The sequence below is a fragment of the Pelagicoccus sp. SDUM812003 genome (assembly GCF_031127815.1).
GTDB lineage: Bacteria > Verrucomicrobiota > Verrucomicrobiia > Opitutales > Opitutaceae > Pelagicoccus.
The window spans coordinates 1-115,343 of record NZ_JARXHY010000018.1 but is presented as its reverse complement, the minus strand read 5'-3'; the positions used below and the strand labels follow the sequence as shown (position 1 = coordinate 115,343).

Genomic DNA, 115,343 nt, shown 5'->3' with positions numbered 1-115,343 from the left:
GTTTGGCGAAACGCTTTGTCGAAGAGGTTGCGAGACTCGTCGTGTCTTCGACATGATCGCGCTGATCCAAGGGGAAGGGCATCGACAACGAAGTCGTTCAGCGCCCCTCGCAGAGATCGATCGCGCTGGCGATCAAGTCTGCGAACCCGATGCTTCGTTCGTTCCGTTTCCGCCATGTCGCATCGACCCCTCTTCGCAGGCAGATTCCTGATACATGAGGAAGGTGGGCGCGAAGGAGCCGCTATGGTTATGTTGCGGTTTCGGTATCTTAAGAAGTGGCCGGGGTGGTGGATGGAGTGCTTTGGACTTCGTCCTCCCCCGCTTCGCGGCAGCGCCGTGGCGTCGGCCATCTCCGCTCATCGCTCTCGCGCCGTAGAACCATCTTCGATAGTCCTCTTTCTTTCACGACTACATTTGCCGAGCTGATCGAAGTTCTTCGTTTTTTCGATCTTCCTTTTTACTTTCTCAAAGTGGTCGGGGTGAATGGATTCGAACCATCGACCTCCTGGTCCCAAACCAGGCGCTCTACCAGGCTAAGCTACACCCCGTAAAAAGGACGGCCAAAAGATTGCTAATCCGGCCTGCTGTCAAGGATATCTTCAACAAGTTTCCGGCAATCGCTGAGGAGCGGCGTTGGAGCGGGACGGCTGGCGTCGCTCCAGAGGCCGACCACGGGTGGGGGGATTGTTAAAAATGGCATTGCGCCGTTGGGGGAAAAGGCTTGTTGTCACGTGAATTCGCCCTCAGCTAAGGTCTTACTAGCAACAGACATGGACTCCCTATCTTCCTCCGAATTGGACTCACCTTCGAAGACGCCGCTTTTTATCGCTATCGCCGCTATCTTGCTCGGCATCGCGGGCTTGTGGCTGGCTTGGACGAGTTTTTCTCGCATCAGCGAGCTTGAGAAGAAGTTGGCCGAGGTGGAGTCCGCTGCTCAAGGGGCGTCTGAAATGCAGGACGCCATCGACGCGAGTTCGGCGCGGGTGGAGCAGGTCGTGGCCAACATGAACACGCTTTCCCAAAACGTGAGCGACGCTCTCAACGAGGTGGGTTCCGATATCACCAAGGTTCGCAGCGACGTTCGCAAGGTGGCGATCGAAGCGGGCACGGCCAAGAAGATGGTCGAGGAGTTGGAGAAAAGCGGTGTGCGCGTGGCGTCGGCTCCGGCTCCGAGCCGAGCTTCCTCCAGCTCGTCCGAACCCGCTCAGACGTCCAAGTCGCCTGACGCCTCTCCTGGCAAGTCCGGCGTCTACACGATCAAGAGCGGCGATACACTGGGCAAGATCGCCGCCGCCTATAAAATCACCCTCACGCAGCTGCAGTCGGCGAATCCAGGGGTGGATCCGCGGCGCTTGCGCATCGGTCAGCAGATCGTTATCCCGGCGGCTCAATAGCCCGGAGCGGCGGCAGTAGATGGCATGAGCCGATCTGGAAGCGATGCGTCGAACGATCCGGCCGGGAGGCCGCTCCCTTGGGAAAGGCTGTCCGAGGAGCTGATCACGCATTGCCCGGTTTTCGATTTCGTTTCCCGTCGCATGCGTCACCCGCGTCGCGGGACGGAGGCTGACTTCTATGTGCTGAAGTCGAGGAACTGGGTGAACGTTTTGCCGATCACGCCTGAAGGGGAGGTGGTGATGGTGCGGCAGTACCGCTTTGGCATCGAGGCCTTGTCTTGGGAAATCCCTGGCGGGGTGATGGATGCGGGCGAGGAGCCGGTGGCGGCTGGTTTGCGCGAGCTGGAGGAGGAAACGGGGTTCGTGCCTCGAAGCTCCCGCCTGCTGGGCAGCATTTCGCCCAATCCGGCGATTTTGGACAACCGCTGCTATTTCGTGCTGGCGGACCATGTGACGCCCACCGGAAGCTTGGCTTGGGACGAGCACGAGGAGCTGGAGACCAGGCTCTTCGCCATGGACGATGTTTACGCTATGGCCCAGCGCGGCGAGATCGCTCATTCGCTGGTGCTGAACGCCTTGTTTCTCTTCTATCCGGAGTGGCAGCGTCGACAGGCTCGTCGCCGATCGTAGTTGTATATCAACTACGAGAATCTGGCGTAGCGAAGCCCTATGCGATCGCTTCGGCGCTTTCGGCTGCCCGCACTTTTGGCAGCGAAAGGCGAACCAGCGCTCCGCCGTCGCTGTGATTGTAGGCTTCCGCCTTTCCGCCGTGCAGGTCCATCACCAGCTTGGTGAGGGCGAGGTTGAGGCCCAGTCGGCGATCGGTATCATCGTCCTCCCTGACGAAGACTTTGAAGATGTTTTTCAGCACGCGTTCGGGGAACCCTTTGCCCTGATCCTTGATTTCCAGGACGATCTGGTCGCCTTCCTGTATCGAACGTATGGTGACAGCGCTTCCGATCGGAGAGTGGCGGGTGGCGTTGTGTAGGATTTCTCGGATACAGATGCTGAAAATGGGAGCATCCGCTTCCACGAGATGGGAATCGTCGGTATCGAACAGCACGGTTTGGCGGTTCTGGGCGAAAGCGTCGCGCAGCTCTCCGGCGGCGTCCTTGGCGAGCTTCGCCAGACGGGCGGGCTTTTTGTCGAGAGGGTAGCGGCGGGCTTTGAGGTTGGTTATTCTTTCGGCCAGGAGGAGAAACTGCTCCAACCGCTGAGCGGAGGCGTCCAGAAGCTTGAAGAGTCCCGCGCTTTCGGGCGGCGGACTCTTTTCGATGCTGGCTTTGAACAGCTGGGTCGCCCCTTTGAGCCCGTTTAGCGGGGTACGGATCTCGTGGCTGATGATCTTGAGAAAATCGTATTTGAGCTGATCGCTCTCCATCAGCTCGAGGTTTGCGATCTCCAGCTCCTTGTTCTTCGCTTTCAGGCTCCTGGTTAGCTCCGCGTTTCGGCGCCTCAGGTCGTAGAGCTCGAGGGCTTTGTCGATGACCTCCTTGAAGGTATCGGGATCCCAAGGCTTTTTGACGTACTTGAAGATGGCCGCTTCGTTGATTGCGGATTCGATGGCGTCGAAGTCGGTGTAGGCGGTGATGAGGATGCGATTGGGCTCGGGGTGGGTTTCGATGGCCCGCTTGAAAAACTCCACCCCGGACATTCCGGGCATGCGCTGGTCGGAAAGGATCAGGTCCACGTTTTCCTTCTGAAGCAGCAGCAGGCCCTGTTCGGCGGTTTCCGCGGTGAGAATGTTGTACTCTCGGCGGAAGGTGTTGCGAAAGGCGTTGAGGTTCGCGTTTTCGTCGTCGACGTAGAGGATCGTGAATTTCCTATTCATTGGCGGCTTCGATCGCTTCGATGATGAGCTTCTTGAGCTCCTCCTCGTCCCAGGGCTTGGAGATGAACTTGTAGAGCCGGTATTCGCTGAAGGCGAGATCGATGTCGTCTGGCTGAGCGTAGCCGGAGAGCATGATGCGGTTGGGCGGCACGTTGGGGTAGAGGTCTTTGATGCGTTTGAGCAGGTCGACTCCGGTCATTTCCGGCATCATCTGATCGGTGATGAGCAGGTCCACCTGGTTTTCGTTCAAGACCTTGACCGACTCCTCGCCGCTTTCGGCCAGCAGGATGTTGAAGTCTCGTCGAAAGGTGCTCTTGAAGACCCGCAGGTTGCTGACCTCGTCGTCGACGTAGAGGATGGTGTACTTGCGCTCGCTCATTTGGATACGGGTTCGGGTTGGGTTTTGGGCAGGCGAAGCTCGAAGGTGGTCCCGCTTCCGGCCTCGCTGCTCAGGTCGAGCTCTCCGTGGTGATCCTGCACGATGGAGTAGGTGATGGATAGGCCGAGCCCGGTGCCCTTGCCGATCTGCTTGGTCGTGAAAAACGGGTCGAAGGCTTTCGAGCGGACCTCCGCAGGCATGCCGATGCCGTTGTCTTCGAAGGTGATGCTGACCTGCGAATCGATCTGTCGGGTGCGGATGACGATTTTGCCGGGACCGTCCTTTTCCTCGATGGCGTCGATGGCGTTGCTGAGGATGTTCATGAACGCCTGGTTGAGTTTTCCCGGAAAGCACTCCACTTCGGGCAGCTCCGGGTCGAAGTCCTTGGTGAGTTCGATGTCGTGCTTGAGCTTGTTCTTGAGCAGCACCAGGACGCTCTCCAGGTCGTCGTGGAGATTGGAGCGCTGCCAGCTTTCCTTGCCCATGCGGGAGAACTTGCTCAATCCAGCGACGATGTCCTTGATGCGGGTCGCTCCGTGCCTGATGTCCTTGAGCGTTTCCTCGAGGGCTTCGAAGGCGGCTTCGAAGTCGCTTTCCTGGTACTGCGCCTGCAGCGCGGCGAGGCTGGATTCGAGGTCGCCCGAACGGAAGAGGTCTCTCATCTTTTCCACCACTTCCTTAACGTCATCGAAGTCCTTGCTCATGCTGTTGACTCCGGCGTAGACGAAATTGATGGGGTTGTTGATCTCGTGGGCAATGCCTGCGGTGAGCGTGCCCAGCGAGGCGAGCTTCTCGGACTGCACCAGCTGGGATTGGGCCTGTCGCAGCCGGTTGAGGGTCTCCGCAAGCTCCTGCTTCTGAAGCGTCAGATCCTCGGCCTGCTTGGAGAGGGCCCGGCGGGCTTTGGTCAGTTCGGTGATGTCTCTGCCAATGCCCACGATGCCGATGATCTCGCCGGTCTCCGGATCGCGAAGCGGGGCCTTGCTCGTGTACAGGTCGATGTGCTGGCCCCGTTCGTTGCGGGCAGCTTCCTCGCGCTGGTGCAGGGTCTCGCCGGTGGCGATGATGCGTTGATCGTCGTCGTAGTACTTCTGGGCGAGCTCCGGTTCGCAGAAGTCGAAGTCGGTGCGTCCGATCAGGTCCGCTCGCTTCTCTTGCCCGAAGAAGTCGACCAGGCGCTGGTTGGCGTTGAGAAAGCGGCTCTGCCGATCCTTGACGTAGATGAAGTCCGGCAGGTTGTCGATGATGGCCAGGAGCTGGGCGCGTTCGGTTTCGACCGAATCGAATCCAGGCGCGGGGCGATCGCTTCGATTGGGAGGAGGGGAGGCCGGCCGGCCGGGGGTATTCGATTCGGGGCTCACAGGTCTTTTGGGGCGATGAACGCGCGAGTAGGGGGTGCCTTTATGGAGGAGAGAAGCCTTGTACTATGAGAAGGTCGAGAAGGAGGACAAGGATGAGAATTCGGAATTCTTGCCGATGCCCGATGGGACGCTCGCGAACCATCGATGAGCTATTTCGATGAAGCGTCGACAATAGAATATCTAATATTGCGAATCGGTTAATCTTATCTTCTTGTTCGCTTTGCGCAAAAGTAGGATTCCTAATTGACCCGAAAGGTATCACCGATTACCCGTTTCCACCGACTCTCGGAGTAGGTTATTCGATAATCTAATCAAGGAGTTCAGGACTGTTTTATCCGATGAATATTCTCCAAGCACTCTTCAACACGTCGATCGGCAAGAAGATCGTAATGGCCGTGACCGGGCTTATTCTGTTCGGTTTCGTCGTCGGCCATTTGGTCGGAAATCTGCAGATTTTCTCTCCGCCTGAGAAAATCAATGCATATGCCCATTTCCTGCAAAATCTTGGCCCGGCTCTCTGGGTGATTCGCGGTTTCCTTTTGGTCACTGTGCTGCTTCATGTCTGGATGGCAGTCGCTCTCGTGATGGAAAACAAAGCGGCTCGCGGTCCCAAGGACTACGCCAACCAGCAGACGCTCAAGGCGTCCTACGCGTCGCGCACCATGCGCTACAGCGGGCTGATCGTCCTGGCGTTTATCGTGTACCACATCATGCACTTCACTACGAAGAACACGCATGGCGAGGCCTTCTATCCGACCACCATGCTTCATGGCGAAGTGGTGGCGGACGTGCACACCATGATGGTGCTTGGCTTCCAGCAGCCTTTGGTGGCGGCGTTCTACCTGATCGCCATCGCTCTGCTGAGCTGGCACTTGAGCCATGGCTTGGCTAGCATGTTCCAATCGCTCGGTCTGCGTACCAGAGCCTGGTCCAGCTGCCTGAACAAGTTCGCTGTGGTCTTCAGCGTTCTCTATTTCCTCGGAAATGCCGCGATCGTCGGTGCGGCGTTCACCGGCGCGGTGAAGATTCAAAACGAAGAGGTCAAGGTCGCGATGGGCGAGATCTGCTCAGTGAACTGCGAAGTCTGCGAAACTGTCCAAGCGAAACACTAACCTTTCCCTCCCAAATGAAACTAGATTCCAAAATTCCATCCGGCCCGCTCGAGAAGAAGTGGGAGAAGCACATCATGGAGGGTAAGCTCGTCAACCCTGCCAACAAGCGAAAGTACGACATCATCATCGTCGGCTCTGGCTTGGCAGGGTCTTCGGCCGCTGCGACCCTCGGCGAACTCGGGTACAAGGTAAAGTGTTTCACTTTCCACGACAGCCCGCGTCGCGCTCACTCCATCGCCGCTCAAGGCGGCATCAACGCCGCCAAGAACTACCAGAACGACGGCGACAGCGTGTATCGGCTTTTCTACGACACGATCAAGGGTGGAGACTTCCGCTCTCGCGAGGCCAACGTGTATCGCCTGGCCCAAGTCAGCGCCAACATCATCGACCAGTGCGCGGCGCAGGGCGTGCCCTTTGCCCGTGAATACGGTGGCCTGCTCGCCAACCGCTCCTTCGGAGGCGCTCAGGTGTCTCGTACCTTCTACGCTCGCGGCCAGACTGGTCAGCAGCTTCTGCTCGGGGCGTACTCGGCGCTCAGCCGCCAAGTCGGACTCGGCACGGTGGAGCTCTGCGCCAATGAGGAGATGCTCGAGCTGGTGGTGGTCGACGGCCACGCCAAGGGCATTATCACCCGAAATTTGAATACGGGCAAAATCTCTCGTCACTCCGCTCACGCGGTCGTGCTCGGCACAGGGGGGTATGGAAACGTATTCAATCTCTCCACTTACGCTCGCCAGTCGAACGTCACGGCGGCATGGCGTGCCCACCGAAAGGGAGCCGCCTTCGCGAATCCTTGCTACACTCAGATCCACCCGACCTGTATCCCGGTCTCCGGCGACTACCAGTCGAAGCTCACGCTCATGTCCGAGTCGCTTCGCAACGACGGTCGTATCTGGGCTCCCAAGAAGAAGGGCGACAAGCGTCCCCCGAGCCAAATCCCGGAAGACGAGCGCGACTACTATCTCGAGCGCAAGTATCCAAGTTTTGGTAACTTGGCTCCACGCGACATTTCCTCGCGCGCCGCGAAGGAAGCTTGCGACGATGGCCGCGGGGTAGGTGAGACGGGCCTCGGCGTGTACTTGGATTTCAGCGACGCTATCAAACGTCTCGGAGCCGACACCATCCGGGAGCGCTACGGCAACCTTTTCGACATTTACAAGGAGATCACCGACGAGAGCGCCTACGAGGTGCCGATGCGCATCTACCCTGCGGTCCACTACACCATGGGCGGCCTCTGGGTGGACTACAACTTGATGAGCAATCTCGAGGGTCTCTTCGTCATGGGCGAAGCGAATTTCTCCGACCACGGAGCGAACCGCTTGGGAGCTTCCGCTCTCATGCAGGGACTTGCGGACGGCTACTTTGTCTTGCCGTATACGATTCCCCACTACCTCGCCAATCTCGACCGCGATTCCACGCCGACCACCGACGACCAGGAATTCGTCAAGGCCGAAGAGTCGGTCAAGGAGCGCACGGAAAAGCTGCTCGCCAACAACGGCAAGCAGTCGGTTAAGAGCTTCCACAAGCGTCTCGGCAATATCATGTGGGACCACTGCGGCATGGCTCGCACCAAGGAAAAGCTGGAAGAAGCGATCAAACTCATCCCCGAACTTCGCAAGGAATTCTGGGAAGACGTCCGCGTCCCCGGCGAAGGCAAGGAACTCAACCAGTCGCTCGAGAGCGCGGGCCGCGTGGCCGATTTCCTCGAGCTCGGCGAGCTCATGTGCCGCGACGCCCTGACCCGCGAGGAATCCTGCGGAGGTCACTTCCGCGAGGAGCACCAGTATGAAGACGGCGAGGCGAAGCGTGACGACGAAAACTTCGCTCACGTAGCGGCTTGGGAATACAAGGGCGAAGGGCAGGAGCCGGTTCGCCACATCGAGCAGCTCGTGTACGAGGAGGTCAAGTTCGCTACCCGCAGCTATAAGTAAGCCAGCAAGCTAATAACCGAAGGAAACAATTACCATGAACGTTAAACTACGCGTCTGGCGTCAGAAGAATAGCGAAACAGAAGGTCGCTTCGAAACCTACGAAGCTAAGAACCTCAACCCCAACATGTCCTTCTTGGAGATGATGGATGTGGTGAACGAAGACCTCACCGATGCGGGCGACGAGCCGATCGCATTTGCCCACGACTGTCGCGAAGGCATTTGCGGCACCTGCTCATGCATGATTGACGGCAAGCCTCACGGCCCCGAGAGCGGGGTGGCGACTTGCCAAACCTACATGCGCACCTTCAAGGACGGCGACACCATCACGGTGGAGCCCTTCCGAGCCAAGGCGTTCCCGATCGTGAAGGACTTGGTCACCGACCGCGCCGCCTTCGACAAGATTCAGCAAGCTGGCGGATTCGTCACCGTTCGCACTGGGGCGGCCCCGGATGCGAACTCGATACCCATCGGCAAGGATGTGGCGGACCTCGCTATGGACGCGGCGGCCTGTATCGGTTGCGGCGCTTGCGTGGCTGCGTGCAAGAACGCCTCCGCCATGCTTTTCGTTTCCGCCAAGGCGGGCCAGTTGAATCTGCTTCCCCAGGGCAAGCCGGAGAAGGATCAGCGAGTGCTCAACATGGTGGCGGCGATGGACGAAGCGGGCTTCGGAAACTGCACCAACCAGTACGAGTGCTCGGCTGCCTGTCCGAAGCTGATTTCCGAGGAGTTCATCTCCAGGTTCAATCGCGATTTCTTGGCGGCTTCGGTGAAGAGCGCCTTCAAGTCCAAGGCCCTCTAGGCGGCGATCTGTTCGTCGCTCTGCACTTTTTTCGATGCCCCGGCGCTCTGCCCGGGGCATTTTTCTTTTCTGACGACGTCAGCTAAGTGGACTGCCTCGGGAAACGGGCTAGAACAGCTCCAAGGCTTGGGCGCTCTCGAATGCGATCCAAGCGAAGCCGAGGACCACCGACCAGACGAAGGCCAATGCAACCAACTTCTTGATACGCTTGGTCTTTTCGTGCCGGTTGAGCACGCGTTTTCTGAAGCCGCTCTGTTGCAGAAAGCTCACGAACTGGGCGTTTCGAACGCCGTCGACTGATTGGTGGTGACGCAGCAGGGCGTCCTCCTTCACGGGGGAGCGTCGCAATCTGGTCTTCAAGTAGTCGTACATGGGTTTTCCTATAAGGCTCTGAAAAGGGTACTTATTACAAGACGTAAAAAAGTATCCGCTGTTCAAAATAATATCGACAGTAGGCGCTAATACTAAAGTCGGGGCTTCTTTGTAGGGGAAAGCCGAAGCGATGCCCTGAGCGCTAAGCTCTGAAGCCACCAAGGGATTGAGTGAGATTTCCTAGCGACTTAGCTGATCTTTGCGGGTCAACCTAACATCATCGCCTTCCGTTTCAAGGGCGAGCGACCTGAAAATGAGGAGTGAGTTATGGAGCAAAGATGCTGTTGCGCTCGGGCGATGAAGCGTTGAACTTCCATTTCGATGAGTCAGAAGTCACGGATTGCGGTTTTAGGGGCAGGCGCTTGGGGCACGGCGATGGCCCTGCATTGCGAACGTCAGGGGCTGGAGGTCGTGATCGTACCTCGTCGCCAGGAACAGGCGGCCAGAATGATGGTGGAGCGAGAGAACAGCGACTATCTTCCCGGCTACCGATTTGGCGATTCGCTTCGAGTGAGCTCGGACCTTTCCGCTTCCTTGAAGGATGTCGACGTCGTTTTTCTCGGCATCCCTTCCTATGCGCTTCGCGATTGGTGCAAGCGTATCAAGGAGACAGATACCGTCGCCTTTGATCGCGCTCTCTTTGTAAGCCTAGCCAAGGGCTTGGAAATCGCCACCCGGAAGACGCCTTGCGGGATCGTGCTGGAAGAATTGCCGCAAGCGACCGTGGGTGCCCTGTCGGGACCGACCTTCGCTGGCGAGGTGGCTGCCGGAAAGCCGACCGCTATGACCCTTGCGTTCGACAATCTGGATACGTCGCGCTGCGAGGCGTTGCAAAACGCGGTGAGCGGGCCGAACCTGCGCGTCTACGCCAGCTCCGACCTGCGTGGCGTGGAGCTGGGCGGCTGTTTGAAAAACGTTTACGCCATCGCGGCCGGGTGTTGCCAAGGTCTTGGTCTAGGGGACAACGCTCTGGCGTCTCTGCTCACGCGGGCTGTCGCGGAGATGATGCGCGTGGGGCAGTTGCTGGGAGCTCGCGCCGAAACGTTTTACGGGTTGAGCGGCTTTGGCGATCTTGTGGCGACCTGTCATGGCGATTGGAGCCGAAATCGCACCTTCGGTGAAACCATCGCCCAGGGGCGAAGCGCGGCGGACATCATTGCTGGACAGAAGACAGCCGTTGAGGGCTATCGAACAGCGAAGGCGTTTTTTGAAGAGTGCTCGGAGGCGGGCATCGATGCGCCGATCTTGCGGCAGGTGTATCAGATCTGCTACGAAGCGAAACCGCCTCTTTCCGCATTGAGCGATTTGATGAGTCGCGACCTCAAGCGCGAATAACTGGATACAGGCGTTGTCGCTGATAAGTGCCCGGCCAGGCGTTTGAGGGCTCGCAATCTTATCGCGAGTTGATGGAGTTTGCTTCGTGGCTGCCAGTTCGACTAGACGGGTTTATTCGTGGGCGTGTTTCGACTTCGCCAATTCCGCGTTCGGAACGTTGGTCCTGACGTTTATCTACAACACTTACTTCATGAACGGGATCGCCCCGAGCGAGTCGGAGGGGACGACGCTTTGGGGCAACACGGTGGCGATCGCGTCGCTGGTGATCGCCTTGCTTTCGCCGGCATTGGGAGCGGCGGCGGACGCGTTCGGGTGGAAGAAGCGGTTCATGTGGGTAACGGTGACCTTGGCGTGTTTGGCGACGGCGGGTCTGTATTTTCCGCAAGCCGGCGACGTGTGGCCGGCGTTGCTTTTATTTGGCCTGGCGCTGGTGGCGACGGAGCTGTCGATCGTGTTCAACAACGCCTTTTTGCCGGAGATCGCTCCGAGGGAGAAGCATGGCAAGGTGTCGAATCAGGCGTTTGCTCTGGGGTATTTCGGTGGTCTGATTTGTTTGTTTATCGCGATGGCGGGGTTCGTGAACGGGGAGGACAATGCGGCCTGGTTTGGGCTCGATAAAGATGTGTTTCAGCATGTACGGGCGACGAACGTACTGGTGGCGATTTGGTTTGCTGTATTCAGTCTTCCGCTACTGCTCTGGGTGAAGGAGGTGAAGCCACCGCAGCGCAGCGATGGATTTCTGGTGGTGGCAAGAAAGTCGTTTCGACGCATCGCTGAGACCTTTCGCCATCTGAGGGAATACCGTGAGTTGTTTTGGATGCTGGTGGCCCGCATGTTTTACAATGACGGGCTGGTGGCGATTTTCTCGTTCGGTGGAATCTATGCCACGGTGGAGTTTGGTTTTACCTTTCAGGACCTGATGATTTTCGGCATCGCTCTGAACGTGTGTTCCGGCTTGGGTTCCTTGCTCTTTAGCTTCATCGAAGATCGTATCGGCAGTCGCATTACAATCGTCATTTCACTACTCGCTTTAGTGGGAGCTACTGTGGCGGCTTTGTTCATCGAATCGAAAAACGCCTTCTGGGGCTGCGCTATCGTGATCGGTCTTTTCCTCGGACCGAACCAGTCGGCTAGTCGGGCCTATTTGAGTCGTTTGACACCGTTGGAAAAATCGAACGAGTTCTTCGGCTTCTTCGCGTTTTCGGGTAAGGCGACTGCCTTTCTTGGTCCCTTGCTTTACGGCCAAATGGTTGGGATCTTCGATTCGCAACGGGCCGGTATGGTAGTGATCCCGGTTTTGATGACCGTCGGCATGATTCTCTTCCTTTGGAAAACCCATCCAAAGCCGGAGAAGAATACTTCTACTCCCTAGCAAGTATGTGGGATAAGGATACAGTGCTGGTTGTGGAGGATGAGCCTTCCATTTCCGATAACGTCACCTTCGGGCTCAAGCGCGAGGGGTTCGCCAGCGTGGTTGTGACGACAGGATTCGAAGCGATCGAGCAATTGAAGAAACGCGCTTTCGCTTTGGTCGTGCTCGATGTTGGATTGCCGGATACGACCGGTTTTGAGATCTGTAAGCAGATTCGAGAGATTTCCCAGATCCCAATCATCTTCCTCACCGCTCGAAGCGAAGAGATCGATCGGATCCTTGGATTGGAGATCGGAGGGGATGACTACGTTTGCAAACCCTTTAGCGTGCGAGAATTGGTCGCGCGAGCGCGCGTGATCTTAAGGCGAGGCCGAGCGGAACCGGTTCCAAGCAACAACAACAAGAACGGCGATCGATTCGGCCCCTTTCTTCTCGACGAGTCGCGCTACCAGATTTCTGTCTCCGACAAGACACTCAACCTGACCCGCTACGAGTACCGGATGTTGAAAGTGTTTTTGAAGAGGCAGGGGCGCGTGCTGACCCGCGAACAGCTTATGTACCAAGTGTGGGAGGAACCGGAGGCGAGCGGCGAGCGCACGGTGGATGCTCATGTAAAGTCGATTCGGGCGAAGTTGAGATATGCGTCGCCAGGTGTTGAATACATCCAGACGCATCGGGGGATTGGGTATTCGATGCAGTTTTGAAATGATCTTAAACCACAGATCGCTCAGATTTACCCAGATAGTTGTGATGAGGGAAGGAAGGGAACGCTGCGAAGCTCAGCTCCATTCGTGCGCAGATTCGATTTCTTCATGAGGACACTCTGGCAGATTTTGACCAATCCTGAATTGCGGGGACCGCGCTGGCTGCGATTGCCCAAGCGGTTCATCTCCATTCGGGCGAGCATCTTGCTGGTTTACTTGCTGGTTGTGGGCGGGGGCTTTTATGCGATCATGTCGACTCTGGCGGAGGAAATCCAACCGCGCTACTTGGAGTCGATGGAGGAGTCGCTGGTCGATACCGCCAACATTCTCGCAGCTCAGCTCGAACAAGCTGCAGAAGAGAGCGGCTACTCGGCGGACGCCATCGAGCAGATTTTCGAACGAGCCTACAGTCGCCGTTTCGTTGCTCAGGTCTATTCGCTGCGCAAGGAGTCGGTGGACCTGGAAGTCTACCTGACCGATGCGCGGGGAGTGGTGTTGTTCGATTCGTCTAACCGAGAAAATAAGGGAGAAGACTTTTCGAATTGGCGGGATGTCGCTTTGACATTGAGAGGTGAATACGGAGCACGGGCCACCTGGACGGAGCGAGATGGCGAACGAGCGTTGGTTTTATACGTTGCCGCTCCGGTACGAATTGATGGACGTATCCAAGGAGTAGTGACAGTTGGGAAGCCGACCTCATATGTTAACGAGTTGATCGCGAGCGCGGAGGACCGGTTTGAATTGTATGTCATATTGGCAGGTATCGCTGTGTTGTTGTTGGGGGCCTTGCTGTCGCTCTGGTTGACGCAGCCGATCAAGCGTTTGATCGCTTACGCCAATGCCTTGCGCGATGGGCGAAAGGCGGAGTATCCGCGGCTTTTTGGAATCGAAGCGAACGAGTTGGGACGGGCGTTCGAAGAGATGCGACTCGCCTTGGAAGGAAAGCAGTATGTGGAGCGCTATGTGCAGAGTCTCACGCATCAGCTAAAGTCGCCTTTGTCGGGCGTGAGTGGAGCCGCAGAGCTGCTGGAAGAGGACATGGAGCCGGAAGAGCGACGAAAGTTTCTCGAAAACATACGTCGTGAGTCCGAGCGCATGCGACGCATCGTGGATCGAATGTTGGAGTTGGCTTCGGTGGAATCGCGGCGAAGCTTGCAGAATGTGGAGAGTATCGATCTTGCAGTTCTTGTGCAGGAATTGATCGAAGGGTTGGAGCCCAGTTTCAGGTCGGCTGGCATCGGGTGTTACATCGAGACCGACGAACCGGCTAAGGTCGATGGTGAGCGGTTTTTGATTCGGCAAGCGATCCAGAACCTATTGCAGAATGCGATCGATTTCTCGCCTGAGGGAACGCGGATCATGGTGCGTGTCGCTGGCAAGTCGGTTGTCGTGGAGGATCAAGGACCGGGCATTCCTGACTATGCCCTGTCGAAGGTGACGGATCGTTTCTATTCGTTGGCGCGTCCGAAAACGGGAGAGAAAAGCAGCGGCGTTGGGTTGAGTTTCGTGAAAGAAATCATGGCCTTGCACCGTGGAACGTTGTCGGTGGGAAACCGCCAAGAAGGCGGGGTTCGAGCCCGGTTGACGTTTTAGAGCATTTTTAGTTTCATCTGTCGCCTTGCTTAACCCGCTTGGCGAGGCGTGACGCGGCGGCCCCGCCCAACCTTGGCAACTAGTCGAAAGAAAAGCGCTCTAGGCGCCTCGGCTCCGGCCAGCCTAGATTTCACGGAGAGATCATCTTCATTTCATAATCTCCGCGCAGAGCGGAGGTAGGCTAGGGGAATGAAACCCAATACTCCTCTGCTTCTGATGCGATTCTTTGCTCATTTAGCGTTTTTCCTCATTTTGGCGGTCTGGTCTTCGGGGCAGGAAACTGACGAATCGGAAATGCCCTTTTTCGAAGTCAATGGGCAACCCGCGAATCTGGACCTGCTGCCGCTGAAGGATGTCGATGCCAGTATCGAGATCGTGGGTACGATCGCTCAAGTGGAGCTTGTGCAGACCTTCGCGAACGTGGGGGATGAGCCGATCGAGGCCGTGTACGTTTTTCCTGGTTCGACGCGCGCTGCGGTGAGCGCCTTGGAGATGCGTATTGGCGACCGTGTTGTGGAAGCGGAGATTCAGAAAAGAGAGCAAGCTCGCAGGACTTATGAGAAAGCGAAATCGGAGGGGAAGACAACGAGCCTATTGGAGCAGCAGCGTCCGAATGTGTTTCAAATGAATCTAGCGAATATTTTGCCCGGCGATGTGATTGAGGTGACGCTTCGCTATACGGAGTGGGTTGTGAAGGAAGAGAATGAGTATGGATTTGTGCTACCACTCGTTGTGGGCCCCCGGTTCTCGGAAGGTGACTCGGACTGGGTGGACAATCCGTTTTTGTCGGAAAGCAAAGCATCCCTGGTCACCTATCGCCTGGGAGCTCGAATCCAATCCGCTATCAGTGTGGAGGAGGCGACTTGCCCATCGCACTCAGCGGAAGTCGTATTTCACGATGAGCGAACGGCTTTGGTAACCCTGGAGGGCGATACTTCGTCAGTTGGCAACCGCGACTTCAAGCTGAGGTATCGGGTATCTGGAGACGAGGTGAAATCGGGGGTGTGGATCAGTGAAAGCAATGGGGAAAAGTACTTCATGGCTGCGATTGAACCGCCGCGTCTTCAGACACGAAAGCGAATGCCGAGGGAGTACTTTTTCATCGTCGATGTATCGGGCTCGATGTCGGGGTTTCCGCTCGATACCGCGAAGCGAATGCTGGAGCGGCTGGTTGCTCGATTGGATGCAGAGGATCGATTCAACCTAATGCTCTTTTCTGGGGATTCTTCGGTCTTCGCCGAGCGCAGCGTTCCAGCGACTGTTGAGAATTTGACGGCAGGGGTGAACTTTCTGTATCGCACAAGAGGGGGAGGCGGCACCTTGCTCTTGCCCGCAATGCAACGCGTGTACGCCACGGAGCGAGACCCGGCATTCAGCCGTAACATTGTCATCATGACCGATGGATACGTAACGGTGGAGGAGGAAGTCTTCGAGTTGATTCGCGAAAACCTGAATCAGGCGAATGTGTTTGCTTGTGGAATCGGGAGCTCTCCGAATCGCCATTTGATCGATGGCATGTCGAGAGTGGGAACGGGAGAGGCCTTTTATGTCGCTAGCCCGCATGAAACCGAAGAGGTTGCGAATCGGTTTTCTGAATACGTGAGCGAGCCTGTTTTATCTCAAATGACTTTGGAGTTCGATGGCATCGACGTTTTTGATGACGAACCAGCGAGTTTACCGGATCTCTTGGCCGAGCGTCCGGTGATGGTTTTTGGCAAGTACACCGGAGATGGGAGTGGGGCGATTACTCTTTCAGGTCGAGCGGGAGACAGTGAGTATCAGGAATTGGTTGATTTGACGAAGGCGGTGGATCTGGCAGGGTCTCGATCGCTCGAGTATGTGTGGGCTCGGGAGCGAATCCGTCGCCTCTCCGACTACAATCAGCTCTGGCCCGATGATCAGAGGGTGGAGGAGGTCACCCGACTCGGCCTGAAGCATTCGCTGCTCACGAAGTATACCTCGTTTGTCGCGGTGGATCGTGAAATACGAAATCTGTCTGGAGGCGATCCGGCCAAGATAAAACAAGCTCTGCCGCTTCCGAAAGGGATGGCGCCTGGGTTTGTGGGGAGCTCGGTGCCGGTCACGCCAGAGCCTGAAATGTGGGCATTGATGGGACTAGTGCTTGTAGCGGTCACTTGGATACTTGTTCGTCGTGCGTACTGAGTCGGAAGTAGACCAAAAGCGTCGAGCACGCTTTTTTGAGTGGCTGGCGAGCGCTGATACGTTTCGCTTTGGGTTTGTCGGCCTGCTGCTCGTCTCCTGTTGGACGACCGTCGAATGGTATCTAGCCCGAATGAAAGACGGTTCCGACGAACCGTGGGGCGTTTTAGCTCTCTTGGTGGCAATTGTCTTTTCCGTCCTAGGGCGTAGGCAAGCATTCGCGTCGTGGAGGTATGGGATCGCTGCGGGCGCGTTGCTAATTCCCGTCATAGGCGACCGCCTTGCGACGCCGCTCATCTTTTCATTGTTTGTGGTTCTGGCGCTGGCTTGCTTGTTGGTTGATCGGCGTTGCTGGTTGGGGCACGTCGGGTTGTATGTTCTCGCTTTGCCGTTAATCTCATCGCTGCAGTTTTACGGAGGTTACCCGCTGCGGTGGTTGATAGGGAAGCTGAGCGTGGGAATTCTTAACGTAATGGGTGTAGCGGCTGAAGCTCAGGGGACGGTGATGAAGTGGCGTGGGGAGATGATCGTGATCGACGCTCCGTGCAGCGGGGTCCAGATGCTTTGGAGTTCAGCTTTTCTGGCATGTGTTCTGATCTGTATTCAGAAACCGGATTTCCGGAAATCGCTTCTTATCCTGCAGTTCGCCAGCGTGAGCGCCTTTGCGGGAAATGTGATTCGGAATGTTCTCTTGTTCTTTTTGGAATCCGGTTTGGTGAGGGCAGGTGGATGGGCTCACGATGTGGCTGGCTTGGCGGTATTCGCGATGGTCTTGTCGGCGATCGTTTGCTTTGGAAGCCGCAGAGGGATGGCAAGGAGCGGTCTGCCGATGGGGGAGGTTTCGGAACAAGGAACCGCGCTCCTGCGCTTGAGTTTGTTGGCGATGATTTGCGTTTTGTTCGAGCAAAGTGGTTCTGGGGTCGGTCGCCTTTCAGAAGGTAGAGAAGTCAGTGGCGAGATTGTGGATGATGTTCGTGATACGCTCTTTCAAGAAGGGTGGACGGCGTTGCCACTTGACGGCTCAAGTGCCGACTATGCTCGTAGATTTCCGGGATCCATTGAGCTTTTCTCAAAGGAAGATCGATATTTGGTAGTCAGAGTTATCAATCGCGCGACTCGGCGTTATCACTTGTCCGCTGACTGTTATCGAGCGATTGGATACAAGACGGAGCCAATGCCGATCTTGAGGCAGATCGATGGTGCGATGTGGGGACGGGTGATGGCAATGCGAGGAGATGAGCGGATCGAGGTGCGCGAGCGCGTGGTATCGCTCGATGGTCAGAGTTGGACGGACCCCTCGAGTTGGTTTTGGTCGGCGGCTCTTGGTCGATCGCAAGGACCTTGGGTAGGTTATTCGGAGTCGGTAGTTGTGAGATAAATTCCAGCGGATATAAATCCTGTACAAAAGGCCTCGGTGTCATTGGAGCAACGCCTCAAACGCTGGAAACCATCACCTCGAGGCGTTGGCGTCTAGAACCCTTTCTTGCTGCAGATCTCGCGAACTTCGCACAGGACTTGGTTCGACAGGTTGATGAAGGCGACCAGGGATGCGTTCGACTCGATGCGTTCGTCGATGGCGAGGCCGAATACGTCCGCTTGGGCCTTTTTCACGCACGCTTCCAGCTGTGTTCTTTCTTCTGAGCTGGCGATATCTTCAACTTTGGAGCGAAGTTCGAGAATCTCTCGGTAGAAGCGATCGATGGTATCCTTCTTTCGATTACGATTGAAGCGGGCGAGGGCCAGGAAACCGCTGGCGATGGCGGCACAGAAGGTGACGATCAGAGCGATCACGTCCGCCCAGCGTTCCACGAAGGAGGGATTGTCTCGTTCCAGATAACGTCGACTGCCGGGATGGAGATGGAGAACGAGGTGGTGGGGATTGAAGTCTTCCTTGAGCTGTTCGGTTACGAGGGAAAACGGAGCCGCGACTTCCTGCACGTTTTCCAGAAGCAGTTTGGCGACTTTTCTGACGAGCTCCTCTTCGCAGTCGTCTTTGGCGATGAGGACGGTCTGTGTTGAAATGGTCAATACAGGCGATGGATTGAAACTCCCGTAGAGTCCGGCGGGCAGGGTGAAGGTTTCGATGCCGTTGTAGCGAAGAGCGATTCCTTCCGCCTCGGTGCCTGCGCCAAGATTTGCTGCGTCCCCGAAACTGAAAAGCTCGTATTCGCTAAGCTGCGACAGACTGTCAGCCGTTAGCAGTCCTCCCAGCACGAAGTAGACGTCGGGCTCGATTTCCCAAGGATTGTCCAGAATCTGGTAGTCTTGCTCGACCCGAAGATCGGTCGTCAAACGGTCCAGCAAGCGCCAAGCGGGACCACCGATGGGGCCCGCGTAGACGGTTTTCCCGTCAAGAAGATCAGCCAGCGAGTCCGCGCTCATACCCTTTTTATGGAGCACATGAAGAATGCTGGGGTAGAGAGGAACGACGGTGGCGAGGTCTTTTATTTTTCGCTCAGGTTCCTCCGCGATGGCGAACACGACCGTTCCGTCGAGCACCGCTTGCAGGATTTCCGCTTCGTTTGCAAAGCTGGTAGTAGACGCGGGAAGCTTGTTTTGGTTTAGGAGCCCGGAAACTGCCTGGGCGATAGATGGACCTGGCTCTTCGACGGAATGCCCGATGACGATCGAGTGCTCTCTTTTTCCGCAGCCTGCTAGAGCGACGAGGATCAGGAGCAGGAAAAGTGGCGTGAAAGCCCGTCTGCTCATTCAGATTTCTCCAACAAGTCGAAATTGTAATCGGCTCGTTGGCGGAGGCGCTCGGAATTGTTTTCCCAGATCATTCGGCCATTGGTGAAGGCCGTCACTTCGAACAAGAGCAGTTGATCGTTTTCGACCTTGAAGTTGGTGAAATCCGGGCAGGTGAGTCGTCCCATGGCCAGAGCGGTGGCGCACCATCCGCCGTAGGAGGGCAGGTAGCGTTCGGGATCGGCGCGGAACGCATCTCGGTTTTTCTCGGAGGCGAAGCGGTACGCGCAGTTCCCGCGCGAGACCTCGTAGGTTTCGAGCCCCCTCTTCGGTTGGTCGTCCTGGAAGTAGCTCACAAGATCGTATCCGCCCATGGCGATGCCTCCCGGCGGGCAGGGGTGCTCCTCTCCTTTGCCGCTCTTCAACAGGCGCTCGCGCCGTTTCTGCTCCTCGGGTGTGAGCTCTTCAGCGAGTTCAGTTGTTGGAGCCTGCGGCGTTTCGGGTGTCTCGCTCTGAGCGGAGAGTAGCGAGGGGTAGGAGCTGGCGATCAGTAGAAAAAAGAGTACGTGCTTCACCTGAGTGTGGGTATGGGTTTAACAGGAGTTGGAGTGGGAGCAGAAACTTCGAGCAAATTTCGAGCCAACAATGCGTTGATTCCTGAGCGAAGGAAACCCGCATAGACGCACACTGATTTGGACGGTTCAATTGCCTGGTGGCGAGCGGCTGTTCAGGTAGAAGCGAGGCCTACTGGCTTACCGACTGGTCTAAGGCGCTTGGGCGGTGATGACGGCGCGCTTGGGGGCGGGGTAGCCTTCGATGGTTTTGCTGGGGTCGGTGGGGTCGAGAAAGTCTGAGAGGGATTCGAAGATCATCCACTCTGTAGAGCGCTGCTCGTCGGTGGTGGTAGTGGAGACGTCGACGACCTCGATGTCGCGGAAACGGCAGCGGGTAATCCACTGGACGAGGGTGTCGACGGTGGGGATGAACCAGACGTTTTTCATCTTTGCGTAGTATTGGTCGGGCACGAGGGAGTAGCCGTGGGGGCCGTCGACGATGATGGTCTCGAGGACGAGCTCGCCGCCTGGGCGGAGGAAGTTACGCAGCTCATAGAGGTGATCGAAGGGAGAACGACGATGGTAGAGTATCCCCATGCTGAATACAGTATCGAAGGCGGGAATTGCGGGCGGGAGGCCTTCGATGCCGAAGGGGAGGACCCAGACTGGCGGCTCTTTGAGGTATTTGCGGACCGCGAGGTACTGCATAATATAGAGCAAGAATGGGTCGGTGCCGAGAGCAAGGCGAGCGCCTTCGCCTGCCATGCGCCAGCAGTGGTAGCCCGAGCCGCAGCCGATATCGAGCACAAGGCGGTCCTTAAGCGGGGAGATGCCGGGGAGGAGGCGATCCCATTTCCAGTCGCTGCGCCACTCTGTGTCGATGTGGGTGCCGAAGAAATCGAAGGGACCTTTGCGCCAGGGGCGGAAGTGGTGGAGGGTGTCGGGGAGGGTAACGCGTTGCTCGGTAGTGATATCTTGGGGACGCCCAATCTGGATTGCGGGGGAGGAGAGGGATGACGCTGAAGGCTCTACCTGTGGCAGAGCGTCGATGGCTCCGAGCCAGCGTTCGAGGTGGCCATTGTTGGATTCGAGAATTGCGGGCTCGACGGTGGCCTGCAAAGGTTCAATCCACGGTTCGAGATCGGTACTGGCGAGATGCTGATAAAGGTCGTTGTAGGTGGAAAGTGGAGACATCTAAACGAGAACGTAAGAATGAGAAATTTAGGAGGGAGGAACGATTGGCGAAGTTTGGATGCGGTGCAGCACGTCGTTTTACACTTCAAGGCGGAGCAATGTTTCAGCCCGCGGAGATTGCGTTTTTATGGGGGCGAGAAAGCGCTCGATGGGAATGCTTCGCAACCGAAAAGTCATCTCAGCCGTCCCCCTTGGCAGGGAAATTACTCCTGTTCCTTTTATGAAATCCTCGGATCTGCTTGTAGACTGTCTCGAATCGGAAGGCGTCGAATTTATCTTCGGCGTTCCAGGGGAGGAGAATCTAGATTTTCTGGATTCTCTTTCTCGATCTAAAATCAAGTTTGTGCTGACGCGGCACGAACAAGCGGCGGGGTTCATGGCGGCGACCTATGGACGCTTGACCGGGAAGGCAGGCGTTTGTCTCGCCACGCTGGGGCCGGGGGCCACTAATCTTGTGACGGCGGGCGCCTATGCGCAGCTGGGAGCGATGCCTTTGGTGATGATTACGGGGCAGAAGCCGATCAAGAGCAGCAAGCAAGGGCAGTTTCAGATTCTCGATGTGGTGGATATGATGGCGCCATTGACTCACTATTCGAAGCAGATCGTGAGCGGGAGTTCGATTCCCTCTCTGGTAAGAAACGCGTTCAGCTCGGCGGAGGAGGAGCGCCCGGGAGCGGCTCACCTCGAATTGCCGGAGGACGTGGCGCGCGAGGAGGTTGAGGATCTCAAGCCAATCTTGGCCAGTTCCCGTCGCCGCCCTGTGGTGGAAGAGAAAGCCCTTCTGGAAGGGTGTGAACTGCTGAGACGCAGCAATTGTCCGATTCTTTTGATCGGCGCTGGGGCGAATCGAAAAATGACCTGCAAAATGCTGCGGGAGTTCGTGGATAAGCTTTGTATCCCATTTGTAACTACGCAAATGGGAAAAGGAGTGGTTGACGAAAACCATGAACTCTTCGTGGGCAACGCGGCCTTGTCGGATGGCGATTTTCCTCACCGCGCCTTGGAGTCGGCGGACTTGATTTTGAACGTCGGCCACGACGTGGTGGAGAAGCCCCCGTTTTTTATGAATTCGACTGAGCGGACCGTGATCCACGTCAACTTCGTTCCCGCAAAGATCGATCCGGTCTACTTCCCGCAAGCGGAGCTGATCGGGGACATCGCCCACACGATCTGGCAGCTCAATCAGCGTTTGGAGCCGCAAGCGCATTGGGACTTCAAGGTGGCGATGAAGGCCCGCGAGGGGAGGATTCACCACGGAGAAGAGCGGGCCCGCGACGATCGTTTTCCTATGTTGCCGCAGCATCTGGTGGTGATGCTCCGTGAAGCGATGGCGGACGAAGCGGTGATCGCTCTGGACAACGGAATCTACAAGCTGTGGTTCGCCCGCGACTACCTGGCGACGCTGCCGAACACGGTCCTGCTCGACAACGCGCTGGCTAGCATGGGGGCGGGGCTGCCGTCCGCGATGGCCGCTAAGCTGGTGTATCCCGAGCGGCGGGTCATGGCGATTTGCGGGGACGGCGGCTTCATGATGAATTCGCAGGAGCTGGAAACTGCGGTTCGCTTGAACTTGGATTTGGTGGTTCTGGTTCTCAACGACTCGTCCTATGGCATGATTCGCTGGAAGCAGGCTGACATGGGATTCGAGGATTACGGGCTGTCGTTTAAGAATCCGGATTTCGTGGCCTACGCCAACAGTTATGGGGCTACGGGGCATCGCATCGAAGCGACCTCAGAGTTGGTGCCAACCTTGGAGTCGTGTTACAGTAGTGGCGGTGTGCACTTGATCGACTTGCCGGTGGACTACTCGCTCAACAGGCAGGCCCTCTTCGAAGACATTCCGCGAGCGAGCTCGGAAATAAGCGAGTGAGCTAACCCCTAACCAAAGCAGATTTATGAAAACCGCCCTCAAGGAACGTTATCCCTACTACTTGGCGAACCGGCCGGTCGCGGCCAACGAGGATTTGGAGGTGACCGATAAGTACTCCGGCAAAGTCGTGACGCGAGTGGCGTTGGCGGACGCCGATGTCATTGAAAAGGCCATCGAAGCGGCGGTCGAAGCGACGGAACCGATGCGAAAGCTCGCTCCCTTCGAGCGAAAGGAGGTGTTGCTGCATTGTGTCAAACGCTTCGAAGAACGAGCGGAGGAGCTCGCTGATGTCTTGAGGATCGAAGCGGGAAAGCCGATCAAGGACAGTCGCGGAGAGGTGACTCGATTGATCGAAACCTTCCAGATCGCGGCGGAGGAAGCGGTTCGCGATCACCAAGGCGAGGTGCTCAATCTCGAAATAAGCGAGCGCTCTAAGGGCTATCGAGGCATGTATAAACGCGTGCCCATCGGTCCGTGCTCCTTTATCTCGCCCTTCAATTTCCCGCTGAATTTGACGGCTCACAAGGTGGCGCCTGCTATCGCGGCTGGATGCCCGTTCGTATTGAAGCCCGCCAGCCGAACGCCATTGGGAGCCCTCATGATAGGGGAGATCCTGGCGGAAACGGATTTGCCGAAAGGCGCCTTCTCAATACTGCCCTGCAGTCGCGATGGTGCGGACCTCTTCACCGAAGACGAGCGGCTGAAGCTTTTGAGCTTCACTGGTTCGCCCGATGTCGGCTGGAAGCTCAAGTCGAAGGCCGGAAAGAAGAAGGTGGTGCTCGAGCTCGGAGGCAATGCGGCCTGCATCATTGATAAGGGAGCCGATCTCGAAGATGCGGTTTCACGAGTGGTGACGGGCGCGTTCTATCAGTCAGGCCAGAGCTGCATCTCGGTGCAGCGCCTATTGGTGCACGAGGAGGAGCGAGAGGCCTTTGTCTCCAAATTGCTATCCGCCACCAAGCAGCTCAAGTCAGGCGATCCGGCGGATGAGGACGTGTTCGTGGGACCCATGATCGCCGAATCGGAAGCGGAGCGTCTGGAAAACTGGATACAGAAGGCGAAGGAGGCTGGAGGGAAGATCCTCTGCGGCGGCGGCCGTGACGGGGCGGTGGTAGAGCCGACTCTGATGACAAACGTGCCGAAGGACCAGCCACTGCAAGCCGAAGAAGCGTTTGGGCCGGTAGTGGTGATCGATACGTTTTCCGATTTCGATGAAGCCCTGCGAGAAACCAATGACAGTCGATACGGAATCCACGCGGGTGTCTTCACTCCCTCGCTTGACCATGCAATGAAGGCTTGGGACGAGCTGGAAGTCGGCGGGGTGTTGATCAATGAGATGCCATCGTGGCGGGTTGACAATCTCCCCTATGGAGGGGTGAAGGATAGCGGTCTCGGCCGCGAAGGTCTGCGCTACGCGATCGAGGATATGACTGAGATTCGAACGCTCGTTATACGTTCAGCATAGGCGTGATTAACTTCTGAATACGAAAGCATGCCCAAAGCCCTTAGAACCGACCTTCATAAGCTCGCCTCGACGACGAACGTCGTGGTAGCGCTACTGCCGATCGCCTTTTTCGCGGCCGGGTATTTTGTTTCCTTTTACTTTCATTTCCTCACCGTCGCTTCCTTCTTTTTGCTGATCGTGAACTTCTTCTACCGCCACGTGCAGAAGGAGCATTCCATTTTGCGCAACTTCGGGTTGCTGGGGCAGGGGCGGTACCTGATCGAGAGTCTCGGTCCTGAGTTTCGCCAATACTGGTTTATGGGAGACCGGGAGGAGAGACCGTTTAATCGCTTGGAGCGGGCGGAAGTCTATCGCAAGGCGAAGAACGTGGACTCGGTGGTTTCGTTCGGTTCCTTGATGGAGTACGACGCCAACGAGATCAAGCTGCGTCACTCCATGTTTCCCACGCCTGTTTCCAGACGAAAGCCCTATCGTTTGACGGTGGGCGAGGAACGAGGAGTGAAGAAGCCCTATGTGTTGACCAAGCCGTTCATGGTGAGCGGCATGAGCTACGGGGCCTTGGGAAGTCATGCTATTCGGGCCATCGCCCGCGGAGCTGCCGCTGCGGGGATTCCCATGAATTGCGGCGAGGGAGGGTATCCAAAATATCACTTCATGGAGGATGCGGACATCATTTTTCAGCTCGGAACGGCGAAGTTCGGAGTGAGAAACAAGGATGGAGATTTCGAGCCAGAAAAGCTGCAGGAGATCGCTGCAAATCCTCAGGTTAAAATGGTGGAGATAAAGTTTTCCCAAGGAGCCAAGCCCGGCAAGGGCGGAATGCTTCCCAAGGAAAAGATATCCAAGGAGATCGCGGAGATGCGCGGAGTTAAGATGGGAGAGGACGCCATCTCGCCGCCGTATCACAAGGAGTGCTCCGATTTGCCTTCCACCATCGCCTTTATCGATCGTATCCAAAAACTGGTGGATGTCCCGGTCGGCTGCAAAATGTGCATCGGCTCTTTGGACGAATTCAAGGACTTCGTGCAGGAGTGCATTCGCCAGGATGTGTTTCCAGATTGGATAAGCGTCGATGGGGGAGAAGGGGGGACCGGGGCGGCTCCTAAGACGTTTATCGACTACGTCGGCATGCCGCTTTTTCCAGCCTTGCACGGAGTGGTGAAGATATTGGTAGAGCTCGGCGTGCGGGATCGTGTGAAGGTGTTCGCGGCCGGCAAACTAATCAACGCGGCCCGGCAAAGCATCGCGTTCGCCCTTGGAGCGGACGCCATCTACAGCGCTCGCGGATTCATGCTGGCCCTCGGCTGCATTCAATCTCGCGAATGTGGCGCCAACACCTGCCCGGTTGGCATCACGACGCAGAACCCGAAGCTGCAAGCAGGCTTGGTGATCGAGGACAAGGCCAAGCGAGTGAAGCATTATATCGAAAACACCTTGCACGACCTCGACGAAGTGGTGGTGGCGATCGGCAAGTCCTGTCCCACGGAGTTGACCGTGGACGACCTGTTTATTCCGTCCGTTTGCAACCTCTACCAGATGGTGGAGAATGAACCGGGGCTGCGGAAGCCTTTGCAGGATCTGCGTTCCAACCAATAGCCCTCTCTCCGTTATGAAACCCTCTCTCTTGATAAGCTGGATTTTACGGATCGTGGTGGCTCTGATTTTAGGCCCGGCGGTTTATTTCAAGTTTAGCTCCGCAGATGCGGCTATCCAAAATTTCACTACGCTAGGCATGGAGCCGAGCGGCCGGTACATCGTGGCGATGTTGGAGTTGATCACGGTGTTGCTTCTGCTTACGCCGCAGGGCGTGGTTTGGGGCGCGATCTTGGGATGGGGCGTGATGAGCGGAGCATTGATCGCCCACGCGACTGAGCTTGGGTTCTCGGGGCCCGCGATGCCGTCGGCATTGATGGCGATCGCTAGCTGGATTCTGTGCGCCGCGATCGCTTTTCTTCATCGCGAGAAGGCCCTGTTTCTCAACGCGATGTTCGGCGGAAAAAGCCATCGCTCGGATACGGACTAGCTGAAGCGAGGAAGAAAGTGGATACATGATTTTGCCCACGAATATCACGAATCTTCACGAAGATTCGCGATTGCTTTAGCAAGATTCGCGACGATTCGAGTGGGTGGGTCGGCTCGTCCCCGAGACGACCGCTTTCTCTTGATTCACGTTTCTCGAACGTCTCGGGACGAGCCGTTCCACCTTCGAGGTAATTTGCTCTTGGGTCGTTATTCCGCTGCTTTTGGCGATGTGCCATTTTTTTCTGCCCACGAATTACACGAATGGACTCGAATGCTTTTTTCGAGATTCGCGACGATTCGTGTTATTCGTGGGAGGAAGTTACTTAAACGCGAGGAAGGAAGCGAAGTTGAAGCACTGCAGCCAGATCTCGTTGCGGGCGAAGCCGGCTTGGTCGAGGCGTTGCTCGTGGGCAGGAATGGTTTCGGGGACAAGCACGTTTTCCAAGGCGCTGCGCTTTTGCGAGATTTCCAGGTCGCTGTAGCCATTCGCCCGCTTGAAGTCGTGGTGCAAGGTTGTCAGGTCTTCCTGGATACGCGGGTCTTCGAATTGGATCTTTTCCGAAAGCACCAGCACGCCGCCGGGAGCGAGGCCGTCGTGGATGCGGGTGAGCAGCTCAAGTCGTTGTTCGATGGGGATGAATTGGAGAGTGAAATTGAGGACGACGATGGAGGCGTTTTCGATGGGTGTGGCTTGGATGTCCTGGCAATGCAGGGTCACGGGATAGCGGGTCTGCAGGTCGACCAGATGGCTGCGGCAGCGCTGCAGCATGGCCTCCGAGTTGTCGATGCCGACGAACTCGAGCTCGGACGTCTGCAGATTGCTGCCCATGGCTACCATGCCGGCGCCAAGCGAGCAGCCGAGATCGTAGACGCGAGTGCCGGGCTGGGCGTAGTGCTGGGCGATTATGCCCAGCAGGGATAAGGTCATGCCGTAGCCAGGGACGGAGCGACGTATCATGTCGTCGAATACGCTCGCGACCTTGCTGTCGAAGGCGAAGGCCTTGATCTGCTCTTTGGGCGTGGCGTAGACTTTATCCTGCGACATCGTATTTAGATGGAATTACTCTCCGAGAAACTTCTCTTTGAGTTCGTCGATGGCCTGATCGTCCATTTCCACAAGTCCCCCTAGAGAATAGGCATCGATGAGAGAGCCAGCGCTGAATTCGGCGACTTCGAGGCGATCGTAGGCCTCCAGTAGCGATTTTCCAACTACGAGAACCGCTTCGTTCTCGATGAGCAGTACGGGCGTCTTGGCATCGATGGCTGAGGAGACCGCTGACTCGTTGGTGTACTGTGCGCCGAACGGCAGGCGAGGGATGTCTCGCAGTAGGATGTAGCTCTCCGGGATGGTGCGGGTGGCGAAGGGAGTGTCGGTGAGGCAGAAGGCGGCGCTGGAGGGCGGCTGGGCGGTGATGATGGCGTTGATCCACGGGTGTTCGCGGTAGACCTTTTCGTGGAGCTTAACCGCTCGAGACGGGACTTTGCCCCGCTCGCGCTGTCCGTTTTTTATCAATACGACTTCGGAGGGGTCGAGCAGCTGGCGATCGATAAGCGTCGGGCTGATGAGGAAGCTCTCCTCGTCCAGCCGGGTGGAGACCACGCCTTCGAGGCTGGAGACCAGCTGATGGTCGTAGGCCCGGTGCATGATTTCGCAGAGGTTGCGGCGGCCGGCTTTTTCGGCGCTGCTACGTTCTCCTGGATCGAACTCTGGCAGCAGGTGCTTTCTCTGGTGGCGGAGATCGACCTGTTCCTGGGTGAGTTCTTTTACCTCGCCCAGCCGGCCTGCTTTTATCGCCAGTTGGGCGGAGAACTCCAGGGTCTCGAAGCGCCAGAAGGCGTCCAGCATGTCCTTGCCGCCGCAGACCACGCCGTGGTTTTCCAGCAGCACGCATTCGTTGCCGCGAGCGAAAGTTTCGGCGATGTTTTGCCCGAGCTGGGCGCTGCCCGGAAGGGCGTAGGGAGCGAAGTCGATGTTTTGGCACACCTCGTAGGCCTGCGGCACGATGCGGGTGGGAGGCAGCTTGCGAACGATGCTGTAGGAGACGAGGGCAGGCGGGTGGGCGTGCACGATAGCCTTGAGATCGGGGCGGGCTTCGTAGATCGCCTTGTGAAAGGGGAATTCGGAGGAGGGGCGGTGGCGGCCGTCGACGGTGCCGTCCGGCAGCACGCGAACGATGTCGTCCCAGGTGAGCGAGCCCTTGTCGACCCCAGCTGGGGTGATCCAAATGGTGCCGTCGGACTCGCGCAGGGAAATGTTGCCGCCCGAAGTGGTGGTCATGCCGAACTGGTAGATGCGATTCATGATGCTGAGCAGCTGATCGCGGGGGTGCATGAAATCGAAATTCATAGGTTGGGCTTAGTTACGGAAATTGCCGCGGAGCACAAACGGATTCGCCGTTTGGGTTTCCGTGGCCTCGGCTTGCTTGCTCGGAGGATGGCTCTACGGTGGTCGCGAAAATGAAGGTCTGGCTGGTGGAGTTTTTCGGGAGTCGCGAGCTGAACTACCTGTTTTGGGTGGCGACGCTGGCCACGACCCCGTTTTGGCTGCTGATGCTGTTCTGGCCGAAGAGTCGGGCGGCGCGCTGGCTGTGTCAGCTCTGGGTGGGGCCGCCGCTGCTGGGCGTTTTCTATCTCTATCTGCTCTATTTGGCGGACGATCTGACCGGACTGCCCGTTTTGGACGGGGTGGAGATGAAGAGCGTGCGCCGGTACTGGGCTCATCCTATCTTGTTCATCGCTTTATGGATGCATCGCCTTGCGGTCGACTTGTTCGTGGGGATTTGGATCGCGCGCTTTGGCAGGGCCAGAAACTGGGAGGTGCGGGGCGAGCTGGTATTGGTTTGGCTGGCGGGACCGATAGGCATGCTGGTCTTCGCGGGGCGGTACTGGCTAGCTAGGATCCGGGGACGATTGTCGTGAGAGAAAGTGAACATCCGAGGGCTTTGCTGGACTAAGAAACGACGATCCGCTTGCCTCCCCTCCATCTATGCTCGCTCGATTCACCACCGCTGCCCTTCTAGCGATTTTCTGCCTCGATTGCTCGCTTCGCGCCGACGCCTTTCTCGGCGTGAGACGAGCCGAGATCGAGCAGGTGATTGATCTCGGATACAATCTGGATCCTGCGGTGGAGGAAGCGATTGAAGGTCTCAAGGCGAAGTATCCCGAATCTCCCGTTCCTGGGTTGCTGGAAGTCGGGCGCTTGTATTGGAAGCAGAACTACCTGGAATGGGACACGGAATCAAAGGAGCGCTTCGAGAGCGTTTCCAGTCGAGCCTTGAAGCAGGCGGTCGACTTTAGCAAGGAGCATCCCGAGGACAGCGACGCCCAGTTCGTAGTGGCCATGATCGAGCTGTCTCAGGTTATCTACTACGTCGATCATCATCGCTGGTGGGCGGCCTTCTGGAAGAGCCGAGGCAGTCTCAAGACTATGCGTCAGCTGTTGGAGAAATCGCCACGCTATGCGGATGCCAAGCTGCCGCTAGGCATGGCGAACTGCTATCTGTCCAAGACTCCTGGATACCTGAAGCCGCTGGCGTTTTTGATGCGTTTCAAGGGAGATTGGGATACCGGAATTCGGTTTATGCAGGACTTGAAGCAGGAGGGCTTGTTCTGTCGAGTGGACGCCGGGTACTACCTGGGCGGAATCCAGATCGAGTTGGTGGGCGACCGCGAGGCGGCCCGCGACGAGTTTGCGGAGCTGGCTCGGCGCTATCCTGGTAACCTGAAGTTTCGATCCATGTGGGCGGAATTGGAGCGAGGGCTGGGAAATGCCCAGCGGGCCTGGGATCTCGCGGGCGAGGTGGTGGCCGATGGGCGGATTTCCGATTTTCCGGCGATTCGTCTGAGGACGCTGGAAACCAGGGTTTGGAGTTCCCTCGCTTTGGGCGAGTATGACAATACGCTCGCTGCGATCGAGACCATCGAGGAGGTCGCCGCGGGCTTCGAGTTTCTTGCTCCCCGGCTCGCTTGGGCGACGCATGCTCGGGCGGAGGCCTTGCTCGGCCGGGGCGAAGCGAAGGAGGCGCTGGAGCTTTGGGCGAGCATCGACTCGACTTACCCAGGCGTCCATGAGGCGGCCCAGCGACGCGCAGCCGAGGTGAAAAAGTCCCTCGCTGGAAAATAAGAGTCTCTCCGGCGGCGTTTTACAGTTGTCTCGCCGCGAACGCGTTGCTGTCTAGATCCTTCGATGAGCAAGAAGAACGGCAAGTGGGTAGTGACGGCGATCATTGGGTTCGTGTTTCTAATCAGTCTGATCGCGGTGGTGGTGCAGAAGCAGATCAACGCGAATCGCGGCAAGCCAGCCAGCTCCGCGGAAACGGCCAGCGAAACGGCGGCGGAGTAGGTGGTTGGCCGGGATGGAGGAAGTGAGGGCTTGTCGGGTCGGCGCCTCGACCTAAAGCGCGAAGACTGGCTAATACCGCTCTTTAGGAATGAGTTGACCTAAAGCGAGGCAGCTCTATGGCGTTTGGGTTCTTTTCACCATGAACCGCGTATACATCAAGACCTATGGCTGTCAGATGAACGAGCGTGACAGCGAGCAAGTCGCGTCGTCGTTGCGCGATCGTGGCTACAGCATCGTTGATAACGAACACGATGCGGACGTCGTGCTGCTCAATACCTGCAGCGTGCGCGACCAGGCGGAGCAGAAGGCCATCGGCAAGGCCGGCTACCTGAAAAAGCGCAAAGTGGAGAATCCCAACTTCCTGCTCGGAGTGATGGGCTGCATGGCCCAAAACCGCGGTAGCGAGCTGATCGATCGCTTGCCGGACCTCGACTTGGTGGTGGGCACCCAGAAGTTTCACCGTGTGCCGGATCATTTGGACAACCTGATCCAGAGCATGAACGGGCAGGGCCCGCGTCCCAGCTCCATCGTGGATCTGGCGGAGGAAGCCGGTTCGCAAAACACCATCCGCGACCACATCGGCAAGCAGGGGCAGGTCAGCGCTTACGTTTCCATCATGCAGGGCTGCAACATGAACTGCGCCTTCTGCATCGTGCCCAAAACCCGCGGCCGCGAGCGAGCTCGTCCCATCGAGGAGATCGTGGACGAGGTGACCGGTTTGGCGGAAAGCGGGGTCAAGGAAGTGACTTTGCTCGGCCAGATCGTGACCAGCTACGGGCGTCGCGATTTTCCGGTGGTGGGTGGCAAAAGCCCCTTCGTGCAGCTGCTGGAGAAGATAAACGACATCCGCGGCATCGAGCGCATCCGCTTCACCTCGCCCCATCCGCGCGGCTTCAAGCAGGACCTCGTCGAGGCCTACCGCGACCTGCCGAAGCTCTGCGAATACGTGCACCTGCCGCTGCAGGCCGGCTGCAACAAGACGCTGCGGGCCATGAACCGTCCTTACACCAAGGAGCGCTATTTGGAGATCGTGGAATCGCTGCGCAAGGTGGTGCCGCACATGTATTTTTCCACCGATATCATCGTGGGCTTTCCGGGCGAGACGGAGGAGGACTTCGACGAGTCGGCCAAGTTTTTCGAGGAAATCGGCTACGACATGGCCTACGTTTTCAAGTACAGCATCCGCACCGGCACTCCGGCCGAGGTGATGCCCGACCAGATCCCGACCGAGGAAAAGGAGCGCCGCAATCAGGTGCTGCTCGATATCCTGCACAAGAGCTCGCTGAAGCGAAACGAGTCCCTGCTCGGCACCACGCAGCAGGTCTTGGTGGAAGGCCCGGCCAAGAAGGGCGACAAGTTCACCGGCAAGACCCGCGGCTTCCGCACCGCCATCTTCGACGCCGACGAGCGCTTGATCGGGCAACTGGTTGACCTGAAGGTTGATCGGGCCACGGTGAGTTCGCTCTACGGCGACATTGAGCTTGCGGGGGTAGAGCGCTGAGCCTTTCTTGTTGGCAATCGTGGAACTGACCCTTTTTCAAGCGACCCTCTTTTTCGGATTGGCCCTTCTCCTCATGGGAGGGGCTTTGCTCTTTAAGTATGGTCCGGTTTCCGCGGTGGCGCGTACCTTTCCCCGGTCTTCCCAGGCCGGCGTGGTGCTGATGATCGTAGCCATGACCTGGACCGCGTGGAAGGTCCTTCACCTCGGGGCGGCGGACTACGGAAATTTCAAGCAGTACATTCTGATCGGCTTCGGCCTGTTGGGTCTGGCCACCTTCAAGTACGCCCCGGACTTTCTTTCGGTGCGGGCGGCGAGCATCCTCTATCTGTTCTTGGCCAACAGCTTGCTGGACAGCGCTTGGATGCAGTACGACAAGCCCATGAGGCTGCTTCTGGTGGCCCCGACCTATCTGGGCATCGTGTTCGCGCTCTATCTCGCCTACGCCCCATTTCGCCTGCGCGATTTCCTCGCTTGGCTGTTCAATCGGGAATCGCGCGCCAAGAAGCTGGCCACCGCGCTGGCCATCTACGGCGCCTTGTTGAGCGGTGTGGCCTTCGCGCTCTAGGTCGCGACATCGTCAAGAGACCTCAAGCCTCTGTACATGGATATGAAGTCCCCCAAGGAACACGTCTCGCTGCTGCTGGTGCTGGCAGGTCCGGCCGGCAGCGGAAAAACCACGCTTTGCGAGCGTCTGGTCGCTGAAACGGAAAACACCGAGCGCGTGGTCACGTGCACCACGCGTTCTCCGCGCGAGGGAGAGCGGGACGGGGTGGACTATTTTTTTCTTTCCGACGAGCGCTTCGATCAGGCCATCGCCAACGGCGAGTTTCTGGAATGGGCCAAGGTTCACACCAACCGCTATGGCGTGCTCAAGAAAGTCATCCAGGACAAGCTCGACGCCCATATCGACCTCGTGATGAACGTCGACGTGCAGGGCGTGGCCAACATCCGGGAAGCGGCCAACGCGGACCCTGCTATCTGCCAGCGGTTGGTGACGGTTTTCATCCTGCCGACCGACCTCGAGGTGGTGCGCCGGCGCCTGCGCGAGCGAGGACAGGATGACGAGGCGGAGATCGAGCGTCGCATCCGCACGGCCCGGAAGGAAGTGACGCTTTGGCCGGAGTTCGACTACGTGATCTCCACGCGAAGCAAGGACGAGGATTACGCCTCGTTGCGCAGCATCGTGCAGGCAGAGAAGATGCGGGCCCTACGGCTGGTCTAGCCGTTAGCTCGACAAAAGGGCGGAAGGGCTGGATTTCGTTTTCGCCGAGGGTCGCGCAGGAGTTGCCTAAACGGGCCGATTGGGACTGCGAGGCTTGGAGGCCTGTATTTACAATCGTAGCGGGTTGCGTTATCCGTGTTTCTGCTTTGGTTGGGCGGACTAGATCGATTTGTTCACTGAGCTAAAGCTACCTACGTCCCAATTGTATTACTACCCCTTCAAATGACTCGCAGGTCCCGAAGACGCGCTTTGCTACCATGAAGAGGATCTGCTTCGTTCACCTGCTTGTCTGCTTGCTTGCCTGGTGCTTCTGTGGAGCGAAAGCGGCTGGAGCGAGCGACGATGTGTCGCAGGAGAGCCTCTACGCAATCCTGTCCTACAAGTTTCTCCGCTACGCCCAGTGGCCGGAGGAGATGGTGGCCGATGAGGGGGAGCTGGTGATTGGCGTCTATGGAAATTCCAGCGCCGGTCGAAGGTATCGAGAGGCGTTCAGCGACCTTTGCCGTGGCTTGGGCGAGAGCGCGGGAGCCCGTTGTCGGGTGGTGGACCTGTCGGATCCCAGCGTGGACACGCGCCAGCTCAAGCTGGTTTTTTTCGCCGAGGAGAGTCGCCGCGTTCCTCAGGAGCTAATGGACCAGCTGCGGAGCCAGCCGGTCGTGCTGGTAGGCTACGATGACGCGTTTCTCGATCGCGGGGGCATGATCCGGCTGAAGACCAAACGCAGCCAGGGCAGCTTCGATGTGGACCTCGACAACGTTCGAGCGGTGGGACTCGACTTCAAATCCAGCTTTCTGCGCTTGGCGGACCAGGTTCGGATCGGAGGCAAGCGATGATCGGCCGCATGGGCAAAGGCCTTTGGAAGCGAGTCGAGGACGCCTTGAGCGAGCTCTCGCTCAAACGCAAAATCGCCTCCATCCTAGTCATGTCCGGTGGCATCGTGGCCATGGTCACCGTGGTATCGCTCGCGGTTTTTGAGCTGGTGACGGCCCGTCGGGATCTCATCGAGGACTATCGCTCCTTGTCGCCGGTGCTGAGGAGCTTCATCAGCCCAGCCATCGAATTCAAGCGCGCCGATGACGCCAAGGAGCCGTTGGTGGCGTTTCGCAAGCAAGGCGACCTTTTGTATGGGGAAGTTAGATACGCCGATGGACAGTTGCTGGTCTCCAGTGGAACCCTGCCGATGTCCGTGAATCTGCGGGAGGTCGATCAGGACGTCACGATTTCCTACTTCGACGCCCTCATCGTGGCCCGCTACCCCATCCACTACGAGGACGCCTTGAACGGGAGCGACTCCGTCCAGCCGCAAGCCTACGTCTATCTGGTGGGCGACCTCAGCGAGCAGTATTGGCGCTTCGGATTCAAGGCGGGTTTCATCGCGCTGACCCTGATCATTGGCGGCATCGTGGTGTTCATCGTTTCGGCCCGGCTCAGTCGGGTGGTGACGCAGCCGATCCTGGAACTGTCCGATACGTTGAGGCGCATCTCGCGCGAGCAAGACTTCTCGCAACGGCAAGCCAAGGCCCACGACGACGAAGTGGGCCACCTGGTCGATTCCTTCAACGAAATGATGCAGCAGATCGAGCGACGGGATGACATCATCCGAGCGAACGAAGAGCGCTTTCGCGGCTATTTCGAACTCGGCATCGTGGGCATGGCGATTCTGGACGAGAACGGTTCGTTCATGGAAGCGAACGGTCAGCTCTGTCGGCAGCTTCAGGTGGACTACGGGAAACTCTTGTCGAGCCGGTTCGACGATTGGCTGGATACGGGCCCTCAAGGCGAAGAGCGAGGTTTCGCTGGGATTTGCGATCGATGCTCCCCAGGGTACAGCGGGGAGTTTTGGCTGCGAGGGGACGAAGAGCGAAATATCTATGTCATTGTATCTATCAGGCGGGTACGAAGCGCTCGATCGGACGCCGGCTGCTCCTATCTAGCACTTTTTCAGGACATCACCGACCGCAAGAAAGGCGAGGAGGAGCTGTTGGCCTCCAAACGGGCGGCCGAGGAGGCGAATCGTTCCAAGGATGAATTCTTGTCGGTCATGAGCCACGAGCTGCGCACGCCGCTCAACCCGATCATCGGCTTCGTGGATTTGATGATGCAGTCGGACCTCGATGCCGAACGCCAGGGCATGCTGCGCTCCATCCGGCGGTCCAGCGAGCATCTGCTGACCTTGATCACCGATATCCTGGAGTTCACGCGAGCCCAGGCTGGCCGTATGGTGGCGCTCAAGGAGCCGATCGATCTGCGGGAGCTGTGCGAAAACGTGGTGGAGATGATGGCCCGCAGCGGGACGTCCAGAGGCGTGTCCGTAAGCCTTCGCCGTTTCGATTTGGACTGCTTGCCGCGTGGGATGGCGATAGAGTCGGACGAAGGAAAGATACGCCAGATCGCGTTGAACCTGCTGTCCAACGCGGTGAAGTACAATCGGGAGCAAGGGCAGGTATGGCTGGACGCTTGTCTGTTCGAGACGGACGCAGGCTATCGTCTGAGAATGTCGGTGGAGGATAGCGGTCAGGGAATCGCGGAAGAGAAGCTGGAGTACATTTTCGAGCCGTTCACGCAGTTGGACATGTCGCTGCAGCGTCGGCATGAAGGGGTTGGGCTGGGGCTTTCCATTTGCCGGCGCATCATTGACTGTTTGGGCGGAAGGATGGAGGTGAGCAGCCAGCTCGGTGTGGGATCGACCTTTCAGTTCGAAATCCCGGTTGCGTTGGTGGAAAGCTGCGAAGTAGGGCCGCCCGAGCCGGAGGGCGAGGAGAGCGAGTCGATGGTCGCCTTCGACTTCGCCAGCTCCTGTCGCGTGCTGGTGGTCGAGGACGACGTCGAAAACAAGCGCTTGGTCGCCGCTAACCTAGCTCAGATGGGAGTCGCCTACGAATGGGCGGAAAATGGACTCGTCGCTCTGGAGAAGCTCAAGCAGGATCGCTACGACCTGGTGCTGATGGACATCCGCATGCCTCTGATGGACGGTCTGGAGGCGACACGAGTCATTCGCGAGGGAGAGAATGGGGAACGCCGCGTGCCCATCGTGGCGATGACGGCTCACGTGACCGCGGGCATGCGGGAGGAATGCGTGCGCGTGGGCATGGACGGGTACATTTCAAAGCCGGTTCGCTTCGAGCAGCTGGAGACCTACGTGCGTCGCTATTTGGCGAGCTAGAAAATGGTTCAACCCTAGTTCAAAACCAGATTTAGGCGCCGAATTTCCGGAAATGATTGATTTACGAGAGGATGTTCGCATATTCCTAGCTAATACGAGCAATCAGTTGTGCCCGACCTGCGTATAGCGGGTAGTGGTTCATCGCCGATCCACGATAATGTCCTCGCCTCCAGTGACACCAAGCAAACAATCCGAATTGAGTATGAGCGCAAATGCAGCCACAGTTTCCGTCGAATCCGAGAACACCATGAGCAACGCCAATCCAGCTCGAGCGGTTGTGGACGAAACCGAGCTTATACAAGCCGGTTATCGTTATGCGCTTTCGATCGCCCGTCACCACCAAGACGCGGAGGACCTCGTTCAGCAAGCGTGGCTGAAACTGCAGCGAGCCTACGGGCGCGTGGAGGGGACCCCGGTTTTGTTTCGCACCATTCGAAACCTTTTCTACGACATCAAGCGCCGCAACAAGATCGTGCAGTTCGAGCCTTTGGAGAAGTCTCCGGAGCCGGGCAAATCCGAAGCCAACGGCGTTTCCATGGACATGGAGATCGTGATGAAGAAATTGCGTCCTGAGGAACGCGAAGCGCTGTATCTCAACGTGGTCGAAGGATATACTGCGACCGAGATCTCAGATCAGACCGGTTCTCCTCGCGGCACCATTCTTAGTCACATCCACCGAGCTCGTCAGAAACTTGCGAAAGCGTTCGGAGGGGAATTCAAGGACTCCAGCCATTCGTAGTTAGGGCAGGGTACATTGGATAATGAACGAGCAAGACTTAGATCAGAAATTCCGCGACTGCTTTCTGGCGCAAGAGCTTTCGAGAAAGTCGGTGGAGCGAATCCTTGCCAGCGGTAGGGAGAAAAAAAAAGAGCATGACCGCGACGCCTGGTGGAGGCCATGGCTTCCAGTGGCGGTGGCGGCTGCTTTCGTAATGCTGATGTCTTTCGAACTCGCCAAGCGCTACGACGTTTCGGAGTTCGCTCAGAAGGTGGCTGGCGAAATCGCCATGCGTCACAATGGGGATCGCCCCTTCGACATCGAGGCCAGCAGCTTCGACGCGGTGCAGAACGGGCTGAAGGATTTGGCGTTTTCCGTCACGCCGCACGTGAAGCAGGGCTTGCTCTCCGCTTACGAGGTGGTGGGCGCTCGCTACTGCTGGCTGGAAGGGCAGCAGGGCGTGCACCTCAGGGTGAGGAATCGCTCCAGCGGGGTGCTTTGCTCGCTCTACATCGCTTCGCTGAAAGGCCCGCTTTCGGAGCTCAAGGCCACTGAAAACGAAGTCCATCTTGACGCGAACGACGTTCGCATGTGGGAGGACTCGGATCGACTGTTCGCTCTAGTCGAGTAGCAGCCCGCGTTTCCATAGCGGTAAAATGCTGTGAATCAACATTTCTAGGCGCTCTTCGGGGTCGCCTTTTTTTGTGAATTGCGCCATTTGGAGATGTTTTGAAGGGAGGTTCGAACCATCGGCCTCCTTCCCGTATTGAATAGCGAAATGGTAAATCTCCTCGTCATAGATCCGCTCGAATTGACGCTGCGCGACGCGGCAGGAAAGGACGTTTGGACCTCGAAGAGCTGCTATTTGAACCAGTTTCGCGGGATCGATTCGTTGCGGATCGAGCTCGTTGGAGGCGCGGACCCGGACCTTTGCGAGAAAGCCCTTGCCGCGGACGGGGTGGTGCTGGGCGGATCTGAAGCGTCCGCTTGGGAGGACACGGGATTCAACGATCATCTGCTCGACTTGATCGCCATTTGCCGGAACAGCCAGATCCCGTTGCTAGGGGTTTGTTATGGGGCCCAACTGCTGGGACGGGCTCTTGGCGGCCATGTCGCTCGCCATCCGGACGGCATGGAGCTGGGGGCGCCGCCGATTCGCATCACCGCCAAAGGCAAGGAGCACTTTTTGTTCAAGGGCATCGCGAGCGGTTGTCTTTGGGCGATTGAAACCCATTCCGACGCTGTTTTGACCCTGCCACCCGACTGCGAGCTGCTCGCGTCCAACGCCCACACCCCGGTGCAGGCGTTTTCGTTTCGAGGGTTGCTGACAGGCGTGCAGTTTCATCCAGAGATGACCGCCAGCGATCTTCGCTATCTTTGGCAGGCTTTCATGCAGCAGGGCATTGTCTCGGAAGTGACGGAGCAGCAGTCCCGCATCTTGGAGGCCACGGAGTGCGAGGCCCTGCCCATCGTCTTCCGAAACTTCGTCCAGCGGGTGAAGGTCAACTCGTTTGTGGTCTAGGCAAGGGCCCCGCTCAAGGGGGCGTTTCGAGGAAGGGGGCCTTATTTTCCGATCCAGCCCTTTCGCTTGAAGTACCAGAGCAGGCCTCCCGTGGAGAGGATGCAGACCAGCCAGAAGACGAGGTACGAGTAGTCCCAATGCAGCTCGGGAAGCACATCGAAGTTCATGCCGTAGACGCCTGCGAAGAAGGTGATGGGTAGAAAGAGGCTCGCCATGATGGTGAGGGCTTTCATCACTTCGTTCATTCGGTTGGAGACGATGGATATGTAGAAGTCCTGCAGTCCGTTGGCCGTTTCGCGCGAATTTTCGATCAGGTCGATGATCTGCACGGAATGGTCCTGTACGTCCCTCATGAATACGCGAACGTCAGGTGGAGCGGGCGAGGCCTCATCCATCGCCAACTTGCTGGCGAGCTCCCTGACGGGCCACATGGAGCGACGCAGATTGAAGAGCTCGCGTTTGATCAGGTAGATATGCTGTTGAATGCTCGGCTTAGGGTCCTCCATCACTTGCTGTTCCAATCCGTAAAGGACGTCGCCGTAGTGCTCAAGAATCGGATACACGCTATCGACGACCGCATCCAACAGCGCGTACGCTAGGTACCAGATGCCCATGGAGCGAAAACGTGAATTCGGTTTCTTGATACGCTCTCGGATCGGATCCCAAACGTCGCCGGTCTTTTCCTGAAAGGTGATGAGGAGGTTCTCCATTACGATGAAGCTGACCTGTTCGCTCACCAGCTCGCCCTCGTTGACGATGCGTACCATGTCGGCGATGACCAGGCTGTGGTTCTCGTAGAGCTCCAGCTTGGGGCGCTGCGGCGTGTTGAGCACGTCCTCAGCGGCCAGGGTATGGAACTGGTGGGCTTTGCGAAGCTCGTTGATGATGTAGGGGTGGAGGATTTCGACGTTTATCCAACGGTGGTCGCAATCGGCCGAGAGGGGATGGGAGATCAGCTCTTCGACGTTGGAGAAGGTGTGCCTCACCATGGACTCCTTCCCGAAGTCGATGCACTCGAGTCTAACCGCGTCCGCCTCGGGGCGCTGGTCGACGCCTTTGGCGAATTCGATGCCCGGCGAGCTGCCCACGTTGGCCTTCTTCTTGCGAGAGCGGCTTACGGGCGTCGCGAGAAACTTGGATACGGCGCTTACGGTGCCGGACAGGGTTCGGTGGCGGTGGGTATCTTGTGGTTCGACAGGGTTTGTCATAGATCTAGGGTTGGTGTACGATGTCGTTTGTCTTAGGAAAGCGACGCCCGACGCCTTTAGTTAGACCGCTTTTTTCTAGAGCGTGCTTGCGGGCTAACCATAGGGAAAGTATGCACCATGCCGATGTTTTTTCACACCTACTCTCTTAGTTTGTTGGCGCTGCTCATGGCTCTGTTGGCCGCAGCGAATGCCCAGGCGTCCTTGCAGCCCGGAGAGGCTCGCGTTTGGGAAATGCAGGAAATCCTGCTGGAAGCCCAGGGGGAATACGAGAATCCCTACATGGAGGTGGACTGCTGGATCGACTTGCGGGGCCCCGATGGCGAGCGACGCGTTTATGGTTTCTGGGACGGAGGATCGAGCTACAAGATCCGATTCGTGGCCACGCAACCGGGGGAATGGAGTTGGACTATTGCTTCAAACCAGACCGAGGATCCCGGTTTGAATGGAGGAACGGGAACGCTTCGAGCGGTGGCCTGGACCGAGACGGAAAAGCAGGCCAATCCCAATCGCCGAGGCTTCCTTCGGGCGACCGCGAACGGACGGGCCTTGCAGTATGCCGATGGAACGCCCTTCTTTCTCACCGGCGACACCTGGCTTGCAGGGGCCACCTGGCGTTTGCCGTGGAAGGGCGAAACCGTATCCGAGGACTACACGCCCGGGCCTGGAATCAGCTTCGAAGAAGCGGTCGCCTACCGTAAGCGGCAGGGCTACAACTCGGTCAGCATGGTCGCGGCCTTTCCCAACTGGGAGGCGGACCATCGCGGAGCGACCTACGCTAACCAGGACGGCGTATTCATTCGAAACGCGTGGGAAAAGTTCGGCCATTGGGCGGCCAACGCTACCATCAGCACCTCGGATGGAGCCATCACGACCGCGAAGGACATGCATGACGAGCAGGGAAATCGTCCTTTCGCAGTCTTCGCAGACCGGGAGGGACTGCCCGATTTCAACCGGTTGAATCCCTCCTACTTTCGCAGTCTTGACCGAAAGATGCATCACCTTTCTCGACAGGGCTTCGCTCCGTTTCTGGAGACGGTTCGTCGCGATTGCGCCCCGGCCTGGAAAGCCTATTTCAATTTCGACGAATCCTACTCCAGGTTCGTACAGTATTTGATCGCTCGATACGGAGCGTACAATATCATTTTCAGCGGCATCCATCTGGATTGGATCCCGGAAAAGTTCAGCCTCACCGAGCATGAATTCAACGCGGCTTTGACGTATCACCGAAAGAAATACGGTGGCCTGCCCTTTGGTCAGCCGTATACCGCATTGATCGACAGCTCCACCTACAAGCGCTTTGGCCATGGCGAGGATTGCCCTTGGCTGACCATGCATACGGTGGGGAACAAGCCTCGAAATCACGCCATCTACGCATCGATTGAAGAGATCTTTCTGCTGGAAAATCCGTATCCTGCGGCGAACCTGGAGCCATACTACACGGGCTGGAATCATGAGATCAATCGGCCGGGCGGGGAGACGCCCGAGGCGAATTCCGATCGGGACAACTACTTCGCCAGGTCGCAGATGTACGGTTCGTTTCTCTCTGGCGGTTTGGCTGGCCATGTCCATGGAACCGCAGCCTACGATATCACTACCACCGGCGAACCGTCCGGTTGGCGTCCGCACATCTGGACCGCTCTCAAGTACGAATCCGGCAGCCAGATGCAGCACTTGAAGCGATTCGCTCTTTCGGAGGGCGCCCGTTATCAGGATCTGCTGCTAGCGTCCTCTTCGCTGAAGAAACGAGAATCCAAGTTCGCTTTCGACGACGGATTGGATGGCTGGTCGTTCATGATGAGAACGGAAGATCGTTCGTTCGCCTTGCTCTATTTCGAAAACGGCGCCGTGAAAACGACGATTTCCGGCATGAAGCCGAACTCTACGTATCAGTGGATCTGGTACAATCCTCGGACTGGAGAATGGGACTCGCCGGTGAAGGTCAAAAGCGACCTGCAAGGAAAACTCGACACGCCGAGCTTTCCGGAAATGGAAAAGGGGGTGATGAGCGATTGGGCTGCGAAACTCGTTCTTCCCTAGTGGACCTGTGAAACGAGGCCTCGGTCGCTGCTTCGCGAACAAGGCCTCGGTATTGAAATTTGAATACGATACATGCGTATGCGTATGGTGTTTTCCTAGCGGCCGAGATCCAGTACGGTGGTAAATCCGAGAGCCGAGAAAATGAGAATGGAGATGAGTACTACAGTGATCATGTTATTTCTTGGTTGAGCGTTGAGTGTTTCAATGAGTGTGTACCCATGTATAAACACGCCCCGTGCCACGGTTACCAAGAAAGTCGCAAGTCGCTGATTATGAGCGAAAAGAAATTTAGGGCTTTCCCATCGATCGGATTAGCGTCGAGGCCTGTCCCAAAATTGGGATGTCCGCCGTCCCGTTTTCGACCCAGCAGAGGAGCGGACGTCTACTAGGGCTCGCAAAGGATACGCAAGGCCGCATCGATGAGACTCGGCTTTAGGCAAAGCTCTATTTTCCAAAGGTGACGCCTTGCCAATCATCGGTCCGGAAGGGAGCTGCAGGCAGTCCCTCGCCATTGTAGAGATTCGCATCGTCGGGATTGCTCGCCCAGGCGTACCGCACGGCCACGACCTTGCGTACATTGGGGCTGGATACGATCACCTTGTCTCCGACAATGCGAGCTTTGGCCCAGTGAAAGACTTGGTCATCACCCGCTACCGTGAAGCCCTTGAGGTAGCCGTACCTGTCGTTCACGGCGTGGAGACCGCCCTGCGTGTGATCGAACGAGAGCACCATTTCGCGACCTTTTGGGGTCATGGCCCGAAACCGCGGACCGGTGTGAACCAGATCCATGCCATAGGTGTCGTAGAGAGCGTTCAAGGCCAACCGGTAGCCGACGTCTCGCTTGTTTCGCGGATGGATGTCGTCCGCTTCGCCTAGATCGATGAGAACGGCTTGACCGGTCCGAGGCAGTCCGAGCGCGAAGTCTTGCGCTTCGCGCAGCTCTGCCCATGCGGAGTTGATTGGCTTCTTTTGCGGAGCCATGTAGTTGGCGAGTTGAGCCCAATAGAAAGGGAAATCCCAGCCCCAGCCATGGCGCCAGTCCTTTATCAGGCTGGTGAAGTACGAACGGTATCGGTAGGCGTGATTGACGTTGTTTTCGCCTTGATACCAAATCGCACCGGCGATCTGGAAATCCAGCAGCGGGTGGATCATGGCGTTGTATAGGAGAGATGGATACGCATTGGGGCCAGCGATGGTCTTTCCGAAGTCGCTTGAGAGCACGGACGGGCGGTAGACCCAATTCTCCGTCAAGGGGATCTTCACTCCGTCGGCCTCGATGAAGAGCAGGTTGGGGTCCCCGTGGAATCCTCCTCCGCCTTGATGGTCCACCACTTTGACCACCAGCGTATTGGCGCCGGCCTTCAGCTTGCCTCGCGGTATGTTGTAGCGGCGCGGGGCGTCCCAGGCCGAGGTCGAGCCAATGCGTTCCCCATTCAGGTAGGTGACATCCTGGTCGTCTATCGGAGTCAGGCTCAGAGTAGCGGGGGAGCCAGCCAAGGCTTGAGGGATGTCGAAGCTCTTTCGGTACCATACGATCCCATCGGCGGCCCCGATTTCCCCCAGCTCCCACGGCTGTGGAAGGGTGACGGGTTTCCAGTCGCTGACATCGGTTTTTGGAGACATCCACTTTCTCTTCTCTCCGGGGGCCTTGCTCATGGCTTCGCGAAACCGTTGGCGATTGGCTTGGGCCTCCTCGAAGGACTTCGCCATCTCTGCCGGATCGAGATCTTCGTATTCGCCTGTTTGAGACATGACTTCCCAGCTAGTCCATGTTTGGATGTCGGTTCCGCCCCAGGATGAGTGTATCAGTCCTATGGGTACTTCTGTTTGCTGATGGATTTCCTTTCCGAAATAGTAGGCAACTGCGGAAAACTCGGCCGCGCTCTCTGGTCGACAGACGCGCCAGCCGCTCGACGACACATCGTCAAGCGGTTGGAAACTCATTTCCTTTTCCACCGTGAAAAGGCGTAGGTTGGCATGGTCCGCCTTGGGGATGTCTTGGCTGGCCCGATCGGTCTTGCTCAAGGGCCACTCCATGTTGGACTGGCCGCTACAGATCCAGACGTCTCCCATGGCGATGTTCGAAAGTTCGATCGTGTTGCTTTCGCCTGCCACGGTCAGGGTGAGGTCCTCGCCGCTAGCGATGCCCTCGAGCGTCGCTTTCCATTTCCCTTCCAGGTTGGCTTGGATCGTGGAGCGTTGTTCCTGAAGCTTTACGCTCACCGATTCCCCGGGATCAGCCCAGCCCCAGACGACGATCGGCCGATCGCGTTGCAGGACCATGTGGTCGGAGAACAGGGCGGGGAGCCGGACGTCGGCCTTTAGGGCGGAGCTTACGAGGAGGGCGCCCAGCGTGGCGAGGGAAGCGAGTTTGGTGATACGTGGCATATGCGGGGTGGGTGCGGAGGGTTATCTCGAAGCGAGCGGTTTGAGAATGGGGAAGGCTCGCTGAAAATCAAAGCTAGAAAGGCGGGACTCCGCTGGGTTGACGGGAACGGGCACGAAAAAGGCGGCTCCCTGAGCCGCCTGATTGAACGCAGTCGCTTCTGTGTTTGTTTAGGGGGCCGCGAAGCGCACGGTTTCGCCCGCGGCGCGGTGATTGGTCCAGAACGCCTCGCCGTCGAACGCGAGGGATCGAGCGGGAAAGGGAACCTTGGCCAGGTCTTGGCAGGCGCCGCTTTGGCGATCTATGCGGGAGAGGACGTAGTCGTCTGTTTCTTCGTCCGCCGTATTCAGAATGTAGAGGTCGTTGTCCACGATGGTTTGTCCGCAGATGCCGCGTGGCGCATGGTAGTGCTTTTCCACGTCGCCCTCCTCGCTCAATGCCAGAATCCTCTGGTTGTACCACTGGCTGACGTGCAGGTTTTTGCCGTCCCAGCTAAGCTGGGAGCCAGTGTCGTCCGGGCAGGGCAATGCGTAGACGGTATCGAATCCGTGGTTAGGGATGCAGCGCCGGACGATGCGGTTGTCCTGATCGGTCTCGCCGCAGAGCACGCGTAGTTCATTATTCACTACGACCATTCCAAAGGGGAGCCCGGGGGCGTCGCATTGCCAGGTCACGCTCCATGAACGGGGATCGATGTGGTAGATCTTCTTGGTCGCGAGGGAGCCCATCCAGAGGCTATCGCCGTCCCAGGCGAGGGATTGCGGCATCTTAGCGGGCGCCTGGAGGCGTTGGATTTCGGTGATTGTCTTCATGCTTCTTGGGCGCGGGCGCTGCAAGGCCGCGAGTTGGTCCGTTTTACTTGTTGTTTTCTAGACGAAGGAATTTTGCCGCTGATTGGTAGAAAGCTTGCACGGGGCGCTCGTGGTAGCGCGATCCGAGGCAGATCAGGCTGTGGGGAAGGGTGCAGCTGAAGCCGTCCCAGGCGATGATGCTCCCGTCGTCCAGCTCCTTTTTCACGATGGCCTCGTCCATGATGGAGAGCGCCGCTCCGTTGCGCACGAAGCGAAGGCAAGTGGTGTCTTCGTCGATGATGAAGCGTCGCTCGATCTGCAGCTCGTGAGCTTTGACGATGCGTTCCATGAGTTGGTAGTAGCTGCACTCCGGGGTCTTGAAAACCCATGGGAGCGATTGCAGCGACTTCCAGTCGCCTCCTTCGAACGCGTGTTTGAATTTTGGAGACGCCACCACTCGAATGGTATTGTCCTTGAAGCGGGCGCTCAGGATTTTCGGCGAGTCCACCTCTCCCTCATGCAGTCCGACGTCGATTTCGCCAGCCAGCACCCCCTTTAGGATGTAGCCGCTGGAACTGTGGAGAAACTCCAGTTGCAGCTTCGGATGGGAGCGGTGGAGCGATTCCGCGATGGAGTCGAGTGGCACGTCGTCGGGGCCGCTGTTCACGCCGATCACCAGTTTGCCCGACGGGCTCGATTGCAGGTTTCGAGCGAGATCGCCAAGCGCCTTGGCTTCCTTGAGAATGGCGTATGCCCGTTCGAGCAAGCTCTCCCCATCGAGGGTGATCTGCATGCCGCGCGAGCTGCGATCGAAGAGGGCGATGCCTAGTTCGTCCTCTAGGGCCTTGATGTGAGCGCTGATGGACGGCTGGCTGGAGAAAAGGCGGGCCGCGGCTTTCGCGAGCGTGCCTTCTTCGGCTACGGCGACGAATGATCTGAGTTGGTAGAGTTCCATGGAGGCGAGCGCTCAGGCTGGCCCGGAGCGCAACGATCGCTTGGTATAGAAATTGGGAGAGTCTGGAATTGGCGAGTGGAAACTGGATGTCTGACGCGTCACCCACGGGTTTTGGCCCGCGGTCGCTCGATGAGGATGGTGTGACCGTGCAGGAAGATCTTCCGCCCTGGTCGCCCCATGGCGGTGGCGTCGGGCGAGATGGGAGGCAGCGAGCGGTGCAGCCACCGGATGGCTTTGCTCAGGATGGTCCTCAGGGGGCGATTGCGTGATTTGGCGTTGCTCATCCGGTCATTATGCCAGAGTGGCGGCCGCTTGGCCATTTGTCCTTTCCTATGGTTGCTTTCGGAAAACCTGATGGCTGGCGCCCGGCGTGGAGACTGGTTTGACGCCGCGGCGCATTTGCGGCTCGATGCGGCCATGGGCGAAAGCAAGTACAAGCTAGCGGTGTTCGATCTCGACTTCACCCTTTGGGATGCAGGGGGCACGTGGTGCGACTGTCTGACGCCGCCCTTTCGGAAAACCGCGCAAGGCGTGCTCGATGCTCGCTCGGCCAAGGTGCGCGTGTACGAGGACGCTCTGTGGGCCTTGGAACGCTGCCGGGAGCTGGATTTGGACGTGGCGGTGGCCTCCAGAACCAACGAGCCGGACTGGGCCCGCGAGCTGCTCGATCTGCTGGAGCTGAGGGATCGCTTTCGTTGGGAGGAAATCTACCCGAGCAGCAAGGTGAGGCACTTCGCGGCCTTGAAGGAGAAAAGTGGATACATCTACGAGGAGATGCTGTTCTTCGATGACGAGCGTCGAAACATCGTGGAAGTGGGGGCGCTTGGAGTGCGGGCGGTGCACGTGCGAGACGGGTTTCGCCGCGGCGTGGCCGAGAAGGAGCTAGGCTAGCTGCGGCGCGCTCGGCGGTCGCGCCCTACCTGGCGAAGGTGGCGAGCTTGTCCGGGTTGCGATGAATGAAGAATCCTTGTATCCGATTTTCAGACACGTGGATGTTGATGGCGGACACAGGTATTTCGTTTTCGTAGATTATCAGCCCTGGAGCCCCATTGTACCACGTGGGCCGATGGGCATAGACGTTTCCGGATTGGGCCGCCTGCTTGCTGGTGGTGACGAAGAACTTCGAGATGATGGCGACGCCTTGCAGGACCTTTCTTGCGGCGAAGGCTTTTCCGCCTCCGTCGGATACCAAGGTAGCGTCTTGGGCGAGCAGGGATTCCAGGGCGGCGAGGTCGCCTTGGCGGGCCGCATCGAGGAAGCTCTCCATGAGACGGCGGTGCAGCTGAGGGTCGGTTTCGAATTTCGGCTTTCTCTCGCGAGCGGCGGCCCGAGCCCGGGATACCAGCTTGCGACAGGCGGCTGGTGTTTTGTCCAGGATGGATGCGATCTCTTCGTATCCATAGGAAAATACGTCGTGCAGCAGAAAGGCGGCACGTTCCGCCGGGCTCAAGCGTTCCAAGGTGTAGAGCAAGGCGGTGGAAACGGAGTCGTCGATGGCCAGTTGGTCCGCCGGGCTGCTTTCCTCGACCAGCAGCGGCTCGGGAAGCCAGGGACCGACGTAGCGTTCGCGGCGGGCTCGGGCGCTTTTTAGGCGATCGATGGAGAGGCGGCTGCAGACCGTGACCAGCCAAGCGCGCGCATTGGCGATGGTTTGGGTATCGGTCTGATCCCATTTCAGGTAGGTTTCCTGCACGATGTCCTCCGCCTCGGCCACGGATCCGAGCATGCGGTAGGCGATGCCTTGCAGAAGGGCTCGATAGCTTTCGAAGGTGGCGGCGCGGGAGTTCTCCCGAGCGAATGGGCTTTGATGGGCTCGAGGGGTCGAATGGGTTTTCGCTTTCACTGAATTGGAGACGAAGCAAGGCCGGCGCCTGTGACGCGAGCGGGTCTTTTTTCCATTCCTGTCCTCTGGGCTATAGACGAGGGCGATCGGAGGGTTCGACATGGGTCATGACATGGCTGATGCGCAGGTCCTGATTTTCCAGCAAGCGGTCCTTGAGGCGGTGGGCGATGGCGTGGCCTTCGGTGACGGTGAGGTTTCCGTCCACCTCCAGATGCACGTCCACCAGATGCTGGGAGCCGCTCTTGCGAACTTGCAGCGACTCGAGTCGCACTACGCCCGGGGTGTCGGAGGCGGTTTGTTCGATTTGGTCGGAAAGGGTGTGGCTGACGTCTCGATCCAGCAACTCGTCCAGGGAGGGGCGGGCCAGGCGATAGGCGTTGAATACGATAAGGCCGCTTACCAGAAGGGCTGCGATGTCGTCCGCCACTTCGTAGCCCTCTCCGGCGAAGGTGGCGATGCAGACTCCGATCAGCACGCCGATCGACGTGAGGGAGTCCATGCGGTGGTGCCAGGCTTCGATGCGCAAGGCGGGACTGTCGCTGGAAAGGCTGGCTTTGATGAGCCATCGGAAGAGGGCTTCCTTGCCTGCGATGATGATCAGCAAGGCGGGCACCACGAAAGTCGATGGGGCATGGTGCGGGTGCAGGATTTCCTGGATGGCGTTGACCCCGATGACGATGGCGGAAACCACCAAGGCGCAGGCGGCCACCAGGCCGGCGATGGATTCCGCCTTGCCGTGGCCATAGGGGTGCTCGGCGTCAGGGGCCTTGTCGGCGACGCGCAGCCCGTTCCAGACCACGATGGAGGAGAAGACGTCGGCGATGGACTCGAATCCGTCCGCGATGAGGGCGTAGGAATTTCCCGCGAACCCGACCAGCAGCTTGCCGCTGGCGAAGGCGAGGTTTGAGATTGCGCTGACGGCGCCGAACTTGTCGCGGGGCTGATCGTTCACTCGGTTCCTATGAATAGGCGCTTCCGGTCGCTCGGCGAGTCGGGAGTGGAGAAAAAGAGGCGCGAACCGCCGGTTGCGGGGCGGCTCCGCGTTTTTTCCACTTTTTTTTTGGCGGGTGTGGCGGGAGGCTGGCGCATTGCATGGCGTACCCCTTATGGACGGTTCTCGGTTCCAGTTTAGCAGACGCGCTAGCCGGTTGTGGCTTGTCGCGTTCGTGTACCTGACAACTGGGCTTCCTCTCCATACCGGTACCGGGGCCGAGCCGACTCGGCTGGCAGCGTCGTTCCCAGTGGGGGCGTCGGTGTCAAATGTTCATTTTCCATGCGATTCGGGATGCGAAGCGATTTTATGGGACCAGGACGATGGGGTCCGGTCGCCTGCATCTTCGGTTCTCTCTCCAACAAGACTCGTACTATGGGGTAGTAAAGTAGCGAGCGAGCTTGCGCTTATCGATGCCGGGCGACAGCGACGCCTTGGTGATATTGCGATTTCTGGAGAGAGGACCGATTTGCGGGCGGGTTCCCGGGCCCGCTTTGCTCCTTCAAGACAGCTAATTTACACCGCAATTACGACTTATGGGTTGCGGAATATCGACTCCGATACAGGGTTTATCTGTACTGACGCTTCCGGCGAAGAGCCAGAAGACGCGCCCTCGCTGGTCCATTCGGCGTCACCAAACCTAACATCGCTACACGTCCTATGAAGGAACCTCGCTCTACCCCAGAGGCTTCGAAAACCCGTAGATTCACCTTTTCCTTCGAACCCAGACCCCCGGATCCCGTTTCCGGAGGCAAGGGATTGAAGAAGCCGAACTCCTCGGACATCACCCTTTGTCTGAACGCCTTGTGCGATGGGGACGAGCAGGCGGCGGACGAGCTGCTGCCGCTGGTCTACGACGAGCTGCGCCGTCATGCCGCCTCCCGCATGTCGCGCGAAGGGCCGGACCACACCTTGCAGCCGACCGCTTTGGTGCACGAAGCCTGGATGCGCATCGTGGGGGACAGCCAGCAGCGTTGGGAAAACCGGGCCCATTTTTTCGGGGCGGCAGCCCGGGCCATGCGTCGGATTCTCATCGAGAGCGCCCGACGAAAGACCCGTCTCAAGCGCGGCGGCAAGCAGGTCAAGGTGGACTTCGATTCGGTGGAGATCGCCAGCAGCGCTCCGGAGGAAAAGCTGCTGCTGATAAACGAAGCCTTGGAAAAGCTCGAGATGAGCGATCCTTTGAAGGCCAAGGTAGTGCTGCTGAAGTTCTTCGGTGGCAGCACCCATCAGGAAGTCGCCGAAGCGCTGGGAATCAGCGAGCGTTCGGTGGAGCGTCATTGGGCCTACGCCAAGTCCTGGCTCTTCACGGAAATCCAGAGTTTGCGCTAGCCCTCGCTCGCAGCCGCCAACGCGTTTTAGGTTTTGCCCGAGAAGGAAGAGAACGAATCGATGCGATCAGCTGACCAGCGAGAAGAGGACCTGTTCGATACGGCCCGCCAGATGAGCGACCCAACTGAGAGGGCTCGGTATCTGGATCAGGAGTGCCGGGAGGACCTGAAGATGCGGGCTCGCTTGGAGGCCTTGCTCAAATCCAGCGACGACGCGGAGCAGTTTTTCGAAGACGGAGCCCAATTCATCAGCTCGAGCGAGGCGTTCAAGAGCATCAATTCCGATCCCTTGGACGAGGAATCCATCGGAGCGAAGATAGGCCGGTACCGATTGTTGCAGCGACTGGGCGACGGCGGCTGCGGAGTGGTCTACCTGGCCGAACAGGAGGAGCCGGTGCGGCGGGTGGTCGCCCTGAAGATCATCCGACTGGGCATGGAGACCGAGCGAGTGGTTTCCCGTTTCGAAGCGGAGCGACAGGCCTTGGCCATCATGGACCATCCCAATATCGCTCGCGTGTTCGACGCAGGCACCACCAAGCAGGGCGCCCCTTATTTCGTGATGGAGCACGTGCGCGGAATGCGCCTGACGGAATTCTGCGACCGCAACCGACTGGGGCTGGTGCAGCGTCTGAATCTCTTTTGCCAGGTCTGCCACGCCATCCAGCATGCCCACCAGAAGGGCATCATCCACGGCGACATCAAGCCGGCCAACATCATCGTTTCCCAGCATGATGGGGTGCCGCTTCCTAAGGTGATCGATTTCGGCATCGCCAAGGCGACCGAGGCGGGTCTGAGCGAGCTGCTCGGCACCAGCTCGCAGGAGCAATTGCTCGGCACGCCGGCCTACATCAGCCCGGAGCAGGTGGAAATGGGCGGTCTGGATGTGGACACGCGCAGCGACATTTACAGTTTGGGCGTGCTGCTCTACGAGCTGCTCACCGGGCAGACTCCCTTCGATGGAGATGCCTTGGTCTCTGGCGGCCTGGGCGAGCTCCGGCGCATCCTGAGGGAGTCCATCCCTCCCAAGCCTTCGGCGCGCTTCAGCTCGTTTGATGCGGAGCAGCAGCAGGCGGTGGCGGACGCCCGCAAGGCGGCGCGGCTGGGATACGCCAATACTCTGCGCGGCGACTTGGATTGCATCGCCATGAAGGCCTTGGAGAAAGACCGGCGTCACCGCTACGAGACGGCGAACTCCTTGGCCATGGACGTGCAGCGGCACTTGGCGAGCGAGCCGGTGATCGCCCACACGCCCGGCCCGCTATACCGTTTTCGCAAGTTGGTGCGCCGCAACCGCGGAGCTTTCGCCGCAGGCGGGGCGGTGGCGGCGGTCTTGCTGTTCGGCATCGGTCTCTCGACCTGGCTCTTCGTAAAGGAGCGCGACGCCCGCGAGCGAGCGGTGGAGGCCGAGCAGCAGCAGGTGCGCTTGCGCCATGAAGCGGAGCTGCGCGAGCGCCTGACGCAAGCGGCGTTTCTGATCAGCCAGGAGCGGTTCGCCGAGGCGGACACCTTGCTGCAGGACGTGGAGCTGACCGACGCCTCGGTGGAGGGCGCGGCGGTGTTTCGAGCCCTCGGCGAGTGGCACGCTCTCAACGAACGCTGGAAGAAAGCGGTGCAGCGCTTCGAGGTTTTGTTGGAGGTCAACACCTTCGAAGGGCCGGACGTCTCCAGTCTGGATTATCTGGAAATCGGTCCGGCGTTCATCGAGGCCGCCGATTTTCAAGGCTACGAACGCTTTCGTCGGCAAGCCATCGAGCGCTTCGTTAGCATGAAAAGCCCCTTCGCCGACCGCATCGTGAAGGTAGCCTTGCTGACGCCGGCCAACGAGGAGCTGATCCGCTCCTTGGAGCCGTTGGCCCGTCTGACCGAGGAGGCCCGTCTGGAGGCGGATGCCGCCGGGGACTGGTTTCAGGCGGCGTGGCGGTCCATGTCGCTCGCCATCTACCAGTATCGACAAGGCAATTTCGCCGGGGCCGCGGAGTACGCCCGCATGTGTCTGGAGTATACCCAGGACAACGCCCCGCGCACCACGACTGCTCAAGCGACCTTGGCCATGGCCCTTCATCGAATGGGGCGTTTCGACGAGGCGCTGCTGACGCTCAGCCAGGCGGAAAACCTGTTCGAGGACAAGGCGAGCTCGATCGTGGGCCGAGGCTCCCCGGTGATGGGCTTCTGGTTCGACTGGGCGTTCGCCAAGGTGCTGCTCACCGAAGCCCAGGCCTTGCTCGACGTAGGGGTTCGACACCCGGTGCGATAGGCGGCGCCCCGCTTGGTTGGCGTTTCCGCGAATCGCGGGGAGAAAGGCTGCGCTTCAACGTCTACCCCGCTGGGCGGGTAGAATCTTTGGCGGGTTTTGACGTGAGGAAGGCGCATAACCTCTCACGAGAGCCTACGCTCTTGCTCCCTCCCAAATTAGTTTTAGACCCGGGTCCGAATCCGAGACGGATTTGCTCACCCGCGTACCCCATAACAGATGAATACTCGTAAGCTTAGCGTATTGGAAAAGGTCGGTTTCGGCGCCGGCGACATGTCGATCAATGTCATGGTCGCCGCCCTTTTCTACCTGATCTCCTTTTTCTACACGGACATTTTCGGGCTGAATCCGACTCACATGGGTATCCTGTTCTTGGTGGCCAGATTCGTCGACGCCTTCACCGATCCGATGATGGGGCTGATCACGGACCGCTTCAAATCGAAGAAGGGCCGCTTCCGCCCTTACTTCGCCTACCTCGCGCTGCCTTACGGCTTGTCCATGGCCCTGCTCTTCACCACGCCGGACATGGACTACAACGCCAAGCTGATCTGGGCCTATGCGACGTACCTTTTCGCCACCTTGATGTTCACCGGCGTCGCCATCCCCTACATTTCCTACATCGGCGTTTTGACCTCGGATCCTCAGGAGCGCTTGTCCGCCAACGGCTACCGCATGTTTTTCGCCAAGATCGCCAACGTGGTCATCGTGGCGTCGGTGCCGGTGCTGGCCGAGTGGTGGGGCGGAGAGGATCTGCAGGAAGGCTACATGTTCGCCATGGGCTTGATGTCGGGCATCGGCGTGCTGCTGCTCTGGTTCTGCTACGGCACGACCCGCGAGCGCGTGGAGCACAAGGTGAACCCTCAGCCGCTGGGCACCCAGATCAAGTACTTGCTCAAGAACGACCAGTGGCTGGTGCTGGCAGGCTGCTGCTTGCTCGGCACCTTTGGCTACGCTATCAGAGGCAGCGTGGCGCTTTATTACGCGAAGTACTACCTCGGCGGCGATGCCGCCATGGCGTCGATGTTCACCAGCTCCGGCATCGCGGCATCCATCGTTTCGATGGTCGCGTCCACTTGGATCACCAAGCGCTTCTGCAAGATCAAGCTCTTCAGCTGGTCGCAGATCCTAGTGGGCTTGATGAGCTTGGGGATGTTCTTCCTGGTGGGCCCCGGAGACGTGGTGATGGCCTTCACGCTCTACGTGCTGCTTTCCTTTGTCGTCGATTTGCATGCTCCGGTGTTCTGGTCGGCCATCGCCGAAGCGGTGGACTACGGCCACATCAAGGATGGCCAGCGGGTGTCGGGTCTTTCCTTCGGCGGAATCTCGTTCTGCCAGAAGGCGGGCGGAGGGCTGGCCGGTTTGGCGGGTGGCTTGCTGCTGACCTTCTTCGACTACCAGCCTAACGTGCAACAGACCGAATTCACCCTAACCGGTCTGGCTCTGATGCTCACCATCATCCCGGGCGCCTTCCATGCCGCCCTTGGATTCCTACTTTTCAAGTACAAGATCACGGACCGCTTCTACCAGAAGATGGTAGCGGAGAGCTCCGTCATTCAAACCAAAAGCCCTGACGTCGCCTAGTATCGAAACTGTCAATACGAGGAAACCAGAGATGTACAAAGCACCCCTTATCGAACAGCGGGCCGATCCGTTCATTTACAAACACACGGATGGCTACTACTATTTCACAGCTTCCGTGCCAGCCTACGACGGCATCGAGCTTCGTCGATCGAAGACGATCGAAGGCTTAGCCGAGGCGGAGACCAAGATGGTTTGGCGAAAGCCAAGTGAAGGGCCGATCTCGGATCTGATCTGGGCTCCCGAGATTCATTTCAACGACGGCCGCTGGTACGTTTATTTCGCGGCGGCGCCGAGTCGCGAGATCAAGTACGACCTTTTCCAGCATCGCATGTACGCTATCTCGACTGGGGCTGACAACCCCATCGAAGGCCAGTGGGACGAGCCCGTGCAGATCGACACCGGCATCGATACGTTCTGCCTGGATGCGACGACCTTCTACCACAAGGATCAGTTGTACTACCTCTGGGCCCAGAAGGGACCGGGCATTCGAGGGAACTCAAACTTGTATATCGCAAAGATGGATACGCCAACCCGTATCGTCGGCGAACCGGTGATGCTGACCAAGCCGGAACTGGATTGGGAGATCATCGGCTTCTGGGTGAACGAAGGTCCCTCCGTTCTGCAGAAGAACGGGAAGGTCTTCATCAGCTACTCGGCTAGCGCCACGGACGAAAACTACGCCATGGGCCTGCTTTGGGCGGATCAGGACGCGGATCTGCTCGATCCGAAGAGTTGGACGAAATCTCCCACACCGGTTTTGGGAAGCCGCCCCGAGGAAAGCGTTTTTGGTCCCGGGCACAACAGCTTCACCAAGGGCGAAAACGGCGAGGACCTCCTCGTGTATCACGCTCGCACCTACACGGAAATCGTAGGCGATCCGCTTTGGGATCCGAACCGTCACACCTTCGTGAAGCAGCTGGAATGGGGAGACGATGGCATGCCGATATTTGGAAAGCCGGTTCCGCTGAGCGAAGGCTGGGTAGGCCCCGAAAAGAGAGGGTAGTCCCGGCGATCTGCAACTCGATACTGTGAAGTGAAATGAAACCCCTGTTTATCCGAATTTTCATCTTTGTGGCCGCTGCCTGTCTGATTCCAGTCCATGCGGAGGAAGACGCGGCGAGCGAAGCCGCGCGACAAGAGAACGCCACTGGTCTGCTCGAAGAGGAAGTCATCGCCCACGATCCGGTGATGATCCGCGAGGACGGAGTCTACTACCTCTTCACCACTGGACCGGGCGTTACGGTCTGGTCGTCGCCTGACATGACCCATTGGTCGCGGGAAGCTCCGGTATTCCCCACGGCTCCGGACTGGGCTAAGAAGGAGGTTCCCGGGTTCAACGGCCACATCTGGGCTCCGGACATCAGTTTCCACGACGGGCTCTACTATCTCTACTACTCGATCTCATCGTTCGGGAAAAACGAGTCCTGCATCGGCGTCGCCACTGCGAAAACGCTCGATCCGGATAGTCCGGAATTTGGCTGGCAGGACCATGGGATCGTAGTCCAGTCCCTTCCAGGGGTGCACAACTGGAACGCGATCGATGGCAACCTGATCCACGATCAGGACGGCAAGCCCTACCTGAGCTGGGGCTCGTTTTGGAGCGGTTTGAAGCTCGCTCCCCTTGCGGAGGACCGTACCCGACTCGCAGTCGAGCTGGATGACGCGATCAGCATCGCCAGCCGCAGCTCGCGCTGGAGCGAGCAACTGGGCGATCAGGAAGGGCACCCGATCGAAGCGGGCCGAGGCGCCATCGAAGCTCCGTTCATCATTCGCCGCGGCGACCACTACTATCTCTTCGCCTCCACTGGCTACTGCTGTCGAGGGCTGGACAGCACCTACCGCGTGGTGGTGGGACGTTCCGAGACGATCGAAGGTCCGTATCTCGACCGAAACGGCCTGTCGATGATGAACGGAGGGGGTACGCTGGTGCTGGAAAGCGACGAAGACTGGAACGGCGTGGGCCACAATGGCGTGACGCGACTCGATGGCGTGGACTACATCGTCTACCACGGCTACGATGCCTCCACCGAGAGCGGCTTGCCCAAGCTACGCATCGACGTGCTTCAGTGGGACCAAGACGGCTGGCCCTTCGTCGAGGCGCAGTAGCGGGTCTAGTCAGGATCGTCGCCTGATGGCGGTCGAGAGCCTGGACTGCTCTTGGATCGCGGAGCCTTCACCCTTATCTCGAAAGCGGCGGCGAAGAGCATCTGGAGCACCAGGGTGCAGCCGAGGAAAAGGGCGCCCCAGTGGATTTCCGTTTGCATCAGCGAATCGCTTTCCAAGGCGAAGACCGCTAGGGCAAGGCCGAAGACGTCGAGCATGCTCCAGCGCTGCAGCCTTTGAAACCAGAGAAACGATCGTTCGCTGGGGTTCCCTCTTCTCGAGCGTATCCAAATCTTGAAGGCAAGCCCCATGGCGCACAGTGGGGTGGCGACGAGAAACAGCCCGCTAAGGCTCGCGGCAAGTTTAGCGTCTTGTCCCCAAAGAGCGGGTACGAGAGAGAGGATGCTGTAGGAGCGGTCCGCGAGCAGCCAATCGTCGATGCGAAGAAACGGGAGGCTCAAGGCGGCGAGCAGTCCGATAGTGGAGAGCGCCAGAAGTGCGCCGCCCCGTTTCCGTGACTCGCTCGGCAAGCGCGTTTTTGCCGAATGAGCTCCGTAGGCGAGAATCTCGCCTGCGATCATGCTCAGGGCGATCGCTACGATGAACAGGGTCAGGCCCAACTCGGGCCGGGCCGAAACGAAAAACTGGCGGGAGGCGAGTGAGAGGATAATGGATACAAGGAAGACGTCCAGCATGGACCATTTGCCGAATCGCTCCACTCGCATGAGCCAACGCAGCGACTCGGGAGTGAGCTCCTTGCGGGCGGTCACGAAGGCGAGGGTGCCGATCTTGGCGAACGGAAAGGCGATGGAGAAGAAGAGGACCAGAAAGGCCAGAGCGAAGAGATTCTCTTCCCAGAGCATCAGCACCGACCCGGGCAATGAATAGTCGGTGGAAGTGACTCCTGAGCGTATCTTCATGAACGGCAGCACCAGGGCCAGTATGTTGCACAGGAAGGACAGGCTTAGCAGGATGGCGGCGGCAAGGCGCTGTCTGCGAGAGAGTTCCTTTATGATATCGGAAGGAGGATTAGGCGAGCGAGCGTCCATGAGGTTTCGCCCAATCTGTGAACCGAGCCAGCCATTTGCAATGCAAAGCGATCGTTGGCCATGGGACTCCGTATCGACAGCTTCGATACGAATTTTCCAAGGGTCAAGTGGCGAGCTGCTTGCGATAGTCGGCTGGGCTCATGCCGAAGGCGCTGCGAAAGGCTCGGCAAAAAACGTTGGAGGAGGAGAAGCCGGAGGCTAGAGCCACGTCTTTGATCGGCAGGCGAGTGGCTTCTAGGATCGATTGGGCGTGCTTGAGTCGCAGGGACCGCAGGATCTTGCCAGGAGGCTCTTGGTAGCGCTCGTGAAAGCTGCGAATGAAGTGTTCGCGCGATACCCCGCAACGGGCGGCCACGTCCTTGAGGGTGATGGGCGAAGTGTGCTGGTTTTGCAGCAGGTAGTAGCCGTATTCGATCGGATCGCTGTCTTGAGTTTCTTCGACCTGTTGGCGGTAGATGGCTGTGAGCAGACGGGTGATCAGCTCCGACTCGTGATAGCGGTCCCGAAAGCTGCGCTGCGAGAAGCAATGGAAGACCTGATCGAAGAGGGCGCTGGACTCGGATTGGGCCGGCATGGAGAGAACCGAGCCGAAGTCCTGCCGGATCCGGTTGAAGATGGGGATGGCGGTGGCGGTGGGATCGATGGAAAGGTAGCGGTGGCGGTAGGGCTGGCTGCCGGTGGCCGGGAACCCGTAGCGGCTGTTCTCGCGCTGGGTGAAGAGCATGATCTTTCCCACTGGCACGCTCTGGCGGCCGTTTTCGTCCTCCCAGAAGGCTTCGCCGGAGAGGGTGCGCTGGAGATTGATGCGATTGGACTCGCTGCGACGCGAATTGTCCCAGTAGTAGCGCGTGTCGTGTCTGACTTCTTCGGCCCCTCCGTCGACGCGGGCGAAAACCTGCTCCTTCATTGTCCTTCGAAGATCAGTTTTTGCACAAGGAGGGCAAGGCCGAATATCGATTCGCGGAGGCATGCGGCGGTTTGCTGGAAAAAAAGCCGCCGAAGGGGAGGCTTCGGCGGCTGGGACAGCAAAGGGGCTGCGAGTGAAACCGGACTCTATCTTTTCGGGGAAAGGCGCATGAGCAGGACGTCGTGCGATCCTATCTTGGCCGTGAGAGGCGTGTCGGTGTCCCCCAGCTCGACGTCGTTCCACACGTCGTGGATTTCGAATTCACCGCTGAGGGCCCGCTCCATGCGATGCCACTCGATCTCGATGCGCTGTTCCTGGTCGGAGGTGTTGAGCACGCAAACGGCCCAGTCGCCGTCGCTCAGCGGCTTGATCCAGGTCTGGTGCTTGCCTGGCACGATGCCGAAGCGCCAGGCCGCCACGCCGTCAGGGTCCTGGTTGATGGCGATCACGTCCGGATGGGTGAGGATTTCCGTGATTTCGGGAGACATGGAGCGAACGTCGTTTCCAGCCATGAGCGGGGAGCCGATGAGGGCCCAGAGAGTGAAATGGGAGCGCGACTCGGCCACGCTGAGGCCGGGATTTCCCACCTCCAGCATGTCCAGATCGTTCCATCCGTCGGGACCGGAATAAACGCCCAGACCGTCTCGGCCCACGACCGAAGGCTTCAGCTCGTGGTAGCGGTCGAGAATGACCTTGAAGCCGCGGGACCACTCTTGCTCGCAATCCCAGCAGTCGTAGATGTCGCCGGATATGCGCCAGAGGTGTCCGATGTCCTGGGCCCAGAGCCAGGGGTCGTTGTCGCCCCATTCGCAGATGGAGAAGACGATCGGTCGGCCCGCCGCGTAGAGGGCGTCTCGCATGGTGGTGTAGGCTTCGATGGGGTCGCGCGTCCCGGTGGCGCACCAATCGTATTTGAGGTAGTCGACGCCCCAGGCGGCGAAGGTGCGGGCGTCCTGGTACTCGTGGCCTTGGCTGCCGGGGTAGCCGGCGCAGGTGGTTTTTCCCGCGTCCGCGTACATGCCGAGCTTGAAACCGCGCTCGTGCAGGTAGTCTGCCAGAGCCTTCATGCCGCTGGGGAACTTTTCCGGATCGGCGACAAGGTTTCCTTCCGCGTCGCGCTCGCGCAGGGACCAGCAGTCGTCGATCACGATGTAGACGTAGCCTGCGTCGCGCATGCCGGAGTCGATCATCGCCTGGGCGGTTTCCTTGATCAGGTCCTCGTCGATGGCGCTTTCGAAGGTGTTCCAGGAGTTCCAGCCCATCGGCGGGGTGAGGGCGAGGTTTTCGAATTTCTGGGCGCTGGCGCTGATGGCCAGGGTGAAGGCGGCCAGGCCGGCCATGGCTTTGGTGGCGAATCGGGCGATTCGGGCGTGAGGGAGCGATTTCATAAATCGAGTCATTCGGGTAGAGGGTTCGAGCAAAAAAGGGGCGGCGGCTGGCGGCGCTGTCAATCGATGCCGTTTGGCAGATCACAAATTGCGTAGCGATGGGTCACTCTTTGATCGGAGCTCGGCCGCTTGGGCCTGTCGGTCTCCTGGGCGAGGCAAAGCGCTGGTAGGAACGAGCTTGCAAGGCGAGGGGCGCGGGCGGTAAGTTTTTCGTTTCAACGAGATCGCACTATGGCAAGTACCTCAGACGATTCCAAGGCGGGCCCCGGAAGGGAGCGCTCGAGTTGGACATTCTTTTCCAATCACGCGCACGTGCTGCTCTGTCTCTTTCTTTCGGAAGACAAGGTTCTCCGAGAGGTGGCCCAGGAGGTCGGCATCACGGAGCGCGCGGTGCAGAAGATCGTGGCGGAGCTGGAGGCGGCCAAGATCGTGTCGCGCTCCAAGGAAGGCCGGCGCAACCGTTACAAAGTGAACAAGCAGGTGACCTTGCGCCACCCGATCGAGGCCCACCGCACGGTGGGCGAGCTGATCGATTTCGTGAAGCCTAAGGCCTAGGGCGTCAGCCCCCTGTGAATCGGGGCAGCGTCCCGCCTCGGCGCTATTGGATGAGCGGCGCCAGGGTTGCGCTCTTGGCGGGATCGGGGCGACAAAATGGAAATCAGATTCGTGTTTTCGCGAGCTCGTGTTTTCGTTCAAGCGCGATCCTTCCAAATGACTTTTCGACCCAACCTGATCATGACAGCGCTCAGCCCCAGAATGCTCTTCGCTCTTTTCGCCGCTTTGCTCGCCGCCGTCTCCCTGCGTGGCGCCGAGCAGACCTTTAGCGATGGAAGGGCGGCTCTCGAAGCCAGCCGGAACCTTGCGAAGCTCTCGGTGGAGGGAAACCGGTTTGTCGACGAAGAGGGGGAGACGGTTGTGCTGCGCGGCGTGGCCACCAGCGATCCCGCTTCGCTGGTGGAGCGAGGGCTTTGGGGAAGGGGCTATTTCGAGCAAATCGCCAGCTGGAACGCCAATGTGGTGAGGATCTGCGTGCATCCCAAGGATTGGCGAGACACGGGCGAGGAGGCGTATTTGGCCTTGTTGGACCAGGCGGTCCAGTGGTCGGCTGAGCTCGGCATGTACGTCATCATCGACTGGCATTCCATCGGAAACCCGTTGACGGATATCTACCATCGCGACGTTTACATCACGGACCGGGGCGAGACCATGCGCTTCTGGTACACCATCGCCCAACGCTACCGTGAGAACAACGCGGTGGCGTTCTACGAGCTTTGGAACGAGCCGACCAATCGCGGCGGCAAGATGGGCCGGCTCCCCTGGGCGGACTACAAGGCGTATATGGAGGAGATCATTTACATGATCCGTCAGAACAATCCCGACGCGATACCGCTGGTGGCTGGTTTCAACTGGGGCTACGATCTGACCAGCGTGCGCAACGATCCGATCGATTTCGAAGGCGTGGGCTACGTCGCTCACCCCTACCCGCAAAAGCGCGCTCAGCCTTGGGAGGGAAAATGGGAAACGGATTGGGGCTACGTCGCCGAGACCTACCCAATGATTTGCACCGAGTTCGGCTTCATGTCGGCCGACGGTCCCGGGGCTCACAACCCGGTCATCGCCGATGAGGAGTACGGAGAGGCGATCATCGCGTTCTTCGAGGAGCGAGGCATTTCCTGGACGGTTTGGGTGTTCGATGCTCAGTGGTCGCCCCAGCTGCTGGACGATTGGGACTACACGCCCTCCCGTCAGGGCCGTTTCTTCAAGCGCAAGATGGAGGAGCTCAACCCGTAGGGCGTTCCGTGTCCCTCGCTAAGGCCCATCGGCGTGGCGGCCAAGCAGCCGCTGGGTGAGCCAATCTTGGAAGCCGCTCATATCGTCCCATCTGATGGCGAAGCGAGCGGTGAAGGGTCCGTTGGGATCGCGCACGGTGTATCCTTCATCGCTGACGGAAAAGCGTATGGTTTCGTATTCAAGAAACGAATTCGAGTAGGCCATCAGCACGGCGACGTCGTCGAACAAGGTGGATGTCTTCTGCGTGAAGAAATCGCACTCCATCCACGGCACTCGCGGAGCCCAGATGCAGTAGTTCTCGATGACGGAGCGAAGCAGGGCATCGTCGGTGGACCGCCATATCTTTTGATAGTTCGAGCCCTCCAGCAGCATCAGGCCGCAGGTGTCGAGCGGGGTGAGGGAAACCGATTTCCAAGGCGCGGCCATCAGCTTGCGGAAGGCGGGCACGTCCGCGACGACATTGTATTCAGCTGACGGAGACGTCGCTCCGTCGTAGCCGACGTCGATGCTGCCATGCATGCCGAACAGCTCGCACTTTCTCGCGACGTCGGGCGCTCGGGCCACTGCTTCCGCTAGATTCGGCGCGGGGCCGATGGCGATAACGGTGATGGTGTCCGCTTCGCTGTTTCGCACGTAGTCGATGAAGGCTTGCACGCCGTCCTGATGAACGGCTCCTGGATAGCTGCCGAGCTGGTAGTCCTCTACCCAGGGCCCCTGATGCCGATCCTGATCCTTCATTTTCCCCGTTTCCGATCCCAAGGCGATTTCCACATCCGCGCGCTCGGCGCGTTCGAGCAGTTTGGCAGCCACGCTGGCTCGGTAGGCGGGCTCCCCGGTTTCCGTGAGCAGCAGGTCCAGCTTGAGTTCGGGAGAGCGCAGGAGGTGGGCCAGGGCCCAGGTGTCGTCGATGTCACCGCCGATGTCGGTCGAGAGCACGGTAGGCTTGGGCGCCGCGTCGAGCGTGGGCAGGCCGATCAGGAGGACGAGGCTGAAGATGATGGTTTTCACGATGCGCAAGGCTTGAGGGGTTGGGCAGTGGAGGCAAGGCCGGTGGTCAGGCGAACAGGCGCTTGAGGAAGGGGTTTTGAAACTTGTCCGTCGGGTCGAGCTGACCGCGGATCGTTCGGAAGTCGCCGAAGCGCTCGTAGCGTTCGGCTATTTGTTTAGCAGGCATGGTCGAGAGCTTGCCCCAGTGGGGAATGGCCTGGAAGGGTTCGAGCTTGGATTCGATGGCCGGCAGCAGTTGCGCCACCTCGCTCCATTTCGGCTTCCAGGTGAAATGGATGGCGACGCAGTCCTGTTGATAGCAAGGGCTGAGCCAAAGGCTATCGGAGCGGATGGCGCGTATTTCCGAAACGAATACGTGCGGAGCGATCCGTTCGCGTAGGGTGAAGAGCTGTTCGACCGCATCGCTAGCGTATTGGCGGGGGACGTAGTACTCGCTTTGCAGCTCCTCCCCGCTGCTTGGCGTGTAGTCGAGTCTGAAGTGTGGCAGGCGCTCGTGCCACGGCCCGGGCTGCCCGAGTTGCTCGGTGCAGTTGACAGGATCGTGATTCGGTAGCGGGTGCTTCTTACCCGAAGCGAGCGTTGCGCCATACAGCTTGCTCGGCGGCGCGAAATGCGGGTTTTGGTCGAGACGGGTCTTCAGCCAGATCTGATGAAAGCTGTCCTGTGTCCAGTCGGTGAAGAGGCTCACGCTGTAGGCAGACGAGAGGATGGCGTCGAGGTATCGGTCGATCTGCGAGAGCGGCAGATCCGTATAGAGGTCCTGCCGCACCTGATAGCTTTGCTCGATCGACAAGGTTATCTTGGCCACCACGCCGAGGGCTCCTAGGTTTACGATGACTCCCGGTAGGGTGTTCGCGTTTTTGTATCTGGAAAAATGATACAGAGTTCCGTTCGCGGCCACTAGGTCCAGCTTTTCCACGCTGGTGGCGAGATTTCCGTTGTTCACACCTGAGCCATGAGTGGCAGTGGCGATCGCTCCGGCGACGGAGATGTGGGGAAGCGAAGCGAGGTTTGCGAGAGCGTAGCCCCTCTCGTGCAGGAACCTGCAAAGGTGGCCGTAGCGAACGCCGCCTTCGATGGTCACGGTCATTTTGTCGCGATCGAGCTCGAGGATGCGGTTCAGGCTGGCGAGGGAGACATGGGCGGCGTCGGTGTCCGCGATGTCGTTGAAGCAGTGGCGCGTGCCGAGCGCCTTGAGCTTCAAGGTCCGGCTGACTCGTTCCTGCAGTTCCTCCACGGATTCAGGCTCGATGGTTTCCGAAGCGTGGTAGACGTGGTTGCCTGCCCAATTCGTATTTCCGGTACGCATGGCTTGAAGAGAGTCGAAGGCTTTGCTTTGCGATGTCGGTTTGGAGTTAGCGGTCCAGTAGTTGATACCTGACTACGACGGGGAAGTGATCCGATAGGTAGCGTTGGTTTACCAGATCGCTTCGAACCGCATAGGAAAGCACGCGAGCGGTGTCGGGTTTGAAGAACTGATAGTCGATGCGCTCTTCGGCGAGTCGGGAAGGATCGAATCCATTGAAGGTGCCTTCGGATCCGAAAGGCGGCGCTGGGCTGTGGTCCCTGGCGTCGGCTAGGGTTTCCTTTATTCGCTCGATCGGAGGAGAGCTCGGGGTCGCGTTCAGATCGCCCATCAGGAAGGCTGGCTCGTCCTTTCGGGCAAGCCGTTTCATGCGATCGAGAATCAGGTTCGCGCCGTTGAGTCGCGCTTCGGCGGCTTCATGATCGAAATGCGTATTGAAAACCCAATACGTCGCTTGGCTGGTCTTGTCCTTGAAGCGAGCGTAGGTGCAGATCCGCCGGTGGGCCGCTCCCCATCCGAAGGAAGGCGCGTTTGGCGTTTCCGAGAGCCAGAAGGTCCCAGAGTCGAGCAGCCTCACCCGATCGGTCCGGTAGAACAGGGCGCTGTGCTCGCCCGCCTTCGCCCCGTCGTCGCGACCGACTCCTAGGAAGGCGTATTCGGTCAAGGCGTTTTGCAGGAAGTCGACCTGTTGGGGCAGGCCTTCCTGGATGCCAAGCACGTCGGGCGCGGTGGAGGCGATTTGAGCGGCCAGCTGCTCCTTTCGAAGATCCCAGCGGTTTTCTCCGTCGCGGTCCGTGTCGAGCCGGATGTTGTAGCTCATCAAGCATAGAGCGGGTTCGTCCGCTCGAGCTTGCGAGCCGACGCCGAGCAGGCAAAGGATCAGAGGTCTGCAGTAGCGAGGGAGCTGGATTGGCATAGGGACAGTTTGAGTCAATCCAGGCTCGACGCAAACTTCCAGCGGGGTTTGCGTAGCGGAAACGATGCCTCTGCCGGGCGGCAGGGCCGGCGTTTTCAAATGGAAGGAAAGACGATGAGCGAGATTCTGGTGCTAGGGAGTCTGAACGCGGATCTGGTGGTGACCGCGACGAGAGCCCCGCAAGGGGGCGAAACGGTCGCGGGCGAACGGTTCGAGGTTTTCCATGGTGGCAAGGGAGCCAATCAGGCCTTCGCGGCGGCTCGGCTCGGTGGCGCCGTGTCGATGCTGGGCCGGGTGGGGCAGGATGAATACGGGGTGGCGCTTCGGGAGGGCTTGCGCTCGGTCGGTGTGGACGTGGAGCGCGTGCGCTGTATTGAGAAAACGGGCACTGGCGTGGCGGCGATCACGGTGGATGGCGATGGGCAGAACCGCATCGTGGTGGTTCCGGGCGCGAACGGGGCCTACACGTCTGGTGAGCTGGAGCGGGATCGCGACGCCTTTTCCGCGGCCCGATTCGCCTTGTTTCAGCTAGAGACCCCATTGGAAACCGTTGCGGAGGGGCTGCGTCGAGCTAGGCAGGGCGGATGCGTGACCATCCTGGATCCGGCTCCGGCTCGGGCGCTCGACGATTCGATGCTTTCGCTGGTCGACTACTTGACTCCTAATCAAAGCGAACTGCGGGCCCTGCTCGGGCGCTCGCAGGAGGAGTCGCCGCCCATGGATGAGGTGATCGCGATGGCTCGTTCGCTCATTGCCAGAGGGGTGGGCAAGGTTGTGGTGAAGCTGGGCGAGGCGGGGGCCTGCCTGGTCGGCGCCGATCTGGTCGTTCGACGTCAGGCGCGGAGTGTTCGGGTCGTGGATACGACAGCGGCGGGCGACTGTTTCAACGCGGCGTTCGCGGTGGCGTTGAGCCGAGGGCAGGACGAGGCCGCTGCGCTGCGATTCGCCTGCGACGCCGCCTCCTTATCGGTCACTCGCCACGGGGCCCAGGCCAGCATGCCGACATTCGAGGAGGCGAGCGGATTTTCGATCTCCTCCTAGTTGTGGGGCGGCTCGCTAGGCGCTGGTGACGGTGTATGCCGGCAAGGGGCGCGTGGTGTGGCCTTGCACGATGCGACCCTCCACCAGGTTGTGGCGCCGATGGGCGGACGGGTTGTTGATGCGGTCGAGAAGTCGCGTCACGGCGGAGGCCCCCATTTCCTCTAGAGGCACTTTGATGGAGGTCAGCATGGGCATGCCCGGCGGAGGGGCGATGCCGTCGAAGCCGGTGATGGCGCAGTCCTCCGGCACGCTGATGGCGTGCTTGCGAAGATCCGCGATCAGGCGGTAGGCCTGATGGTCCGCGGCGCAGACCCAGGCGGTGGCGCCGCCGCGGGAACGTTTCGCCACCTCCGCCGCCAGGTCGGCGGTTTCGATATTCTGGCCTTTGCGCACGTTCAGGGCGAGCTGCGGGTCGAAGGGCAGGCCGTGGCGGTAGAGGCTGTCCACGAAGGCTCCGAATCGGCGAAACACCCAGGGGTTTTCCACCGAGTAGCGCCAGCTCACGAAACCGATTCGGGTATGGCCGAGCTCGGCGAGATGAGTGACGACCTTTTGAATGCCGGCGTGGTGGTCGACGTCGATGCTGTCGATGCCCGCGTCGCTGTAGTCCTCCGCGATGGAGACCGTCGGCAACCGGCTGGATAGTCGGGCCACCGTTTCCGGAGTGAACGGGAAGATGAGCACGGCGCCGTCCCAGGCCCCGCTTCCCCGACGCAGCCCCTTGGGCGTGCGGTTGGTATCCACCAGCACGTCCAGCTCGGCGGGATCCACGTAGCGCACGTCGAGCGACAGGTCCAGCGAGGCGGCCCGTTCGCTGACGCCCTTGAGCAGGTATTGCGAGGGGAAGGGCAGCTCGATCATTTCCTGACTGGAGGCGATGAGCACGCCAATCTCCGTCGCTCGGTTGACGCGCTTGCCCTTGCGAGTACGCTGTGGCGTGTAGCGATACCCCAGCTGGGCCGCCAGCTCGAGCACCTTCGCGCGCGTTTCGGGATTGATCTTGGCGCGGTTGGAGAAGCAGCGGGACACGGTGGTGCGGCAGATGTTGAGCTGGTCGGCGATGAGCTGTTGGCTGACTTTTGCCATGATCGTGATGAGGAGGAGCTGAGGATGGAAATAAAGTGTGCAGAAAAGTGTGCAAAGATTGTGCACACTTTTGCACGGAAAAAGTTGAGGGGATGTGATTACAATGGGATTTTCTCTATCGTTTTCCACTAGGAAGACCGGATTTGCCCCGATTTCGTTAGCGAACGTTCACATCGCTGTGTTGAGCGAAGGCGAGCGCGGTTAGGGCGAGTTTGCATTCACATATTATCACACCATCGCACCCAAGCCCCTGTAACCCCCCACCGCGCCTGGCGTGGCAGTACTACCCTGGAGGAGAGAACTATGAGCGTACGAAAGATTGCGAATCGACTGAACATTTCACCTTCCACCGTCTCTCTCGCGCTCAAAGGCGACGTAAAGATATCCTCGCGCACCCGAGAACGCGTGGAAAAGGAGGCTGAGCGCATCGGCTACAGGAGGGACGCCAAGCTCAACGAACTGATGGCTCAGCTGCGCCATCGCGGTCTTCGTCCCACGGAATCGTGTTTCGGAGTGCTTTCGTTTTCCGATCGCTTGCGTCCGTGGGAATCGAGCGAGGGCGGTCGCGAGCTTTACCGGGCCATGACGGCTCGAGCGGAGCGTCTGGGCTATCGCCTGGAGCCGTTTCGGGTACGCGAGCCGGGCATGAGTCTGACGCGTTTGCGTGAGATTCTCGACACCCGTCGAATCGAGGGGTTGCTGTGCTTCGGCGATCAGAGCGAAGGCCAGGACTTTCCGGAGGAGCTGAGCTTTGGCAGCGTAGTCAGCGTAGGCATGGGATTCAACGGCCGTCTCAACTGCGTGTCGCAGGACTACTTCGGCGACATGTTGAACGTGATGGGCCGCTTGGCGGAAATGGAATTTAAACGGCCAGCTTTGGTGCTTGGGTCGGACATGGATCCCACGGTGGCGAGCCGCTATTTCGGCGCGTGGCAATGGGCGCAGCAGCAGGAGGAAGGGAGCAAGGAGCTCGTTTTCAGTCTGACTGGTGAGGACGAGAGCGCGTTCTCTCGTTGGCTGCTGTCGCATGAGCCGGACATCCTGATCTGGGCTGGTCGTAAATCTTGGCAGGACCTCTCGCTCCCGGAAGCGACTCTTGGCCGGCTTGGTCTGCAGGCCGTTTCGATGAACCTGCACCAGGATCAGGGCCTAGGCATGCTGGCCCGCTCCAGCGAGATCGGCGAACGAGCGATCGACATGCTGGTGCGCGGCGTCACCGAGCGGGCGTTCGGCCTGCCGCTCAGCCCGAGGCGCGAGACCGTGGGCAGCCAGTGGGTGGACACCCGCCCGCAAAGCGCGGACGTCCTGCACGAGAGCGTCATGGAATCCGCCTGCAAGCGCCACCGCGGCCAATTGGTAGCGAGCTAGGCCGTCGCGATTTTGAAAGCCGGAGCGCTCGATTCCTGCTCCGGGCTCCGATGGCCTGCGCAAGCTCGTGCGGGGGGCAGTTGATGGTCAGGCGGCTTTTCGCGCCGCGAGATCCGCTTCGATTTCCTCCACCTTGGCGTCGGTGAGCGGGTAGAGGATGAAGGCTCCCACGTTGAGCAAGGCGAAGACTCCCGGAATGAAGGTGAACATCAGACGAATGCCCAGCAAGGCGGTCTCGGTCTGATCCACATTGGGCACGAACCCGAACTGTCCCAGCATCAGACCGGAGAGTCCGCTGCCGATGGTGAGGCCCATTTTCTGGGCGAAGAGCACGGCGGAAAAGATCAGCCCGGTGGCCCGCCGTCCGAATCTCCACTCCCCGTAGTCCGCTACGTCGGCGTACATGGACCAGAGGTAGGCCACGCCGGGGCCGGCGGCGAGAGCGGAGGCGAAGTTGATGACGAACATGGTCCAGTAGGCTTCGGGCGGAACGAAGAAGAAGACCATCATGAGGGCAGCGTTGATGGTGGAGAGCACGATCATGAGCAGCCGACGGTCGAAGCGGTTGGCCAATGGCTTGGCGAAGGCCACTCCGATGATCAGGGCGATCATGCTGGAGCTCATCAGCAGGCTGGTGCGGTCCACGAAGAAGATGAATGGAGAGTTGTCGTCGCCCACGTAGTATTTGAAGTAGTGCACGGTGACGGCGTTTTTGATGGCGACGTTGGAGAGGTTGAAGACGCCGCCGAAGACCAGGATGAGCCAGGGCTTGTTTTTTATCAGGTCCAGCAGGTCTTCGGTCACGCGGCCGGAAGCGCTCGGGTCTTTGGTGACGCGTTCCTTGGTGGTGGCGAAGGTGAACCAGAAGAGGGCCACGGAAAGCGCCGCGAAGATGGCCATGGTGGTGGCGAAGCCCGCGGCCTCGTTTTCCGCTCCGAAGTAGCGCACCAGAGGGCGAACGCAGAGCGAGATCAGGAAGCCGCCTCCGAAGGCGCAGACGAACCGATAGCTGGAGGTGGTGGTACGTTCCGGAGAGGAGGGGGAGATGACGCCGAGCAAGGCGGAGTAGGGCACGTTGATGGCGGTGTAGGCGGTCATCATGAGGGTGTAGGTCACCCAGGCGTAGATGAGCTTTCCGTTTTGGGAGAGTTCCGGGCTCATGAACATGAGGTATCCGAGAAACCCATACGGCACGGCCATCCATAGAATGTAGGGCCGGAAGGAGCCCCATCGGCTTTTGGTGCGATCCGCGATGATGCCCATGATGGGGTCGTTGGCGGCGTCCCAGAACTTGGTGACCAGAAACATGGTGCCCACCGCGGTGGCGGAAATGCCGAACACGTCGGTGTAGTAGTACAGCAGGAAGATGTTGAAGGTCTGGTAGAAGAAGTTGGAGGCGGTGTCGCCGAGGCCGTAGCCCAACTTCTCTTTGAGCTTCAATGGAGCGGGTGATGACATGGATCTTGGAAAATTGGGGCCGATTCGCGATTCGCCTCCGACGGGTGGATTGTCCGGACCAATCGAGTCGCGAGGGTAGTTGAAAGGGATAGGAAAACGGGTAGCAAGAGCAAGGTTCGCTTCTTCGCAATAGCCAAGTGAGAAGAGGAATCGTCGCATTGCAAGGCAAGCGCTCAGGCGCGCTTACTAAATGGGAAAGCCGATGCGACTAGCGTTGTAGGTGATTTAACCTTACAGCTATTTCGATTCGGTTTGCCGGGCGAAGGATTCGATGGCTTCCAGCAGCTTATCAGGTCGCGTCGGCTTGCTGACATAGTCGTTCATGCCTACGGCGATGCAGCGATCGCGGTCGCCTTTCATGGCGTTGGCGGTGAGGGCCACGATGTAGATGCCGTCGTATTCGGACTTGGCGCGAATGCGCGAGGTGGCTTCGAACCCGTCCATCTCTGGCATCTGGCAATCCATGAAAATGATGTCGTAGCTTTTTTGGGCGATCGCTTCCAGCACCTCCAGACCGTTGTTCGCGATGTCGCTTTTGATGCCCATTTTCTTGAGTTGAAGTTTGGTGACGCGCTGGTTGACCGGCATGTCGTCGGCGATCAGGACCGAAAGCTCGGGTCCGTGCCACTGGAGCTTTGGGGAGCTTTTTCTCGTTTCGGGCGCCTCGATCGGCGTTGCCTGATGCTGCTCGGTATCCGGTTTTTCGAGACGGGTGGTGAACCAGAAGGTGGACCCCTTTCCCTCTTCGCTGGATAGGCCGATGTCGCCTCCCATCAGGGTTACGATTTCCTGGGAAATCTTCAGTCCGAGTCCTGTGCCTCCGAAGCGTCGGGAGTGTGAAGCGTCGGCTTGCACGAAGGGTTGGAAGAGCTTGTCCTTGGCCGTTTCCGGCACGCCGATTCCGGTGTCGCGTATTTCGAATCTGAGTACAGCGTGCCGATCCTCTTCGGAATCCACCGTCACGTTGAGGGTGACGTTTCCCACTTCGGTGAACTTGATGGCGTTGCCGATCAGATTGAGCAGCACCTGGCGCAGGCGGCCTGCGTCTCCCACCAAGGTTTCCGGCAGGTCGTCGGGCAGCAAGCAGAGCAGCTCGAGGTTTTTGGAATGGGCGGTGGTCTCGAGCAGGGTGAGGGTCTGCTCGACCGCTTCGCGTGGCTTGAAGGGATGCGGGTCGACGGTGAGCTTGCCCGCTTCCGCTTTCGAGAGGTCGAGAATGTCGTTGAGCAGCACCAGCAGGGAGCAGGCGCTGCCGCGGATGGTTTCGGCGAATTCGCGGGCCTGATCGTCCAGCTCGTGGTCCAGCAGCAGCCCGGTCATGCCGATGATGCCGTTCATGGGCGTGCGCAGCTCGTGGCTCATGGTCGCCAGGAAATTGCTTTTGGCCTTGGTGTTCTCCTCGGCCGCGTCGCGGGCGCGTTTCAGCTCTTCTTCCACCAGCTTGCGCTTCTGGATGTCGTGCATGACTCCGAAGCCGGACAAGGCTTTGCCTTTGCGCTTGAGCAGTCCGGCGCACACTTCCACCCAGCGCAGGGAGCCGTCCTTGTGAAGGATCTGCGTTTCGAACACGTTGCTGCGTATCTGTATCCGACGATCAAGGATAGTCTTGAGGAGGCGTTTCTGGCGATCGTCGATCAGGTCGAAGATGGTCATCTTCCTGGATTCCTCCACGCTGAATCCGGTGATGGTTTCGCCGGCCCGATTGTAGCTGGTGAACTTGCCTTCGAAATCCAGAGTGAAGATGAAATCGCTGCTGTTGCGCAGGATCTCGCGGTGCTGTTCCTGCATCAACGCCTCTCGCTCCACCTGGTGCCGGATCAGGTTGGTCTGTCGGGAGACCTGCTTGCGAAGCAGGAAACTCCAGGCCGCGGCGGCGCAGAGCACGATCACGCCCAGGGCTCCGGCGAGCAGGATACGGGCTGGCGACCACCAGGGGGCGTTTCTCAAGATGGTGATGTCGCTTTCGTCGCGCAGCAGAATGGTGGCTTCCTCGGGCTCGGAGTAGCGATTGTAGTCCACCTTGTAGACGCCTGAAACGGCGAGGGTCGCCCCTTTCTTCCAGGAGTCCTCCCAGCGGAAGAAGCGTTCGCGGTCGCCGATGGCCTCGATCAGCTGCCTGCCGTTTTGCAGCACGAACCGGGTTTCGTTGGCGGTAGCGGAAAGATTGAGCAAACGGCCCGCGTAGGTCACCAGATGGCCATCCCGCTCCACATCGATGCTCCGATTTTTCGGGTCGAGCATTTCGGGCGCAAGAGGGAGCCGCCGTCCGATCTTGCGAAAAATGGAATTGCGCAGCGACACGCGTTCGCCTTCGCGCAGCGGATATCCCACCACGTCGACCATGTCGTTGGGCTGAAGCTTTTCCTGGTTGCGACTGTAGGCCCGCACCACCTCGTTTCCGTTTTGGATGAAGAGGGCCTTGCCTGAGCTGTGGTAGGTGACGGTGCCTTGGATGCGAACGGGTCTCTCCGCTTCGGAAAAAGGGCGATAGGAGCCCAGCTCTCCGATGGGGGTGAGCGGAAGCTGGAAGGGCTCCAGATCGACGCTCTTTTGCTCGACCACCAGATTTCGGTCGGGCACCTGGAGCACCACGGATTCGAGGCGCCGCGAGGAGTCGACCTTGGCCTCCAGGACGCCGCGCAGCTGGACGTTGGCGCCGATCTTGCCATGATAGGCATTTTCGAGGGAATGCACGACCGCGCGCAGATCGCCGTGAGGTGTGGAGAGCAGGAGCTCGGTTTTCAGCCCTTCCTGTCGGGTGGTCTCCACTTGGCCCAAGACCTCTACCCACTGGGCGTCATGATAGCCGGTGATGGCCTGATCGTAGGATAGGTGGACGGGCTCTGGCGGAGAGACGGTACCAGCCACCACCACCGAGGTCGCTTTGATGGCGGGAGAAAAAGGTCCTTGTATGATATCGCCCTTCACCTCGATGGCGTCGCCGAAATGGATATCCCACTCAGAGCCTTCTTCGAGCTCGACTCGGATCCCTGCGCTTCGATCGTTCAGGTAGAGGACTCGGGCGTCGCGGTCGTAGTGGGTGACCACGCCTTGCAGGTGGGCCGAGTGGCCTTCGGTGATGGCTTTGGGGGCGAGGTGGAGGACCTGCTCCGCGAGCCTGTACTGAAGGCGCAGCTTGTTGGCCAGTTCGCTGAGGCGCTCCCGATCGACGTTTTGCACGCGGCGATAGAGGGCGTTTCGCAGGGTCCAGCCGGCGCCTTCGGGCTCGGGGTAGCCTACGACTTCTACCAGCGAAAACGACTCCAGTTTGGAGGCTTGCGGGGTGTCGATGACCAGCTGTCCGCTTTCGTCGCGCACGGTGAGCTGTTTCTCCGGCGTTTGCTGGTAGACCAGTCCACTGACCTTGACGAGCTGATCGCGGGGGAGCTCTGCAAGCTGCTCGATCGGCGCGGGCTCGGCGAAGAAGGCGGCTTTGTAGGGTGTGTCGATCAATTCGATGGGCCCGTTGACATCGCTCCAGAGAGCGAGCCCATCCGGTTGTCCTGTTTGACCGGGAGTGACCACGAAGACGCCTTGCACGCGCACGAACGCGCCCACTATTTTGGGGAGGGCCCGATCGTCGCCGAGGCGAAGTCGGAAATCGACGCTTTTGCCTTCGGCGATGATGCGAAAGCCAGCGTGGTTGATGTCCTGGAAGAACTGTCGATCGACGTATCCCTCGAGGCTCGCGTAGCGTAGGTTCGCTCGCGTGGGGGCGTCTAGCTGGGGGGTGATATCCAGCGGGTGGGGCAAGGCGTTTTCCTGGAGCGTCTCCACCGAGACGCGTTTCGAAGACAGCCCTTCCGAGGGAACGATCTGTCCGCTCAGGCGTACTCGGTCGCCGGTTTGAAAGTCGAAATCCGTATCCGCCAGATTGAGGTAGTTCGAGCCGGACCTGTCGGAAAACCAGAGCAGGTGCCACTCCGGGTCGAAGTAGAGCACCGTGCCTTCCACATCCAGCGGGCGGACGTGATCGCGGGTGTCCTCGGCGCTGGCGAGGGCCCACAGTTCGGTGAAGCCCTGCAGGGCCGCCGGCTGATCCGAGGCGGGTTGAGAGTGGATTCGAGCGGGCAGGGCAGCCAGCAGCAGGCCGCATAGAATAGGCGCGACGAAGCGCGCCAGACCAGCCTGGGAGCGGAATCGTCGAAAAGGAAGGGTCGGCTTCTGATGGCTCTGGAGAAAATCAGCTAGGTCGCTGGGGTGTTTTTCTCGAATCACGTATTAGCCTATCGGCTTTTTCAGAGACGGATGAACCCCTAGGGGACTCCCTAACCCCGCGATTAACTGGCGTCGGAACCTCTTTAAACATTCTTTACCGACCGGTCCTTTCGTCGTCCCTCATCTGACAGTTCGGCAGGGAGCCGAGCATTCGGAGGCGACGCTAGGGTCTTTCTCCCAGCGCATGGCTCCAAGGCCTTCCGGCATGGTCACTAGTGATGGAAGAAGAGCCAACCGTTGTAGGCGGCGAACACCAGCAGCAGCAGCGAGCCTTCCTTGCGATTGATCTGTCCGGGACCGCCGGGGCGATAGCAAAGGATGAAAAGGGAAAGGGTCAGTCCGGCCACCACCGGCAGATCTCGGGTCATGATTTCGGGCACGGTGGCGAACGGACGAATCAGCGCGGCGATGCCTACCACCGCGAGCGTGTTGAACATGTTGGAGCCGATGATGTTGCCCAGCACGATGTCGTGCTCGCCCTTTTTCGCCGCGGCGATGGAGGAGGCGAGCTCCGGCAGCGAGGTCCCGATGGCCACGATGGTCAAGCCGATGACCAGATCGTTCACGCCCAGCGTTTGAGCGATTTCCACCGCGCCCCAGACCATGGCTCGGGAGCTGCCGATGAGCAGCGCGAGGCCGATCACGAGCCAGAGAATGGAGTTTCCAATGCTTTGCTTCTTGCTGTCGAGCTCCTGGGTGAATTCGAGCGCCATGGGATCGGCCTCTCCCTTGACGCCTTGCCAGGCGGACCAGCCCATGACCACGGTGAAAACGGCCAGCATCACGAGCCCGTCCCAACGCTCGATCTTCAGATCCAAGAGCAATCCGATTGCGAGAATGGTGGCGCCGGTCAGAACGGGCAGCTCCTTCTTCAGAATGCCGGATTGGACCTTGATGGGGCAGACCAGCACCGTGATGCCTAGGATGAGGGCGATGTTGGCGATGTTGGAACCGAACGCGTTGCCCAAGGCCAGACCGGGATTTCCCTGCCAGGCGGATATGCCTGAAACGATGAGCTCGGGGGCGGAGGTGCCGAAACCGACGATCAGGATACCGATCAGCAAAGGCGGCATGCCCAAGTGGCTGGCGATGCCCGAGGCTCCGTCGATGAAACGGTCGGCGCTCCAGATCAGGACCAGTAGTCCAGCGATGACTGCGATGATGGGAAGTGTCATGGATGAGGCGTAAGGCGGTATGGTTCGCGAGTTCGTCAATTCCCTCGCAAGCTGGGAGCAAAGTAAAGACTCGCTGGAAGATTTTCGGTGCAGGTTTCGCACCAGACGGGCCACGGGCTGGGAAAGGCTTTCAGCGATCTGTTCAGATGAAAATCGCTTTGGCGCGGGGAAAGCAGTCCAGCAAGGCCTGCGTCTCCTCGGCCCGGCACGTCGCTAGAGCGGTGGACAGGGCGTCCGCCGTGGTGGCGTCGGGGGCGAGCACGTGCACGCTTCGGTGGCGGTTCACGCTGATGCCCGTGCGGGGGTCAATGAGATGGTGGTGCCGCCCTGTGGCGTCGAACGGCGTGCCGTATCCGCCGGACGATGACAGCGCCATGTTGTCGAGCTCGACTGTGCGGCGCTCGTTTGCGTCGGCCAGCAGAAGGTTCCAAGGCCGTCCGCTTGGGTGGGAGTCGAGGGCTCGTTTTTCGCCGAGATCGATCAGGCTGTGGTGGATCCCGTTCTGCCGAAGGAGCAGGGCGATGCGATCGGTGATGAAGCCTTGAGCGATGCCATTGAGAGTGACGGCCGAGCTCGGCAACTCCAGCTTGATGCGGTCGCGATGAACGCTCAGCCTGCGAAAATCGACCAATGAGAGCTGCTTGTCCAGATCGAGCTCTTCGGAGCTGCCGCCCACTGCGAAATGGCGTCTGGTCGCCTCCACGACTGGATGTATTGTGACGTCGAATACGCCATGGGTCTGGTGGCCCAAGTCGGTGGCGATGGAGAGCAGCTCAAGGAACTCTGCTGGAGGATCGATAAGCTCTCCTTGCCGGTTCAGTCGCGAGAGTAGCGATCGATCGTCGTAGAGGCTGAAGAACGACTCCAGGCGCTGGATTTCCGCAAGGCACTGCCGCAGTAGGGCGCGAGCCTGTTCCGGATCGGTATGGTGAAGCTGGATACTGGCCTCCGCTCCGAGCACGATGCCGCTCCAGGAAACGAGCGATGGCGCTTTGGACGCTCGGAGGGTGGTCGGTAGAAATCCGCCAGCGAGCAGGGAGGCGGAGCCCGCGGCGACGATGCTCAGGAAGCGGCGGCGTGATGGGTGGCGATTGGACGGCGGGGCGCTCATGACTCGGATCGGGAGAAGGCGCGTTCGCGCGCTTTTTTGAGGTATTTGACGGTGTACAGAATCCCGCTGAGGGTGAGCACGATGAGGCCGAGAGCTGATAGGTCGGCCACCCATTTGCCTGCTGCGCCGAAGAAGCGCCCTGAATGCAGGTCCAACAGGATGCGGTTCCAGCTAAGTCCCTCGCCTCGATAGCCTTCCAATATGGCCTTCCTGAGCTCCGCAGGAGCTTCCGTGGCTGACAGCGGGGGAAGCGAGAGCGATTCCGGGCGTTTTTGCCAGGTGAGAATGTCAGGATCGGATTGATACAGCCCTTCGGAGCTTTGCAGCAAAAGGGTCTGGCGGTCGCGCGTGGTGGCGCCCAGAACATCGCCCGGGGGCAGGGCGTTGTCGCGTAGGACTTCGATGAGATCGCCCGAGGGGGAGAGCAGGAATACCTCTGACTCGGACGCGACCGCTAGAAACGCGTCCAAGGTGACGATTGCGACCGGTGTCGTTGAACGATCGATACGCTTGTCCTCGAAGTAGAGCGAGCCGTCGAGGTGGGAGATGCTGCCATCCGGTGTCGGATAGTGAAGCAGCTCACCTTCGGGTGTCATGCCGTACCAGCGATAGATCCAGTCGGCGTCGGCGATTCGCTGATTGAGCTTTAGGTCGAGACTGTGATTGAGCAGGACGCCGGTGAGGCAGATCACGATGAAGATGGCGGAGAGCAGCACGCCGATGCGGCGATGCCAGCGCAGCAGGGCTCTCCCGGGACCGCGACGCCGTTTGTGATGTCGATGGCCAGCGCTCATGCTTCGGGTGGTGGCGGGTTGGTCTGCTGGTGGAAGTACAGGGCCAATCGACTCAGTCGCTCCAAGGCGTTGACCGACAGGGTGGCGCCTGCAATGCCGTCTATGTTTTTCGAAAGCTCCATGTCATCTTCCAAGGAAGCGTCTTGGAACTGGTCGGTGAAAAATGGATACTTGACTTCCCAGCCATGGCTTTCGCGATAGACCAGCACCTTCAGGCGAGCGATCTGCTCGTCTTCGACGGCGATGCCCACGGTGATCGGCTGCGTCTTACCGATCTCTTCTAGAATCCAGGCCGTGCGGTTTTCCTGACGCCAGTAGCGGATGCGCACCGCGGGATAGTCGTGGCCGAGAATTTCGCGAATGCGTGGCTTGAGAGATTTCGTCAGCCACAGGACCTGAGGCTTCGGAGGGGCTTGATCGAAGGTGTCCGCCAGAAACTGATCCGGCGCGAGGTAGGTTTCTTCCGCCACTTCGTCCGTCGCCTCGATCGATGGAGCGGCCAGCATGCAAATGAGCGTTAAGCAGAGGCAGGTGGCGAGACGGATGGGCATGTGGTCCAGAAAGAAGGGTTGAAGCGAAACGGGAAGCAAGCCCTGGATCGCGAAAAGGCCGGGAAGACGAACCATCGTCTCCCCGGCTGGCAGGTTGTTTTATCCGTAAAGGGTTTCCTATCTTCGATTTGCTGCGACTAGAAGTGGTAGCCGACGCCGAGGTTTACGATTTCCTCGTTTTTGGAGGAGTCTGCGTAGTCGGTGAACTGGACGTCCGCTTTGAAGACCACGTTGTCGATAGGCCAGTAGTTGACGCCCAGATCGAAGAACGAGTCTTCGCTGTCGGTGTCGTCGCCCGCGAAGGTGTCGTAGACGCTGTAGCGAGCGAAGAGGCCCCAGTCGCCGGTCTCGGTGGCGAAGCGGTAGGACGGCTCGATGTAGTAGCCGAACTGCTCGTCGGCTCCGTTGACGCCGGCCAGGGCTCCGCCGATGTCCCAGCGAGCGTAGAGGGCCCGCAGGCCGAAGCCGCCGCGCTGGATGTCGGCGTGGGCGGATAGCAAAGTGGCGTCCGCGGTTTCGGCCAAGGTGCCTTGGGCCAGGTCTCCCTGGTATTGAGCGGTCACCCCGAACTGCATGCCTGGCAGTCCCGAGTAGGTGGCCCGTGTGGTGATGGCTCCGTCGGAGGCTTCCGCTTCGCCCACTTTCTGGCGTCCGCTGCGGATGTTGAAGGCCTTGCTGCCGGAGGTCGGCACGTAGAGGCCGGAGTGGGCCGCCGCATCGAAGGCCCAGCCGCTGGCGTTCTGATGGGTGTAGGCCAGTCCGCCTTCCCACCAGGTGGTCGGGATGATGTTTTTCTCAACGTTGTTTCGCTCCACGCCGTAGAAGGTGGCCGGCTCGTGGGTTTCGTTGAGAATGCCCACTGGCAGGAGGAAGAGGCCCGCCTTCAGCTTGTCGGTTTCGTTGAGATCGAACTCGATGAAGGCCTGCTCCAGCTCGACCTCGCCCGGCTGTCCGTCTCCGGCGATGGAGTGCTCGAGCTCCACTTCGGAAAACATGCGCACGCGATCGTTGAACTCGTGGCCGAAGAAGAGCACCCAGCGATGGAAATCCGCCTGGTCCTTCTTGCCGAAATTGTAGTGCAGTTCACCGTAGCCGCCGATGGAGGTCTTGCTGCGAGGGCTGGCGGCCCCGCTGCCGGTGTCGGCTACCACTTCCTCCACGAAGGACGCGGTCGCTTCGACCTGTTCGGAGGCGATGGAGATCGCCTGCTGCGTCTCCTGCAGCGTTCCCTCGGTCATGCCGACGCGTTCCTTGAGGGCTTCGATCTCAGCCTGCTGCTGTTGGATGATGGCCCACATCTCTTCGCGAGAAGGCAGCTCTTGGGCGCTCGCCCAGTGATTGCCCGCGAGGGCGCTAAGGGTCGCGATGCCCGCTAAGGCGCGACGTTTCCAGTGAGGATTGGATGATTTCATTTTTCGGAATGGATGCTGAGCCCGGCTCCGGAAACCCGAGCCGTGGCGTTGCTGTTGATACTCAGTATCAATAACGCGAACGGCTCGGAATCAAAGTACCGACCATCCGGGAGTCAATTCCTAAGTTGAGAAAAAGTCTCAATAGCAATAGAGGGGCGAAAGAAAGGCGCGTCCGTTGCGGGACGCGCCTGGCGAGTGGGATTGGGGGCGCTTTAGTGACCGCAGATGCAGGCGTATTCCTGCAGCTTGCAGCCGGAGCAGGTGTAGCTGGCGTAGTTGAAGCGTTCGCGGGTGACTTCGCCGGTCTGCGTGTCTTCGATCTCCAGGATCAGCGGCAGGCCTTCGCCGGCGGGTAGGGGGGCGGTGGATTCGGAGACGCTGTCGCTGACGGATTGAAACTCCAGGCGAGTGGGGTTCTGCCGGTCCCCTCCGATGAGGGCGTAGCTGAACGCGTCGCTGGGCAATGGCTCGAGATTTGCATCCAATGTTTGGAGACGAAGGCGCTTGTCTTCGAGAACCAGCAATTCGATCCGCGGATCGACGCTGGTGATGAGACGGCCTCCATTTGGGCCGGGCGTTTTCGCAAAGGTCTTTTCTCCGTGATCATGGTCGTGTCCTTCATCGTGGGCATGGTCGCCATGCTGGTGGCTTTCATCGCTGGCGTGACTGTGTCCATGGTCGTCCTCATGCCCGCCTCCGCAGCCAGTGAGGGCGAAGGCGGCGTAGCTGAGAAGGGAGATGGTTAGGAGTTTTGCTGTATTCATGTTTTGGATAGGTTTTTGAGAGGGTTAGTGATCTGTACTGGAAAAATGGATTTTAGTTAGTCGCTGGCGGCCGCTTTCTGCTGCACGGCCTTGAGGGCGGCCTTCTTTCCGAAGGTGTAGAAAACCGCTGGCGTGACTCCCAATCCCAGCAGGGTGGAGGTGACCAGTCCGCCCACGATGACTACGGCTACCGGGTGAAGGATTTCCTTGCCTGGCTGGTCGGCTGCCAGCAGCAGCGGCACTAAGGCGATGCTGGCGGATAGAGCGGTCATTAGTACCGGCACCAGGCGCTCCAGGGTGCCGCGTTCCACCATCTCGCGACTGAAGCTTTCCCCTTCGTGCCGCATGAGATGCAAGTAGTGGGAGACCATCATGATGCTGTTGCGCGCAGCCACGCCAGTCACGGCTATGAAACCGACTAGTGTCGCTATGCTGATGTTGTTCAGCATCAGCCAGGTGAGGATCAGACCGCCTATGAGAGCGAGAGGGATATCGCATAGTACTTGAATGGCGAATACAGGCGTCCGGAAGAAGCCATACAGCAGAAAGGCGACGATGAGAAAAACAATTGCGGATAGCAGAGCGATACGTTGCGAGGCTTCTTGTTGGGCCTGGAACTCGCCTTCGAAGCTGATGAAGTAGCCGTCTGGAATTTCTACTTGTTCCGCCACTCGGCGTTGCAGCTCCTGCACGCGGCTAGTGAGGTCTCTGGTGGAAGGGTTGATGCTGACTACGAAGCGACGCAGCGTATTCTCTCTTTGGATAACGTTCGGTCCCTTGGCCTCGCGCATTTGCACGATGGAGGAAAGGGGAATGCGCCCCCCGCCCTGCGTGTCGATATAGAGCTGCTCCAGGCGTTGCGGATTTTCCCTCCACTCCGGCCCGAGGCGCAGCACGAGGTCGATGGTCCGTTGTCCCTCGTACAGCTCGGCCAGCGTTTCTCCCCCCAGCAGGCTGGCTAGCTGATTGTTGAGCGAGCCTGGTGTAATGCCGTAGGCCAACGCCCGCTCGCGGTCGATTTCGAAGCGCAGCTGCGGGATGGGAGCCTGCTGCTCGACGCGAGCGCCTTCCAGCCCTGGAATGTCCTTGGCGATGCTTTGGATGTCCTGTCCAAGCCTACGAATCTGGTCGAGGTCCGAGCCGAAGATCTTGATCGCGACCTTGGCGGAGACGCCGCTGAGCATATGCCCGATGCGGTCTGCGAGCGGGCCGCTGATGGCGGTGAAGGTGCCGGGGATGGTTCGCATTTTCTGTCGTATTTCCTCCAGCACTACAGCTCGAGGGCGAGCGTCCGGAAGATCGCTGCGAAAATCGATGTCGAACTCCACCGTAGAAACGGGAACCACGTGGTCGCCACGTTCGGCCCGGCCGACGCGTCGCCCCACGGTGCGGATTTCCGGCACTTCCTTGAGCAGCTCGTCGGCGATGTCGGAGATCTGGTTGGTCTGCTGCAGCGACGTTCCCGGCGCGGCGGTGAGAGCGACGAGCGCGGTCTCCTCATTGAAGGAAGGCAGGAAGTCCTTGCCCATTTGCGGATACAGCGTCAGGGCGCCAGCCAGCAGCAAAGCCGCGATGCTCATTACGAGGAATGGAAAGTCGAGCGCCAGCCGCAGCCAGCTCCGTTTCAGGGCGCCTTTCAGCACGCGAACCAGCCAGCCGTCGCGTGCCGCTTCGGGGCGTTTTTTCGGGTTGAGAAGGAAGGAACAAAGGACCGGTATCACCGTTAAGGATACGATGAATGAAGCGATCATGCTAAGGATCGTCGCGATGGCGATTGGAGTGAAGAGGCGCCCCTCCACGCCGCTCAGACCGAGCAGAGGCATGAAAACTAGAATGATGAAGAGCGTGGCGTAGAGGATGGAGCTGCGCACCTCGGCTGACGCGGAGGCGATTACTTCCAGCTTGGGACTGGGCTCCTCGCGGGCCGCGTTTTCGCGCAAGCGACGAAACACGTTTTCCACGTCCACGATGGCGTCGTCGACCACCATGCCGATGGCAACCGCGATGCCGCCTAGGGTCATGGAATTCACGCTGATGCCCATGCCGTTGAAGATGAGGGCGGTGATGGAAAAGGAGAGGGGGATCGCGGTCAGGGTGATGAAGGTGGTGCGCAGATTGAGCAGGAAAACCAGCAGCACCAAGGCCACCATGATGGCTCCGTCGCGAATGGCTTCGCGCAAGTTTCCCACCGCGTGCTCGATGAAGTCCGCTTGGCGAAAGAGAGGCACCAGCTCCACGCTCTCCGGAGCGGCGGCCTGCAGCTCATCGATAGCCGCCTCCACTTTTGCCGTCAGCTCGAGCGTATCGAAGCCAGGAGCTTTGGTGACGCTGAGGATCACGCCAGCTTGTCCGTCGATGGCTGCGTCACCGCGCATGGGCTGAATGTCCCAGACCACGTCCGCCACGTCGGCGATGCGAATGGGGCGGTCGTCCACTTGCTTGATGACGGTGTCTGCGATGTGGTCTAGTTCGGTGGTCATGGCGAGGTTGCGCACCATGATCTCCTGCGGAGCGGAGACGAGGAAGCCGCCGGTGGTATTGGAGGCCGATTCGGAGGCGGCCTGACGTAGCTCGTCAAGCGTTATGCCGAGGGCTAGCATGCGATTGGGATCGGGCTGGATGTGCACCTGCTTGATGCCGCCGCCCATGCCGAGTGTTTCGGCCACGCCGGGAATGCTCTGCAATCTCCGGCTCACGGTCCAGTCCGCATAGGTGCGCAGATCCGCCGGAGCGATTTGATTCTCCTCGCTGCGAATGCCGATCAGCATGATCTCTCCCATGAGCGAAGCGACCGGCGTCATGTAAGGTTGGATACCGTCGGGGAGGGTTTCGCGGGCGCTTTGCAAGCGCTCCTGCACCAGTTGGCGAGCGTGGTAGATATCCGTTCCCCAATCGAACTCCACGAAGATCAACGAAAGCGCCACGTCGGATGTGGAGCGCAGTCGTGTCACTCCGGATACGCCCATCAAGGCGCTTTCCATCGGCACGGTGACGAGCGTCTCCACCTCCTCGGGAGCGAGGCCCGGGGCTTCGGTGAGCAGGGTGACGGTCGGTTTGGTCAGGTCCGGCAGGACTTCTACCGGCAGTTGTTGGGCGGAGCGAATGCCTAGGGCCAAGGTTGCCAAGGCGAGGGCGATGACCAGGGCTCGATGCCCCAACGAAAAGCGTATCAGTCGGTTCAGCATGACGGTGGTCTAGCGTTGGGACTTGAGCTTCAGGGCGCAGAGCAGGAGTAGCGTGGCCAGCAGTCCGGAGAGAATGCCTAGAAACAAGGTGAGCGGGCCGCTGCCGCTGCCGCCTGCCGCCGCTTGTTGCTCGTGTTGCTGAGTCGCTTTCTGGGCTGCGGTCATTTCGGAGCCGTCCTCGTTGTGCTCGTGTCCGTGGGCCGCGTCGAGGGCTTCCTTGAGCGATATGCTGCCACCGCCCGCGAACATCAGGGCGTATGAGCCTTTAGTGACCACGCTATCGCCCGGAAAGAGTCCGCTGAGCACTTCCGCATACTGTTCGTTCTGGGCCCCGATCTTCACGGGAGCTTTGACGAAGGCGTTTGGCAGGCTGAAGTCTTCCACGAAAACGAAGCGATTGATGCCGTCGCTCTGTATCGCGTCTTTGGGTACGGATAGGGTATCGCTCTTCGTGCCGATGAGGAGGGAGAACTCCGCCCGCATGCTGGGGCGGATGCGAGAGTCGGGGTTTTCGATGACGAAGTAGGCGTCGATGGTGCCGCTTGCCGCGTTGGCGGTGGTGCCAAAGCGAGCGAGGGTGCCGTCGAAGCGTTGGTCGCCGAGGGCGGCGACCCGAATCTCGGCGTGAGAGCCAAGCTGAAGCGCGCCCGCTTGGTCTTCCGGCAGGCGAGCCACGGCGTAGACTTCTCGCAAGTCGATGATCTCGAAGAGCTCGCTGTCGGGTGCGACGGGTTTGCCGAGGTGGGTATGGCTTTGCATGACCATGCCGTCCTGCGGAGCGTCGAGACGAATGCGCGGGGGCGGGTTGCCCGGTTGCAGGCTTTCGATTTCCACCAGCGTTTGGCCGGCGGAAACCACATCGCCCTCATGTGCGTAGACGGCTTTGATCCTTCCCGGCACGCGTGAGCTGAGAAAGCTCTTGCGGGAGGGGATCGGTTCGATCCGTCCGACCGCGAATAGGGTTTGGGCGAAGTCTCGGTATTCCGTATCGACGACTTCGATACCGAGGTTAGCCACCGCTGCATCGTCGAGGATGATCGGCTCGGCGCTATCGGCTAGGGCGGGGAGGAGCAATCCAGCCAGACACGCGATTTTCAAGCCGCGGTTGCGGCTGCGTTTTCTTGTATTCGAAAATGGGTACGGGATGGGCATGTTGAAATAGGTTAGTCGAGTTCCGGAAGGTCGACCCGAGCGAGCGTGAGCTCCAGTCGGGCGTCGGCGTAGGCGTCCAGCAGGTGGACGCGGTTTTCTTCCAGCTTTAGGGCGTCGAGCTCGGATTGCAGCAGCTCCAGGTAGCTGATTTGCCCGCGTCGATGGGCTTCCCGCTCCGATTCGAGCTGCCGCTGCGACAGCTCGAGCACTTCGCTTTGATAGCTGCGTAGTCGGTCACGGTAGGCCAGGGCTTCGTGGCGGGCGTGCTCGATATCGTTTTCTATGCGAAGCTTGATCGCTACGATTTCCTGACGGGAGCGATCGCGCAGGGCCTGCTTTTCCAGGGCCTTCAAGTCGCCTTTTTTGCGCAGGGGCAGGGGTATAGTCACTCCGACGCCGAGAAAGCGATCGGTGCCCACCCCTGCAGGCTCGTCCACGCTGCGCTCGTCCTCCCAGAAAACCGTAGCGGTGACGTCCTCCCAATTCTGGGCCCGAGCCAGGGCGATCTGGGCTTCGGCGCTGGACACGGCCAAGCTGGCGAGCTGGAAGGCGGGGTGTCGCTCGAGCACTGCCGGGTCGTAGCTCGGCAGGGATTCTTCCACCGTGATGGGACCATCGGATTCGAAATGGATGTGCTCGGCGCTGCGCCGCCCGAGAAGGGGGGCCAGTCGATGAATCAGCTTTTCGCGTTCCAGCTTCTGGTGGGTGAGGGCTTGCTCGGCCAGACGGAGCTCCATGGTGGCCCGGTTGGCGTCGATGAGGGAAACCTCTCCGGTGGCGGCCTGATCGTTGGCGAATCGCGCCAGCTCGCGGGCCTTGGAGCTCAGTTTTTCGCTGAGGCGTATGCGCTCCTCCATGACCTGGATTTGCAGGGCCAGCTCGCAGATGGATTCGGCGACCTCTCGCTCCGACTGCCTGACTTCGAGTTGGGCCATTCGCAGACCGATCTCGGAGACCGCCTTTTCCTTCTTCAGTCGGCTGGCCAAGGGGAAGCTTTGCTGAAAGCCCACGCTGATGGCGTGCTCGCCTTCGTTGTTGAACGCTTGGTCGGTCCCGTATTCGAGCGAGAGGCGCGGGTTGTCGAGGCGGCCGCTGTTGCGCAGGCGAGCTTCGGCCTCGGCCACTGCGAGCCGCGCCGCCTGCAGATCCGCGTTGCGCTCCAGGGCGTAGCGGATGGCGCTTGATCGAGTGAAGGTCTCCGGCTCGGTCTCGGCGGTGAGGGATCTATTTAGTAGGGTGAGGGCCAGCGCGAGGAACGTGGCGAAACGTCGAAAGGTCATGATGGGCTGCTGATTCGGTTGTGCGAACGCTTGAAGTGGCTCGGGCCGGGCGTTCGAGGCGCGATGCGAAGGCGTTTCCGAAGGAAAGCTCCGCGTGGTGGGGCGAATCAGAGCGCCCTAAAGCAGCAGCTGTACGGTGGTGGGGATGCCGCGAGCGGCGAGGCCAGGATCCTGCGGGAGGCGGGTGTATGCGGTCCGTTCCAGAGGCGCCAGGCATGGCTTTGGCAGTTCGGGGTGCCGGGGGAGCTCGAAGATCAGGTTCGGCTGCTTGAGCTGGGCTGCGGCGGCGTTGGTGACGACGTCCAGCTCGCTGGCCTCGATCAGCAGGTCGATGCAATGGTGGGAATCCTCGGGAGCTGCGGCTTGCAAGGCTAGGCAGCAGCCGCCTTCGGACGCCAATTCCGCTTCGCAAGCCTGTGGGTGCTGCTCGTCCTGGCAAAGACAGAGAAACAGGTTGCCCGATCCGGCGAATGCCAGCTGGCAGACGAGGATTAGCAAACCTAGGATTGTCGATAAGCGATTCACGGGAAGAGCAGACTTCGGCCAAAAGAGACGGAATCTCAAGTGCTATTGTTGCGAAAATTGTTTTTCGGGCGCCGGTCCTGCTGCGGCAGAGGGCCATGGAAGCTTTGGAAGAGCGGGGTTTTCGCAGGGAACGGCGGGCCGGACGATGGAACGCCAAAAGTTCGTATTGTCGCGAAAGGGGATTCTTTTCCGCTCGCTAATTTGCGGAAAGGCGCGATTGTGCAAGTTTTCTCAGGTAGAGCCTCCTGTGTCAGGTTCTAGGTATATTCCGGTTGTAGCGTCGCTGTTTGAATTTGCCTTTTTGTATACATACGACGCTTCAAAAGTAAGATTAGATGGAAATATACGTAGGAAACATCTCCTTCGGCTTAACGGAAGGAGACCTGCAGGATGCGTTCGAGCAGTTCGGCGCAATCTCTCAGTTGAAGATCATAACAGATCGGGAAACAGGTCGTTCGCGTGGCTTCGGTTTTGTCACGATGGACAACGACGATGAAGGCAGAGCGGCCATCGAAGGTCTCAATGGCCAAGAGATGGACGGTCGCGAGTTGACTGTTAGGGAAGCGACTCCTCGCGCTCCCCGCCAAGGTGGCGGCGGATTCCGCGGAGGCAATCGTCCTCGTGGAGGAGGCGGCTATCGCGGCGGAGGTGGCGGTGGCAACTACCGTGGCGGAGGCGGCGGCGGTGGCAGCCGCGACTTCAAGCCACGCGGCGGAAACGATCGCCGAGGCGGTCGTCGTCGCGACGACTATCAAGACGGCTACTAAGATCCGTTCGCCGCAAGCAGCGGCGTATTGAAATTTCGGAGACTCATCTCGCTGGCGCGAGGTGGGTCTTTTTTTTTGCGTACGATTTCGAGGGGGGCGTCTGGCATGGTTACACCCAGGTTACGCCGTTCGGTTTCTGCGCCGAACGGGTCACATTTCCGTTACGGGTCTGCTCGGACGTTGACCTTGGGGGAATTGGTGCAGGATCACATCGCTCGAAATGGGAGGCGGGTGAATCGAATCCATCGCTTCCGTTTTTGACAACGTATTCATAAGATGGAACATTTCAAAAAAGCTGCATTTCTCGGGTTTTTGACCTGTGTGGGTTTCGCGTCGGCGGCGCCGACGAACGCTCTCTACGAGGAGACGAAGTCGACAGTCACTCAATGGGCTGAAACGGAGAGTCTGATCTCGAAAGAGCTGAACGACTGGAAGAAGGAGAAGGCGATTCTAGAGGACATGGCCCGCATGCTGGAGAGCGAGCGCGAGACGCTAGCGGCCAAGATCGAAGAGACTCGCGACTCGGCCACGGAGGCGGATAAGCGTCGCTCGGAAGTCGTTGACCGAAAAGAGGCTCTTGAGGAAGCCAGCGACGTGGTTCGCTCCGAACTGGAAGCTTTGGAAGCGGGCGTTCGATCCTTGGTGCCGTATTTCCCGTCCAAATACGCCGAGAGCATCGCGCCGCTGATCCGGCAGCTGCCGAAGGAAGGCAAGGACACTCAGCTGTCGCTGTCGGTGCGCATGCGAAACGTGGTAGGCATCCTCAGCCAGGCCAATAAGTTCGACAACGTCATCAGTCTGGAGACGGAAACCCGCGAAGTCGGGGATGGCGTCAGCAAGCAAGTGAAGACGCTCTACTTCGGCTTCGCCATCGCCTACTACGCTGACGCTACAGGCGAGCATGCGGGGTACGGCTATCCGACAGCCGAAGGCTGGAAATGGAAGAGCGCTCCGGAATACGGGGCAGCGATTCTCGACGCGCTTTCCATGTATGAGAAAGGCAAGCAGGCGGAGTTCGTCGAACTGCCTGTCGTGATCAACTAACTACAGGGTTAAGATGAAAGCATCCAAGAAACTTATTTTTGGCGCCGCGATGTTCGCATGCGCCTCGGTCCTCTCCGCGGCGGCGGATTTGCAGTCGGTGAACGACCAGGCGAGAGAAGATCTCGATGCGGCCCTGCAGCGTTTGAGCGATGCCAGGCAAGCGATCCGGGAGGAAAGCGTACCGCTATCGCGTCGCATCAACGCCCTCAAGTCGGAAGTGCGCGGTCTGGGCTCCACTCTTGAGCGCGAGCAGCGCGCTCAGGATACGCGCACCATCGGTCTGGAAGCCTTGGAAGGGCGCGTGGCGGCTATCCAAGATGAAAACGATTATGTGAGCGGCATGATGAGCCAGTTCATGCAGGAGCTGCAGACCCAGATGACCGCCGCCGAGCAGCAGCAGTTTGACGAGCGCATCGATGCGGTACGCGAGTCATTGGAGTCGGCGGACGTGTCCAAGAAAGATCAATACGCGGCCCAAATCGATTTGGTCAAGCTTGGCATCCAGCGCCTTCACGATCGGTTTGGCGGAGCGGTTTACGCCGGGCAGGCGGTCGACGAGAAAGGCAACGTGCAGACGGGCAGCTTCGTCGAGCTCGGACCGGTCAGCGTGTTCGCCAGCCAAACCGGCGAGCAGGGCGGCATCATCGAGACCCACCAGGTGGCGGTGCCAAATGCGACCCCGCTCAATCCGGAGTTCAGCAAGAAGGTCGCCTCGCTCGCTCAATCGAAGGAGGGAGCCTTGCCCTTGGATGTGACCTTGGGAGCGGCCCTTGCCATCGAAGGTTCGAAGGAAACGGTTTCCGAACACGTGATGAAAGGCGGGATATGGGTTTGGCCCATCATCTTCTTCGCGGTCATGGCGGCCTTGCTCGCGGTCTACAAGCTGGTTGAAATCTACTCCATCAAGCAGCCGAGCGCCATGGAGCTCGGGGCCATCGTGCGCAAGATTCGCGACGGCCGAAAGGATGAGGCTTTGGCCGACGCCGGCAACTTGCCGTGGGAGTTTGGTCCTATGATTCAGGAAGCGGTGAAGAACAGCGACCAGGAGAAGGAGCTGGTGGAGGAAGTCATGTATGAGCGCATGCTGGAAGCTCAGCCGAAGGTGGAGCGCTTCCTTTCGGTCATCGCGGTGACTGCGGCGGTGGCGCCCTTGCTGGGGCTGCTCGGCACGGTGACAGGTATGATCAACACCTTCAAGATGATCACGCTATTTGGCACAGGGGACGCGAGCTCGCTTTCCGGCGGTATTTCCGAAGCGCTCATCACTACCGAGCTTGGTCTCGTGGTGGCGATCCCATCGTTGGTGGCCCATGCCATGCTCAATCGCAAGGCCCAGTCCATCATGGCCAACATGGAAAAGCTGTCCGTCGTATTCGTGAACGGACTACCGGGCCGCAAGGAAGAGGCTTACGCCCAATGAACGGGTTCTTTCAGGAGAGCTTCATGCCCATCTGGAATGCAGGTGGCGCTCTCATGTATCCCCTCGTAGCGTTGGCGATGCTGATCTTCTTCACCGGGGTGGAGATGATCGTCTATCTTAATAACCTCAAAGGCAAGCAGGCCTCCGACAAGACGATCGAGGATTGGGTGAACGACCCGAGTCACGCCAACGGGGAGATTCGCAGCATGATCGAGTACGGGAGGGATGCCCTGCCGCACCAGCGTGACGTCATCAACCGCTTCAGCGAAGTGCGCAACGAGCACCTGAGCCGCGTCGATCGACGCCGCATCATGCTGGCGGTCTTCGTGGGAGCGGCGCCGCTTACCGGACTGCTCGGCACTGTGATCGGCATGCTCAGCACCTTCAAGGGGCTCGCCATCAGCACTGGCGGACAGACCGTGAATATGGTGGCGGATGGCATTTCGGAGGCGTTGATCACGACGCAGTTCGGCCTCGTCATCGCTATCCCGGGATACGTCATGCTGATGATTATCGAGAAACGTCAAAACGCTTTGGATACGCTAATCACACGTCTCGAAGCCTGTGTCGCCAGAAAGGCGCGACAAATCAGTTAGGAGAACGATTTCAAATGAAGAACAGAAGATTGTTCGCGGAGAAGAAGGGGACGGAGGAAATCAATATTTCTCCGCTGATCGACATGGTCTTTATCCTCTTGATCTTCTTCATCGTCACCACGGTTTTCGTGGAGGAAACTGGTGTGGAGGTGAACAAGCCGCAAGCGGCGTCCGCATCGGATTTGGAGAAGAACAGCATCTTGATCGCCATCACCGAAAACGGGAATGTGGTCTACGGCGGCAAGGAAGTCGGCGTGAGCGGGGTGCGGCCGGTGATCCGCCGTCTGTATCAAAAGGAGAAGATGCCGGTGATCATACAAGCGGATCGTAAGTCTATCACGGATACGGTAGTGCGTGTGATCGACGAGGCGAAGCTCGCTGGGGCGATTTCCGTCAGTCTGGCGACTGAGGACTAGGTAGAGAACCGATGAGCGAATACTATCAATCCAAAGGCGTGCATCAGGGAGCGGCTCGCTTCGCTCGGATCTTCGTCTATTCGGTGCTTTTGGTGGCGGTATTGGTTTTCATCCTGCCGTTTACGCAGCACCTGATGAAGATCCAGGAAACCCGCACCGTGCGCAGCATCGACGTGGCCCTGCCGCCGCCTCCGCCTCCGCCGCCCGAGCCTCCGCCTCCGCCAGAGGAGAAGGTGGAGCAGCCCAAGCCGGAGCTGCAGAGCCAGCCCAAGCCGATGAGCTTGAGCCAGCTGCAGCTCGCCATGAACCCCGGCACGGGGAACGCCATGGGGGCCGCGTTCGGAATGGGCGGCTTCGAAGTCGAGACCAACGCATTGGACGATATTCAGACCTTTAGCGTGGCCGAGCTCGACGAGCGTCCGAGCCCCATCCGCCAGCCTAGTTGGACTTGGCCGCGTCACGCCATCGGAAGGGTGAGGGACGACCTGGTGGTGCGGGCCTTGATCATCATCGACGAGAATGGCCATGTGAATTTCCAGCGCTTCCAAAGCATCAGCGAGCACATCGTGGACGAAGAGGTGATCGACTATCTGGAGTCGTTCCGTTTCACCAGTCCGACCAAGGACGGAAAGCCAGCGCGGGCGCGCTTCCTTTTCCCGATGACCCTGGAGCGCCCTTAATCATTTAGTTAGAATTTGGATACAATTGTGATGAAAGCAGCAAAACGAATTGTAGCGCTAGCGTGCGTTTTTATCGGTTCGGGCCTAGGCGCTCAGACCTATCCGCTCAGCGAAAACTTCTGGAAGAATCCGGAGTTCAAAAACCGGGTCTTGGGCAGCTACGGCGTCCATAGCGAACTCGAGCCGAAGCTCAGCGACACGGAAGGGGAATTCTTCAAGACCTTGATCGCGGTTTTGGAGGCGGATCTCGCTCAGGGGGCGACTCTGCTGGAGGACCGAATCACTGCGGATTCCAGCGCCGCGCTCGACTTCATGCTGGGCACCATTCGCATGCAGTTGGGGCAAGTCGATCAGTCGATCGCGGCCTACGAGCGAGCCATCAAGAAGTTTCCCAATTTCATGCGCGCCTACAAGAATCTAGGCATCGCCTACATTCAGAACCAGCAGTTGGAAGAGGGCATCGACGTCATCGTCAAGGGCATGGAGCTGGGTGGAGCGGATGGCCTGTCGTATGGGCTTCTTGGGTACAGCTATTTGAACCTGGGTCTCTACTCCTCCGCGGTCAACGCCTACAGCCTTGCCATCGCTTTCGACCCGAAGTCCAAGGATTGGAAGCTGGGCAAGACGCGAGCGCTCATCGAGCTGGAGAACTTCGAAGACGCAGCCGGGCTGGTTTCCGAACTGATCGCGCTCGATCCGGCCAATCACGAGCTCTACCTGCACCAGGCCAACGTGAGCCTGGCCCGCGAGGACGTGAACGGGGCCATGGCCAATCTGGAAATCGCTCGCCGCATGGGCGAGGGCGATGAGAACAGCTTGTTTCTCCTTGCGGACATCTATGCGAATCGGGGCATGTACGATCTGGCGATCGGCACCTATCGAGACGCCTTGAAGCAAACGCCGGAAAAGCAGCGCCGTTTCGCCAGCGTTTCGCGGGCCATCGGCTCCTTCATCGAGAACGGGGAATGGCGCCACGCCCTGGAGCTGGCGGATATCGCGGAAGCCCAGATGGCTGACGAGCTCGACAAGAGCGCAAACCTCGAGCTGCTCAACCGCCGAGCGGAGGCCCAGCTCGGAGCCAACAACGACGCCGCTGCCGCGGAAACCCTTGAGAAGATCATCGAGGAGGATCCGATGAATGGACGCGCCTTGCTCCTGCTCGCTCGATTCTCATGGAAGCAAGGCGATATCGAAGAAGCCGAGTTCTTGTTCAGCCGCGCTGAAAATATCGAAACGGTGGCCAGTCAGGCGTACCTGCAGCACGGACAGCTTCTCGTCGAGCAGCAGTCCTATTCCGAAGCGGCCAAGCTGATCCGCAAGTCGCTCGATCTGGAGTACCGATCCAACGTGGCGGACTACCTGCGCGCGGTGGAAGAAGCGGCGAGCCGTAGCTAGGGGGCTTCTTAGCAGGGCTGGTGAAACGGGCCGCGCATCGGGCGGTCCATAGAAAGAACGGGAAATTTGAGACGGTGGGTTGTGCGTCCTGCCGTTTTCCGTTTGGTACGCCTAGGTGGCCGCTCGCGGCCAGACCTGTCACGCTCTCCAACCCAATTTCGCTCATGATGGTACGCCCTTCGACCGCCCTACTCGCCCTCGCCATGACCGCGCTTTTTACTCCCCCTTCCGATTCCAGCGCTCAAGCAGACGCTACTGCTGGAGCCGCTCTCAAGGAGGTGGCCCCTTTCCCCGTGGGAAACGCGATTTGGGTGAAGCGCTACCAGAAGGACGGCGCGATGCGGGACCTGCTGCTGACGCACTTCGATAGAGTGACGGCCAATAACGAGATGAAGATGCACTTCATCGCCCGCAGGCCGGGCAAGCTCTCCTTCAGGTCGGCGGATCGGGTGATGTCCTTCGCCCGGAGGCATGATCTTCGCGTTTTCGGCCACGCCCTCATCTGGCACAGCGCCACGCCGGACTGGGTTAAGGAACTGGGAGCGAAAGACCCGCAGGCTCTGGACGCCTTCATGAAGCGCTACATTCAAACCTACGTCGGCCGCTACCGTGGCGAGATCGACGGCTGGGACGTGGTCAACGAAGCCATGAACACCTCTGGACCGGGGTATCGGGAGTCCATTTGGTACCAGGCCCTAGGAAAGGAATACATTGCCAAGGCCTTTCGCTACGCCCATGAGGCCGATCCTGACGCGACCTTGTTCTACAACGATTTTAACATCGAACGGGATGGGGAGAAGCTGGACACTGCCTTGGAGATGATCGCCGAGCTGCAAGCCGATGGGGTGCCGATCTCCGGGCTCGGATTTCAGATGCACATCCGCATGGACATCTCCAACGATGTCATCGAGGAGGCCTTGCGCAAAGGGGCTGCCACCGGCTTGCAGATCCATCTCTCGGAAGTGGACATCATCTTCAACCGGCACGATGACAGCTTTGGGGGAGGCGAGCAGATTTACGACGAAGTCACCGACGAGATGTTGGCCCAGCAGGGCGACAAGTATCGCCAGCTGGTGGAAATCTATCGCCGCGTGGTGCCGGAGGAGCAGCAGTACGGAATTACCTTCTGGGGCTTCAACGATGGCGACTCCTGGATTCGCGGCTTTTTCGATTTGCAGGATTGGCCCTGTCTCTTCGACGACGAATTGCAGCCGAAGCCGGCGTTTTTCGGTTTCCGAGAGGGGCTCGGTTCGCAGTTGGAAGACTAGCGCTCGGGCGTCCGACGGGGGGCGGCTAGCGCCCGGCGAAGGTGGCGTTCTTGCGATACTGGGAGGGCGTCACCCCGAGCTTCGCCTTGAAGCTGCGGGAAAACGCCGGCAGGGACTCGTAGCCGCAGTCCAGGGAGATCTGCGTCAGCGAAGCGTTGGAGTGGGCCAGCAATTTCACCGCCCGGTTGAGCTTGTAGTGCACCAGGTAGCTACCGAGGCTGATGCCGGTGAGAGCCTTGAAGCGCTTGCGCAGGTGGCTCTCCGAGATGGCGAGGCCCTGCGAGAGACGCTGTATGTCCGCTCGCGCTTCGCTGTGGGACTCCAGCAGGTGGTTGACGCGCTCCACCAGGGCGTAGCCGCTGGAGCTGCGCGGCGGCTGCTTGACCAGCGGGGCGCTGCGCTCGAGGGCGAGGTGGCGCAGCTGAGTGAGCAGCGTCGAAGCGGATAAGGTGAGCAGATCGAGGGCGGCGTCGGCGCTGTCCCGCCGACTGTAGGCTTGGGCGATCTCCAGGCAGCGCCGCAGGTGCTCCGGCCCCAGCTGCAGCGGCAGATTGGCGAAGGAGTCGAAGGGCTGGTCGTTTTCCGTTTCGAAGGTGATGAACAGCCAGCAAAGCTCGTCCCCTTGAAGGTCGATGTAGAAATGGAACTGGTAGGGGCGGATGAGAAAGGCGGTGCCTGGCTGCAGGGGGTAGGCGGCCCCGTCCACGTTGATGGAGCCTGCGGTCTGAAAGGTGACCAGCAGCACATGCCGGTGATGCGGACGGCTTTCGAAGGTGCGCTGCTGCAAGGCCTGCTTGTTTCGACGCAGAAAGACCACGATGTTGTCGGCCAGGCAGAGGGAGCGCGGACGGATGCCGTGGAAGTAGTCGCGGGGAACCAGGTGCGGCAGGGCGCTCAGATCCTTCGCAAACGAGGCCGGGTCAATCATGTCGCCAGAAATATCAAATATCGGATCTGAAATGCAAATATTTGCTCAAAGAGATTTTGGTAAACTGAGTTTCCTTCAAATCGAGAACCCCTAGAAGCGAAACGGGAGGGCCCAGCATGCAGAACGGCGAACTACAGGCGTTTGAACGCATACCAGTCGAAATCTATCCGGACGCTACCAAGGCGGTGGCCACGGTGGCCGCGGAGATCGCGACAGCCATTCGGGAGCGTCAGGCGGCGGGGCGCGATTTCGTGCTCGGGCTGGCTACGGGCTCCACGCCGGTACCGCTCTACAAGGAGCTGATCCGCTTGCATCGGGAGGATGGGCTGAGCTTTTCCAATGTGATCACCTTCAACCTGGACGAATACTTCCCCATCGGCCACGAGCATCCCGAGAGCTATCACCGGTTCATGAAGGAGCAGCTCTTCGACTACATCGACATCCCGGAGGAACGTATCCACGTGCCTAGCGGCGAGGTCGGTCGCGACGACGTTTTCGCGGCCTGTCAGGCTTACGAGGAGGCCATCGCGGCCGCGGGAGGGATCGATATGCAGATCCTCGGCATCGGACGCACCGGTCACATCGGATTCAACGAGCCGGGATCCGGCATGCGTTCGCGCACCCGTCTGGTGACGCTGGACCGTCTCACCAAGCTCGACGCGGCGCGGGATTTTTTGGGCGAGCACAACGTGCCGCGCTACGCGGTGACCATGGGCGTGGGCACCATCATGGACGCGCGTTCGCTTGTATTGCTTGCGTGGGGACGATCCAAGGCGGAGGTGATCAAGCAGGCGGTGGAAGGCGAGCCGCGCGACAGTCTGCCCGCCAGTTTCCTGCAGGCCCATCCGTCGGCTCGGTTCGTGTTGGATGAGGCGTCCGCTTCCGAGCTGACGCGAAACCGCCAGCCCTGGCGCGTCGGTTTCCCCGACTGGACGCCTGAGCTGAGCCGCAAGGCCATCGCCGAGCTATCGCTGAGCCTGGACAAGCCGCTGCTCAAGCTGGTGGACAAGGACTATCAGGAAAACGGCTTGTCGGAGCTGGTGACCGAGCAAGGCCCGGCCTACGGTCTGAACATTCGCATCTTCAACGAGCTGCAGCACACCATCACCGGCTGGCCTGGCGGCAAGCCCGACGCCGACGACACCTATCGACCGGAACGGGCTCAGCCCGCTCGCAAGCGAGTGCTGGTGCTGAGTCCGGAGCCGCAGGATGACGTGCTGGCCATGGCGGGCACCTTGAGCCGTCTCGCCGCTCACGGGCACGATATCACGGTGGCCTACCAGACATCTGGCAGCTTGGGCGTCCCGGACGAAGAAGCGCGCTGGGCGGCGGAGCTGATCGTGGAAGCGAGTCGCGGGGAGGAGGCTGTATTGGCGAAACGGGTACTCTTGGAGCTCGACGAAAAGGGGGCGTTCGATCAGGACACCAAGCAGCTCAGGGAGTTCAAGGCCTACATTCGCCGTAACGAGGCCCGAGCCGCTCTGCAGCGCTGCGGAGTCGATCTCAGCTGTATCCGCTTTCTGGATCTTCCGTTTTATGAAAACGGCCGCTACCGCCAGTTTCAGGTCGGTGAGGCGGACGTGAGCGAACTGGAAAAACTGCTGCGTCGCTCCATGCCCCATCAAGTCTACGCCACCGGATCCGACGCCGACCCGAGCTCCGTTTCCGCCAAGGGATTTGAGGTGTTTCGCTGCGCTTTGGAGAGATTGCGAGGCGAGGCGTGGGTGGAGGACTGCTACGTCTGGCTCTATCGCAGCGACGGGCGTGAATGGGCCGCTCACCAGACGGAGATGTCGGTGCCGTGCAGTCCAGACGAGCTCAAGATCAAGGCCCAGGCCATCTATCAGCACCGCTCGCAGCGCAGTCAGGTGCCGGTGCTGGACGAGGAGCAGACGGAAGCGTGGGAACAGGCCATCGCTCGAAACCGGCAGACCGCTACGACCTACGACCGTTTCGGACTGGCGGAATACGAAGCGATCGAGTGTTTTGTGCGGTGGCGTCCCTAGCGTAATCCTTTGGACCGACGAGAAAACCCCAAATCGCAACCAAGCCAATGAGTCGAATGTATGTACCGGATGGAATCGCGGAGGCGCAAGCCATGTCCCGAGTGACGCGCATGGGTATCGGAGCCCATCAGGACGATCTGGAAATTTTCGCCTACCACGGCATCGCCGCTTGCTACGAATCGGAGGACGAGTGGTTTGCTGGAGTCACGGTGACGGATGGCGGCGGCAGCGCCCGCGTCGGACCGTATCAGGATTTTACCGACGAAGAAATGAAGGCCAAGCGGGTGGCGGAGCAGAACGAAGCCGCTCGACTAGGGCGCTACGCGCTTCAGGTCCAGCTCGGCGTGCCCAGCTCGCAGGTCAAGGATCACGAGAGTTCGCGAGCGTTGGTGGATGATCTGGAGGCCTTGCTGCGAAGCTGCTCTCCCCGGGTGCTCTACCTGCACAATCCCGCCGACAAGCACGATACCCACATCGCGGTTCTGAGCCGTTGTCTCGAAGCTCTGAGACGCCTGCCGCCAGCGCTCCATCCGGAGGCGGTCTATGGCTGCGAAGTGTGGCGCGATCTCGATTGGCTGGATGACGGCAGGAAAATAGCTCTGCCGGTAGACGCGTATCCGGACCTGGCTCGCCAGCTGATCGAGGTCTTCGATTCGCAGGTGGCCGGCGGCAAGGACTATGTCGCTGCCGCATTGGGACGGCGCTTCGCTAACGCCACCTTTTTCCAATCTCATAGCGTGGATACGGCCAAGGCCCTTACCTTTGCCATGGACCTGAAACCGTTGCTCGCGGAGCACGCTCCCAGCCCTGCTGATTACGTGAAGGGATTCATAGATCATTTTAAAATGGATACGCTGCAGCGCATCGAGCGCTTCGCGGCGAAATGAACATACAACCCACTCGACGATGCCCCACCTCAAGCACTGCCTTGCAGCCCTGTTCGCACTCTTCGCCCTCATCTCAACTGTCGCCAAGCCGATGACCGATCAATTGCTGCCTGTTCCCCAGTCCATCGAAAAAGGCCAAGGGCGTTTTCGCCTGGAAGCGACGTTTCAGGTAGCGGTCGAGGGAAATCCCGACCCGCGCATCTACTCGGCAGCGTCGCGCTTCCTGCGTCGTCTGGACGGTCGCTCCGGGCTTTTTTTCCCTCAGGACTACGTGAAGCCGACCGACCTTGCGGATGCCTCGGATCTGCTGATCACGGTTTCGCGTCCGGGAAGCGTCGCTCTGGGCGAGGATGAATCGTATCGTCTCGTCGTAGAGAAAAAGCGGATACGGATTCTTGCGGAGACCGATCTTGGAGCGATGCATGGGCTGGAGACGCTTCTGCAGCTGCTCTCGGTGGATGAGGACGGCTTCTATTTTCCAGCCGTTGAAATCGAGGATGCTCCACGATTCGCTTGGCGAGGTTTGATGATCGATTCGGCACGGCATTTCATGCCGATGGATGCGCTGAAGCGAAACCTCGACGGCATGGCGGCGGTGAAGCTCAACGTCATGCACTGGCATTTGACGGAAGACCAAGGCTTTCGTGTGGAAACCAAGAGCTATCCGCGCCTGCACGAATTGGGTTCCGATGGCATGTACTACACCCAGGAGCAGATACGCGAGATCGTTGCGTACGCGGCCGATCGCGGCATTCGCGTGTATCCGGAATTCGATGTGCCAGGTCACGCCACCGCTTGGCTGGTGGGGCATCCGGAGATGGCTTCGCTGCCCGGGCCCTACGAAATCGAGCGTGGCTGGGGGATCTTCGAGCCAACGCTCGATCCAAGCAAGGAGGTAGTCTACGAGATCTTGGAAGCGGTGTTCACCGAAATGGCAGCTCTTTTTCCCGATCCCTACTTTCATATCGGAGGGGACGAGGTGGAAGGGCACCACTGGGAGCAGAGCGAGACCGTGCAACGGTTCATGGAGGAGAACGGACTCGCGGACAAGCATGCCCTGCAAGCCCATTTCAATCAGCGTATCCTGAAAATACTGACGAAACTAGAGAAGCGGATGATCGGTTGGGACGAGATCCTGCATCCCGAGATGCCGACGAATATCGTCATCCACTCCTGGAGAGGACGAGAGTCCATGGTGGCCGCCGCGAAGGACGGATATCAAAGCATACTGTCCAACGGCTACTACATCGACCTGATGCAGCCAGCGAGCGAGCATTACCTAAACGATCCGCTTCCCAAAGACGTGGACTTGAGCGAGGCGGAGCGAGAGCGCGTTCTCGGAGGAGAGGCGACCATGTGGAGCGAGCATGTGACGCCGGAGACGGTGGACTCCCGCATCTGGCCGCGAACCGCGGCCATCGCGGAACGGCTTTGGTCCTCCGCGGAAGTCGACGACGTGAGGGATATGTATCGAAGATTGGATACGATTGCCCTGCAGCTCGAGGAACTCGGTCTAGCCCATCTGAAAAACAGGGACATGATGATGCGGCGCTTGGCTCGGGGATACGACTACTCTGCGCTGGAGGCTTTGGCCGATGTCGTGGAACCGCTCAAGATCTACCGACGAAACGCAGATCTCTCCTATCGTTCCTTCTCGCCCTACACCCTGCTTCCCGACGTGGCCACCGCGGACGCCCGAGATGCATTGAGATTCCGCTTTCTCGTGGAGGACTACTTGGCGAATCCGAGCGAAAGGCGCCAGCAAGCCATCTCGAAGCAGCTGCGTAGATGGGCGAAGAACCATGACGCCTTTGAGGCGCTCGCTCGCAAAGCCCCGGCGATTCGCGAGGCCTTGCCGATCTCCCAAGCCTTGAGCGACCTGGCAGGGTTGGCGTTGGCGGCGATGGAGCGGGAAGATCCCTTTGTCTGGGATGAAACGACCGAAGCCCTTTTCGAAGCGGCGCGTCAGCCAGTGGCGAAAGTCGAGCTGCAGGTCGTCCAGCCGATCGAGGCCCTGCTTCGATCGCTGGAACAGTAGCGCCTAGCATCTTCCATCTCAAACATGTATCCTCAAGAAAATGACAATTTCTAATCTCGACTGGGTCATCATCGCTGCCTTCTTCATCGTATCGCTGGCGATCGGCCTCGCGGTTTCCAGACGGGCGGGCAAGTCTGCCCAAGAGTTTTTCCTCTCAGGCAGAAACATGCCGTGGTGGTTGTTGGGCGTATCCATGGTGGCTACCACCTTCGCCATCGATACACCGAATCTGGTGACCGATATCGTTCGCAAGAATGGAGTGTCTGGCAATTGGGTGTGGTGGGCGTTTCTGCTGACCGGCATGCTCACCGTTTTCGTCTACGCCCGTCTGTGGAGGCGTTCCAAGGTAAGTACGGATCTGGAGTTTTACGAACTGCGCTACAGCGGCAGGCCAGCCGCCTTCCTAAGGGGCTTTCGAGCCCTTTATCTCGGATTCTTTTTCAACGTCATGATCATGGCCAACGTTTGCTTGGCCGCAGTCAAGCTAGGTGGAATCGCTCTTGGTCTGTCGCCGCTGGAGACGCTATTGATCGCCTCTCTGGTGACGGTGGTCTACAGCTCGCTAGGGGGACTGAGGGGCGTGTTGATAACGGATTTCGTTCAGTTTGGCTTAGCCATGGCGGGTTCGGTCTGGGCGGCCTATTTGATTGTATCCAAGCCGGAGATCGGCGGGCTTGGCGAGCTGCTCGCGCATCCTAATGTATCCGAAAAACTGCGACTGCTCCCGGATTTCAGCGATTCGAGCATGGCTCTTTCCGTATTCTTGGTTCCGCTGGCTGTGCAGTGGTGGAGCGTCTGGTATCCCGGGGCCGAGCCAGGCGGTGGAGGCTATGTGGCCCAGCGGATGCTGTCGGCAAAAAACGAACGCCACGCGATCGGGGCTACGTTTTTCTTCAATATTGCTCACTATGCGCTGCGTCCTTGGCCTTGGATCATCATCGCCCTCGCTTCTTTGGTCGTGTATCCAAGCATTGGCGACTTGGGAGCGGCGTTCCCTGATGTCGATCCATCGATCCTAGGCGACGATTTGGCATATCCAGCCATGCTAGCCTTCTTGCCAGCCGGCGTCCTGGGCTTGGTGATCGCGTCCTTGGTGGCCGCCTTCATGTCCACCATCTCGACTCACTTGAATTGGGGATCCTCCTATATCGTGAACGACTTCTACAAGCGCTTTATCGATCCGAGCGCGGATGAAAAGGCGCAGGTCCGGGTTGGGCGTCTCTCCACCGCATTGCTCATGGTGTGCGCGGGCGGAGTGGCCCTGGTGTTGGACAACGCCCTGCAGAGCTTCAACATTCTGCTCTCCATCGGAGCGGGCACCGGTCTCATCTTCATCCTTCGTTGGTTCTGGTGGCGGATCAGCGCCATGACGGAGATCGCTGGAATGATCGTTTCCTTTCTCGTGGCGGTGTTTTTCGAGTTCGGCTATGAGCGTCTCGGTTTCGAGCCGCTGCAAGGACACTGGCAACTGATCGCCAGTGTGGCGGTGACCACGGTCCTCTGGCTGACGGTCACCCTGCTGACGCCGCCCACGGACGAGGAAACGCTGAGGCGTTTCTACCGTGAGATTCGCCCGTCGGGGCCGGGGTGGTCGAAGGTACAGTCCGCTTTAGCTCGTGAAGGCGTTGAGCTGCGGGTGGGGCCAGCTAGCGAAAGCATCCCCAATGGGTTGCTCAACTTTTTCGTCGGCAGCGTTTCGGTTTACGCGGCGCTGTTCGGCCTGGGGTATGTCATTTACGGATCTGAAGCTCTCGGTGTGTCGATGCTCGTCCTCGGGGCGCTGGGGATCTTGTTTCTGCTGAAACGTATCCAAACCAAGGACACGGAAGGAGTCTAGATGAGACGTTCAGGGAAAAAGGAGCGTCTCCTGTCGCTCGATGCCTTGCGAGGCTTCACCATCATTGGCATGATCATCGTGAACAGCCCAGGTTCCTGGAGCCACGTTTATCCTCCGCTGCTTCACGCGCCTTGGCACGGGATGACGCTGACCGATCTGGTGTTCCCTTTCTTTCTCTTCATCATGGGCATTTCGATAGCGCTTGCGTACGGGCGCTTGGATCTGAGCGAACGCCAGAAGGCGGCGGCCTATCGGAAGATCGTCATTCGCGGCGTTAAGATCTTCGCCGTTGGTTTGTTCCTCAATCTTTGGCCGAGCTTCGATCTGTCGGAGATTCGCGTCGCGGGAGTGCTGCAGCGCATCGCGATCGTGTTTGCGGTATGCGCGATCCTTTTCCTGCTGGTGAGCTGGAAAGCTCAACTTTCGATAGGAGTCGGCATTTTGCTGGCCTATTGGGGCGTGATGGCCTGGGTACCGGTACCATTGGACGCGGTCAATGAGCTAGCGTTGGAAAGTGGATACATCGAAAGAAGCTATGGACAGCAAGTGGAGGTGTCGGTATCCGCCAGGGGTGAAGCGTATCTAAGGCCCAACTACGAGCCAGGTGCGAACGTCGCGGCTTGGGTGGATCGTCGCTTGCTGCCCGGTCGGTTCTGGGAACGAACCTGGGATCCGGAAGGTTTGTTCACGACCTTGCCAGCGATAGGAACGGGGATATTCGGCCTGTTGGTGGGCGCTCTCGTCTTGAGGATTGGCGATGCCTATCGACGGGTGAGCTGGCTGTATCTCGTGGGATTTGCTGCGGTGGGGCTCGGCACGATCTGGAGTTGGAGCTTTCCGCTCAACAAGAACCTTTGGAGCAGCTCTTTCGTGCTCGTTTCGGGCGGCTGGTCAGCGGTTTGCTTCGCGAGCTGCGTTTTGCTGATCGATATCTGCGGATACAAGCGATGGGCGAAAATGGGGCTGGTGTTTGGGGCCAATCCGATCGTCGCCTATGCCCTTTCGGGAATGCTGCTTTCCGTTTTCTACACAGGGTACGGAGAGTTCGCGGGATTGAACGCGTGGTTTATGGACGCCGCCCTAGAGCTTGGCCTAGCCGGAAAGCTGGCCTCGCTTTTTTATGCCCTTTTCTACGTTGGCATCATTTATCTCCCGGTGCGCTACCTCTGGGGTCGGGGGATTTTGATTAAGCTGTAGTGGGGCCATTCGCTGCTCGGGTGACGATGAGCGCTCGGCGCCCCGACCGGTTCCGTCTTCGAGATGATGCACGGCTGGCAGTTCGCTTGGCAGTCGAGGTTTCGATTTAGGTGATGGATTTAGCCCGTTTCGGAACTGGATCAATCCACAGAAACCTCGAGCGCGAAATACTGTTCTTAGGGCGTTTAGAAAAATCGAGTAGGGTCGATAGGAGAGATGATAGCATGAAATACGAATCTCCAAATCAAAGCAAAGGCGCCAAACGCGACTCCCAGGACTACCGCAAGTTCATTGCGGGCGATCGTACATTGTTTAGCCAAGTGTTCTGGGACAACGGACCGCGTCGAAGGCAGGAGGAGTCCGACGGCGCCGAATGCGATTTGCCCCAGCGCGCCTCGATTTCGACTGAAAACTAGCCGCTTGTTCGTTGCCTAGAACGGGAAGCCAATGGACAGGTGCACGGTGCCCTCCGGATCCGACGGGCGTGGATCGATGTTGTGGCCGTATTCCAGGCGCACCGGTCCGACGATGGTCTTGTAGCGAACGCCGATGCCCACGTTGGCGAAATCCTCGAACGTATCCAGATCGCCGGTCGAGTCCCAGACTCGAGCGGTGTCGAAAAAGACGACCGCGTTGATTCGATTGAAGAGCGGGTACTCCAGCTCCGCGTTGAAAAGGGCCACCGCTTCCGCTCCGATTGGAATGCCTTCAGAATCGACCGGCCCCGCTTCGCCGCGACGGAAGCCGCGCAGCGAGTTCTCGCCGCCGACCAGAAAACGTTCCCCGTAGGGAATGGCGACCACGTTTTCGTCGGGGCTAGATGTGTATCCGAGCTTTCCGGACAAGTGAAGGATCCAGCGACTGTCGATACGATGGTGAAAACTCGCTCCGACTTCCGGCCGGATGAATTCGGTTTCACCTCCGAGCTCCTCGGATGCGTATCGAAACGAGGAAGAGATTTCGTATCCGCTGGTCGGGTACAGGATATTGTCGAGCTCGTTTTTAGTCGCTCGTACCGAAATACTGCCGATGTTTGTGTCCTCGAGACGGAGATCGGCGTTGAAGCGCGGGTCGCTAGAGCGCTTCCTCTCGAAGGCGTAGTCGAGACCTAGGTCGATGCCGTAGTTGTTCAAATGGGTCGAGACTCCGGCCGATACGCCGCGCTCGGTACGGTCGAAGTAGAGCTCCTCTCTGTCGAGATAGTCGGCTTCGACTCTTACGTCGATAAATTCGCCGAGCAATTCGGGCATGGTGTAGTTTACTCTTCCGTGGGTCGATTTTATGGATTGGACGGCTTGAAAATTGAGCGAATGGGCCCGGCCGAAGAAATTGCTTCGTTTCGCGAGAACGCCGCCGCGAAGACCCTCGTAGCTTCCGTATCCGAGCAGAAGCTGCCATTCCAGACGCAAGCCTTTTTCATAGTTGAAGATCGCTTGTCTTCCGTTGTCTCCAACTTCTTCATACTCTAGGTCGATTCGCTTGAAGATGCCCAAGCTGGAGAGGCGGCGTCGGGCGGCCTCCACCTCCGTGATGTCGAGCGGTTCGCCAACTACGAGATCCGTCTTGCGTTCAAGGAGAGATGTTTTGGTGTCGTCGGCGCCGAGGTGCTTCACGTCGGTCAGGATGACCTTCGAGCCGCGTTGAATGTCGAAGCGAACGACGAGCTCGATGGTATCTCCCTTGTTGGTGACCTCGGAGTTGCTGTGGCTGATGCGCGTATCCGGATAGCCGAGCTGGTAGGATTCGTTGCGCAGGGCGCGCAGACGGTTTTCGATCCAGATTTTGGAGTAGATGGCATCGGTCGGGATGGAGCTTTCTTCAGCTGGCGAAGATTCGGTATCGATCGATATGACCTGCTCGGTGATACGGTACAGGGGGCCTTCATCGATAGTTAGCTGGACGAAGACCTGGCCGGTTTCCGAGTCGATGTCCACGGTTTGCTCAGCCACGCGGGCGTCCGCCTTGCCTAATGCGGAGAGGGCTCCGATCAATTGCTTTTGTTGGCTGGAGAGAAGGCTGGGCGAATAGGCTCTGTCCTTTTTTCGTGAATACAGCGTATCGTCTGGTACGAAGTAGGTTCGCGCTTCGTCGATGGGGATGGAGTGGAGTCCAGTGATCTCGACCTCTTCGTAGTAGTGCAAGGTGCCCGCTTCGACGGTGTAGCTCGCGGAGCTAGCGGTGAGGTCTGGATCGAGCTGGGGCTCGAAGTCGGTCGACCAGCTGGCGGTGATGCTGCGTTCTTCGTCGAGTTTGATCTCGGCGGAGAGCCTGGCGTCGAGGTAGCCGCTTTGCTTGAGGCGTGTGATGATGAGGAAGGCTCCGTCGTCGATCTGGCGCCCTGAAATGGTGTCTCCCTCCATTTCCAGTAGGCGCAAGGCGTTTCGCAGTTCGGCGCTTCCGAAGAGGCCGAAGCCGTCCACGCTGACAAGCTTGGCCTGACTGAGCGCCGTGAAGACGACCGCGAAGCTAAGACAGATGAGGTTGCGACCTATTTTTTGAAAAACGTCCATTTGAGATTCGCGTTGTATTCGTCGCGCTTGTCGTACTCGCCTTCGATTTCCAACGTATCCGTAAGCTGATACGTCGCTTCGATGGTCTTCTTGCCTTGCAAGGAGATGTCGTTTCCGACCTCGAGGGAGAGCTTGCTAGCGGCGTCGCTGTCGCCGGGTCCTGCGAGTTTTCGGAAGAGCCCCTTGCCGATGAAGAGACCGAGCGAGGTGGCGGACTGCTGGGCTAGATTGCCGCCGCTGTTCGGAATGGCCCCAGTGGTCACCAGCAGCAGGGCGTCGACTTGGCTGAGGGCGGGGTTGGTGTTGATGACGATATCGAGATCCTCGATGCTGCCGGTGGCTGACAAATTGATGTCGTAGGCGAAAAGCCGGCCTATGGCGCTGGCTTCGACCTGTATGGTGTTCGGCCGTTCTCGGGTGATGAGGGCCTCGCCCTTTTGAAGCTTTAGCGAAGCGGCAGGAAAGCGAACCACGCCGCTAGTGGCTTCCGCTCTGCCCACGAGCAACGGGTTTCCCAGCGTGCCGTCGAGTTTGAAATCTGCGGACAAGGTACCTTCGAAAAACGAGTTGGATACGCGGAGGAACTGCTCGCCACGGATTCCGATATCAAGTCCCCACGCGGAGTAGGGCTCGGTCTCGACTGCGAAGTAAGGCGGGCGCTGGCGGTTGGTTTTCGTTGAACTGGCGAGCAGCTCGGGTTCGGTCAGCACCAGTCCCTTCTTCAGCTTGACGTTGCCAGCGAGCTGGGGAGCGCTGCCCGCTTTGGAGGTCAGGCTCAGGTCGATATCGCCCGAAAACATGAGCCCGGAGTCTCGTAGAAGGGGGAAGTCCTGGCTGGTGAAGGAGAGGTCGTAGAGAGGCGTTTTCCCTTTACGTAGTTGAACGCCACCTACGAGCTTGAACGGGCTTTGCTCGGCCATGCCCTCCAGGCCCGAGGTTTCGAATCGGCCGTTCTGGTAGCGTAGCGTGCCGCTCACCTGCGAGAATGAGCCGAGAGGAGGGAGGGGGCGTGTGGCGAGTTTGGATACGGTTGCTTTCGCTTCGAGCTGACCTGACTTGAAGGAGGATTCGATGGTGGCAGATCCCTCCCGTCGCATGAAGCTAGGAAGCCAGACATCGATCGCGGCGAAATCGGTGAGTTCGAGGGACGCGGAGCCATCCAGCGTATCGAAGGTGGGCAGCTGGCGAGCTTCCAGAAGTTCGGTCAGAGATTTGTCTTTCAGTGGCAGCTCGGCGCGTCCTTTTAGGCGGTTCGCGCCTGCGTTTGCGGATAGCGTAGTGACAGTTAGGATACCGTTGTTGGCTTCAGCCTCGAGTTCGATATTGGAGAGGGTGATGCGTTTTTCGGGCGCGGACGGATCCTTCCAGTTGAGCGATGCCAGACGGAGGCTGAGCTGTCCTTCCGGATCCGCCAGGGAGCCATCGATGCGAGCGTTGATCACCGGGCGGGTGATGGCTACCGGAACGAGCGTTTCGATCGAGCGCCAGAAGTCTGGGTGAGGCGTGGAGTTGAGGGTGAGCGAGATGGGTGCGTCCTTAAGAAAGCGATAGCGTATTCGATTGTCGCTCCATCCCAAGGATACGGGAAAGTCGCCTTTCGATCGTAGGATGTGTTTCCCTTGCGAACCGATTTCCAGGTGGTCGAGTCGAAAGGAGGGCTTGTCGGCCTCTTCCTGTTGATGGGCTCGCCAGCTCGCTTCGATGACGTTGCTGGAATCGAGGCTCCAGGAGATTTCTCCGGAGTTTTGGATCTGACTGGCGTCGGCGGAGAGGGCGATCTCCGTATTCAGTTCCGTGATATGGAGATTGGGCAGTTTGGGATTGCGAAGCCAGGACTCGAAGAACGATGGTTCGAGTTCCGCGAGGTGGGCGGTGACGATCAGCTGGTCGGCTGATAGCAGGAGGTTCGGAAGGGCGATCAAGCTGCCTTGCCCATCGCCGAGAGAAAGGTCCTTCACCGCTAGCTGCTTGCTGGTCAGATCGAAGCGGACCTGAGCGGGACCGGACGTCGCGAAGGCGTTTTTCCGTTCCGGTCGGATCCTCAGCCGCTTCAGGTCGGCGACGAGCTCGGCCGAGGACGACTTGAGGTTGAAGGCGAGATCGAGGGTGTTTGCCTCGCTGTTCACGGTGGCTTCGGTGTGGAGGTCGCGCAGCGTCCCGTCGATGCGAGCGTTCAAGGTGAGCGGCTTCAGTTCGGGTAGCACGAACTCGCTAACGGAGAGCGAGCCCTGAAGGGCAGGGTTTGCCAACGCTCCCGAGAGGCTGAGGTCTGCGGAGAGTTCCTGCCAGTCCTCGAAACCGATCAGTTTGTTGAGCATCGCGGATTCGTTTTTCAAAGCGAGGCTCACGCTCAACCCGGACGAACTGCGTTCGGCGAGGTCGAGCGATCCGCTGGCGTCGATGGAGGAGCCGCTTTCGGTGCTCGCTCGTAGCGAATTGATCGATACGTCGGTGCCGACCGCTTTGATGTTCGCGGTGAAGGTTGAAAACCGGGTATCGTGGATGCGTACCGCTTCGCCGTCCACGTTCGCGGTGAGCAGCGGCAATCCCTCGCCCGATGCGTCCGCTTTGATGCGTCCGCTCACTGAGCCGTCAGCTTCGATCCAGGGAAGCTCCGCGAGGTCTGCTCGGGCCACCAGCTCGGCTTGTTCCAGCGGATTGGCCAGGGAGAAGTCGATGACCAGCGGGGCGTCGTTGTGGGCTTCGAGCCAGGGGAGCGAAATCTCGGCGGATTCGATGGTGAGCTTCGCGAAGTCACCGAAGCCTGAAAGATTCAAGTCGATCGGTTGCTCCTTCACTGACGCATCCACTGATTGGATACTAAACCGATATTCCTGCCCAGTCCATCCGAGCTCCGCGTCCACGGTGACTGGCTGGGCGTTTTTCCAAAAGGCATAGCGTTGGTCGAGAGCGAAGCGCTTCGAGGACGCGGAAGCTTGGGTGGGGATGAAGCCTGTGGAGTCGGGAGCCCAGTTGGCGGACAGGGCGATCCGATTTCCGTGCGCGGTGAGCTCGCCCTCCAAGGTCGCTCCCTGGTCGGCTCGCAGCTCCAAGTCCGCTTCTGCCAGAGACGTTTCTGCCAGAACGCGCCAGACGGAGGGGCGAGAGTAGTCGACGTCCGCTTCGAACGGCAGGTCCGATGCGAGGTAGTCGGCCTTCACGGTGAGGCGTTTCTCTCGGGCTTCGATCAGCTCGACGCTTAGCAGATCCTTGCCGTTTTGCTGGACAAGCCCGTCGGTGGCTTTCACGGCGCTCACGTATTGGTGGACCAGTCCAGTGGATCGCTCCACTTGTTCGAGCAGGGACGGGAGGCTGAGCGGCTGAGAGGGGCTGCTGGTTTGCTCGGATTCGGAAAGGGCGAGGCGCCAGGAGGAGAGCTCCAAGCTGCCGGTCGGGTCGCTCGCCCCGATCTTGGCCAGCAGCAGGTAGCTTGGCGATGGCAGGGAGATCTCCTGAGCCTCGAAGGATAGGCCGGTGGTTTGAAAACTGGCTTGTCGCAGGGTCCACTCGCTCCAGGAGCGCTGACTTAGGGAGTCCACCTGCAGTCCGTCGACGGCGCTCAGGAGGGGCTTCGCGAGGTAGATGGACCACCAGGGAAAGAGGGACACCAGCAGGAAGAGAAGCCCGACGACGAGCGCCGCGTTGCGTTTGCCGTGGGAGCGTTTCGGGGGGCTTTTCTTTTGGTCCGTTTTTTTCAAGGTTTTCAGGTGGTAAGGGTTTTCCGACAGGCGGCAGGCCGGGTTGGGTTCCGAGGAATCTCGAAACGATGCGCTGCGGAGACGCTGCAGGATTCGTTCACACCACTAGTTCGAAGGAACTCTTGGCGCTGGATTGCCCGTTCGCGACCAGGTCCACGTAGGTCTGGCCGGCGTAGTACCTCCGGGTGGTGACCGCCTTGATCGCGAACGACTTCACGATTTCGCGGCGTTCTCCCGGGGCGAGCGAAAGAAGGGAGCCCTTGAAGACTTTAGGGGCCGTTTTTCCGTTGGCCTTCACGAAATGGAAACGGTAGTCGAGGATGATAGATTGCTTCCGTTTTGATTCCGAACGAATCCAGGTGGCGATTTGCACCTTCGATCCGAGGGGCAGGGTGCGCGGAGAGCATTCGAACGACTCGACGGAAATTTTCGGCGCAGCGTAGCCAAGGATGCGCAGGCAACGAGGATGGCCTGCTTTGATCAGCGAGCGGCAGGCGTGCTTGACCAGCCGGGTTCGGTTCTTGTCGGCGTCCCGTATCCAGACTTCGGCGACGTCGAGCATGCGCTCCGGATTGTCTTTGGAAATGTCGTTGAGGTTGTTCGCGACCGACCGTCGAACGTATTCCGACGGATCGTCCTTTAGCGTTTCCAGGAGAGGGAGGATAGGGCTCGGATCGGCGATGAACGCGGGCAGTTGCTCGGCCCAGGGAAGGCGAGGGCGCGTGCCTTCCGAGACGAGACGGCGCACGTTTTCATCCGGGTCGGTCGACCATTTCGTCAATGCCCGTAGCGTTTCCTCCTGCTGGTTGATGAGAAAGGGACGGATGGCGAACTCGGAAGTGAAGCGCCGGGTGACTTCGTAGACCAGCTCGAGCGATCTAGGAAAGCATTCCAGCCCGTATCGGGACAGGTAGGAGTTGAGCGGAAACATCAGCCAGCCGCCGGCGCTTTTCTCTTGTTCCAGCGGCGGGATCTGGCGCGTGAGCTCCAGCAGGATGGTCAGAGCCGCCTGCGGGTCGTCTGGCAAGCATTCGCGAATCATGTCCGCGATGAGGTGGGCTCGATCCTTTAGCTCGAGCGTATCCAGCTTTTCGAGACATCCGCCGATGAAGCGATCTCGTGGAAATTCGGGGAAGGATCTAGCGAGGTGGCGGGATAGCGTTTCCACCACCTCCGCGTTGAGGAGGTTTTTGAAGGGTTCGGCCATGAGTCGGAGCGGATGCCGGCTTGGATGGGGACGATGGGCTACACGGCGTCGGCGGTTTCGAATTTCGCCTTTTCGGCTGTTTCGTCCTGCTGCTTCAGGCGCTGCCAGTCCTTTTCGCTTTGCACGGTGATGATTTTCTGGATTGCGACGTTGGCGGGGATGGTGATGTCCGAGCCGCGGTCGTTTTGGATCTTGAGGTAGAAGAGGGTCACGTCCATGAGGATGCCGCAGTACTTCGGATCGTTTTCCACGATGAGCCGGTCGCCGATGCGGAATGGGAAGGTGAAGTAGATGAGCACGCTGGCGGTGATGTTGCTGAGGATGGACCAGTTGGCGAAGAAGGCGATGCCCACTAGAGCGAAAAGGGAGCTGGTGGCCAGAAAGATTCCCTGTATCCCGAATCCCAATACGTTTGAGACGATGAAGATGGACACGAATCCGATGAGGGCTTGGCCGAGCTTGGAGATGGCGTCGGTGCGCTGCACCGCGAAGCGATGCTTCTCGCCGGTGCGGTAGATGTAGCGCTTGTAGATGCGCAGGGAAACGAAGGTGACGATGAGCAGTGCGGCGGCGAGGGCTGCTTTGAGCACCGTCGGGTAGTGCTGTTCGAAGAGCTCTTTGAGAAGGTCTGGCATGAAGGGAGTTGTTTTGAGAGGGGGCGAGGTTAGGAGGTGGCGGGCTCGGGATCGAGGAGAAAGAGCGATGGGCGGTTTTGGCGCAGGCGCCCTCGCTGCGGGGCGACGGGCCAGGCGGTCGGGAGGGCTGGGAAGCGGCGGAGGTATTTGGTTGCGGTTGGCTCCGCGGCCCGCCTAATGCTGCGCCCGTTTATGACTTGGTTGTTTCAGGCTCTGGCCAGCGCTGCGGTGCTCGGTCTCTACGACGTTTTCAAGAAACGTTCGGTGAACGGCAACGCGGTGGTTCCGACGCTGTTTCTCAGCGTGTGCTTTGGAGCTTTGATCTGGGCCCCTTGGGTCATCTGGTGCGCGGTCAATGGGGTGGAGTCGGCTCCTATGAAGATGCTGCAGGTGCAGGATCTCTCTTGGCTGGATCATGGCCGGCTGCTGCTGAAGTCCACCATCGTGGCGATCTCCTGGGTGTTTTCCTATTTCGCCCTCAAGCACCTCCCGGTCTCGGTCGCGGGCGGAATTCGGGCCACCAGTCCGTTCTGGACGCTCTTCGGAGCGGTGGTTCTCTTCGCGGAGCGGCCTAGCGGGCAGCAATGGCTGGGCATCGTGATCACCCTGATCTCCTTCGTAGCCCTTTCGTTCGCGGGCCGCCGCGAGGGGCTGGTGTTTCATCGCGATCGCTGGGTGTTTCTGATGATCGGGGCCACCTTGGCGGGCACGGTGAGCGGGCTCTACGACAAATACCTCATGGGCACGGTGGGCTACGAGGCTTCGACCGTGCAAGCATGGTTTTCCATCTATCTGGTGCTGGTGATGCTGCCCATGATGATTGGCTGGTGGAGACGTTGGTGGCCGCGCGGGATCTTCGTGTGGCGGTGGTCGATCCCCATGATCGGCGTTTCGCTGCTGATCGCGGACTACCTGTATTTCGAGGCCTTGCGGGACGAGGAGGCCCTGATCTCCATCGTGTCCTGTCTGCGACGCGGAGGCGTGCTGGTGAGTTTCGCGGCGGGCTATATCCTGTTCAAGGAACGAAACTACCGGGCCAAGACGCCGTGCATCCTGGGCATCCTGCTGGGCATCGTTCTGATTTCGCTGGCCTAGGTTGTTTTCCGTTTGGGGAGGATGCCTTTTCTGATTGGGTTGAGGGCGCGAGCCCGGAGGTCTCGCGCCGCCACGGCTACGGCGAGAACTGGATGGGCATCATGAGGGAGACGTAGACCGGCTGGCCTTCGAAGCGGATGGTCTTGTACTGCATGTGGGCCACGGCTCGGATGGCGGCTTCCTCGAAGCCTGGGGTGGAGATGGAAATGATGCGCGGGTTGATGACGTTGCCTTTCGGGTCGATGATGAACTCCACGCTGACCGCGGCGGATTTGCCGCTGTTTCGAAACGCTTCCGGATAGAAGTCGGCGAACGCTGGCACGAAGGAGGGCAGCGGAGCCTGGTCCAGCTCGAAGGAAGGGATGACGGGCACTTTCAGCTCCTGGAAGACTTCGCGGCCCATTTCCACGTTGAGCAGGTGCTCGAAGCTGATCTCGAATTCGAAGGGGATGCGCACTTTCAGCTGGATGGGCACGCCGTTCTTGACCGCAGGGTCGAAGATCCACTCCGAGGCGGCTAGCATGGCGGCCAATCCGAACTCCTCGTGGGTAGCTCGGTCGACGATGGGGTCGAGCACCGTGCCGAAGCGATCGACGGTGGCGATGATGATGGCTTCGCCCTCCACGCCGCGGGCGTAGAGCTCGGTCGGATGCGTGGGGTCGACCTTGTAGATGGCCACCGGCGGGGTGATTTCGTCCTCCTTGCCAGACTCCTCGCCGAGGGCGAGACAGCGTCCGAGAACGAGAAAGCCGGCCAGGGCCAAGAAGCTGAGATGTCGTCGAGTCATGAAATTGGGTTGGAAGCGAGCGGGTGGGCGCTTCATAAGCTTTGTTTCGACCGCAAGCGTAGCGGTTTTAGCTCAATGCGCGATTGAAGCCCTCACTTTTAACGTTTTATGGACGAAGAGCCCATCGAATTCCCCATCAGCGACGAATTGGACCTGCATACCTTTCGCCCCAAGGAAGTGAAGGAGCTGCTGCCCGACTACTTCGAGGAGTGCCGCAAGCGGGGCATTTTCAGCGTGCGGGTGATCCATGGAAAAGGCACGGGCGCCCTGCGGGAGCTGGTGCACGCTCAGCTCCGCAAGTCCCCGATGGTGGAGCGTTTCGAGCTGGGCGACCAGAGTTCCGGCGGCTGGGGAGCGACGCGGGTGAGGCTCAGACCCGACTGAAGCGGGCGGTTTCGCCGAAGGCGCGGATAGCCTAGGAGACGGCGCCGCTTTTCTTGTCGGCGAGGGACTGCTTGTAGGCGGCCATCTGGGGCCGGACATGGGTTTCCATGCAATTCGGGCAGATGGAGTGGGTGAAATCCGCTCCGGTGCGCTCGTTGACGTACTGTTCGATCTGCTCCCAGAGGTCGCCGTCGTTGCGCACCTTCTTGCAGTAGCAGCAGATCGGGATGAGGCTCTCCAGGCGACGGACCTGATGGGTGAAGTTGAGAATGCGTTCCGCCACGCGAAGCCGGTTCCAGATCTCCTCCGAGCTGATGGGCTTCTTGAGGAAGTCGTCCACTCCGGCGTTGATGGCCTGCTCCAGGTTGGGGCGGGAGCGCTTCTGGGCGGTGACCAGCACGAAGTAGGTGTAGGTTTCCTTCATGCTCGAGCGCAGCTCGCGACACAGGTCCAGCCCGTCCTTGTGGGGCAGCATCCAATCGCTGATCACGATCTCCGGGCGCTCGATCTGAAACGCGTCCCAGGCTTGCTGGCCGTCCTCGTAGGAGCGGATGTCGTATCCGAGCATGCTGGTGACGTTTTCCAGTAGGCGGCGAGTGGTCTTGTCGTCTTCGACGATGTGAACTTTGAATTGGCTACTCATACGATCAGTTCCATCATCGACGCCGCGTTGACTAAGTGAATTGCTCTATAGGGATATGAGCCCAGATGCTCGGGATTCACACTCTCTTTACGTTTGGTTTTGGGCCACAAAAGGCTTTGCAACGCCCGCTGGTTTCGGCAGCAATGCTGTAGACGAACCCCCTCCTCATGGCGACGAGCACGGTAGAGAATTACATCAAAAACATTTACACCCTCCAATTCGAGCAAGGCCAAGGCGACACGGTGGGCATGGGCGAACTGGCCGCTTGCCTGAAGATCACGCCCGGCACCGCCACCACCATGGTCAAGTCGCTGGCCAAGACCGGATTGGTGAGCTACGTGCCGCGAGTGGGAGTGCAGCTGACGGTGGAGGGCGAGCAGCTGGCCTTGCTGGTGCTGCGCCGCCATCGCTTGGTTGAGCTTTTCCTAGTCAAGGTGCTTGGCATGGAGTGGCACGAGATCCATGACGAAGCGGAGGCCTTGGAGCACGTCATATCCGATCGGGTGCTGGAGCGCATCGACACCCTGCTCGGTCGGCCCAAGCTGGATCCGCACGGCGACCCGATCCCGACCGCGTCTGGCACCATCGCCGAGCGCGATCTCTTCCCCTTGGCGGATTGCGAGCTTGGACAAAAGGTCCGCATCGGTCGCATCGAGAATCAGGAAGAGGCGTTTCTGCAGTATTTGGAAAACAATGACCTGACGCCGGGACGCGATCTGGAGATCAGTCTGATGGATCGACAGGCCGGAGTGATTTCCGTGCGATTCGAGGGAGGATCGGAAAGCCAGCTCGGGCTGGAAGCAGCCCGCAAGATCCAGGTCGAGCGGGAGGATGCCACACCGTGATCGAATGGATCTGGGCCCCGGCGCTGGCCCTCGGCTTTTTGGTGGCGTGGATTGTCCAGAGCGTTCGCTTGAGCGGTCGGTCCCGCCAGGCGGCCTCGCAACGAGGCGAGCTTGAAGCGCAGCTCGCCGAGCAGTCCCGGGAGCGGGCTCGACTGGAGGAGCGGTCGCGCTCTCAAGAGCAAGCCCTTGCGGAGGCGCGACGCGAGCTGTCCCAGAGCCGCGATGAAAATACCAGCTTGCACCGGAAGCTAGCTGGGGCGGACGAGCGTATCCGGTCCATGGACACGCGAGTCCAGGAACAGAAGGAGGAGCTCGCCCAGCTGCAAAAGAGGCTCACTGCGGAGTTCGAAACCCTAGCCACCCGAGTTCTCGATGCCAACAGCGAGAAATTCGTGGTCCGCAACCGTGAGAGTATCGACAAGCTGCTCACGCCGCTGACGGAGAAGATCGCCTCCTTTCGCGAACGGGTCGATGCCACCCACGATCAAAGCGTCAAGGACCGAGCGCAGCTGGTGGCCCAGATGAAGGCTCTGGGCGAGCTCAATCAACGCATGAGCGAAGAGGCTCGCAACCTGACCACCGCTCTCAAGGGGCAGGTCAAGACGCAGGGCACCTGGGGCGAGCTCATTCTTAGCACTGTATTGGAAAAGTCAGGACTGGTTGAAGGTCAGGAGTACAGTGCCCAGCGAAGCTTGACCGCGCAAGATGGTAAGCGTCTTCAGCCCGACGTCTTGGTCAATCTGCCCGAAGGCAAGCACCTGGTGATCGATTCCAAGGTGAGCCTAGTGGCTTACGAGCGCTGTGTGAATGCGCAAGACAAGGGGGACCAGGACGTGGCCCTGCGCGAGCATGTCCATAGCATTCGATCCCACGTGCAGGGCCTCAGCGAGAAGCGCTACGACGCCCTGTATGAAATCCAGTCCCCGGATTTCGTGCTGATGTTCATCCCCATAGAGCCCGCCTTCGCCGTGGCGATGCAGAGCGACGATACGATTTTCGACTTCGCATTCCGCAAAAACGTGGTGCTGGTGACCCCCTCCACCTTGCTCGCGACCTTGCGAACGGTCGCCAATATTTGGAGACAGGAAAAGCAAACGCGAAACGCCATCGATATTGCGGATCGCAGCGGGGCCCTCTACGACAAGTTCGTTGGGTTCTTCGAGGACATGCAAAGGATCGGCGACGCTATCGGTCGCACCCAGCGCGAATACAATTCCGCCATGAACAAGCTGAAAACCGGTCGCGGAAATTTGGTGAACCAGGTGCAGACCCTCAAGGATCTCGGGGCAAAGGCCAAGCGATCCCTGCCCGAGGAGACGATCGAAGACGCGGTCCTCGACCAGCGGACGCTGCCCTAGTATGCCACCCCTGGCCGCGCGGATTGGCGCAACGCATATTTGCAACGTGGCGGATTAACACAGCTAAGGAATAAATCTCGAGCTGGCGCGGAAAGCCGGCCTGCCGCAGCATCGCTATCGACCAAGACAACGATGA

Annotated in this window: 97 protein-coding genes and 1 tRNA gene; 55 read left to right on the top strand and 43 right to left on the bottom strand. The window is 59.2% G+C overall.

Annotated elements, in window-relative coordinates:
* Positions 1-471: 471 nt before the first annotated feature.
* Positions 472-548, bottom strand: a tRNA-Pro gene (locus QEH54_RS19950).
* A gap of 222 nt (positions 549-770) precedes the next feature.
* Between QEH54_RS19950 and QEH54_RS19945 the strand changes: the two genes are divergently transcribed.
* Together QEH54_RS19945 and QEH54_RS19940 are read left to right on the top strand one after the other, a co-directional pair.
* Entirely contained in the window at positions 771-1,394 is a 624-nt protein-coding gene (locus QEH54_RS19945) for a LysM domain-containing protein (RefSeq protein ID WP_309020477.1), read from the top strand.
* 24 nt (positions 1,395-1,418) lie between these two features.
* Positions 1,419-2,024, top strand: coding sequence for an NUDIX hydrolase (locus tag QEH54_RS19940; RefSeq protein WP_309020476.1), 606 nt, complete (start codon positions 1,419-1,421; stop codon positions 2,022-2,024).
* Between the two features lie 37 nt (positions 2,025-2,061).
* Here the strand turns inward: QEH54_RS19940 and QEH54_RS19935 are convergent, their stop codons facing one another.
* From QEH54_RS19935 to QEH54_RS19925, 3 genes are read right to left on the bottom strand one after another with little or no spacing between them, the layout of a single operon-like run.
* Positions 2,062-3,225: a hybrid sensor histidine kinase/response regulator gene (locus tag QEH54_RS19935; protein WP_309020475.1), complete on the bottom strand. Its 1,164-nt coding sequence runs from the start codon at positions 3,223-3,225 to the stop codon at positions 2,062-2,064.
* Positions 3,218-3,604 (bottom strand): response regulator, encoded by a 387-nt coding sequence (locus QEH54_RS19930; RefSeq protein WP_309020474.1) that lies wholly within the window; start codon positions 3,602-3,604, stop codon positions 3,218-3,220. The genes QEH54_RS19935 and QEH54_RS19930 overlap by 8 nt, the downstream gene beginning before the upstream one ends.
* A complete protein-coding gene (locus QEH54_RS19925; RefSeq protein ID WP_309020473.1) occupies positions 3,601-4,965 on the bottom strand; it encodes an ATP-binding protein in 1,365 nt (454 codons plus the stop codon). Before QEH54_RS19925 ends, QEH54_RS19930 begins: the two co-directional genes overlap by 4 nt.
* Positions 4,966-5,303: 338 nt before the next feature.
* Between QEH54_RS19925 and QEH54_RS19920 the strand changes: the two genes are divergently transcribed.
* Genes QEH54_RS19920 through QEH54_RS19910 form a run of 3 tightly spaced genes read left to right on the top strand, consistent with a single transcriptional unit; the run spans position 5,304 to position 8,807 of the window.
* Positions 5,304-6,077, top strand: coding sequence for a succinate dehydrogenase cytochrome b subunit (locus tag QEH54_RS19920; protein ID WP_309020472.1), 774 nt, complete (start codon positions 5,304-5,306; stop codon positions 6,075-6,077).
* Between the two features lie 14 nt (positions 6,078-6,091).
* Complete coding sequence (locus QEH54_RS19915; protein ID WP_309020471.1) at positions 6,092-8,008, top strand: fumarate reductase/succinate dehydrogenase flavoprotein subunit; 1,917 nt, start codon at positions 6,092-6,094, stop codon at positions 8,006-8,008.
* 34 nt (positions 8,009-8,042) lie between these two features.
* Positions 8,043-8,807, top strand: coding sequence for a succinate dehydrogenase/fumarate reductase iron-sulfur subunit (locus tag QEH54_RS19910; protein WP_309020470.1), 765 nt, complete (start codon positions 8,043-8,045; stop codon positions 8,805-8,807).
* 108 nt (positions 8,808-8,915) lie between these two features.
* On the opposite strand, the gene QEH54_RS19905 is transcribed toward QEH54_RS19910, so the two are convergent.
* Positions 8,916-9,179, bottom strand: a complete 264-nt coding sequence (locus QEH54_RS19905; protein ID WP_309020469.1) for a hypothetical protein — start codon at positions 9,177-9,179, stop codon at positions 8,916-8,918.
* 321 nt (positions 9,180-9,500) lie between these two features.
* Between QEH54_RS19905 and QEH54_RS19900 the strand changes: the two genes are divergently transcribed.
* The 6 genes from QEH54_RS19900 (at position 9,501) to QEH54_RS19875 (ending at position 17,721) form a co-directional block, all read left to right on the top strand.
* Positions 9,501-10,514, top strand: coding sequence for an NAD(P)H-dependent glycerol-3-phosphate dehydrogenase (locus QEH54_RS19900; RefSeq protein ID WP_309020468.1), 1,014 nt, complete (start codon positions 9,501-9,503; stop codon positions 10,512-10,514).
* An 85-nt stretch (positions 10,515-10,599) separates the two neighbouring features.
* On the top strand, positions 10,600-11,886 hold the full coding sequence (locus QEH54_RS19895; RefSeq protein ID WP_309020467.1) for an MFS transporter: 1,287 nt from the start codon (positions 10,600-10,602) through the stop codon (positions 11,884-11,886).
* A 5-nt stretch (positions 11,887-11,891) separates the two neighbouring features.
* Positions 11,892-12,590, top strand: coding sequence for a two-component system response regulator CreB (gene creB, locus QEH54_RS19890; RefSeq protein WP_309020466.1), 699 nt, complete (start codon positions 11,892-11,894; stop codon positions 12,588-12,590).
* A 108-nt stretch (positions 12,591-12,698) separates the two neighbouring features.
* Positions 12,699-14,183 carry a two-component system sensor histidine kinase CreC gene (creC, locus tag QEH54_RS19885; RefSeq protein ID WP_309020465.1) on the top strand — a complete coding sequence of 495 codons (1,485 nt, stop codon included), beginning with the start codon at positions 12,699-12,701 and terminating at the stop codon, positions 14,181-14,183.
* 189 nt (positions 14,184-14,372) lie between these two features.
* Entirely contained in the window at positions 14,373-16,346 is a 1,974-nt protein-coding gene (locus tag QEH54_RS19880) for a VIT domain-containing protein (RefSeq protein ID WP_309020464.1), read from the top strand.
* Entirely contained in the window at positions 16,336-17,721 is a 1,386-nt protein-coding gene (locus tag QEH54_RS19875) for an archaeosortase/exosortase family protein (RefSeq protein WP_309020478.1), read from the top strand. The genes QEH54_RS19880 and QEH54_RS19875 overlap by 11 nt, the downstream gene beginning before the upstream one ends.
* Before the next feature lie 92 nt (positions 17,722-17,813).
* On the opposite strand, the gene QEH54_RS19870 is transcribed toward QEH54_RS19875, so the two are convergent.
* The 3 genes from QEH54_RS19870 to cmoB form a co-directional block, all read right to left on the bottom strand.
* Positions 17,814-19,052 (bottom strand): TAXI family TRAP transporter solute-binding subunit, encoded by a 1,239-nt coding sequence (locus QEH54_RS19870; RefSeq protein ID WP_309020463.1) that lies wholly within the window; start codon positions 19,050-19,052, stop codon positions 17,814-17,816.
* Positions 19,049-19,606, bottom strand: a complete 558-nt coding sequence (locus tag QEH54_RS19865; protein WP_309020462.1) for a YHS domain-containing (seleno)protein — start codon at positions 19,604-19,606, stop codon at positions 19,049-19,051. The genes QEH54_RS19870 and QEH54_RS19865 overlap by 4 nt, the downstream gene beginning before the upstream one ends.
* 189 nt (positions 19,607-19,795) lie before the next feature.
* Positions 19,796-20,779 carry a tRNA 5-methoxyuridine(34)/uridine 5-oxyacetic acid(34) synthase CmoB gene (gene cmoB, locus QEH54_RS19860; protein WP_309020461.1) on the bottom strand — a complete coding sequence of 328 codons (984 nt, stop codon included), beginning with the start codon at positions 20,777-20,779 and terminating at the stop codon, positions 19,796-19,798.
* Between the two features lie 220 nt (positions 20,780-20,999).
* Between cmoB and QEH54_RS19855 the strand changes: the two genes are divergently transcribed.
* Genes QEH54_RS19855 through QEH54_RS19840 form a run of 4 tightly spaced genes read left to right on the top strand, consistent with a single transcriptional unit; the run spans position 21,000 to position 26,137 of the window.
* Positions 21,000-22,649 carry an acetolactate synthase large subunit gene (locus tag QEH54_RS19855; RefSeq protein WP_309020460.1) on the top strand — a complete coding sequence of 550 codons (1,650 nt, stop codon included), beginning with the start codon at positions 21,000-21,002 and terminating at the stop codon, positions 22,647-22,649.
* Between the two features lie 25 nt (positions 22,650-22,674).
* Positions 22,675-24,114, top strand: a complete 1,440-nt coding sequence (locus QEH54_RS19850; protein WP_309020459.1) for an aldehyde dehydrogenase family protein — start codon at positions 22,675-22,677, stop codon at positions 24,112-24,114.
* A gap of 27 nt (positions 24,115-24,141) precedes the next feature.
* On the top strand, positions 24,142-25,710 hold the full coding sequence (locus QEH54_RS19845; protein WP_309020458.1) for an FMN-binding glutamate synthase family protein: 1,569 nt from the start codon (positions 24,142-24,144) through the stop codon (positions 25,708-25,710).
* A 13-nt stretch (positions 25,711-25,723) separates the two neighbouring features.
* Positions 25,724-26,137 carry a DoxX family protein gene (locus QEH54_RS19840; RefSeq protein WP_309020457.1) on the top strand — a complete coding sequence of 138 codons (414 nt, stop codon included), beginning with the start codon at positions 25,724-25,726 and terminating at the stop codon, positions 26,135-26,137.
* 318 nt (positions 26,138-26,455) lie between these two features.
* Here QEH54_RS19840 and cmoA read toward each other — a convergent pair whose 3' ends face one another.
* Together cmoA and QEH54_RS19830 are read right to left on the bottom strand one after the other, a co-directional pair.
* Positions 26,456-27,181, bottom strand: coding sequence for a carboxy-S-adenosyl-L-methionine synthase CmoA (gene cmoA / locus QEH54_RS19835; protein WP_309020456.1), 726 nt, complete (start codon positions 27,179-27,181; stop codon positions 26,456-26,458).
* Between the two features lie 15 nt (positions 27,182-27,196).
* Complete coding sequence (locus tag QEH54_RS19830) at positions 27,197-28,483, bottom strand: class II aldolase/adducin family protein (protein ID WP_309020455.1); 1,287 nt, start codon at positions 28,481-28,483, stop codon at positions 27,197-27,199.
* 110 nt (positions 28,484-28,593) lie between these two features.
* Between QEH54_RS19830 and QEH54_RS19825 the strand changes: the two genes are divergently transcribed.
* The 11 genes from QEH54_RS19825 (at position 28,594) to QEH54_RS19775 (ending at position 38,604) form a co-directional block, all read left to right on the top strand.
* The gene (locus QEH54_RS19825) at positions 28,594-29,055 is read left to right on the top strand and encodes an abscisic acid-deficient protein Aba4 family protein (protein WP_309020454.1); all 462 of its coding nucleotides are present in this window, start codon (positions 28,594-28,596) and stop codon (positions 29,053-29,055) included.
* Between the two features lie 67 nt (positions 29,056-29,122).
* Complete coding sequence (locus tag QEH54_RS19820) at positions 29,123-30,259, top strand: tetratricopeptide repeat protein (RefSeq protein ID WP_309020453.1); 1,137 nt, start codon at positions 29,123-29,125, stop codon at positions 30,257-30,259.
* A gap of 63 nt (positions 30,260-30,322) precedes the next feature.
* Complete coding sequence (locus tag QEH54_RS19815; RefSeq protein ID WP_309020452.1) at positions 30,323-30,478, top strand: hypothetical protein; 156 nt, start codon at positions 30,323-30,325, stop codon at positions 30,476-30,478.
* Between the two features lie 139 nt (positions 30,479-30,617).
* Positions 30,618-31,979 carry a tRNA (N6-isopentenyl adenosine(37)-C2)-methylthiotransferase MiaB gene (miaB, locus tag QEH54_RS19810; protein ID WP_309020451.1) on the top strand — a complete coding sequence of 454 codons (1,362 nt, stop codon included), beginning with the start codon at positions 30,618-30,620 and terminating at the stop codon, positions 31,977-31,979.
* A 19-nt stretch (positions 31,980-31,998) separates the two neighbouring features.
* Positions 31,999-32,544 (top strand): hypothetical protein, encoded by a 546-nt coding sequence (locus QEH54_RS19805; protein WP_309020450.1) that lies wholly within the window; start codon positions 31,999-32,001, stop codon positions 32,542-32,544.
* A gap of 42 nt (positions 32,545-32,586) precedes the next feature.
* Positions 32,587-33,201, top strand: a complete 615-nt coding sequence (gene gmk / locus QEH54_RS19800) for a guanylate kinase (protein WP_309020449.1) — start codon at positions 32,587-32,589, stop codon at positions 33,199-33,201.
* 257 nt (positions 33,202-33,458) lie between these two features.
* On the top strand, positions 33,459-34,034 hold the full coding sequence (locus QEH54_RS19795) for a YfiR family protein (RefSeq protein ID WP_309020448.1): 576 nt from the start codon (positions 33,459-33,461) through the stop codon (positions 34,032-34,034).
* The gene (locus QEH54_RS19790) at positions 34,031-36,364 is read left to right on the top strand and encodes a response regulator (RefSeq protein WP_309020447.1); all 2,334 of its coding nucleotides are present in this window, start codon (positions 34,031-34,033) and stop codon (positions 36,362-36,364) included. The genes QEH54_RS19795 and QEH54_RS19790 overlap by 4 nt, the downstream gene beginning before the upstream one ends.
* 202 nt (positions 36,365-36,566) lie before the next feature.
* Positions 36,567-37,103 carry an RNA polymerase sigma factor gene (locus QEH54_RS19785; protein WP_309020446.1) on the top strand — a complete coding sequence of 179 codons (537 nt, stop codon included), beginning with the start codon at positions 36,567-36,569 and terminating at the stop codon, positions 37,101-37,103.
* Positions 37,104-37,125: 22 nt separating this feature from the next.
* Complete coding sequence (locus QEH54_RS19780; protein WP_309020445.1) at positions 37,126-37,713, top strand: hypothetical protein; 588 nt, start codon at positions 37,126-37,128, stop codon at positions 37,711-37,713.
* Positions 37,714-37,860: 147 nt separating this feature from the next.
* The gene (locus tag QEH54_RS19775; RefSeq protein ID WP_309020444.1) at positions 37,861-38,604 is read left to right on the top strand and encodes a type 1 glutamine amidotransferase; all 744 of its coding nucleotides are present in this window, start codon (positions 37,861-37,863) and stop codon (positions 38,602-38,604) included.
* Positions 38,605-38,645: 41 nt separating this feature from the next.
* Here the strand turns inward: QEH54_RS19775 and corA are convergent, their stop codons facing one another.
* Positions 38,646-39,812 (bottom strand): magnesium/cobalt transporter CorA, encoded by a 1,167-nt coding sequence (corA, locus tag QEH54_RS19770; protein ID WP_309020443.1) that lies wholly within the window; start codon positions 39,810-39,812, stop codon positions 38,646-38,648.
* Between the two features lie 117 nt (positions 39,813-39,929).
* Between corA and QEH54_RS19765 the strand changes: the two genes are divergently transcribed.
* Entirely contained in the window at positions 39,930-41,849 is a 1,920-nt protein-coding gene (locus tag QEH54_RS19765) for a DUF5060 domain-containing protein (protein WP_309020442.1), read from the top strand.
* A gap of 444 nt (positions 41,850-42,293) precedes the next feature.
* On the opposite strand, the gene QEH54_RS19760 is transcribed toward QEH54_RS19765, so the two are convergent.
* The 4 genes from QEH54_RS19760 to QEH54_RS19745 all read right to left on the bottom strand — a co-directional run bounded on the left by QEH54_RS19760 (position 42,294) and on the right by QEH54_RS19745 (position 46,265).
* The gene (locus QEH54_RS19760; RefSeq protein ID WP_309020441.1) at positions 42,294-44,237 is read right to left on the bottom strand and encodes a sialate O-acetylesterase; all 1,944 of its coding nucleotides are present in this window, start codon (positions 44,235-44,237) and stop codon (positions 42,294-42,296) included.
* Between the two features lie 168 nt (positions 44,238-44,405).
* On the bottom strand, positions 44,406-45,047 hold the full coding sequence (locus QEH54_RS19755; RefSeq protein ID WP_309020440.1) for a hypothetical protein: 642 nt from the start codon (positions 45,045-45,047) through the stop codon (positions 44,406-44,408).
* A gap of 43 nt (positions 45,048-45,090) precedes the next feature.
* A complete protein-coding gene (locus QEH54_RS19750; RefSeq protein WP_309020439.1) occupies positions 45,091-45,981 on the bottom strand; it encodes a LysR family transcriptional regulator in 891 nt (296 codons plus the stop codon).
* 98 nt (positions 45,982-46,079) lie between these two features.
* Positions 46,080-46,265: a hypothetical protein gene (locus QEH54_RS19745; protein ID WP_309020438.1), complete on the bottom strand. Its 186-nt coding sequence runs from the start codon at positions 46,263-46,265 to the stop codon at positions 46,080-46,082.
* A gap of 70 nt (positions 46,266-46,335) precedes the next feature.
* Between QEH54_RS19745 and QEH54_RS19740 the strand changes: the two genes are divergently transcribed.
* Complete coding sequence (locus tag QEH54_RS19740) at positions 46,336-46,872, top strand: magnesium-dependent phosphatase-1 (protein WP_309020437.1); 537 nt, start codon at positions 46,336-46,338, stop codon at positions 46,870-46,872.
* 25 nt (positions 46,873-46,897) lie between these two features.
* Here the strand turns inward: QEH54_RS19740 and QEH54_RS19735 are convergent, their stop codons facing one another.
* Together QEH54_RS19735 and QEH54_RS19730 are read right to left on the bottom strand one after the other, a co-directional pair.
* Positions 46,898-47,824, bottom strand: coding sequence for an RNA polymerase sigma-70 factor (locus QEH54_RS19735; RefSeq protein ID WP_309020436.1), 927 nt, complete (start codon positions 47,822-47,824; stop codon positions 46,898-46,900).
* Between the two features lie 70 nt (positions 47,825-47,894).
* Positions 47,895-48,776: a cation diffusion facilitator family transporter gene (locus QEH54_RS19730; RefSeq protein WP_309020435.1), complete on the bottom strand. Its 882-nt coding sequence runs from the start codon at positions 48,774-48,776 to the stop codon at positions 47,895-47,897.
* 699 nt (positions 48,777-49,475) lie between these two features.
* On the opposite strand from QEH54_RS19730, the gene QEH54_RS19725 reads away from it, so the two are divergent.
* From QEH54_RS19725 to QEH54_RS19705, 5 genes are all read left to right on the top strand, one after another.
* Positions 49,476-50,147, top strand: a complete 672-nt coding sequence (locus tag QEH54_RS19725) for a sigma-70 family RNA polymerase sigma factor (protein ID WP_309020434.1) — start codon at positions 49,476-49,478, stop codon at positions 50,145-50,147.
* A gap of 60 nt (positions 50,148-50,207) precedes the next feature.
* Positions 50,208-52,400, top strand: a complete 2,193-nt coding sequence (locus QEH54_RS19720; RefSeq protein WP_309020433.1) for a serine/threonine-protein kinase — start codon at positions 50,208-50,210, stop codon at positions 52,398-52,400.
* Between the two features lie 216 nt (positions 52,401-52,616).
* A complete protein-coding gene (locus QEH54_RS19715; RefSeq protein WP_309020432.1) occupies positions 52,617-53,978 on the top strand; it encodes an MFS transporter in 1,362 nt (453 codons plus the stop codon).
* Between the two features lie 31 nt (positions 53,979-54,009).
* Positions 54,010-54,981, top strand: a complete 972-nt coding sequence (locus QEH54_RS19710) for a glycoside hydrolase family 43 protein (protein WP_309020431.1) — start codon at positions 54,010-54,012, stop codon at positions 54,979-54,981.
* Between the two features lie 35 nt (positions 54,982-55,016).
* Positions 55,017-56,084, top strand: a complete 1,068-nt coding sequence (locus QEH54_RS19705) for a family 43 glycosylhydrolase (RefSeq protein ID WP_309020430.1) — start codon at positions 55,017-55,019, stop codon at positions 56,082-56,084.
* Between the two features lie 5 nt (positions 56,085-56,089).
* Here the strand turns inward: QEH54_RS19705 and QEH54_RS19700 are convergent, their stop codons facing one another.
* The 3 genes from QEH54_RS19700 to QEH54_RS19690 all read right to left on the bottom strand — a co-directional run bounded on the left by QEH54_RS19700 (position 56,090) and on the right by QEH54_RS19690 (position 59,425).
* Positions 56,090-57,130, bottom strand: a complete 1,041-nt coding sequence (locus QEH54_RS19700) for a paraquat-inducible protein A (RefSeq protein ID WP_309020429.1) — start codon at positions 57,128-57,130, stop codon at positions 56,090-56,092.
* 103 nt (positions 57,131-57,233) lie between these two features.
* Positions 57,234-58,037, bottom strand: a complete 804-nt coding sequence (locus tag QEH54_RS19695; RefSeq protein ID WP_309020428.1) for a helix-turn-helix transcriptional regulator — start codon at positions 58,035-58,037, stop codon at positions 57,234-57,236.
* Between the two features lie 146 nt (positions 58,038-58,183).
* Positions 58,184-59,425 (bottom strand): glycoside hydrolase family 27 protein, encoded by a 1,242-nt coding sequence (locus QEH54_RS19690; protein ID WP_309020427.1) that lies wholly within the window; start codon positions 59,423-59,425, stop codon positions 58,184-58,186.
* Between the two features lie 231 nt (positions 59,426-59,656).
* On the opposite strand from QEH54_RS19690, the gene QEH54_RS19685 reads away from it, so the two are divergent.
* Positions 59,657-59,980: a winged helix-turn-helix domain-containing protein gene (locus QEH54_RS19685; protein WP_309020426.1), complete on the top strand. Its 324-nt coding sequence runs from the start codon at positions 59,657-59,659 to the stop codon at positions 59,978-59,980.
* 156 nt (positions 59,981-60,136) lie between these two features.
* Positions 60,137-61,216: a glycoside hydrolase family 5 protein gene (locus QEH54_RS19680; RefSeq protein ID WP_309020425.1), complete on the top strand. Its 1,080-nt coding sequence runs from the start codon at positions 60,137-60,139 to the stop codon at positions 61,214-61,216.
* An 18-nt stretch (positions 61,217-61,234) separates the two neighbouring features.
* Here QEH54_RS19680 and QEH54_RS19675 read toward each other — a convergent pair whose 3' ends face one another.
* The 3 genes from QEH54_RS19675 to QEH54_RS19665 are packed head-to-tail and all read right to left on the bottom strand — an operon-like array spanning position 61,235 to position 64,446.
* A complete protein-coding gene (locus QEH54_RS19675) occupies positions 61,235-62,224 on the bottom strand; it encodes a nucleoside hydrolase (protein WP_309020424.1) in 990 nt (329 codons plus the stop codon).
* 46 nt (positions 62,225-62,270) lie between these two features.
* Entirely contained in the window at positions 62,271-63,533 is a 1,263-nt protein-coding gene (locus tag QEH54_RS19670; RefSeq protein WP_309020423.1) for an FAD-binding protein, read from the bottom strand.
* 46 nt (positions 63,534-63,579) lie between these two features.
* A complete protein-coding gene (locus QEH54_RS19665; RefSeq protein ID WP_309020422.1) occupies positions 63,580-64,446 on the bottom strand; it encodes an endonuclease/exonuclease/phosphatase family protein in 867 nt (288 codons plus the stop codon).
* A 114-nt stretch (positions 64,447-64,560) separates the two neighbouring features.
* On the opposite strand from QEH54_RS19665, the gene rbsK reads away from it, so the two are divergent.
* Entirely contained in the window at positions 64,561-65,487 is a 927-nt protein-coding gene (gene rbsK, locus QEH54_RS19660; RefSeq protein WP_309020421.1) for a ribokinase, read from the top strand.
* 15 nt (positions 65,488-65,502) lie between these two features.
* Here rbsK and QEH54_RS19655 read toward each other — a convergent pair whose 3' ends face one another.
* Positions 65,503-66,573 (bottom strand): LacI family DNA-binding transcriptional regulator, encoded by a 1,071-nt coding sequence (locus tag QEH54_RS19655; RefSeq protein WP_309020420.1) that lies wholly within the window; start codon positions 66,571-66,573, stop codon positions 65,503-65,505.
* Positions 66,574-66,876: 303 nt separating this feature from the next.
* Here QEH54_RS19655 and QEH54_RS19650 point away from each other — a divergent pair, with 303 nt between their 5' ends.
* Entirely contained in the window at positions 66,877-67,941 is a 1,065-nt protein-coding gene (locus QEH54_RS19650) for a LacI family DNA-binding transcriptional regulator (RefSeq protein WP_309020419.1), read from the top strand.
* A gap of 87 nt (positions 67,942-68,028) precedes the next feature.
* Here the strand turns inward: QEH54_RS19650 and QEH54_RS19645 are convergent, their stop codons facing one another.
* The 12 genes from QEH54_RS19645 to QEH54_RS19590 all read right to left on the bottom strand — a co-directional run bounded on the left by QEH54_RS19645 (position 68,029) and on the right by QEH54_RS19590 (position 85,566).
* Complete coding sequence (locus tag QEH54_RS19645; RefSeq protein ID WP_309020418.1) at positions 68,029-69,399, bottom strand: MFS transporter; 1,371 nt, start codon at positions 69,397-69,399, stop codon at positions 68,029-68,031.
* 237 nt (positions 69,400-69,636) lie between these two features.
* On the bottom strand, positions 69,637-73,617 hold the full coding sequence (locus tag QEH54_RS19640) for an ATP-binding protein (RefSeq protein ID WP_309020417.1): 3,981 nt from the start codon (positions 73,615-73,617) through the stop codon (positions 69,637-69,639).
* Between the two features lie 212 nt (positions 73,618-73,829).
* Positions 73,830-74,792: a calcium/sodium antiporter gene (locus tag QEH54_RS19635; protein ID WP_309020416.1), complete on the bottom strand. Its 963-nt coding sequence runs from the start codon at positions 74,790-74,792 to the stop codon at positions 73,830-73,832.
* A 142-nt stretch (positions 74,793-74,934) separates the two neighbouring features.
* Positions 74,935-75,903: an FAD:protein FMN transferase gene (locus QEH54_RS19630; RefSeq protein ID WP_309020415.1), complete on the bottom strand. Its 969-nt coding sequence runs from the start codon at positions 75,901-75,903 to the stop codon at positions 74,935-74,937.
* Positions 75,900-76,697 carry a PepSY-associated TM helix domain-containing protein gene (locus QEH54_RS19625; protein WP_309020414.1) on the bottom strand — a complete coding sequence of 266 codons (798 nt, stop codon included), beginning with the start codon at positions 76,695-76,697 and terminating at the stop codon, positions 75,900-75,902. Before QEH54_RS19625 ends, QEH54_RS19630 begins: the two co-directional genes overlap by 4 nt.
* Positions 76,694-77,323, bottom strand: coding sequence for an FMN-binding protein (locus QEH54_RS19620; RefSeq protein WP_309020413.1), 630 nt, complete (start codon positions 77,321-77,323; stop codon positions 76,694-76,696). The genes QEH54_RS19625 and QEH54_RS19620 overlap by 4 nt, the downstream gene beginning before the upstream one ends.
* A 62-nt stretch (positions 77,324-77,385) precedes the next feature.
* Complete coding sequence (locus tag QEH54_RS19615) at positions 77,386-78,660, bottom strand: porin (protein WP_309020412.1); 1,275 nt, start codon at positions 78,658-78,660, stop codon at positions 77,386-77,388.
* 212 nt (positions 78,661-78,872) lie between these two features.
* On the bottom strand, positions 78,873-79,424 hold the full coding sequence (locus QEH54_RS19610) for a hypothetical protein (RefSeq protein ID WP_309020411.1): 552 nt from the start codon (positions 79,422-79,424) through the stop codon (positions 78,873-78,875).
* 56 nt (positions 79,425-79,480) lie between these two features.
* Positions 79,481-82,609 (bottom strand): efflux RND transporter permease subunit, encoded by a 3,129-nt coding sequence (locus QEH54_RS19605; RefSeq protein WP_309020410.1) that lies wholly within the window; start codon positions 82,607-82,609, stop codon positions 79,481-79,483.
* Between the two features lie 9 nt (positions 82,610-82,618).
* On the bottom strand, positions 82,619-83,761 hold the full coding sequence (locus QEH54_RS19600) for an efflux RND transporter periplasmic adaptor subunit (RefSeq protein WP_309020409.1): 1,143 nt from the start codon (positions 83,759-83,761) through the stop codon (positions 82,619-82,621).
* A gap of 11 nt (positions 83,762-83,772) precedes the next feature.
* On the bottom strand, positions 83,773-85,041 hold the full coding sequence (locus QEH54_RS19595; RefSeq protein WP_309020408.1) for a TolC family protein: 1,269 nt from the start codon (positions 85,039-85,041) through the stop codon (positions 83,773-83,775).
* Positions 85,042-85,158: 117 nt separating this feature from the next.
* A complete protein-coding gene (locus tag QEH54_RS19590; protein WP_309020407.1) occupies positions 85,159-85,566 on the bottom strand; it encodes a hypothetical protein in 408 nt (135 codons plus the stop codon).
* A gap of 335 nt (positions 85,567-85,901) precedes the next feature.
* Here QEH54_RS19590 and QEH54_RS19585 point away from each other — a divergent pair, with 335 nt between their 5' ends.
* From QEH54_RS19585 to QEH54_RS19550, 8 genes are all read left to right on the top strand, one after another.
* Positions 85,902-86,333: an RNA-binding protein gene (locus QEH54_RS19585; RefSeq protein ID WP_309020406.1), complete on the top strand. Its 432-nt coding sequence runs from the start codon at positions 85,902-85,904 to the stop codon at positions 86,331-86,333.
* A 276-nt stretch (positions 86,334-86,609) separates the two neighbouring features.
* The gene (locus QEH54_RS19580) at positions 86,610-87,377 is read left to right on the top strand and encodes a DUF3450 family protein (protein WP_309020405.1); all 768 of its coding nucleotides are present in this window, start codon (positions 86,610-86,612) and stop codon (positions 87,375-87,377) included.
* A 13-nt stretch (positions 87,378-87,390) separates the two neighbouring features.
* On the top strand, positions 87,391-88,797 hold the full coding sequence (locus QEH54_RS19575; RefSeq protein ID WP_309020404.1) for a MotA/TolQ/ExbB proton channel family protein: 1,407 nt from the start codon (positions 87,391-87,393) through the stop codon (positions 88,795-88,797).
* Positions 88,794-89,393, top strand: coding sequence for a MotA/TolQ/ExbB proton channel family protein (locus QEH54_RS19570; protein ID WP_309020403.1), 600 nt, complete (start codon positions 88,794-88,796; stop codon positions 89,391-89,393). Before QEH54_RS19575 ends, QEH54_RS19570 begins: the two co-directional genes overlap by 4 nt.
* Positions 89,394-89,407: 14 nt before the next feature.
* A complete protein-coding gene (locus tag QEH54_RS19565; protein ID WP_309020402.1) occupies positions 89,408-89,809 on the top strand; it encodes a biopolymer transporter ExbD in 402 nt (133 codons plus the stop codon).
* Between the two features lie 11 nt (positions 89,810-89,820).
* Entirely contained in the window at positions 89,821-90,489 is a 669-nt protein-coding gene (locus QEH54_RS19560; RefSeq protein ID WP_309020401.1) for a hypothetical protein, read from the top strand.
* 30 nt (positions 90,490-90,519) lie between these two features.
* Positions 90,520-91,884 (top strand): tetratricopeptide repeat protein, encoded by a 1,365-nt coding sequence (locus QEH54_RS19555; RefSeq protein WP_309020400.1) that lies wholly within the window; start codon positions 90,520-90,522, stop codon positions 91,882-91,884.
* A gap of 164 nt (positions 91,885-92,048) precedes the next feature.
* The gene (locus QEH54_RS19550) at positions 92,049-93,152 is read left to right on the top strand and encodes an endo-1,4-beta-xylanase (protein ID WP_309020399.1); all 1,104 of its coding nucleotides are present in this window, start codon (positions 92,049-92,051) and stop codon (positions 93,150-93,152) included.
* Between the two features lie 25 nt (positions 93,153-93,177).
* Here QEH54_RS19550 and QEH54_RS19545 read toward each other — a convergent pair whose 3' ends face one another.
* Positions 93,178-94,080, bottom strand: a complete 903-nt coding sequence (locus QEH54_RS19545) for an AraC family transcriptional regulator (RefSeq protein WP_309020398.1) — start codon at positions 94,078-94,080, stop codon at positions 93,178-93,180.
* A gap of 116 nt (positions 94,081-94,196) precedes the next feature.
* Here QEH54_RS19545 and nagB point away from each other — a divergent pair, with 116 nt between their 5' ends.
* From nagB to QEH54_RS19515, 6 genes are all read left to right on the top strand, one after another.
* Positions 94,197-96,086, top strand: a complete 1,890-nt coding sequence (gene nagB, locus QEH54_RS19540; protein WP_309020397.1) for a glucosamine-6-phosphate deaminase — start codon at positions 94,197-94,199, stop codon at positions 96,084-96,086.
* A gap of 47 nt (positions 96,087-96,133) precedes the next feature.
* Positions 96,134-96,973 (top strand): PIG-L family deacetylase, encoded by an 840-nt coding sequence (locus tag QEH54_RS19535; protein WP_309020396.1) that lies wholly within the window; start codon positions 96,134-96,136, stop codon positions 96,971-96,973.
* Between the two features lie 19 nt (positions 96,974-96,992).
* Complete coding sequence (locus tag QEH54_RS19530; RefSeq protein WP_309020395.1) at positions 96,993-99,011, top strand: family 20 glycosylhydrolase; 2,019 nt, start codon at positions 96,993-96,995, stop codon at positions 99,009-99,011.
* 40 nt (positions 99,012-99,051) lie between these two features.
* The gene (locus tag QEH54_RS19525) at positions 99,052-100,848 is read left to right on the top strand and encodes a sodium:solute symporter family protein (protein WP_309020394.1); all 1,797 of its coding nucleotides are present in this window, start codon (positions 99,052-99,054) and stop codon (positions 100,846-100,848) included.
* The gene (locus QEH54_RS19520) at positions 100,849-102,045 is read left to right on the top strand and encodes a DUF5009 domain-containing protein (RefSeq protein ID WP_309020393.1); all 1,197 of its coding nucleotides are present in this window, start codon (positions 100,849-100,851) and stop codon (positions 102,043-102,045) included.
* Positions 102,046-102,269: 224 nt separating this feature from the next.
* The gene (locus tag QEH54_RS19515; protein WP_309020392.1) at positions 102,270-102,461 is read left to right on the top strand and encodes a hypothetical protein; all 192 of its coding nucleotides are present in this window, start codon (positions 102,270-102,272) and stop codon (positions 102,459-102,461) included.
* A 15-nt stretch (positions 102,462-102,476) separates the two neighbouring features.
* Here QEH54_RS19515 and QEH54_RS19510 read toward each other — a convergent pair whose 3' ends face one another.
* From QEH54_RS19510 to QEH54_RS19495, 4 genes are all read right to left on the bottom strand, one after another.
* Complete coding sequence (locus tag QEH54_RS19510; RefSeq protein WP_309020391.1) at positions 102,477-104,555, bottom strand: BamA/TamA family outer membrane protein; 2,079 nt, start codon at positions 104,553-104,555, stop codon at positions 102,477-102,479.
* The gene (locus tag QEH54_RS19505) at positions 104,534-108,253 is read right to left on the bottom strand and encodes a translocation/assembly module TamB domain-containing protein (protein ID WP_309020390.1); all 3,720 of its coding nucleotides are present in this window, start codon (positions 108,251-108,253) and stop codon (positions 104,534-104,536) included. The genes QEH54_RS19510 and QEH54_RS19505 overlap by 22 nt, the downstream gene beginning before the upstream one ends.
* A 97-nt stretch (positions 108,254-108,350) precedes the next feature.
* Complete coding sequence (locus QEH54_RS19500) at positions 108,351-109,460, bottom strand: hypothetical protein (protein ID WP_309020389.1); 1,110 nt, start codon at positions 109,458-109,460, stop codon at positions 108,351-108,353.
* Between the two features lie 38 nt (positions 109,461-109,498).
* The gene (locus tag QEH54_RS19495) at positions 109,499-110,095 is read right to left on the bottom strand and encodes a mechanosensitive ion channel family protein (protein WP_309020388.1); all 597 of its coding nucleotides are present in this window, start codon (positions 110,093-110,095) and stop codon (positions 109,499-109,501) included.
* Between the two features lie 192 nt (positions 110,096-110,287).
* Here QEH54_RS19495 and QEH54_RS19490 point away from each other — a divergent pair, with 192 nt between their 5' ends.
* Entirely contained in the window at positions 110,288-111,190 is a 903-nt protein-coding gene (locus QEH54_RS19490; RefSeq protein WP_309020387.1) for an EamA family transporter, read from the top strand.
* Positions 111,191-111,266: 76 nt separating this feature from the next.
* Here the strand turns inward: QEH54_RS19490 and QEH54_RS19485 are convergent, their stop codons facing one another.
* Positions 111,267-111,977 (bottom strand): energy transducer TonB, encoded by a 711-nt coding sequence (locus QEH54_RS19485; protein WP_309020386.1) that lies wholly within the window; start codon positions 111,975-111,977, stop codon positions 111,267-111,269.
* A gap of 108 nt (positions 111,978-112,085) precedes the next feature.
* On the opposite strand from QEH54_RS19485, the gene QEH54_RS19480 reads away from it, so the two are divergent.
* Complete coding sequence (locus QEH54_RS19480) at positions 112,086-112,361, top strand: Smr/MutS family protein (RefSeq protein ID WP_309020385.1); 276 nt, start codon at positions 112,086-112,088, stop codon at positions 112,359-112,361.
* A gap of 31 nt (positions 112,362-112,392) precedes the next feature.
* Here the strand turns inward: QEH54_RS19480 and QEH54_RS19475 are convergent, their stop codons facing one another.
* Positions 112,393-113,004: a response regulator gene (locus QEH54_RS19475; protein ID WP_309020384.1), complete on the bottom strand. Its 612-nt coding sequence runs from the start codon at positions 113,002-113,004 to the stop codon at positions 112,393-112,395.
* A 167-nt stretch (positions 113,005-113,171) separates the two neighbouring features.
* Here QEH54_RS19475 and QEH54_RS19470 point away from each other — a divergent pair, with 167 nt between their 5' ends.
* Positions 113,172-113,849: a metal-dependent transcriptional regulator gene (locus tag QEH54_RS19470; protein ID WP_309020383.1), complete on the top strand. Its 678-nt coding sequence runs from the start codon at positions 113,172-113,174 to the stop codon at positions 113,847-113,849.
* Positions 113,846-115,207: a DNA recombination protein RmuC gene (gene rmuC / locus QEH54_RS19465; protein WP_309020382.1), complete on the top strand. Its 1,362-nt coding sequence runs from the start codon at positions 113,846-113,848 to the stop codon at positions 115,205-115,207. The genes QEH54_RS19470 and rmuC overlap by 4 nt, the downstream gene beginning before the upstream one ends.
* Positions 115,208-115,343 lie beyond the last annotated feature (136 nt).

Bases quoted from the DNA above. Each gene is read 5' to 3' on its own strand.
- QEH54_RS19945 (WP_309020477.1), top strand. From the start codon at position 771: ATGGACTCCCTATCTTCCTCCGAATTGGACTCACCTTCGAAGACGCCG.
- QEH54_RS19940 (WP_309020476.1), top strand. From the start codon at position 1,419: ATGAGCCGATCTGGAAGCGATGCGTCGAACGATCCGGCCGGGAGGCCG.
- QEH54_RS19935 (WP_309020475.1), bottom strand. From the start codon at position 3,225: ATGAATAGGAAATTCACGATCCTCTACGTCGACGACGAAAACGCGAAC.
- QEH54_RS19930 (WP_309020474.1), bottom strand. From the start codon at position 3,604: ATGAGCGAGCGCAAGTACACCATCCTCTACGTCGACGACGAGGTCAGC.
- QEH54_RS19920 (WP_309020472.1), top strand. From the start codon at position 5,304: ATGAATATTCTCCAAGCACTCTTCAACACGTCGATCGGCAAGAAGATC.
- QEH54_RS19915 (WP_309020471.1), top strand. From the start codon at position 6,092: ATGAAACTAGATTCCAAAATTCCATCCGGCCCGCTCGAGAAGAAGTGG.
- QEH54_RS19910 (WP_309020470.1), top strand. From the start codon at position 8,043: ATGAACGTTAAACTACGCGTCTGGCGTCAGAAGAATAGCGAAACAGAA.
- QEH54_RS19905 (WP_309020469.1), bottom strand. From the start codon at position 9,179: ATGTACGACTACTTGAAGACCAGATTGCGACGCTCCCCCGTGAAGGAG.
- QEH54_RS19900 (WP_309020468.1), top strand. From the start codon at position 9,501: ATGAGTCAGAAGTCACGGATTGCGGTTTTAGGGGCAGGCGCTTGGGGC.
- creB (WP_309020466.1), top strand. From the start codon at position 11,892: ATGTGGGATAAGGATACAGTGCTGGTTGTGGAGGATGAGCCTTCCATT.
- creC (WP_309020465.1), top strand. From the start codon at position 12,699: ATGAGGACACTCTGGCAGATTTTGACCAATCCTGAATTGCGGGGACCG.
- QEH54_RS19880 (WP_309020464.1), top strand. From the start codon at position 14,373: ATGAAACCCAATACTCCTCTGCTTCTGATGCGATTCTTTGCTCATTTA.
- QEH54_RS19870 (WP_309020463.1), bottom strand. From the start codon at position 19,052: ATGAGCAGACGGGCTTTCACGCCACTTTTCCTGCTCCTGATCCTCGTC.
- cmoB (WP_309020461.1), bottom strand. From the start codon at position 20,779: ATGTCTCCACTTTCCACCTACAACGACCTTTATCAGCATCTCGCCAGT.
- QEH54_RS19855 (WP_309020460.1), top strand. From the start codon at position 21,000: ATGAAATCCTCGGATCTGCTTGTAGACTGTCTCGAATCGGAAGGCGTC.
- QEH54_RS19850 (WP_309020459.1), top strand. From the start codon at position 22,675: ATGAAAACCGCCCTCAAGGAACGTTATCCCTACTACTTGGCGAACCGG.
- QEH54_RS19845 (WP_309020458.1), top strand. From the start codon at position 24,142: ATGCCCAAAGCCCTTAGAACCGACCTTCATAAGCTCGCCTCGACGACG.
- QEH54_RS19840 (WP_309020457.1), top strand. From the start codon at position 25,724: ATGAAACCCTCTCTCTTGATAAGCTGGATTTTACGGATCGTGGTGGCT.
- cmoA (WP_309020456.1), bottom strand. From the start codon at position 27,181: ATGTCGCAGGATAAAGTCTACGCCACGCCCAAAGAGCAGATCAAGGCC.
- QEH54_RS19830 (WP_309020455.1), bottom strand. From the start codon at position 28,483: ATGAATTTCGATTTCATGCACCCCCGCGATCAGCTGCTCAGCATCATG.
- QEH54_RS19825 (WP_309020454.1), top strand. From the start codon at position 28,594: ATGAAGGTCTGGCTGGTGGAGTTTTTCGGGAGTCGCGAGCTGAACTAC.
- QEH54_RS19820 (WP_309020453.1), top strand. From the start codon at position 29,123: ATGCTCGCTCGATTCACCACCGCTGCCCTTCTAGCGATTTTCTGCCTC.
- QEH54_RS19815 (WP_309020452.1), top strand. From the start codon at position 30,323: ATGAGCAAGAAGAACGGCAAGTGGGTAGTGACGGCGATCATTGGGTTC.
- miaB (WP_309020451.1), top strand. From the start codon at position 30,618: ATGAACCGCGTATACATCAAGACCTATGGCTGTCAGATGAACGAGCGT.
- gmk (WP_309020449.1), top strand. From the start codon at position 32,587: ATGAAGTCCCCCAAGGAACACGTCTCGCTGCTGCTGGTGCTGGCAGGT.
- QEH54_RS19795 (WP_309020448.1), top strand. From the start codon at position 33,459: ATGAAGAGGATCTGCTTCGTTCACCTGCTTGTCTGCTTGCTTGCCTGG.
- QEH54_RS19790 (WP_309020447.1), top strand. From the start codon at position 34,031: ATGATCGGCCGCATGGGCAAAGGCCTTTGGAAGCGAGTCGAGGACGCC.
- QEH54_RS19785 (WP_309020446.1), top strand. From the start codon at position 36,567: ATGAGCGCAAATGCAGCCACAGTTTCCGTCGAATCCGAGAACACCATG.
- QEH54_RS19780 (WP_309020445.1), top strand. From the start codon at position 37,126: ATGAACGAGCAAGACTTAGATCAGAAATTCCGCGACTGCTTTCTGGCG.
- QEH54_RS19775 (WP_309020444.1), top strand. From the start codon at position 37,861: ATGGTAAATCTCCTCGTCATAGATCCGCTCGAATTGACGCTGCGCGAC.
- corA (WP_309020443.1), bottom strand. From the start codon at position 39,812: ATGACAAACCCTGTCGAACCACAAGATACCCACCGCCACCGAACCCTG.
- QEH54_RS19765 (WP_309020442.1), top strand. From the start codon at position 39,930: ATGCCGATGTTTTTTCACACCTACTCTCTTAGTTTGTTGGCGCTGCTC.
- QEH54_RS19760 (WP_309020441.1), bottom strand. From the start codon at position 44,237: ATGCCACGTATCACCAAACTCGCTTCCCTCGCCACGCTGGGCGCCCTC.
- QEH54_RS19755 (WP_309020440.1), bottom strand. From the start codon at position 45,047: ATGAAGACAATCACCGAAATCCAACGCCTCCAGGCGCCCGCTAAGATG.
- QEH54_RS19750 (WP_309020439.1), bottom strand. From the start codon at position 45,981: ATGGAACTCTACCAACTCAGATCATTCGTCGCCGTAGCCGAAGAAGGC.
- QEH54_RS19745 (WP_309020438.1), bottom strand. From the start codon at position 46,265: ATGAGCAACGCCAAATCACGCAATCGCCCCCTGAGGACCATCCTGAGC.
- QEH54_RS19740 (WP_309020437.1), top strand. From the start codon at position 46,336: ATGGCTGGCGCCCGGCGTGGAGACTGGTTTGACGCCGCGGCGCATTTG.
- QEH54_RS19725 (WP_309020434.1), top strand. From the start codon at position 49,476: ATGAAGGAACCTCGCTCTACCCCAGAGGCTTCGAAAACCCGTAGATTC.
- QEH54_RS19720 (WP_309020433.1), top strand. From the start codon at position 50,208: ATGCGATCAGCTGACCAGCGAGAAGAGGACCTGTTCGATACGGCCCGC.
- QEH54_RS19715 (WP_309020432.1), top strand. From the start codon at position 52,617: ATGAATACTCGTAAGCTTAGCGTATTGGAAAAGGTCGGTTTCGGCGCC.
- QEH54_RS19710 (WP_309020431.1), top strand. From the start codon at position 54,010: ATGTACAAAGCACCCCTTATCGAACAGCGGGCCGATCCGTTCATTTAC.
- QEH54_RS19705 (WP_309020430.1), top strand. From the start codon at position 55,017: ATGAAACCCCTGTTTATCCGAATTTTCATCTTTGTGGCCGCTGCCTGT.
- QEH54_RS19700 (WP_309020429.1), bottom strand. From the start codon at position 57,130: ATGGACGCTCGCTCGCCTAATCCTCCTTCCGATATCATAAAGGAACTC.
- QEH54_RS19695 (WP_309020428.1), bottom strand. From the start codon at position 58,037: ATGAAGGAGCAGGTTTTCGCCCGCGTCGACGGAGGGGCCGAAGAAGTC.
- QEH54_RS19690 (WP_309020427.1), bottom strand. From the start codon at position 59,425: ATGAAATCGCTCCCTCACGCCCGAATCGCCCGATTCGCCACCAAAGCC.
- QEH54_RS19685 (WP_309020426.1), top strand. From the start codon at position 59,657: ATGGCAAGTACCTCAGACGATTCCAAGGCGGGCCCCGGAAGGGAGCGC.
- QEH54_RS19680 (WP_309020425.1), top strand. From the start codon at position 60,137: ATGACTTTTCGACCCAACCTGATCATGACAGCGCTCAGCCCCAGAATG.
- QEH54_RS19670 (WP_309020423.1), bottom strand. From the start codon at position 63,533: ATGCGTACCGGAAATACGAATTGGGCAGGCAACCACGTCTACCACGCT.
- QEH54_RS19665 (WP_309020422.1), bottom strand. From the start codon at position 64,446: ATGCCAATCCAGCTCCCTCGCTACTGCAGACCTCTGATCCTTTGCCTG.
- rbsK (WP_309020421.1), top strand. From the start codon at position 64,561: ATGAGCGAGATTCTGGTGCTAGGGAGTCTGAACGCGGATCTGGTGGTG.
- QEH54_RS19655 (WP_309020420.1), bottom strand. From the start codon at position 66,573: ATGGCAAAAGTCAGCCAACAGCTCATCGCCGACCAGCTCAACATCTGC.
- QEH54_RS19650 (WP_309020419.1), top strand. From the start codon at position 66,877: ATGAGCGTACGAAAGATTGCGAATCGACTGAACATTTCACCTTCCACC.
- QEH54_RS19645 (WP_309020418.1), bottom strand. From the start codon at position 69,399: ATGTCATCACCCGCTCCATTGAAGCTCAAAGAGAAGTTGGGCTACGGC.
- QEH54_RS19635 (WP_309020416.1), bottom strand. From the start codon at position 74,792: ATGACACTTCCCATCATCGCAGTCATCGCTGGACTACTGGTCCTGATC.
- QEH54_RS19630 (WP_309020415.1), bottom strand. From the start codon at position 75,903: ATGAGCGCCCCGCCGTCCAATCGCCACCCATCACGCCGCCGCTTCCTG.
- QEH54_RS19625 (WP_309020414.1), bottom strand. From the start codon at position 76,697: ATGAGCGCTGGCCATCGACATCACAAACGGCGTCGCGGTCCCGGGAGA.
- QEH54_RS19620 (WP_309020413.1), bottom strand. From the start codon at position 77,323: ATGGTTCGTCTTCCCGGCCTTTTCGCGATCCAGGGCTTGCTTCCCGTT.
- QEH54_RS19615 (WP_309020412.1), bottom strand. From the start codon at position 78,660: ATGAAATCATCCAATCCTCACTGGAAACGTCGCGCCTTAGCGGGCATC.
- QEH54_RS19610 (WP_309020411.1), bottom strand. From the start codon at position 79,424: ATGAATACAGCAAAACTCCTAACCATCTCCCTTCTCAGCTACGCCGCC.
- QEH54_RS19605 (WP_309020410.1), bottom strand. From the start codon at position 82,609: ATGCTGAACCGACTGATACGCTTTTCGTTGGGGCATCGAGCCCTGGTC.
- QEH54_RS19600 (WP_309020409.1), bottom strand. From the start codon at position 83,761: ATGCCCATCCCGTACCCATTTTCGAATACAAGAAAACGCAGCCGCAAC.
- QEH54_RS19595 (WP_309020408.1), bottom strand. From the start codon at position 85,041: ATGACCTTTCGACGTTTCGCCACGTTCCTCGCGCTGGCCCTCACCCTA.
- QEH54_RS19585 (WP_309020406.1), top strand. From the start codon at position 85,902: ATGGAAATATACGTAGGAAACATCTCCTTCGGCTTAACGGAAGGAGAC.
- QEH54_RS19580 (WP_309020405.1), top strand. From the start codon at position 86,610: ATGGAACATTTCAAAAAAGCTGCATTTCTCGGGTTTTTGACCTGTGTG.
- QEH54_RS19575 (WP_309020404.1), top strand. From the start codon at position 87,391: ATGAAAGCATCCAAGAAACTTATTTTTGGCGCCGCGATGTTCGCATGC.
- QEH54_RS19570 (WP_309020403.1), top strand. From the start codon at position 88,794: ATGAACGGGTTCTTTCAGGAGAGCTTCATGCCCATCTGGAATGCAGGT.
- QEH54_RS19565 (WP_309020402.1), top strand. From the start codon at position 89,408: ATGAAGAACAGAAGATTGTTCGCGGAGAAGAAGGGGACGGAGGAAATC.
- QEH54_RS19560 (WP_309020401.1), top strand. From the start codon at position 89,821: ATGAGCGAATACTATCAATCCAAAGGCGTGCATCAGGGAGCGGCTCGC.
- QEH54_RS19555 (WP_309020400.1), top strand. From the start codon at position 90,520: ATGAAAGCAGCAAAACGAATTGTAGCGCTAGCGTGCGTTTTTATCGGT.
- QEH54_RS19550 (WP_309020399.1), top strand. From the start codon at position 92,049: ATGATGGTACGCCCTTCGACCGCCCTACTCGCCCTCGCCATGACCGCG.
- QEH54_RS19545 (WP_309020398.1), bottom strand. From the start codon at position 94,080: ATGATTGACCCGGCCTCGTTTGCGAAGGATCTGAGCGCCCTGCCGCAC.
- nagB (WP_309020397.1), top strand. From the start codon at position 94,197: ATGCAGAACGGCGAACTACAGGCGTTTGAACGCATACCAGTCGAAATC.
- QEH54_RS19535 (WP_309020396.1), top strand. From the start codon at position 96,134: ATGAGTCGAATGTATGTACCGGATGGAATCGCGGAGGCGCAAGCCATG.
- QEH54_RS19530 (WP_309020395.1), top strand. From the start codon at position 96,993: ATGCCCCACCTCAAGCACTGCCTTGCAGCCCTGTTCGCACTCTTCGCC.
- QEH54_RS19525 (WP_309020394.1), top strand. From the start codon at position 99,052: ATGACAATTTCTAATCTCGACTGGGTCATCATCGCTGCCTTCTTCATC.
- QEH54_RS19520 (WP_309020393.1), top strand. From the start codon at position 100,849: ATGAGACGTTCAGGGAAAAAGGAGCGTCTCCTGTCGCTCGATGCCTTG.
- QEH54_RS19515 (WP_309020392.1), top strand. From the start codon at position 102,270: ATGAAATACGAATCTCCAAATCAAAGCAAAGGCGCCAAACGCGACTCC.
- QEH54_RS19510 (WP_309020391.1), bottom strand. From the start codon at position 104,555: ATGGACGTTTTTCAAAAAATAGGTCGCAACCTCATCTGTCTTAGCTTC.
- QEH54_RS19500 (WP_309020389.1), bottom strand. From the start codon at position 109,460: ATGGCCGAACCCTTCAAAAACCTCCTCAACGCGGAGGTGGTGGAAACG.
- QEH54_RS19495 (WP_309020388.1), bottom strand. From the start codon at position 110,095: ATGCCAGACCTTCTCAAAGAGCTCTTCGAACAGCACTACCCGACGGTG.
- QEH54_RS19490 (WP_309020387.1), top strand. From the start codon at position 110,288: ATGACTTGGTTGTTTCAGGCTCTGGCCAGCGCTGCGGTGCTCGGTCTC.
- QEH54_RS19485 (WP_309020386.1), bottom strand. From the start codon at position 111,977: ATGACTCGACGACATCTCAGCTTCTTGGCCCTGGCCGGCTTTCTCGTT.
- QEH54_RS19480 (WP_309020385.1), top strand. From the start codon at position 112,086: ATGGACGAAGAGCCCATCGAATTCCCCATCAGCGACGAATTGGACCTG.
- QEH54_RS19475 (WP_309020384.1), bottom strand. From the start codon at position 113,004: ATGAGTAGCCAATTCAAAGTTCACATCGTCGAAGACGACAAGACCACT.
- QEH54_RS19470 (WP_309020383.1), top strand. From the start codon at position 113,172: ATGGCGACGAGCACGGTAGAGAATTACATCAAAAACATTTACACCCTC.